The sequence below is a fragment of the Binatus soli (SeqCode) genome (genome assembly GCF_050015535.1).
GTDB lineage: Bacteria > Desulfobacterota > Binatia > Binatales > Binataceae > Binatus > Binatus soli.
Genome location: NZ_JBEKBF010000014.1, coordinates 1 through 113,551, shown reverse-complemented (window position 1 = coordinate 113,551; position 113,551 = coordinate 1). Strand labels below are relative to the sequence as shown.

Below are 113,551 nucleotides of genomic sequence, written 5' to 3'. Positions count from 1 at the left end.
CCCATCCGGTGGTGATATCCTCGACCAGCGCGTTGTAACGCTGATCGGCGGGACCGGCGACGAAAATGCGCAGGTCCGGAGACGCCGGCGATGCGATCGAGTTGAGGGTACCCCCGACCTGCACCGACACGGTGCCAAAAGATGCGCTGGTGGACTGAAGATCGGCCACTCTGGTGCCGATGATTGCTTCGAGACTCAGCAGGTTGCTGTTGCTGGTGGTTTTAGTTGCGATGATTCGAGCCGGCAGGACGTTGTTGCAGATTACGATGCTAAGCGGGACGTTGCCCTGAAGCGTCCATGACGATCGCGCGTCCGATACGGTCGCGGTAAATGGCGTCCCGACCGTGCCGAGAATTTCATACGATGCCAACGCCGGGCCGTTGGGTGTATTACCGACGCTCCCGGAAAATCCAGTCTGGTTGTTGCAGGCCGCGACTGAAAACGCGAGCGCTGCGCCGAGCGCGCTCATCGACAAAATTCGCACGAGACACCGCATCGCCCGGCTTGCCATCACTCTGGTATCGGCTTGATTACGTCGTTGCAGATGCCGGGGCATGTGCCGTCGGGATACTCGCAGGTGGTCGGGCACTTGATCCCCGGCGTCGGAGCCGAGCTCGGGCCACCGGCTGGCGGAGGCGGTGGAATCGTGACGGTCACCGTATTGGTGTCAAGCACAGGTGTAGGCGCCGAACTCGGCACCACCGAAAAAGTGGGTACCGGCAGTTGGAGCCTTTGTAGATTATAAGTGTCGGCAGGAGCGCAGAAGGCGTAACTGTTGTTCGGGTTCTCAGTCGTCACATTCTGCACGGGAGCATTTGTTATCAGCACGTTATCTTTCGACAGGACGACCGAGGTGCCGAGGTTCGCGTTGGCGACGCCACTTGGACCGCCCGTCACGCTGCCGTGACCGACGCAGTCGATCGTTTGGTCGATGGGGAAAGTCGCCGTCGTCGGAGGACTGCACACTCCCGGAGCGGAGGGCTTCGCCGACGCCGGAACGTCTGCCAGCACCGCGATGGTGTGGCCCTGAAACGGATCGGTGACGCCCTGATAGAGATCGATCGTCGTAGCGAACAGATCAAAGCCTGAGGGAACGACATCCGAGGTCGGAACATTCAGCGTAAAAGAAACGCAGCTATGCGGTGGAGGTCCTGGGCAGGAGCCGACGTGCGAGTTCGTGACGGCAAGCGGCATCGGGAGCGCGCTTTCAATATTGTTGGTTCCATGGTCCTCGGCGAATACCTGGACCAGAGTAGTCTGCCCCGGATTTGGCGGTGTTATCGGGATAGTGCCGCTGATGTATCCCGTGTTCAGCGCGAGGTCGCACGCGTCGAAAGTGGCGCCGGTGGCGCTAGTGGTGCAAGTGCCGCCGGTTTTGCCCGAGCTCGGAATTGCCTGGACGAATAAAGGATCGTAACCCGGCGCGGTGATCTCCATCGCATAGGCCGCTTTTTTCGGTAGCACCGGAACGTTGTCGAACGCAGCGGGGATCGCGAGCGTACCCGGCAGCGGAAAGTTGCCTGCATCATCGGTATTCGCCGTCGCGACAGCGATGCATTGCTCGGGGGAGTCAATACAGAAGGTTGCCGGTGTTGCCGGTGGCGTGGGAGTGATGTCATCGGGTGGAATCAGCAACTGCAGGGTCGCACCGACAACCGGTTTTGTGGCGACGCAATTATCGCTGATCGTACCCGTGATATAGCCAAGTGTCTGGCCCACTTTGGGGGTGAAGTTTTGTGAGAGCGATTGCCCAGGGTATAGCGGCGGCAACCGCGCTGCCTGGTAGGTATCTGCTCCGCCCACCAGCGCGAGGTCATAGAGTGTTCCAAATCCATATGCCCCCGTGGGGCCGCCGGCCGCCGGAAGCGCCAGATTAAACTTCCCGTTTTGGACCGGAGCGGTGGCGATAGGGGTATTGGTTCCGATCGCTTCGGCTGTCACCGTCAACGGTTGGACCCTTGTCGTCGGCGCAGTCGGCGAGCCCGACACGGATCCTGTCACCGTACCCAGCTGGACCGGATTCGTGGGCGGCGACGCCAACTTGATCGTTACGGTGTACGCACCGCCGGCTGTCGTAGGCGCCTTATTGATCATCATCGACACTTGAAGGAACAACTCCACCAGTTTCCCCTTTTCCGGCGCGATCAGCCCGCCGGGACCGGTGTTCGACACGCTGATGACGTTGGTGCCGGCAGCCAACTGGATCGGGTAATTGATGCATCCGTCGGCGGTGGCGCTAAGCGGCGGCGCCAGCGGACAGTCGGGGATCAATGTGCCGGGATTGTTCGGATCGAGCTGGACCTCGGCAATTTCGTAGGTGTCGGGCCGCACATCGGCGGTGTTGAAGAGCTGGGGTAGGTTCTGCGAAGTATTGAGATCGATCTGCAAGTCCGCGTTCTGTGGAGAGTTTCCGATCCCCGGAGGCACCGGAATGGTTTCCCATCCGCCATTGGCGGGGCCCACGGCCGCATTGCGATTGATGCGAACCGACTGAACATTGAGAAGAACGTTCTGAAAGTTCGTCGGCGGAACGCCCACAAATCCCACCTCGACCTGCGCTGTGTTGGCGGCCCGGGCCGACCCGACACCGGCCAGCAGCACGCAAATCAGAGTGACGAAAGGTGCTATCAGGCTGCCAGCAGTGCGATGCACAAAAAAATCTTTCACACGGAATCCATCGAAGAAGATTTGGGTCAGCATTTGGGATAACCTAACCAGTGTGCGAACGCAAGAATACAATCGCTTGCGTGAACGTCAAATGGATCAGGGGAGCTTGACTGATCGCCTTCCCGATCCGGAGAATCACAGCCAGCGATGAACTCGTCGAATCGAAACGCCCGCTGCTGTCTGTTCGCGCTTTTCTTTCTGCTCTGCTTCGGGGTTCGAGTGACCGCGGCGGATGCGAGCTTGAAAATCACGACCGGAAATCCGGGCCTCGAGCACTTCGACACCGACGGCGGCGTACAGCTCGACTTCGGTCTGACCGATCAGAACGGCAATCCGGTCGGCAACCTTCGTCCCGACAACGTGAAAGTATTTGAAGACGGCAAGGAAGCCAAGATCCTCGACTTTCGCGGAGTCGGTCAGGGCCGTCCCGTCGATATCGTGTTCGTGATGGACGTGACGGAATCGATGCAGCCGTATATCGACGCGGTCAAGCAGAACGTGATCGCGTTTGCGCAGGACCTGCAGGCCAACAGCCGCGACTACCGGCTCGGGCTGGTGACGTTCGAGGATTACGTGGTCTCGGCGTACCCGGACTGCAACTGCGCCTATCGCAACTCGTTTACTTCGGACGTCAAGCAGTTCACCGAGTGGGTGGGCAGCCTGCACGCCGGCGGCGGCGGCGACATCCCCGAGGATCAGCTCGACGCGCTTGCCTATGCGGCGAAGTTTCCGTTCCGCCCCGAGGCCGAAGGCATCATCATTATCATCACCGACGCGCCGGCCCATCATGACGGCGACGGCTCGGCCGACACGGCGCACGATCAGGCCTTCTGGGACCATCATACTCGCGGCGTGCAGGTGACGGATTTGACCGGGACCAAAGTCGCCGACATGCTCAAGAAGAACGGGCTCACTCTGTATGCGGTGGTCCCGCCGCCGTTCATCGAGCCCGCGTACCAGGAAATCATCGATGCGACGCACGGCCGTTCGTACAATATCATCACGGAAGAAGGCCGCTTCCCGTCGCTGGTGCGCGAAATCGGCCATTCGATCGCGACGGAGTATTCGCTGACCTATCGAACGCCGCGGCCGATTGAAGACGGCACCAATCGCAGTGTCGAACTGAAGATCGATTACAACGGCGAAGCGGGCGACGTTGAGACCGCGTACCAGGTGCGTGGGCTCGGCGGCGCCGCGATTAACGTGCCGGAGGACGCGGGCACGGCCGCTGGAAACTCGACCGGCACCGGGCTTCGGCAATTCTCGTTCAGCTGGTGGAACGGAGCAGTACCGTTGATCGCAATCATCGGGCTGTTCGGGCTGTCGCGAATGAGGTTCGGGGTCTCGGCCGACGAACTCAAGGCCATTGTCGAGGCGCAGGGCGCGCCATCACTTCGGATGCCGTCCGCCCCGCCGCCAGCGGCGCGCGCGGTCCAGCGCGCGCCCGCCAGACCGTCGCAATCACCGATGACCGCGCCCCGCGGGGCGGGAAATACGCAGGGCGCGCGGCTGGTGGCGGTCGATCGCGTCGATCCGGTGCCGGCGGAATACTCGCTGATGAAAGACGAGATATCGATCGGCCGCGGCGAGGACAACGACGTCGTCATTCCGCACGCAAGCGTGTCGCGCCAGCACGCGCGCCTGATGCGCCGCGAGGGTGGATTCGAACTGATGGATCTGAATTCGACTAACGGCAGCTATGTGGACGATCGCCAGATACATGGCTCGGCGTTCGTGAGCGCCGGCAGCCAGCTGCGCCTGGGCGACATCCGGTTCGTGTTGCAGCTGTAACTCGTTTTTTCCTTATCAGTGGCCGGCTCGCTCCAGCGCCTGCGGCTCCAGAAAAGCGTTGTCCACGGTTCCCATATCGATATACCAGCATTCGCGATCGGGCGCGGTCGCTCCGGGCATATAGACGACCGAGCTGTAGCCGGTATCGAGATCCTCGTCGACCAGACCGAGCTGGAACATCCGCTTGTACGGATAGATGGCGACTCTCGCGTCCGGCACCGGCCGGTCGCGATAGGTATTGAAGGTCGCGATAGTCTTCCACAGCTTGCCGTTGCGATCGTACTGATCCGACGCCGTGATGAACCATCCTTCTGAATCAATGTAGAAGATTCGCTTCGGGATCGTCAGATCGCGGCCCGGCTTCGAGTCCGCTTCGATCACGTACAGATGGCGCATCTCCCAGTCTTCCGGGCAAATGGTTTTGCCGCCGTCGAAGGGGCATTGCGGCTCGGGCGAATGCACGGCGTGCACCGACGCGAGCATCTGCTTCTCACCCAGGAACCGGTAGTTGAAATCTTCGATTTTCGCCGAGAAGCCGAAGTATGAGTCCGGATCGAGCGTGTTCGCGTAAGCGCTGCCTCCGCTGGCTCCTCCCATGCCGCCGCCATAGCCGCTGCCTCCGCCGCCGCTGAATCCCGGCAAAGCGCCTATAGCGTCTGAGAGCACCGCCGCAGATTCACGGCGCAGCTTGCGCGTCGTGGGACTGAACACCCATACGTTGTCCTCGATCGTGGGATCGATATGCCGCTGCCGCACCATCCCGTAGCCGCGCAATGACGACGGCTCCATGAACGGATAGAAGCCGAAGCGGTAACGAATGCCGCTGGCCACGCCGTCGGGATCGACCGGTATCGGAGGCACCTCGATGCGGCCGACATTGTTGTAGAACGCGAAATGCCCCACCGTGTAGTAGCTCAGCGGTGAGCCGGCGGCGTTCTTGTCGAAGCTGGCAACCTCTGGATAGCGCATATCGATGTCGTCGCTGTAGAGCGGCCGGTAGCTGAAATTCCACATCACCTTGGTCGCCACTTGCGGATCGTTCGGATCGACCAGCGGAAACGGCTGGCCGGAGACGTAACCCTTGAGGGTGCCGTCGGCCCCGAGCTGGACCTGGGGCGAGTACTTCTCGGTCGCAGTTTTGAACGGCGGCGGCCAATCGAGCTTGTCGGTCGGCACGATCCTGAGCTGCATGCCCTCGCGGACCAGCACGTAGTTGCCGGGGCTGAGCAGGTCGGCGACCTTGTATGCATTGTCCTTGGTGATTACATCGCCGGGTTTGACGTCGGCTTGCGCGCGCGGCAACGAGCAGAGCATCGCCGCCAGCAAGGTTCCGACCACGATTCGCAACGGTGACTGTAGCATGAGTACCTCCATCAGCGGCGGCGGGTGAGCCCGTTTTTCTGCATGCGCCATCGCAGCAGATCGAAGCGGTCCTGCCCGAAAAACGGTTCGTCGTTGAAGACCATCAGCGGGACGCCCCAATGCCCGGCGCGTTTCTGCGCGGACTCATTTTCGGCGATCATAGCTTCATAACGATCCGGATCCCGCTCGATTTCCGAATCGAGTCTCGTGAGGTCCAGCCCTGCGCGCTGCGCCGCCCCGGCGAGATGGCCGCCGAGATGCCAGTTTCTGACGCCGCCGAAAATGACTGCGCTGACTGCTGCGAGGAACGGCAGTCCCTTGCCGAGAGCGGCGGCGGCGCCCAACCTTGTCAACCTGTGGATGTACGGTTGCTCGTTGGCCACCTCGCCGGTGCTGATGTTCATGACGATCGGATCGGGGCTGGGCCAGGCGAACGGCATGCCCAGCATCTCCGCGATACGCGAGCAATCGCGAAGCAAATAGGGCGGCCACATCGGGTTCACCTGTTTGAAAAAGCCGGGAATCCGGACCGCGATCGGATAAACCGGCCGGACGTTGGCCTTCACGTCGTACTCGCGTTCGAATTCAATCAGGCGCGGCGTAACGAGGTAGGAATACGGCGAGCGAAAGGACCAGAACAGATCATATTGGAGTGTCATCCAGGTTCTCCGGTGATGGGAAGTCCGCGATTTGAGCCGCGGCTACCTCGTGCGCCAATTGTAACATTGCTCATCGCCGAAGTTCAGCGCGCCATTGCAAGGTTTCAAGGTCTCGATCGAAAGTGTCTTGCTTGATCGTTCATCGACGCGCTCTCTATGATTGAGCAAAGAGCGACTGAGGTCACTCCCATGAAAAAGGCTATTTCCAGAATCGGTCTGTTCGCGATCGCGATTTCGGCGCTCGTATTTAATCCCGCCCGAGCCGATGCGCAGTTGCGCCCGATGATGATTCCGCTTACCACCACGCTGGTCATCAGCAAGCCCGCGCCGGGGCAGATCTACGGTGACAAGCAGACGGTCACGATGGGCGTAGCCGGAAAAACATACAAGTTCGTGCTGAAAGACGCCTACGTTGACGATCCCACGGGCAAAGTCCATTGGCCCGACGTCTGGCAGTTGGTCCGCCAGTACAAGCCCAACTTCAACGTGACCGGTCTCGGAGAGGACACGTTCGAGAACATGCAGCCGGGCCAGACCCTGACGGTGCGCGGCATGTTCACCGGGAACAATCAGACATTGGAAGTGATGAGTGCCGAACCGGGCGAGGGCCGCTTCGGTCCCACACAGCATTACTAGAGCGGCGAATCGCCGCGAGCATTCCCGTTTTTCGGGCACAAGTTGTGCCGACATCCGCGCGTAGTGTACCTTTGAAGGCTCAAATCACGGGGAAAGCGGCCAAAAATCGGTAAATGAAAAAACTTACGGGAGCACAAATCGTTATCGAGAGCCTGATTGCCGAGGGCGTCGATGTCATCTTCGGCTATCCGGGCGGCGCGATCCTGCCGACTTACGACGCGCTACTCGACTCAAAGATCAAGCACATTCTCGTCCGCCATGAGCAGGGCGCGACCCACATGGCGGAGGGCTATGCGCGCGTCAGCGGACGCCCCGGCGTCGTCATCGTCACTTCGGGGCCCGGTGCGACCAACACCGTCACCGGGATCGCCGACGCGTACATGGATTCCACCCCGATGGTGGTTTTGTCGGGCCAGGTTCCGACCACGATGATCGGCAACGATGCTTTCCAGGAGGCGGACTTCGTCGGTATCACCCGCCCGTGCACCAAGCACAATTTCCTGGTCAAGAACGTCAAGGATATCGCGCGCATCATCAAGGAAGCGTTTTATATCGCCGGCAGCGGGCGTCCCGGTCCGGTGGTGGTCGATTTGCCCAAGGACGTGCAACAGGCCGAGCATGTTCTTCACCTGCCCGAGAAAATTGAACTGCGCGGCTACAAGCCCACAATTCGCGGCAATCCCCGGCAGATCGAGCGCGCGATCGAGGCGATCGAGAAAAGTTCGAAGCCGCTGTTCTACGTCGGCGGCGGCGTGCAATGGTCCGGTGCGGCCCCCGAGCTGCGCGAACTGGTTAAGGGACTTGGTATTCCAATTACCGAGACGTTGATGGGATTGGGATCGTACCCGGCCTCCGATTCGCTCCGGCTCGGGATGCTCGGGATGCACGGTTCGTACGGCACCAACACGGCGGTATGCAACACCGATTGCCTAATCGCAGTCGGAGCGCGCTTCGACGATCGCGTCACCGGCAAGATTTCTGAATTCGCGGCGAAGGCCGAGACGATTATTCACATCGATATCGACCCGTCGTCTATTTCGAAGAACGTCAAGGTCGATATTCCGATCGTCGGCGATATCAAGTCGGTACTGACCGACATGCTGACCACGATTAAGGGCCGCGAGAGTATCGCGAAGCGCCACGCCGATTGGACCAAATGGCATCAGCAGATCCTCAAGTGGCAGAAGGAGAAGCCGCTCTACGAGAACATTCATCGTGGCGAGAGCGTCTCCCCGCACGACGTTATCGCCGAGCTGTACAAGCTCACCAAGGCCGATTGCATACTGGTTACTGATGTCGGGCAGCATCAGATGTGGGTGGCTCAGATGTTCCCGTTTGAGCATCCCCGCTCATGGCTGACCTCGGGTGGACTGGGCACCATGGGCTACGGACTGCCGGCCGGGATCGGTGCGACGTTCGCCGCGCCTGACAAGAAGGTTGTAGTGGTATCCGGCGACGGCTCGATACAGATGAACATCCAGGAACTGGGTACCGCGGTCCAATACAAAGTCGATATCAAGGTAATCATACTCAATAACTACTTCCTCGGAATGGTTCGCCAATGGCAGGAGAAGTTTTACGCCGAACGGTATTCTTACACCGCGATGTCGGTGCCGAACTTCGTCAAGCTCGCCGATGCCTACGGTGCGCGCGGCTTCCGAATTGAAAAATCGAAAGACCTTGTTGCGACGATGAAGGAAGCATTCGCGACCCCCGGCCCGGTACTCATCGACGTCGTGATCCCCAAGGAAGAGGCGGTGATGCCCATGATTCCGCCCGGCGGCGCGATGTCCGAGATGCTGTTCGCCTGAACGGGGGCCGCGCGGTCAACGTCGGGAACATCCTTTTCCGCAGGAGGCGCACTCATGGCCGCGCGCGTACCGTACCTGAATCGCGAAGACCTTCCCGAAGCCGACCGCGTGATCTTCGACAACCTGGCCGCGGAGGGCGGCGGGACCGTCGGCAATATCTTCCGCGTACTTGCGCATACGCCAAAATTTTTGCGCCGGTTCTGCTCGATGGGTAACAACCTCCGCAACAAGACTGCGCTCGACCCAAAACTCCGCGAACTCGCGATCCTCACGGTCGGACGGCTGACCGATGCGCAATACGAGTTCGTCCATCATTGCGCCATCGCGCGGCGCGTCGGCATCTCGCGCGAGCAGCTCGAAGCGCTCGCCGATTGGGAGAAATCCTCGAAGTTCAGCGACAATGAGCGCGCCGTGATTCGTTACGCCGTCGAGGCCACCGGCAACGTGCGCGTGACCGACGCGACCTGGAACGCCCTGAAGACCTTTCTCGACACGGGCCGCATGATGGAACTGGTGCAGAACGTCGCCTTCTACAATATGGTCGTGCGTATGCTTGTGCCGTTAGGCGTCGAACTCGAACCCGGCTCGACGATGGATTAGCGCCGCGCCGGCAACACCGCAACACCGAAACACCGATTCGCCGCCGCCACGCGCATCGCCGCAGCGACGCGCTATGATTGATCGATGACGCGCCGTCCGCACCCCGACGTTTACCAACAGGGAATCGACCTCTTCAACGAAGGGCGCTTCTTCGAGTGTCACGAAGCATGGGAGGAAATCTGGAAGCGCTCCGACGGCGAGGTGAAGCTCTTCTACCAGGGGCTGATCCAGGCCGCAGTCGCGATTCTGCACGCGCAGCGCGGAAACCTCGAGGGCGCACGGTTGGTGTATGAGAAAGCGTCGGCCAGGCTTGATTCAATTCCGCACGAGCACATGGGTCTCGCAGTCGGCGAGTTGCGCGTCGAGTTGAGCCGATTTATCGAAATTGCAAGCCGCGCGGACGGCGGCCCGCTTCCCGCCCCGCCGCGACTGCGGCGAATCCCAACGTCACGCGCTTAAATTTAAAATGCTCTTCAAGCGCTCGCCTTTATTTTTTCGAGCTCCTCGCGGAGAACCGAACGGACTTCTGCGCCTAATTGCTTCGCAAGACCCGGACGCTGGATGTGCTCCCGAAGCGCGTCGTTGATCAAGGTCTGATAATTTCCGCCGTGGGCCTTCCGAACCTTCTCGCGGAAGTGATCCACGATATCGCGATCCAAGCGGATGGTGATGCGAACCTTTTCCGGCGGCAACGGAATGACCGGTCCGCGCTTGCCCTTTCTAAGATCGTACTCCCGTTTCATATCCGCTTATCCTCGTATTGAGCGCGCTCGCGCGAGGTTGCTTTCCGCGCGGAGATTATGCGAATGGCGCTCCCGCGTATCGAGTAGGAAACCGCCAATACTTGTCCCTGAGCGTCCATCCCGAAGGTCAGGTACCGCTCTTCTCCAAAGTGTTCGTCCACCAGCGTAATGGCCCGGTCGTCATCGAGCACGATCACTGCGTCAACGAATTCCACTCCGTGCTTGCGGAGATTCTGCTCGGCCTTCTTCGGGTCCCACTCGGACTCCAACTCCCACCCCTCGGTGGTGTACACTGTACACTCGCGTATCGATCCAATACAAACGCGGACGCGGGTCACGCGCCCAGTCGGGTCGGCACTTTCATCCGTATAAGACGCGGCGCTGAAGGCAGCGGGTGCATCTTGTGACCAGACGGCGATGCAATATCGGACGCTTGGCCGCAATTGCGGCGAATCCGGAAATCAGGTGCTTAGAACTGCACTTCTGCTTAGAACGGCACTTCTGCTTAGAACGGGATGTCTTCGTCGTCCATCGGCGCTACGTCGTCGCCCGCGCCTGCGCCGCCCGCGGGTGCGCGACCACGAGCTTCTCCGGCCTCATCGCCCATCGGAGCGCCGCCGCGCGAGCTCAGGAACTGCACGCGCGTCGCGACAATTTCCGTGACCTTGCGCTTGCCGCTGCCATCCTTCGCTTCATACTCGCGGTAGGAAATTCTGCCCTCGATGTAAACCGGGCTTCCCTTCTTCAGATACTGCGCGCAGGCCTCGCCCTGTTTGCCCCACACGATGATGTTGTGCCAGTCGGTGCGGTCCTGCCGCGTCCCGCTCTTGTCGGCGAACGACTCCTTGGTCGCAATCGAAAAGTTCGTGACTGACGTGCCCGAGTTGGTGAAGCGAGTTTCGGGATCGCGTCCCAGATTGCCGATCAGAATTACTTTGTTTACCGACGCCGCCATCTTCGCCACCTCATGATCATGATCCGAAAACTAGCCCCGCCCCGTTCTCAAGGCAAGGCAGGGGCTGGCCCCCGCCTTTCGCCTCCGTTTTCTGACCGATATAATCGCCTCGGTGCGGGAGGCAGGATAGGGCGATGGCGGCAAGCACTTCCACGACCGCTCCGGTCCGAATCGTGGCGCTCGGCGGGTTGGGCGAGATTGGCCTCAACCTGATGGCGATCGAATGCGCCGGGCGCGCGATCGTGATCGATTGCGGTGTGATGTTTCCAGACGAGCCCGCGCTCGGATTGGGTACCTATATACCCGAGATGGCGTGGCTCGAGCGCAGCCACGTCGCGGTTGAGGCGGTCGTGCTCACCCACGCCCACGAGGATCACATCGGCGCGATCCCGCACCTGCTGCGCCGCTTCAACGTTCCCGTTTATGGAACCGATATAACGCTCGCTTTCACCCGGCGGCGGCTCGCTGATGCGGAGTTCGACGGTCCGGTCGATCTGCGGACGATTGCGCCGCGGGCTGCATTCGAGGCTGGGCCGTTCACCGTCGAGCCGATTCGTGTTACGCATTCGACCCCGAACTCGATTGCTCTCGCGATTCGAACGCCCGCGGGGGTCGTGGTTCATAGCGGCGACTTCAAGATCGACGACGCTCCCGTGGACGGCGCGACGTTCGATCGCGAACGCTTCGCCGAACTTGGCGCGCAAGGCGTTGCCGTCCTGCTCTCGGATTCGACCAACGTCGAGCGCCCCGGCCGCTCGGGCTCGGAAAGTTCGCTCAAGCCCGTCCTGCGCGAGCTCGCATCACGCACGCGCGGCAGGTTTTTCCTGTCAGCCTTTTCGTCGCATCTGCATCGGATTCGCCAGGTAGTCGAGGTCTCGCGCGAGTTCGGCCGCCGGGTCGTTCCGTTGGGACGCGCGATGGCGGAGAGCGTGCGGCTGGGTCTCGAGACCGGCCAGCTTCCATTTGCGCAAGCGATGTTTGTCGAGCCGGGCGAGGCCGAGTTCATCGACGTAAACCGGCTGAGCTATCTTGCCAGCGGAAGCCAGGGCGAACCGCTCTCGGCGCTGGCGAAAATCGCCGCCGACGCGCACCCGCGCGTGCGTATCGAGCATGGCGACGTGGTCGTGCTGTCATCGCGCTTCATTCCCGGCAACGAACGCACCATCAACAACCTGGTGAATCGTCTCTACCGGCAGGGCGCCGACGTCGTTTACGACGCGGTCGCTCCGGTTCACGTTTCGGGGCACGCCAGTCAGGACGAGTTGGCGGAGATAATCGCGCTCACGCGGCCGCGGCATTTCATCCCGATTCATGGCGAATATCGTCATCTGAGCCGTCACGTCGCGCTCGCAATCGGCGCGGGAATACCCGAGCGCAACTGCTTCCTGCTCGAAGACGGCGATTCGCTGATTCTCAGCAGCGGTGGCGAGGCGCGCCGCGGACCCACCGTCGAGGCGGGCCGCGTGATGCTCGAAGGCGCGGACGGCGGCGATCCCGCCGTGGTCGGCGAGCGCCGGGTGCTCGCGCGAGACGGCACGGTAACGGCGGTGGTGGTCCTCTCGTCAAAAACCGGGCGCATCGTTGCGGGCCCCGATCTCCTCTCGCGGGGGCTGGTGAGCGGCGATGGCACTTCTGCGCACATGCGCCGCGCGAAGGAGGAATTAACCCGGCGCCTGAGCGCGCTCGGTTGCCCCCTGCACGCCAATGAGCCCCGCGTAAAGGAAGAAATCGTACGCGCGATTCGGCGCTACTTCAGCGATGAGCTGGGCAAGCGGCCGCTGGTCATTCCATACGTGACGGAGGTGTGACCCCTATCGCGCGCAAGGAGAAAACGCCCTTCGAGCTGCCTTCTTCACCGACTCGCGAGCCGCGGGCTGCGGTCGAGGAGGTTTTCGTTTTCGTTGCCGCACATCCCGGCAGCCGTATCGCTCGCGAGCTATCCGCACTCGCGCTGCTCGCGTTCGCCGCCTTCGGCACGGTGAGCCTCGTAAGCGTCGATATCGGACAGAGTCCCAACCTCGGCGGTCCGGTCGGCGCGGCCATCGCGGCGACTCTCGGCGGCCTGGTGGGATACCAGTCGTACACCGTGATGATATTGGTCGCGTGGCTGGCGCAGCGCGTATGGACGGGGGTGGGAATCGTCACGATCGCGCGCGAGATTGGCGGCGGCATCATTTTGATTCTTGCGCTCGCGGCGGCCGGCGCGCTGTGGAATCTGCACGACGCAAAGATGGGCGGTGAAATTGGCGCGGATATCGCCACGCTGCTCAGTGATTCGCTCAACCTGGCCGGGGGCTTGATCGCGGTCGCGCTCGGATTCATCTGCGGGCTTGCCCTGATGCTCAAGCGGGCGCCGACCGAGCTGCTGGCCGGACTCGCCAACAAAATTCGCCCGCGCCGCGAGGAGTTTGAACTTGCCGGCGGCGACAACGACACGCGCATCCCGTTCTCACTGGGCGCGGGCGACGAGCTCGAGCCGGACGGCGTGGGCGGCAGGCCGGCGCCGCTGAAGGTCAGGCTGCTGGAGATTCGCGGTGCGACGGCGCGCGAGAAGCGCGACAGGGCCGCGGCTTCCAAGCCGCGCCAGAAGGGTGCTTTCAAACTCCCTCCGCAGTCGCTGCTGGATTTGCCGCCCGCCGAGCATGCGCAGGTGGACGAGAGCCAGCTCGAGCGCAGCGCGCGCGTGCTCGAGCAGAAACTCGCGGACTTCGGCGTCGCGGGGCGGGTGGTCGAAGTACAGCCGGGCCCGGTCGTCACGATGTACAAATTCGAGCCGGGCTCCGGAATCAAGGTAAGCCAGGTTGTCAATCTCGCCGACGATCTCTCGATGGCTCTTAGAGCCGCCGCGGTGCGAATCCAGGCGCCGGTGCCCGGGGAGGCCGTGGTTGGCATCGAAGTGCCCAACCGCAAGCGCGAACGCATTTTTCTGCGCGAGATTCTCGAGGCCGAGGAATTCCTGGCCGCGCAGAGCCAGCTGACCATCGCGCTCGGCAAGGACATCGCCGGGCGTCCGGTCGCTGCCGATCTCGCCCGGATGCCTCATCTGCTGATCGCCGGAGCGACCGGAACCGGCAAGTCGGTTTCGCTCCACACGATGATCGCGTCGATTCTGTTCAACGCGACCGCGGACGATGTGCGTCTGATTCTCGTCGACCCCAAGATGCTGGAATTGTCGGTGTACGAAAATATCCCGCATCTGCTGGTTCCGGTCGTCGTCGATCCGCAGAAGGCCGCGTCCGCGTTGCTGTGGGCGACGCAGGAGATGGAGAGCAGGTACCTGCGGATGCGCGAGTTGGGCGTGCGCAATATCGACGGCTACAACCACGCGCTGGCCTCGGGCGTGTCGATCGCGCAGCTCAAGATGGCGGGGCAGAGCGTACCGGCGTCGGACGATCCCAATCAGCCGGCGGTCGGCGAGATCGAGCATCGCAAGCTGCCGAAGATCGTGATCGTCATCGACGAGCTCGCCGATCTGCTGCTCGGCGAGGGCAAGACTGTCGAGCGCGACATCACGCGGCTGGCGCAAAAAGCGCGCGCCGCCGGAATTCATCTCATCCTGGCCACCCAGCGTCCCTCGGTGGATGTGATCACCGGGCTTATCAAGGCGAACCTGCCGGCACGAATCTCGCTCCAAGTCGCGTCGCGGGTCGATTCGCGCACGATTCTCGATTCTATCGGCGCCGAACGCCTGCTCGGCGCCGGTGATATGCTCTTCATGCCGCCCGGCAGTGTGAGGCTTCGCCGCCTGCACGGGCCGTTCGTCGGCGAGCATGAGATTCGCAGGCTCGCTGATTTCCTGCGCGCGCAGGGCGCGCCCGAATACCGCATGGAAATCCTCGACACCAAGGCTCCGGGCGTGGAAGAGGGGGCCGGATTCGGCGCGGACGCGCAGGACGAAATGTATGATGAGGCGGTGCGGATCGTGATGGAGACCAACCAGGCGTCGATCTCGATGATCCAACGACGGCTTCGAATCGGCTACAATCGCGCGGCCCGGATGGTCGAGCAGATGGAACGCGAAGGAATCGTGATGCCCGCCGACGGCGCCAAACCACGCGAAGTCCGCTTGCGCAGCGTGCGATGAGCGAGCGGCGACTTTCCTGAAAACAATGTGGAAAGCGATCTTTGCGGCAATCGTGATGTTCCTCGCCATTGGGGCACCCGTTCAATCCGAGACTATCGCACTGTCCAGCGCCCCCGTCAGCAAAGATTTGAAGCATGTGCTGGATCGCCTGCAGCGTCATTACCGCGACACCAAGTCATTCTCGGCGAAATTCAGCGAGGAGATCGCGACCGTCGGCGCGCCGAAACGCAAACGTCAGGGCACGGTTTCATTTCGCAAGCCCGGACGCATGCGCTGGGAGTTCGAGGCGCCGGAAGTGCAAACAATCGTCAGCGACGGCGAGACGCTCTACAGCTACGATCCGGACCTCAACCAGGTCGTCGAAACTCCGCTCAAGCAGGCGCTCAAATCGAGCAGCGCGACCTCGTTCCTGCTCGGAATCGGCAATATCAACCGCGACTTCAAGGCCGCATTCGCAAGTCCCGCAAGGCCCACCGGTCTCGTCGATTTGATCCTCGACGCGAAGGCCGGCGGCTACAAAATTGAAGTTGGACTCGATCCGAAAACTTACAATCTGATCACGCTGACGCTTACCGACCAGCTTGGCGACACGACCAGGATCGATTTCAGCGACGTTCATGATAATGTGGAACTGCCCGATTCGATTTTCGCATTCAAGGCGCCGGCGGGCGTGGATGTCGTGACGGCGCCGGCCTCGCCGTGACGCTCGAGAAAACCCGAAAACCACAATCGCCGCGATGACGCTTTCAACCGCGATTGCCTCGCGTGTATGCGACAGGTATTTTTAAAAGCCCCGTAAGTTTTTCCGATTCTGCCATGGAAAAAGTTCACCTGCTCACGCTTGGATGCCCCAAGAACCTCGCCGACAGCGAGCTGATGCTTGGCGCGCTGACTTCGGCGGGATTCGAGATCACACTCGATCCCGAAGAGGCGCAAGTGCTGTTGGTGAATACCTGCGCGTTTATCGAAGCCGCCAAGAAGGAATCAATCGACGCGATCCTCGAAGCGGCCGAGGTCAAGAAGCGCGGCTTTGGCAAGCGGCTGGTGGTCGCGGGATGTTTGTCGCAGCGCTACGCCGCCGAACTCGCGGCCATGATGCCCGAAGTGGACGTGTTCGTCGGCACCGGCAACTTCCTCGATTTGCCCGAGCTGCTGCGGCGCACCGAAGCACCCGAAATGCGGCCGATTCCGTATGCCGGCGCGGCGCATCTGCTGCCGACGTCGGCAATCCCGCGAATCAAGACCGGCGATTTCTTCACGTCTTACTTGAAGATTTCCGAGGGCTGCAATCATAAGTGCGCCTTCTGCATTATCCCCAAGATTCGCGGCCTGCATGAGAGCCGCCCGCTGGCTGACCTCGTCGCCGAGGCGCGCAACCTGGCCGCCGCCGGCGTTCGCGAGATCAATTTGATCGCCCAGGACTTGACCGCCTACGGCCGCGACCTCGATGAGCCGTCTTCCCTCGCGGCGTTGATCCGGGAACTCTCGACAATAGACGAGCTCCGCTGGATACGGCTGCTCTACTGCTATCCGAATTTCGTGAGCGCCGAGCTGCTCGACGCAATCGCGGAGCTGCCCAAGGTCGTCAAGTATATCGACATGCCGTTGCAGCACGCCGACGACGCGATGCTGCGCGCGATGCGCCGCGAGCGCTCGGGCGCGGCATTGGTCAAGCTGCTCGACCGCGTGCGCAAACGCATCCCGGGCGTCGTGCTGCGAACGTCGTTTATCGTCGGCTTCCCCGGCGAGACTGATGCCGCGTTCGAGCGTCTGGTGAATTTTGTCCGCGATGAGCAGTTCGATCGCGTGGGAGTGTTTACCTACTCGCATGAAGAGAATACCGCCGCCTACAACCTGCCGGACCAGGTGCCCGAGCGCGTCAAGCGCGCGCGGCGGGCGAGCTTGATGGCGACGCAGTCGGAAATTTCCCTGGCCAGGAATCGCGGCCTGGTCGGACGCGAAATGGAGGTGCTGGTCGAGGGTCCGATGCCCGGACGCGCCACGCGACTACGCGGGCGAACGTCCGGTCAAGCGCCGGAAATCGATGGCTCCGTATTCCTTGCGGGCGACGCGGAGGCGGGCGAGTTCGTCCGCGCACGAATCGACAAGGCGCTCAGCTACGACCTGCACGCAACCGTCGCCGGCGCGGCCGCTTAATATACCGGGAGTCGCAAATTCGATGGCGAAGAAACCAGTTGCACCGAACCGAAAGAAGTTCCTTGCCAAAACCCGCGAGCAACTGCTGGAAACGAAAACCAAACTGCTCGGCGAGATCGATTCCGAATTGCGGGCCGAACGCGAAAGCAACAAGGACGAGGGCATGGACACTTACGACCTCGCGTCCGAAGAGCGCGATCGCGAGATCAACTTCATCCTGTCGGACCGCGAACGGGTCAAGCTCAAGCAGATCGACGACGCGCTCGAGCGTCTCGACGAAGGCGCCTATGGCGTCTGCGAGTCCTGCGGACTGGAGATCGCCGAGGAACGGCTCGAGGCGATGCCATTTTCGCGCCTGTGCCGGGATTGTCAGCAGGACCAGGAGCGCGAGGCGAAATCGCAGCGCCGATTCGACGACGAGCGCAATACCTATCGCAAAATAGGTTCCACCGACGCCGACGACGAGAGCGCCTAGCCGTGGCGACGGCAGCGCAGTATTAAGCCGTTGGCAGGGGACGCGCGCGACAACGGAGCGCGGCCTTACTACTGCGCTGCCGTCGCCACGGCCAGGGGTCACCCCTGCCATCGCGTCTTCTCACTGCGGGTGCAGGGGCCGCAGCCCCTGCCGCCCACCGCGCAGGTGATTCTTCCTTCATGCCGCCGCCAACGGAGCGCGGCCTTAATACTGGGTGCAGGGGTCACCCCTGCCGGGCGTTGTTTACCGTGCTGCCCAAACCAGTCATCCTAGACAGAACAGCTTGCGCGGGAGCCGCAGTTGTCAACGATCGCTACGATCGCTGCATCAGGATTTCAGCAACCGGCCAATGAGGATATTTTCCGATATTGAAAGCGATGGATCCGTTGGACCATCCGTCGATTTAGCCGCCGCTCGCGAGCGGATCCGCACCAATCTTTCCGGCGTCGGCGCGAAGATCGCCCTTGCAAGCGCGCGGGGCGGGGTCGGCAAGAGCATGCTGGCCGTGAATATCGCGGCGGCGTTGGCGATGAAAGGCCGCAAGGTCGCGATTGTTGACGCGGACCTGAATTCACCCAGTGTCGCGGCGATGCTCGGGATGGACCCGCAGCGGCCCTACCCGATGATCGAAGCAATCGAGCCGGCTGCGGGGCCGTATGGCCTGCGCCTGGTTTCGAGCGATCAGCTTCCCGGCGGCGAAGCGCCACCGATCAGCTTTGTGGATGATTACGATCAAATCAACGGCAACAACAACGGCGAGCCGGTTGCGCCTGCCCCGACGCGGCCCGTGGAACTGAGCTATCGCGAAGGGCTGAGGCGAATTTTAGCGCAAACGCAGTTCGGGAGCGTCGATTTTTTGATCATCGATCTGGCGACCGGCCTCGATCGATTGTGCTCGGTAGCTGCCATGGTAGCGCTCGACGGCGTCCTGCTGCTCAGTCTTCCGTCCGCACAGGACACCAATGCCGCGCGTCAGGCGATAAAAATTGGCCGCGCGATCGGCGCGCCAATCGTCGGCATCGTGGAGAATATGGTCGGCTTCAACTGCGACGGATGCCGCGCAGTTCGGCCTCTGTGGCCGGAGGGCGATCTCCATAGAGTCGCACGCGAGGCTGCGGTACCGATCCTGGCGCGGCTCGCGTTTGAACCGCGCCTTGCGGACAGCAGCGATCGCGGCGTGCTGTTCGTTCGCGAGTACGCGTCCACGCCTACCGGCAAAGTGCTCGCCGATATTGCCAACCAGGTTGAAGCGATGGTCGCCGCGCGCACTCGGGCAGCGGCTACGCCCGCTTAGCGCCGCGCCTCAATCAGTATCGAAATCGCATTCAGCCCAGTCGCCCCGCTTTCCCGCCACGCAGAGGATTATTAACGGGAAAATTCCTCGCCGCGCCCCGACGCAGCCGCGGGAATAGCATCCCCGTTTTTCGGCAGTAGCTCGTATATTCCGCACCGTACGAAGCGGCCATCATCTGTTCCTCGGAACGCATATAGAGAATGTAGGCCGGAAACACGTACAACGCGGCAAGCAGAAATGTGAAGACGCTGCCGAAAGCCAACGCGAGAGCGAGCCAGATCAGAAATACGCCCAGGTATATCGGATGGCGGACCCATCGATAGGGTCCCTTTTGTACCACCGGCTGCGCGTTGAGCACGTAGTGACCGGTGCTGACGGTCGGCAGAGAAACAAAGGCCCAGGCCGACACGACCACGGCGACAAGAGCCAGCGCCACACCAACGAGGGCGGCGAGCAAAGTGAGGCCGGCGACATTAGAGGGGGTCGTGCGGTTGACAAACAGGTAAAGCGTGACGCCCATCAGCACAAACATCTCGGGCCAGGTCATTAACTCCACCAGTCCCCAGTGTGTGGCCGAGGCGCGTCTGTAGTTGCGGAAGGCGCGCAGGATTCCAACGATGATCGCGCCGAAACGGGCGAACGAGACGCTGGCGACGATCAGAATAGCGAGCTTGTAGATCTCAACTGCCATGGCGCTTTCCTCCTCTGCGTACGCGCGCTCTCAGGTTTTGCGCCGCCGGCCTGCCCGGCGACGGGAAGCCTGATGCGGCCGGCGCGGTGGTTCCGGGATTAGACTGCGCGCGCCACTGCCAGCCAGAAAAACATCGAGCGCCCGGAGCAGGCGCTGCTCGAGCATTTCGCTTGAGCCGTTCCACCAGCCAATCAGCCAGTTGTTGCCGGTCAAGGTATAAATCCCGGTCAGAATCTCAGCCAATTGCATCGGCTCGACGTCGTCGCGAATCTCGCCGCGCGCCTGTCCCTCGGCAAACAGCTCGGCGAGCAGCTCGTACATCTTGAACTCCCTGTTCCGGATCTCTCCGGTGGCGCTGAAGAGATTGGAACGCGTGGTCACCACCGCCATGAACTTGCGATCCTGGGACCCGACCTGCGCAATCACGCGCATCAGCTCGCGCAGGCGGTCGGGTACGCTTCGGCCGCGCACGCCCATCTCGTGCTTGAGCAATGCGATGAATTGCTCGACCTGGTCCAGCGCGAACTCCTGCAGGATCGCGTCCTTGGTGGGAAAGTAGTTGAAGAACGTGGCCTCGCTGATGCGAAGCCGCGCGATGATGTCCTGTACGCGCGTCTGATCGTAGCCGCGCTTGCGGAACAGCGCGACCGCCTGGTCCATAATCTCGCGCCGCTGGCGCGCCTTCTTTTCTTCCCTCAGGCCCATCTCAAGTAACAATATAATTAGTGATACCCTAATTGTCAAGTAACCCTAACTCAGTGGGGACATAAGAGAATGGGGCGACCGGCGCCGCTCGCCGGTCCTCGACGCTTCGCGGCGTTACGATGCGGCGATGGGGCTCAACCTGCGGCTGAAACTAGGCTTTGAAGGGGCGTGCGATGACTTGTAAAGCCAGCCTTATCCCCGCCACGAATTGCCCCATCGATCAGCGTACGCGACCTCGCTCACGGGGCGGCGGCTCACCGGTCCGAACTTGTTGTGCGGATACCCGATGGGCATGAGCGTGTAGGTCTCAACATCAGTCGGCAGGCCTAAGACCTCTTTTACTTCGTGCTCATAGAGAATGTGATTGGTCGTCATGACGGTGCCCAGCCCGAGCGCGCGACACGCGAGGATTATGTTCTGCACGGCCGGATAAATGCTTGCGCCGCTGATCCGCGCAAGATGCGGCATCGCAGCATAGAATGCAGTGACCGCTGCGGCCGGCAGGGCATCAGGAGGCGGCAGCGGCTCCTGCTTCAGGCAAGCCACCAGCAGCACGGGGGCTTCGCCTATATGATCCCAGAGATACATTCCGGACGATACGAATCGACGAAACTGCTCGTCGGTCATATGGGCGGGACGGCCGCGCGCGGCGTAGAAGGAGCCGACCGCGTCAGATGCTTTTCTGTAGATTTCGGCCAACTTTCCGCGCTGTTCCTGATCGCGCACGACGAGAAACGCCCAGTTTTGCGAATTGCCTGCCGACGGCGCACGAATCGCCGCGTCGAGAACTTTTGTGATTACTTCTTCGGGAACGGGGTCGGGCTTGAAGCGTCGAATCGCCCGCGCCGAGTACATCGCCTCGAACAGTCCGATTTCGTGCATTCTCCTTTCCTCCTTCTAAGCCGACCTCAATCAGTATCGGAATCGTATTCGTTGCTCTCGTCGTCGTCGGTCAGCACCGAGCCGGCGACGCGCGAATATTCAAACATCCCGGCCCCGCGATGGGCGCCGCTGCGAAACCTCGCGAACCCGAGCGATGTGTAGATGCGCGAATTCCCGGGCCCGGGGCGCGACAGCGGAATAAAGCATTCGACGCTGCCCTCGACTTCGCATGACGACCCATCCGGGCGCGTTAACGATGCGAAAATACGATGCGGCGGTTGCTCGACCGACGGCGTCTCTATCGTGAGATCGCGTAGCTCGCACGGCGACCATCCGCCCGCGCCGAGAATCCTGGCGCTGCGGCCTGGCGGCCCGTCGCCTGCCGCGATCGAGCGGGCTTCGAGCGCACGCGGCGCCTCCTTATCTTCGAAACACGCCCAAATCATCCGGCGCGCGGTGAATTTATCCGGCCCCAGTCCGGTGAACGACATTCCTGCGCGCGCAAACCCGTTCACGGTCCGTGCGGCGCCGTCGATGCAAACCTGTCCCGCAATTCGCCCGAATGAGGCGCTCGACGACGCGCGGTCCTGCGCGGCGCCGGGCGCGGACAGAATCCGATCGAAGTCGAACTCACCGCCGGCATGATCGATTTCGAAACGCGCGTTAACTTCGGTGTCGCCGTCCAGCCGCCCCGAGGCCAGCGCGCGTTCGATGCTCAGATACGCGGTAGCGTCGGGCACGATCACGGCGGGTCCGCGGAACGCGAGCACGATCGATTCGCCCTCGCGCCCGAGCGAGAGCGGACCGTGAGTGACGGCGCTGCTGGAACGTGTCGGCCGGCCTTCGGCGGTAAATAATGCCGCGCGATGGCGATCGAACAGCATCATGATTCGCGCGCCCACGGCGGCGCCGCCGACGTCGAAGCTCGCCATCGCGCCGATACGCGCCGCCGGGTCGTAGAATTCGATCCCGACGCGTCCGGACGCCGCAACCGTGGCGGCCGCGCCGATTTCGGATCTGGCGACCGGGGGGCGCGGCGCGCGATTTACAACGAGAGGTGCGCGCGGGGCGTGCCAATCAGCGCCGTTTGCCGAGAAGACTTGGGCGATGGCGTCTTCGCATCGGGCGCGCAACTCGCCGGGCATCCTGATCGAGACAGACAGTTCGAGTTGGGCCGCATCGACGACACCGTTCATGGCAGTTTCGGAAATCGATCTGAGCGGCGCGTTCGAACTTTGGCGATGACGCGCGGTGAATGCCTGCAACAGGTTCTGGAGGCCGCCGCCCGGGTAACGCATGCCATAGGTCGGCTTGATTCCATGATGATGCAGGCGGTCGGCGAGTCCGGCGAGAGGGCCGTTGATGAAATCGTCGCTGGCCGAGACGCAAGCGGAACCGGGCGGCCGCAGTTCGCCGCCTGAATTCCGCAGTCCGAGTCCGAAATCGAGGCGCGGCTCGATAATGTTCCATCCGTGGATGAGCAGCACCGTGACGCGGCCATGACGCGCGACGATTGCGCCGACCCGATCCGCGATCATTTCGAGCAGCCACGGCGCGCGTTCGATTATTTGCGAGAGACGGTTGCAGTCGAGCCGGTTGCGATCCATCGCGACGTTGATCAGCGCCGACGCGCCAAGTCGCGCCGCAAGTCCGCGCGTGATGTCGGCGGTATGAAGGTCGTTGACCTTGGGATTGGACAGCGAGCGCGTGCGTGGCTCGGCGCGGCCGCCGTGCGGCGTAATCAGGAGCACGGGAGAATCGGAATCGATCACCTCGAGCCATGACTCGGAGGCGGCGGTTGCGCTATGAAGCCCGGATTCAGCCATTCAGATCGACGCGGCTGCGATTGGACTTGAGCGCGGCGCGCGCCTGAAGCGCGAACGACGCAATGAGGTAGTAAGCGATGAAACTCAGCCCGGCCCACAACATAATGGGATTCACAGCCGGCAACATCAGAACCGCCGCGACCGTCACAAACGCCCAGATTATTCCAAGCGTGAGCGTGACCGGGCGGAGCGGAACGGTTCGATTTGGATAAATGAACTTGAGCGGCATGAACACCATCACGGCGAGGAGCAGCAGTACGGCAACGTTGAAGGCGGTGCCGGCGCCGAGACAGAAAAGATAAAACGCGACCAGGTTCCAATAGTTCGGGAAGCCGAGGAAGTAATTGTCTTCCGTTTTGGCTTGCGTCCGGCAGAATCCGTAAACGCTTGCGAGCATGACGAGACACGCCAGCCCCAAACCCCATCGCGAACCCGGTATGATCCCGGCCTCCAGCATCAGAAACACCGGCGCTACGGTGTAGGTGAGGTAGTCCACGATGTTGTCGAGCAGCGCGCCGTCGAAAGTCGGCACGCGAGTCTTGACCATCAGCCAGCGGGCGAGGGGACCGTCGCTGGAATCGATAATCGTCGCCGCGCCCATTGCGAGGAACGACGCGCGGAAGTCGCGTTGCGAGGCGAAGTAGATCGCGAGCAGGCCGAGCGCCGCGCCCAAAGCGGTGTATAAATGCACGCCCCACGCGCAGGCCGTGAGAAATTTCTGCCTCGGGATCGGCCGCGGCAAACTTCCGGCTGCGCCTGATGAGCTCAAGTCATTTTTCCGGCTTGTAATCGCGCGGCCCGAAGTACTCTTCGAGGACCGTCATGAACGGTCCGCATGCGCGCTGTTTTTTGACGAGCATCATCGCCTCTTCGAGTGACATTTGCCGATAAGCACGCAGGAACGCAATCGCAAGGGTGGGTGCGCGGTTCATCCCGGCGTTGCAATGGAGATAGACGCGGGAACCAGAACCGACCAGATCGCGAAGATCGTGGAGCGCAGCTTCGAGCCGCTCGGCCATCGCGTCTGCGCTGCCATCCTGGATGGGCGTGCGCACATAGTCGATCCCATGCGCTGTGTACTCCGCGCTCAGTCGTCCGTCGTCCAAGCCATTTAGGCGCAGATCGTCGTCGTCCTGGAGATTGTGAACCGCGGTAATCCCGTAGGTATCCTTCAACCAGCCGATATCAGCCTGACTGGGATATTCGCCGACCAACAATTCATCCGAGATTACGCTGACCGACGGCCGGCGGTCGCCGCGAGTTGGCCGCGGGCTACGGTCGTGGCGAATGCTGAACAAGTCAACCATCATTCAAATGTAACCATCCGGCGGGTAAGTATTCCAGCGTCACCTTAACGCGGGCGGCACAAAACCGGGCTCGAACTTCGCGTTTGCAAGCCGCCTGGCGTTGGTGCTAGTCCGAATCAGGATTCAAAATGGAAATTCCGGATTAGGAGAGTTATAGGGATTCCCAAGCGCCTGCAAGTTGCCCGCAATTTTCCGATGACGCGAGGTGGCGTATGCGGCACACGAAATCGACATCAACGGTAATTTTCCGCCAACTGCTCTTTGCCGCCGTGCTCTCACTTGGAGCGAGCATCGCCGCCGCCACGACGGCTCAGGCGCAGTCGGTGTACTATGGGTGCGAAAACAAGAAGACCGGAACCATCCGGCTCATCCCGACGGACGGCCCGTGCAGGGCGAACGAGACCCTGATTAGTTGGAACAGCGCGGACCCGGCGGGTTCGTCTGACTCGGTACAAACGCAGATCGTGTCTCAAACGCAAGAGGTCTGCGCATGCGGATGCGACGTGGCCCTGACAACTCCATGTCCGCTTGCCGCCGGATCAGTCCAGGCCGGATCGGTCCAGGTGGAAGCGCAATGTCCAACCGGCGACGTTGTCCTTGGCGGTGGATTCAATCTGGCTCCGCTACCGGTGCCGTCGCCGACGCCAGTGCCACCATCGCCAGTGCCGCCCGTTCCATCATCGACGGCGGGGCCGCTGCTTCCTGTACAGCCGGTTCTTGCCCAACCATTGCAAGTTATTCAGTCCGCTCCAAGCGAAACGGGGAATGCGTGGGACGTAAGCGTGGCAGTGCCTGAAGTGACCGCTGCGGTGTGTTTTGTTGGAAACTGCACCAACGTAACGGCCTGGGCCGTCTGCGCCCCGGGGAGCGCGACCGGGCCGTAAGTGCGCGGCGATCGCTTGGGCGACCGGGGCGGGTCAGGGCGCAGCTCACTCGCGCTCGCGAAGGATGCGTTCGAATTCTTCCGGCGCAAGATCAAAAAAGAGCTTTCGCGGTCACCTCGCGCTCGCACGAACTTCAAATAACTCGGGACGCGCGACTCCCCTCAGGCCGAAGCCGAGTATTTCCTCGACCAGCGCGGCGATGTCGGGCTCGTCGCTGCGCGAGAGCATCCCAACCACTTCCTTGATTCCGCCCAGGATTGCGTACGAGACCGCGCGCGTGTCCGAGTTGCGCACCAGGTTCATCTCGATTCCGAGATCGAGCGACCGCTTGATCAGCGCCGCGATCCGGTCATAGAAATCCCGGATCTTGTCGTCGATCTCGCGGTCGAAGCCGCTCGAATGGTTGAGCAGGATGTCGGTGAGTTCGCGCTCGGCCAGCACGTAGCGCAATACCCGCGTCAGGTTCGCGCGCAATTGATCGACGGGGTCCGCCTCTCCCGGTCCCGGCCGGATACGCTGAATCCTATCCGTCAGCTCGCCCAGGACCTGCTCGAGCAATTCCTCGAAGAGGTCCTTCTTGCTCTCGAAATAGAGGTAGAACGTGCCGCGTGCGATGCGGGCGCGGGCAATGATGTCCGCGACATTGGTCCTGTGATATCCCTTGCGGGCAAAGATGCGCTTGGCGTGGCGCAGCACCTGCGCGCGTCGGGCGTGGCGTTCCATTGCGCTGCTCCGTGCGCAACTTTCAAACTAATTGGGGATGTTCACGGTGTCAAACCCGTGCCGGGCCGTGTTAGGAAAAGATTGCGGAGGTATTTTTTTGGATGAGCGATTCAACATTTTGGGACAAGGCCCACGCAGCCGCCGCCAAGGCGACCTGGGCGTATCTCGCGACCGCCGACGGAAACCAGCCCAAGGTCCGCGTCGTGCATCCCGCCTTCGAGGGCAATCGTGTGTGGATCGCAACGGGGCGCACGTCGGCGAAAGCCCGCCATATCGCCAGGAACCCCCGGGTTGAACTCTTCTACCAGATCGGCGCCGAGATGGTTCATCTGACGGTCACAGGCAAAGCTAAGTTCGTTGAGGATTTGGCTGAAAAAAAGCGAATCTGGAATGGCAAGATATTCGATTACGATCTCGCGCAGTTCTGGCCCGGTGGTCCCGAGTCGAAGGACTTCGGCCTGATGCTGATAACGCCCGATCGCGTCGAGTTGACCTCGCTGCCCGAGATGACGACCGGCCAGAAGCCCGAAGTCTGGCGCGCCCCGCGCAAGTAGGTCGCCGCGTTCACATTCTTTAAGGGCTACAATTAAGTGGTCGCTCAGCCGCGGACGCGCTCGCGCGCGAAAATCGCGCGCTCCTCGGCGTTCATCTTCTCGCGGATGCGCGATCCTTTCCCGAGATGCCGATGCTGTCCGCCTTCTGAAAAATATTCCTCGTAAGGCTGCGCGGGAATCGGCTCTGGCGCAGGCGTGTCCGTGATCTTAACGCCCAACATTTCCTCGACCAGGTTGGTGTCGTACATCCTGACCGCGTCGTAGTCCGTGAGCAGCGCACATACTTCGACGCAGATGTAGCATCCGATGCATTCCTGAAAGCGGTTCTGCACCGGCTGCACGCCGCGGCCCGGAACCGAGCCGGGCGCCAGGTGCTCGATGCATTGCACCGGGCAGAACTCGGGGCATTTGCCGCACGGGAAGCACAGGTTCACGTCCATGAACGCCACTTCGCGCGGGCGCTTTTTCTTTTGTCCGACCTCTTCGGGAGTCTCGGGGATACGGTGTTCCTTGAGGCGGCGCTTGATGATGTCGATGGCGCTCATACTTACAGTCACGCTTTTTCAGCGCGCCCGGTCAAGCGGCCCGGGAAAAGAGAAGTACGCTGAAAAAGTACGGGCCAGCGCGATAGCACGCCAGCCCGATGCCGACTGGAAAAGGGGGGGCAAACCCAGCCGGCGCTCCCTTGTACCAAATCGCCGCGCGAGTGTCTATTTCCGCCGAAATTAAGCCACTGTTTTCAAACTCAGACACTCGGCCCCGAGTTAAGACAGCGCCGGGGAACAACGAAAAACAAAGAGGGAAAGAGTGAAAAAATGAAAAAATTTTATCTGACGGCGAAGATGCGCCCGCTCGAGGTTCCGACGTACAGCATCCCCGACGCCGACGATGCGGCCGTCGCGATCTTGCCGAAGCTTCGCGACGTCCAGACGTAGCTGCCGTCGCCGGTGAGCACCGCGCCCACGTCGCCCGTCGCCGCGTCGAACACGCTGTCGTAGCCAAGCGCGAACAGTCCCGCCGCGCCCGGTTTCAGGGTCGGATCTTTCCATCGTAGCTGCCCGTCGGCGGAGACACCGTAGATCGTATCGGAGCCGACGAAGATTGTTCCCGACGGAGCGACCGCCGGTCCCGTGGTTACCGCATGCGCGGAGTTGACGTGCCAGATCGGATTGCCGGTCCGCAAATCGATCGCATACACGCCGCCGCCGCCCGAGCCCGCATAGACGACATCGTCGGCATACGCGACCGATCCCGAAAATCCGCCATCAGGCTCAAATGTCCAGACCACGGCGCCGTCTGACGCAAGCGCAATGACCGTGCCGCGCGAGGTTCCCACCACGACTCCGTCCGGAGTCGTCGCGGCGGTAGTCACTGGTCCGACGCTCACGCGCCAATTGAGAGAGCCGGAGGTGCTGACAGACACGAGGTCGGCGCCCGCGGATGCGTAAATCGCGCGGTCCGTCGCGGCCAGCGGTCCCGCGCTCTCGCCGATTTCGAGACGCCAGAGCGTGGCGCCGTCGGGACCGATTGCCGCAAGCTCCGACCTGGACGACATCGCGACCACGGTCCCGTCGGGCAACACTGCCGGCGACAGACCGTCGGCATCGCGACGCATGACTTCCTTGCCGGCGGAATTCAGCCCGTGCATCACGCCGTCACGGGTGATGAAATATATCGAGCCGTCGGCGCCGGCCGCGATTCGCCCGCGCAACTCCGCGCCCGGATCGAAAGTCCACATCAGAACGCCCGCACTGCGCGCCGATCGCGCAGGCGTACCCGAAGCCGCCGGCTCTAAGCCGCCTTTCGGCGTCGCCGTCGCGGTCGGGAGAGGAGGCGGGCACAAAAACATGGTCCCGCCGCCCGCCGGGCACGCGCAAGACGGGGGGGCCGGGGGGCCGCAGGCGTTGACGTCCTGGTAAACGCCGATGCCAACCTGCTGACTGGACACTCCAGAATTGCTCGCGAGGATGCAGGCGCATCCCGCAAGTCCCGTCGTGTAGATGCCGCCCAAAGCCCCGGGTGATGAGGGCCCTTGGAAGGAATTGGGGTTGTTGGAGGTCCACAATGTGGTCGGTCCCGCCGTGATGTCCTCGTACTGGACTTTCGATCCCTTGATGTATGTACCGATTACGTTGAATGCGACCGTCCCGCCGGTCGGTACGGCATTCGGGCCGGTGCTCGACACGTTGGTGCTGGTTGCTGCGGGACGCGGCGTCAACGTGGGGGTCGGTCGACTCGGTGTGTGTGTGGGCGACCCTACCGGCGCGGGGGTGAACGTGGGCGAGACCGGGGGACCATTTGCGATCGTCATGGAATCGAGGGCAAAGCCAGGACCGGGGGTTGGCGAAGGCCCTCCTCCGCCGCCGCCGCAACTGAGCATAATTGCTCCGAAGACGAACAATACAGCCGGCGCGACCACCAGCCATCTGAGCCACCGCGAGAACATCAAGCTATGAGCTATGACGACGCAATCGCGCGCTGTCAAGGTTAAAGCGCTATTTGCGAACGAAATTTACGAGTTGATCTCAGCTCGCCCGAGTGCAATGCCCGATGCTGGCGACGATGGAGATTGGTGAAATAAAAAAATGGCGGGCATGTGAAGAGGGGGGGGACTCTCCAATGCCCGCCTGTTCGTAGCGACCCGTCCGCTTACACTGCGGACGGAATCCGGTTGTTTGGGAGGAACATTCAACCGGATGGGTGCGAGAGCCGTATGCACCCATTTATTGAGACGATTCATTTCAGCGATTATTCAAAGTCGAAACGCTTTGATTTGCACGCGTCAATGGTCGGACTAGACTCGGTTGCGGAGGATTCGAAAAAGCCATGGAATATCGGCGATTGGGTGGTACCGGACTCAAAGTTTCGGAACTTTGCCTTGGCGGCATGACGTTTGGACGCGAAACAGATGAAGCTACGGCGGGAAAAATTCTCGACCGGTTCATCGAGGCTGGCGGTAATTTCGTCGACACCGCGAACGTCTATGCGGCGGGCGCGTCGGAGGAGATTCTCGGGCGAATTATCGGCGAGCGCCGAAAAGATTTGATTGTCGCGACAAAAGTTCGCTTCAACGCGAATGTTTTCATGGGCAAGACGGTGGCGCCGAATCAAATTGGACTCTCGCGCGGGCATATCATGTCGGAGGTCGAAGCCAGTCTGCGCCGGCTGAAGATGGATTACATCGATCTTTACCAGGTGCATTCGTGGGACTTCGAAACGCCGATAGAAGAGACGATGCGCGCACTCGACGACCTCGTGCGTCAAGGCAAAGCCAGATATATCGGAGCATCGAATTTTACGGCGTGGCAACTGATGAAGAGTCTGTGGGTCAGCGATAAACACGATTTCGCGCGGTTTGACTGCCTGCAGCCCCAATACAGCCTCATTTCGCGCGAGATCGAGCGTGAACTCCTGCCGTTGTGCCGCTATGAGAGCGTCGGCGTGATTCCGTGGAGTCCGCTCGGCGGTGGATTTCTGACCGGCAAGTATCGTTCTGGACAGCGCCCGCCCGAGGACAGCCGCCTGGCCAGGATGGATCTCTGGAATCGGCTCGCCGACAAGCGAAACTACTCGACCCTTGAAGCAGTCGAGCACATCGCGAAGGAACGAGGCCGTGCCATCTCGCAGGTCGCTCTGGCGTGGGTGAATCAGCAGCCCGGTGTCAGCTCGGTGATTTACGGCGCGCGAACCGAAGAGCAGAACGAACAGAACCTGGGCGCGATCGGATTTCGGCTCGAGGCCGCAGAACTCGCGGCGCTCAACAAGGCGAGCGCGTTGCCGCTCGAGTATCCCAATGCGATGCAGGCGCGATTACCCGGCTACCCGCGCATCTGAACAAAAGCAAAAGCCGTAACCTTCGCCGGCTCAACAGACAACGAGGCGCATCCACTCGGACGCGCCTCGTTTTTCCGTGTGACAGGCGCAGCACCGGGGCAGACCTGTCAACCCTGGAACGATGGGCCCATGAAGCCGGCCGGCGGGATCGCCGACGGCATGCCGGCTCCCCCCGCGTCGACGAACTGGCTGCCGACCGTCAGTCCGCCGTCCACGATCATCGCCTGCCCGGTGACGAATTCTGAATCGTCGCTGGCGAGGTAGAGCGCCATCCCGGCGATGTCCTCCGGCTGGCCCGCGCGCGGAATCGGCTGACCCTTCGCCATCCATTGTTCCATCGCCTCTTTCATACCGGGCAGATTGCGATGCAGGATCGGCGTATTGATTATGCCGGGGCAGATGCAATTGACCCGGATTTTATCCTTGGCGAATTCCAACGCTGCCGAGCGCGTCAGGTTCACCACGGCGGCCTTCGCCGCGCAGTAGGCGTGTAGTCCGGCGACGCCGCGGATGCCCGCGATCGACGCGGTCGAGATTATCGAACCACCGCCTGCTTTTCGCAGCTCGGGCGCCGCATGCTTCATTCCCAGGAACACGCCGCGCAACAGCACCGCCTGACTCTTGTCCCAGTCCTCGACGGAAATTTGTTCGAGCGATCCGACCGCGCCGCCGATCCCGGCGTTGTTGTACATGATATCGAGCCGGCCGAATTCCTTGATGGCGCGCGCGATGAGCGCCTTGATTTCCGCTTCGGCACAGACGTCGGTCTTCTGGAAGACCGCGCGCCCGGCGTTCTCCTTGCAATCGCGGACCGCGGCTTCGCCGCCTTCGTCGTTGAGGTCCGCGATCACAACCGCCGCGCCTTCGCCCGCGAACTTGATTGCCGTGGCGCGCCCGATTCCGCTCGCCGCGCCCGTGATAACCGCCACTTTGCCGTCAAGCCTGCCCATTTCAGATTTCCTCTGCTTAAAAGATTACGATGGCACGCAACGCGCGTGACACGCATCGAGCTAAGTAGCAGACCCCGACTTGAAGCGGGTAACGGTTGCCAGGCCGCCGGTGAGAGACACTCGAAGCGGGGGACCGCAACTTTTCGGAAGACAGCGGATACTTGGCGCCCCCATTGATATAATAGCCGCGACGATGAGCCCGGAAGATCGAAACGAAAAGCGCGGTGCAAACGAAACTCCGCCTGAACCCGCTGGCGGCGAGCCGACCGGCCCGGATTACGGCTCGCTGATCGATTATCCCAAGGACGCGCCCGCGCAGACCGGGCAGGCCGCGGCCTCCGATTCGCGCGCAGTCCGGGACGAATCGGTCTCTATCGACCAAAAGCTGGAGGCTGCCTCGACCGAGCCGGGCGTCTATCTGCTTCGCGATCGCGCCGGCAAGGTACTTTACGTCGGCAAGGCCAAGTCGCTGCGCTCCCGCGTGCGCGCATATTTCCGCGAGGGTGGCGACGGACGCTTCCAGGTTCGGTTCCTGATGCGGCGGGTGCGCGACTTCGACACGATAGTCACGGCGAGCGAGAAGGAGGCGCTGATCCTCGAAAACAATCTGATCAAACAGTACCGGCCCAGGTACAATATCCGCCTCAAGGACGACAAATCGTACCTGAGCGCGAAGATCACCAATCACGCATGGCCGCGAATCACGGTCACGCGCAAGATCGTCAAGGACGGCGGCCGCTACTTCGGGCCGTTCGGTTCGGCCGACGGACTGCGCGAGACGATCGACGTCATCCGCAAAGTCTTTCCGCTGCGCACCTGCACCGACGCGGTGTTCCGCAACCGCTCGCGGCCGTGCCTCGAATATCAGATCAAGCGGTGCCTCGGGCCGTGCTGTTTGCCGGTCGATCGCGAAGAGTATGGCCGCCATTTGCACGCGGCGCAGATGCTGCTCGAAGGAAAAAATCTCGAGCTGCTCCGCGAGATGCGCGACCTGATGAAGGATCACGCGTCGCGCCTCGAGTTCGAGCAGGCTGCGCGGGTCCGCGATCGCGTGCGCGCGATCGAAAAAACCGTCGAGCGGCAAACCGTCCTGCATCACTGGGGAATCGACGAGGACGTGTTCGGAATCTACCGCGAGGGCGGCTTCATCGAGGCGATCGTCCTGATCGTCCGCGGCGGAAAGCTGACCAGCACCCAGGGATGGAGCTTTCAGGACCTGGAATTTCCGGTTCACGAAATTCTTTCCGATCTGCTGACTCAGTATTACTCGGGCGCGCGCAATATCCCCGACGAAGTGATCGTGCCGGTCGAGTTGGAGGATGCCGCCGTGCGCGCAGAGCTGCTCTCAGAGCGGCGCGGCAAGAAATGCGAAGTGTTTCAGCCGCAGCGTGGCGAGAAGCTCCGTCTGCTGGAAATGGCGATGGACAACGCGCGCCAAAGCTTTGCCTCGCGGCGCGACAACGAAAAAACCCGCGAGCGGATGCTCGAGGACCTGCGCGCCAAGCTGGGTCTGCGCAACACGCCCAAGCGGATGGAATGCTACGACATCTCGAATCTGCAGGGCTCGATGGTGGTCGGGTCGCAGGTGACTTTCGACGAAGGCGAGCCGCAAAAGAATCTCTACCGCCGGTACCGGATTCGCAGTTTCGAAGGCCAGGATGACTTCGCCGGCATGTACGAAGTCTTGAAGCGCCGGCTCGAACGCGCGGTGCGCGAAAACGAATACCCGGACTTGTGGGTCATCGACGGCGGCAAGGGACAACTGAACGTCGCGCTCGAAGTGATCCGCGAGTTCAAGCTTGCCGATCACATCGATTGCGTGTCGCTGGCCAAGCAGCATGTTCTGAACGACCGGCGCGAAAAAGAAGTGACGAAATCCGAGGAGCGCGTCTTCGTTCCCAGGCGCAAGGATCCGATCGTCCTGCCGAAAAATTCGACCGCGCTGTTCCTGCTCGTGAGGATTCGCGACGAGGCGCATCGATTCGCGATCGCCTACAACCGCGAACTAAGGCGCCGCGCACGGCTGCGCTCGGTCCTCGACGATATCGACGGCGTCGGCCCGGTCCGGCGGCGCGCGATGCTCCGTCATTTCGGGAGTCTCAAACGGATTCGCGAGGCGACCACCGACGAGATTGCGGCGGTGAAGGGACTCAATCGCGAACTTGCCGCCGAGATTCGCCGGCATCTCGACGAAATGACTGCGCTGCTCGACGTCGAAGAATCCGCCGACCAACCGCCTCTTCCACTCGCTTCATCCGCCATTCCCGCCAATAACGCCGGCGCGCGAGCCAATCACGCACCCGCCCGCGATTGACGCGAAAGTTCCCCAGAGCACACATCGTCGGTCGCGCTACTTGCTTGTGTCGGCGCATAATCTTCAAGTCAACATCGACCTCACGCCGCCGCTGATGCGCAAAGGAGTGCCTAGCTATCGCTGCGGGAGCACTTTCCGCAAAACGCGCCGCATTGCGGCCTGTCGGACTGCACTCGATCAGGCCCAGCGAGATTTTACCTCCGATCCCGGCATTCAGCCTGCTTGAACGGATTGCGCCGATCTACGCGGTCGCAATCTCCGTAGCCGCGGGAGATGCGCTTGGCAATCTTCACATCGCGATTCCACTATGGCTTGCGCTGGCGCTCGGCGTATTCGCGCTCGGCGCGTTTCTCGCTGCCCGACCCACGCTCGGCCTTGCGGCGGCGTACGTTGCTCTTGCACTGGCCGCGACAGTGGCCGTTGCGAACGTGCTCGATCCGCCGCGCGAGTCACATGGCATCGCCACGATGGCGGACGGTTCGCGCGTTACGATCGAAGGACGCCTGTATCGCGAGATCGAGCGCGAAGCTTATGGCGATCGGCTGTACATCACGGTCGAGCGAGCCGCCGAGCATGGCGGCGCTATGCTGCCGTCCGGCGGCAATGTCCGAATCGCGGTGCTCGGTGGCGGGGGTTTCAAGCTGGGCGACGAAATCAGGCTGAGCGCGCGAATTCATTTTCCCCGCAACTACGGGAATCCCGGCGAATTCGACTACGCGGGACAGATGGCGCGCGACGGCATTGACGCGACGATGACCGCGCCGAAGGGATCGCTCGGTTCGGTGGGATTTCAAATCATCGGGCATCGTTCGAGCTTTCCGTCGAGCCGGATTGAAGCGATAAGAACTCAGATCGGCGAGTTCTTCGATCGGAACCTTGCTTATCCTGAAAACGCCGAGATGCGCGCGCTCGTGATCGGCGATCGCGGCGAAATCGGCGAGCCGCTTCGCAATACATTCGCGCGCACCGGGATGGCCCATTTGCTGGTTATCTCAGGACTGCACTTGAGCATCATGGCGGCCGCGATCTTCGCCGTGGTGCGGCTTGCGATGATGCTGTTCCCGGGGCTGGCAAACCGCGGTTACGCGAACAAGGTGGCCGCGATCGCCGCTATGCTGGCGGTATGCGGGTACGCGTCGATCGCGGGGCATCACGTGTCCACGATGCGGGCGCTGGTGATGGTGCTCGCGTATATGCTGGCCGTGGCGATCGACCGTTCTCGCGAAGCGATCGCGTCGTTGGCCCTTGCTGCGATCGTGATTTGCGTCGCGCTTCCCGGTTCGACCGCGGACATCGGGTTTCAGCTCTCGTTTGCGTCGGTGATTGTGATCCTGCTCGGGATGCGCCGGTCTGCCGCCTGGTTCGCGCGCCGCAAACGCATCGGGATGCTTCCCGGCGAACCCTCGTCGCCACGATGGCGATTTCTGGAAGCCCTTGCCGGCTATCTCGCGGTGTCCTTCTGGGCGATGGTCGGGACGGCTCCTCTCACCGCGTACCACTTCAACCAGTTTGCGGTTGTCGGCCTGGTCGCAAACGCCGTGGTGGTGCCGATCATGGCATTCGGCGCCACGATCAGCGGTCTGGTTGCCGCCGCATTGAGTTTCTTTTCGGAGCCGGCCGCGCGCCCGATCCTGCTATTCGGCGCGCACGCGCTTGCGGCCGGCAACTGGCTGGCAGCCTGGTTCGTCGATTGGCCGTTGGCATGGTTCCGTATCTTCACGCCGACGATTCTCGAACTCGCAATCGCCTATGGGCTGCTGATGATTTGGTTGCTCGCTCCGCTTGCCGCGGCGATAACCGGAAAGCGATCGCTCGACGAGGGGACTCGCGAGGACGTTCTGAACGACCCTGCGGCCAAGCCCGGATTCGGATGGCATGCGCGATGCGCCATTGCGCTGGCGCTCGTGCTGATAGTTGACGCGGGATGCTGGACCTACGACCGCTTCTTCAATCCCGATCTGCGCGTGACGTTCCTGTCGGTGGGCGAGGGCGACGGCGCGGTGGTGCGATTTCCCGGCTCGCGCGTGATGGTGATCGATGGCGGCAGCTCCTACGGCGGCTACGACACGGGTGAGCGGATTGTCGCGGCATATTTATGGTCGCAAAAAATCATGCGCGTCGATTACCTTGCGCTGAGCCATCCCGACCTCGACCATTTCGGCGGTCTGGATTTTATCGCCATGAACTTCGCGCCACGGGCGTTCTGGACCACGGGAGTTGCGAGCCGCGACGTGAGCTACGCACGCCTGATGGACGACCTCGCGCGCGCCGGAATTCCGATGGTGCAGGTGGGCGATACGGCGCCGGTCGCGGCGATCGGCGGCGTTGCGATTTCGTCGCTCAACGGGAGCACCGGCGCCGCGAGGACGCATAACAACAGCTCGATGGTGTTGCGATTCAGTTTCGGAAGCTCGTCATTGCTGTTCACCGGCGACCTCGAATCGGCCGGCGAGCACGCGATGGTCGAGAACCGCGGCGATCTTCACGCGACGATGCTCAAGGTGCCGCATCATGGCAGCGCTAGTTCCTCAACGCCGGCCTTCATCGCCGCCGTGCATCCGGAGGCTGTGGTCATCTCGGACGGATATTTGAATCATTTTCATTTTCCGTCGGCCGTGGTTGTCGAACGCTACGTGGAAGCGGGCGCCGTCCTGATGCGCACCGACCTCGACGGCGCCGTGATGGTTGATGCGACACGGGATCGGATGACGGTGCGAACTTTCCGCGCCCCCGGCGCCGCTCCAATCCACCTCGTCCCGTAGTCGCCCACCGCCGATTCAGGCCCATGAAGCATAGTAGGCTTTAGCAGTTCAGGGTTATGGCTCGACTAAAGAAAAAGCCCCAGGAACCAAGAGGAATCTAACAAACTAAGCCTTGCAAGTTGTCGGGTTTTTGCATATGATGAGTGTCGGGTTTTTGTAGGGGCACGTCATGGCACAGCGCAAGACACTGCTCGAAAGAGTGAAGACACGGATCGCTCGAAAACGCGACGATGTGTTCCTCCCTCGTGAGTTCACCGACCTCGGTGGTGAAGACCAGGTTCTACGCGCCCTGCGCAGTCTCGTGCGCGACGATCGTCTCGTCCGCCTCGGCTACGGCGTTTATGGCCGCGCGACGATCTCTCGGCTCTCCGGTAAGCCGATTCTGTACAGTCAAACCGGGTTCATCGGCGCAGCACGCCAAGCACTCACCAAGCTTGGCGTCGCGTGGGAGCCGACCGAAGCCGAGCGCGCTTATAACGAAGGCCGGTCAACCCAGGTGCCGGTCAACCCTGTTGTCCGCGTGAAAGGGCGTTTTTCGCGCCAGCTCCGAGACGGGAACACGGAACTCATCCTTGAGCGATGAAATCACGCTGCAGGATCTGCTGGAAGTCCAGGCGCACTTCGGATTGCCAAGCGCGGCGCTCGTGGAAAAAGACTTCCGCGTCGTACGGGCGCTCGCTGCGGTAAACGCGACCGACACAGCACCGTGCCGTTTGGTTTTCGGCGGCGGTACATCATTAAGCCGGGCTCATCGCATAATTCGCCGGATGTCAGAAGACATCGATTTGAGAATTGTCTCCGACCCTGAACCGACACGCCCCGCATTGCGCCGATTGCGGGAAACAATCACCGAAGCGCTTCTGGCAGCGGGGTTCCGCTTCGATCCTGACAACCCGGCGTACAGGGAATCCCGGAACGAAAGCCGCTACACGATTTACCGCTTGCCCTACGATCCGCTTTTGCGTGGAGAGGGAGCTCTGCGGCCAGAAATCCAGATCGAGATATCGGTTTGGCCGCTTAGAATCCAGGCGATTGATCTGCCAGTCAGTTCATTCGTGGCAGAGGCTTTCCAGCGTCCTCCCGAGATCGCCAATATCGCATGCGTCTCAATCGTCGAGACAGCAGCGGATAAATTCGTCGCCTTGACCCGGCGTGTGGGCGCCGAGCTTGCCAATGCCGACCGTGCACGCGACGATACGCTCGTGCGCCACATTTACGATCTGCATGTCGCCCGCGACCGCTATGATCCGGTTGAGGTCGCCTCCTTGCTGAACGCAATCATGCTGGCCGACGCCGAGGCTTACGGGAATCAATTCCCGGCATATCGTGAGAACCCCGCAGGCGAGACCTTACGGGCCATAGACAGCCTCGCGAGCGATCCCACCTACCGCCAGCGATACGATGAATTTCAGCGGAACATGGTCTATGGCGACCTCGCGGACTACGCAGCGTGCCTCGAAACTCTCAGAGACCTTGCGGGGAAGTCGAAGCGTTAATTGGAACGCATGGACCAGCAGCGGCCAACAAGAAGCTCCAACCGGGCGCGTGGTAGAATCCGCGCCAGCGGAGGTTGTTCGTGGGCAGAAAACATTCACCGAAAGGCCAAATCGTACTGAAAAAGGCGGAGAAGCTGGAAGCAGTCAATGCAGCCTTGCCTACGGGGTCTTGACCTGAAAACTTCGTAGCAAAGTTCCAAGAAATGTATCACGAAGATTGGAACAAGATCACTCGCAGATATAAGGCGCACGAGCGCCAAACGCCGCGAGGCAAGAGCCATCCAATGCCTGAGCCAACGCAGTATCTGTTGAACATGGTGAAGAACTTCATCAAGACGAAACACGCAGGCTGATGGCAGCGGCAGGGCGGGCGTAGTGTCCCGTCTTAAGAGTTACTGTTGGCCATCAGATCGAGGAATCTTTGACGGATCGACGATGTTAGGCGACGGAATAGCCGTGGGCCGTCAACTCCGGCTGGAACTTGTGTAAAGGAGCGCCCTCCTGATGCGCACCGACCTCGACGGCGCCGTGATGGTTGATGCCACACCGGATCGGATGACGGTGCGAACTTTCCGCGCCCGCCCCGCCAGTCCAATCCACCTCGTCCCGTCCGCTCCCTCCGCCGCCCGACATTAGTCACCGCCGCTGGAACGCAGCCACAGTGTCCGCGTCGCACGGTCAGAGCAATCGTCCGGTGCTTGTCACAAATGTAGCCGGCGCGGCTTTCCTCGGCCTTCAGAAAAACCAGTTGACAAGCGACAATTATCACTTTACAACTATCGCAGATGCTCATACGTTTTCGACACCGGGGCCTGAAACGCCTTTACGCAGATGACGACCGCCGCGGCTTGAATGCCGAGCATATCGATAAAATCGCCCGCGTGCTGGCACTTTTGAACCGTGCGGCACGGCCCGAGGATATGAACCTGCCTGGCTTCAGGTTGCACCCGCTTAAGGGCGACCTCGCCGGCTACTGGAGCGTCACAATCCGCGCCAACTGGCGCATTATTTTTCGCTTTGAGGACGGCGACGTCACCGATGTTGATTTGATCGATTACCACTGAAAAGGAGATGGAGACATGGCAATGAAGAACCCACCGCATCCCGGCCTGACCGTCCGGCACGATTGCCTTGAGCCGCTTGGCTTGACCGTGACCGAGGGCGCCAAGGTGCTCGGAGTCACGCGGCAGGCCCTTAACAACCTGCTCAACGGCAAGAGCGGTATTTCACCAGAGATGGCGGTGCGGCTTGCCAAAGCGTTTGGCAGCAGCGCTGAAACCTGGGCTGGCATACAATTGGACTATGACCTCGCCCAGGTGGGCCGCCGCCGGATTGAAATCAGCGTCAGGCGAGTCAAAAGACCCGTTCGCCATCGCGCCTAATCAGACGGAGACACCATGCCGCTCACTCGCGATTTCAAAGAAACCATTCGCGCTCGTGTCGAGCGCGATCCCAAGTTCCGAAAAGAGCTTCTTCGCGAAGGAGTCGAAGCGATGCTGGCCGGCGATGTAGCCACGGCGAAGACCATCCTGCGCGATTACATCAACGCGACCGTGGGCTTTACCGATCTCGCCGCCGCCACACGCATCCCTTCCAAAAGCCTCATGCGAATGCTGGGACCAGCAGGCAACCCGCGCGCCGACAATCTCTTCGAGATCGTCAGCTTCCTCCAGCGCCGCGAAGGACTACGCTTCGAGGTCAAAGCCTCGCGTGCGTAAAGATGAGCGGCAGGTTCTTGTCGTCATTCAACGATGAAATCGCATCTATTATTGAACAACAGCAATCGGAAGAAGCATGACTGACCTCGAACGGAAAAAACTGTTTCTATACGAGGGCTCGGTTCTCTACAACACCATGATCCACTTGGCTCCCGATGATGCCGTTCGGCGTTACTTGGCGTTTCGGATCATCGTCAACGCAATGGCCTTCGAAGACCTGGTTGGCAACCGGGCCCATGCGCGTCAGCGCCAGATCAGAAACGTTCTGTTAGCTCACAAGCAGGAGTCAGACTTCTTTCAAGGCTACACTGCCACCGAAGAGATACGCGATGCCGCCATCGAACCGCTGATTCGATTCATTGCGGAGCACCCCGCGACTTGGCCCCCTAATCTGAATATGCCCGAACTTTCCAATCCCACTATATCGCCGAGATTCAACGCTCTCGCGACGCTGATTCTTCAGAAATTCTATGATGAAGAAATATCCGGATTCCGCGTCACCAATAATTTTTTGTGCTTCACAGGTGCGCAAGTGCACGAAATCTCGTCGGACGACTTGGCAGGGTGCTTCTACCGCTACAACAGCTCAAAATCTCTGATGACCTTGGCCATGTATTTGTTCAAAGACCTACACCCGGATGCGGACCTAAAGGCATCCACCCGGCACGCCAAGCTCGATCTCGTTTTGCATGCAGCCAACATGGCCGACTGCATCATCAAGGACACCGTCAACCCGTATTCGATCGACGGCCTACGTGAAGTCATGATACGCGAAGGGATCGGCGACCCGGCGCCCCTCAACCTTCTCGCCGCAGATGTTGCTTACAAAAGTGCGTACACTTCTCTTCGGAAGGTGCGGAACAAGCTCATCGGGCACATGGACCCCGGGGTGCCCCTGGACGTTCTTCTGACTACGTTGGATGAGCTACCAACAGCCAATGTTTACGCCTTCATCAACAAGATCGATTTCGCGATGTATACTGCGGCGAGATCGCATATGGCAATATGGGCGCGGTACGCGACCTCGAACGCTCGAATGTCGCCCGATGTCGTCGGCGTGGCGGCGCCAAAACCTACTCCCTATTTCTAGCATTGGCGCGGATTAAACAACGCTTCCGCCAAGCCGACTTTATCAGACCAGGACGGCTATCAGACACCCGTCCTTTGGAAACTTGACGCTCTGCAAATGCCCCGCTTCAAATCGAACGGCAGTCCGGCCGCCGCTCCCGCATCCGCACGAGCGCAATCCAGGGCGACCAATCCTCGCTCAAAAGTCGGAAACCGCGCCGGGTCGTCGGAGCGGCCAGTCTGAACAGTCGTTCAGTGCGCCCTGTTTTCCTTTCCTAATACTGGCCTCCCGTGCCAACGGGCGCCCAACGGGCTCGTGCCAACGGGCGAGCGTTTCTATCGACCCGGCCCATCGCTCTAAGCTACATATGGAGCGGGATGGATCTCGAACTCACTGAAGCGCAACGCGGCGCCCGCGACGTTGCCCGCCGCTTCGCACGCGAGAAGCTTGGACCGATCGGCGTCGAGGCTGACCGCTCGCATCGATATCCTGCCGAAGCGATCGACGAACTCGCCCGGCTCGGGATGCTCGGCATATTCCTTCCCGAACAATATGGCGGCGCGGGCCTCGACCACGTTGCCTATTCGCTCGTGCTCGAGGAACTCGCGGTCGAATGCGCTTCGACGGCGGTTATAATGTCGGCGCACTGCTCGCTCGCGTCGTGGCCGATTCTGGGGCTGGGCACCGCCAGGCAAAAAAATCATTTTCTGCCGAAGATGGCGACCGGCAAGTGGCTGGGATGCTTCGCCCTGACCGAACCGCAAGCCGGCTCCGACGCGGCGGGTCAGAAGACGCGCGCGGTGCTCGACGGCGACTCGTACGTGATCAACGGGACCAAGAATTTTATTACCAATGCGCCGCAATCGAAGGTGGCGATCGTGTTTGCGATGACGCAGCCCGACAAGGGGCATCGCGGGATCAGCGCGTTTGCCGTCGAGACCGATACCCCCGGATGGGCGGTCACGCGGGTCGAAGACAAAATGGGAATTCACGGCGCGCATACCGCGCAGTTGAGCTTTTCGGATATGCGCGTGCCGCGCGAGAATCTGCTGCTCGAGGAAGGGCAGGGGTTCAAGGTCGCCATGAAAACGCTCGACGGCGGCCGGATCGGTATCGCGTCTCAAGCGCTCGGAATCGCGCGCGCGTCACTCGAGGCGTCGTTGAAATACGCGAATGAACGCCTGACCTTCGGCAAGCCGATTGCACAGTACCAGGCGATTCAGTGGAAGCTCGCCGACATGGCGGTCGAGATCGACGCGGCCCGTCTGCTGACGCATCGCGCCGCCACGCTGAAAGATCGCGGCGAGTCATGCACCAAAGAATCCGCGATGGCAAAGCTGTTCGCCGCTGAAACCGCGATGAAATCCGCGACCGAGGCGGTCCAGATTCATGGCGGCTACGGCTACACCAAGGAGTTCAAAGTCGAGCGCTTTTTCCGCGACGCCAAGATTACCGAGATTTACGAAGGAACGTCGGAGATTCAGCGCCTGGTAATCGCGGGCAGCGTGCTCGAAAACCGGTGAGGGTCGCGCACTGTGGGCAACAAAAAGAAATGGCTCGAGACGACCTACCAGCAGGCCAGAGAGCGCCCGGTCCGTTTCTCGACCGTGTCCGACATGGAACTCGACCCGCTCTACACGCCCGACGACGTAACCGGCTCGTACGACGACGCGCTGGGCAACCCCGGCGAGTTTCCGTACACACGCGGTGTGTACGGCTCGATGTATCGCGGACGGTTTTGGACAATGCGCCAGTTCGCCGGCTTCGGCCTTGCCGAGGACACCAACGCGCGCTTCCACTTCCTGCTCGGCCAGGGCCAGGACGGGCTTTCCACCGCGTTCGACATGCCGACGCTGATGGGCTACGACGCCGACCACGAACGGGCGCTCGGTGAAGTGGGACGCGAGGGTGTGGCGGTCTCGACGGTTTGCGACATGGCGACATTGTTCGATCGAATTCCGCTCGACAGAGTCACCACCTCGATGACGGTGAATTGTTCGGCGTCGATTTTGCTCGCGATGTACCTGGTGGTGGCTGAGCGCAACGGAATTCCGTGGGAGCGCGTCGGCGGAACCATTCAGAACGACATGCTCAAAGAGTACATCGCGCAGAAGGAATGGATTTGCCCGCCGCGCCCGGCGCTGCGAATCGTCACCGACATGATTGAGTTCTGCGCCCGCAAAGTTCCACGCTGGCATCCCGTGTCGATCTCCGGCTACCACATCCGCGAGGCAGGCTCGACCGCCGTACAAGAACTCGCATTCACGATTGCCGACGGCATCTGCTACGTCGATGAGGCAATCAAGCGGGGGCTCGGCATCGATGAGTTCGCGCAGCGGCTGTCGTTCTTCTGGAATCTGCACAACGACTTTCTCGAAGAGATCGCCAAGCTCCGCGCCGCGCGCCGGATGTGGGCGCGAATCATGAAGGACCGTTTCGGCGCGATGAATCCGAAATCGATGATGCTGCGCACGCATGCGCAAACCGCGGGCGCGTCGCTGACCGCGCAGCAGCCGACCAATAACGTGGTTCGCGTGGCAATTCAGGCGCTGGCAGGAGTGCTCGGCGGAGTCCAGTCGCTGCACACCAATTCGATGGACGAGACGCTCGCGCTGCCCACCGAACAGGCCGTGATGGTCGCGCTGCGCACGCAACAAGTCATCGCCGAAGAGACTGGCGTGACCAATACGATCGATCCATTCGGCGGCAGCTACGCGGTCGAGGCGCTGACGGACAGGATGGAACGCGAGGCGAACGATTATATCCGGCGCATCGACGAGATGGGCGGGATGGTCAAGGCAATCGAGACGGGCTATCCCCAGCGCGAGATCGCGGAGGCCGCGTTTCACTTTCAGCGCCAGCTGGAGCAGGGAATCAAGACGGTGGTCGGGGTGAACAAGTATTCAATTCCCGAGGAAATTCCGATCGCGACGCTGAAGATCGACGCCGGGATCGAAGAGCGGCAGATTCAGCGCGTGCGCAAGGTCAAGCGCGAGCGAAACTCGGCCGCCGTCAGGGAAGCGCTGGCCCGCGTCGCCGAGGCGTGCCGCTCCGGCGAGAACCTGATGGAACCGATTTGCGAGGCGGTGCGCCGCGACGCGACCGTCGGCGAGGTCTCCGATATCTTTCGCGCCGAGTTCGGCGTGTACAAAGACCCAGGCTGGATTTAGGCGATGGCGGACAAGAGACTCAGAATTCTGGTCGCAAAGCCGGGACTCGACGGTCACGATCGAGGCGCGAAGATTATCGCGCGCGCGCTGCGCGACGGCGGCTTCGAGGTCATCTATACGGGGCTTCATCAGACGCCCGAAATGATCGCGGAGGCCGCCGTGCAGGAAGACGCCGACGCGGTCGGGCTGAGCGTACTTTCGGGCGCGCATATGACGCTGTTCCCCGAAGTGATGCGCCTGCTGAAGGAGCGCGGCGCCGGCGAGATCGCGGTTTTCGGTGGCGGGATTATTCCTGACGACGACGCCGTCAAGCTCAGGCAGATGGGCGTCCGCCAAATCTTCACCCCCGGCGCGTCAACTGAAGACATCGTCAAGTGGGTGCGCGAGAATGTCACCCCTCGCAGTTGAGTTGCCATGAACTTCGATCTTACCGAAGAGCAGCGGCGCATCCGCGAAACGTTGACCGACTTCGCCGAGCGCGAAATCAAGCCGCATTCGACCAAGTGGGACAAGGAGGAGACCTTCCCACGGCACATCGTCGAGCAGCTCGGCCGGCTCGGCTTTCTCGGCGTCGCATTCCCGGAAAAATTCGGCGGCGGCGGCGCGGACACCCTCTCTCAGGTACTCGTTGTCGAAGGGCTCTCGCGTTACGACGCGTCGATCGGCCTGACGTGCGCCGCGCATATGTCGCTCGCGACAGGGCACATCGCCGGTTTCGCATCCGACCAGCAGCGCGAGCATTACGTACCCGCGATGCTCCAGGCCAGGAAGATCGGCGCGTGGTGCCTGACCGAGCCGAGCTCCGGTTCGGACGCGGCCGCGATGCGCACGAAGGCCACGCGGGCCGGCGACAACTATTCGATCACCGGCTCCAAGATGTTTATAACCAACGGCACGGTTGCCGACGTATATGTCGTGATGGCGATTACCGACAATTCGCGGGGACGCGACGGCGTGTCGGCATTCATCGTCGATCGCGGCACGGCGGGCCTCTCGAACGGAAAGAAAATCGAAAAGCTGGGATTGCGCGCCTCCGATACCGCCGAAGTTATCTTCGACAACGTCACCGTGCCGGCGCGCAACCTCGTCGGCGAACTCGGCGCCGGGTACAGACAGACGCTCAAGGTGCTCGAAGCCGGGCGAATCGGAATCGCCGGATTCGCGGCGGGAATCGCGCGCGGCGGATTCGAGGAAGCCCGCGCATACGCGCTCGAACGCGGCCAGTTCGGCAAGAAAATTGCCGAGTTCCAGGCGATCCAGTGGATGTTCGCCGACATGGCGACCAGAATCGACGCCTCGTGGGTGCTCATCTGCCGCGCCGCCGCACTCAAGGATGCGGGCAGGCCGTTCGCGCGCGAGGCCGCGATGGCAAAGCTGTTTGCGTCGGAAACCGCGATGTGGTCAACGATCAAAGCCGTGCAGATCCACGGCGGCTACGGCTACGTCACCGATTTCCCGGTCGAGCGCTACATGCGCGACGCCAAGCTCTCGGAAATCGGCGAGGGCACCAGCGAAGTGCAGCGGATGATCATCGCCAAGTCGCTGCTGCGCGAAGGCTACCTGCCCGCTTGACCGCTCGCTTGGACTGCTTGCCGGAAGCGGCGCAGTCAATCTTCCAGCAGATCTTCCTGAATGATGGCGAGTTCGCCGGGCGCGAGGCCGATTACCTCGCGCATGAAACCTTCGATACCGCCGTTCTCGTCGATGAGTTCGAAGACCGGATCGAGTTGCTCGGCTGTGAGCGGAAGCTTGGGATAGACCAGGTTGCTTTCGAGAAAGTCGGCGACGATTCGATTGCGATCGACCCCGAGCATCGACAGCAGCATCGCGGCGCCGACCCCGGTGCGGTCGCGGCCGGCGGAGCAATGGAAGAGCAGGGGGTAAACGTCGCGCTCGGCGAGCAGTTTGAAGAAGCGGCGCCAGTCGCGCCGAAAGTGCATCACGAGCGCCAGATGATCGCGGCCGGATTGCGCGGCAATTTCCGTGTAGCCCTCGTCGTTGAACCATTCGTCGCCCATCGGGATGTGCTCCCATCGCACGCCGCGGCGCGAGGCGGGCTCGGGCGCGCCCATATGTTTCACTTCGGCGCGGCTCTGGAGAGTGACGAGGGTGCGGAGCTTGAGCCGGCTGATGGGGCTTTCAGGTGGAACTTCGGCGAGATGGGATGAGCGGAATATGCGGCTGGCGCGGACGCGACGGCTATTGGCGGCGGGATGGCCACCGAGGTCGCGGAAATTTTGCGCGGCGTAGGTGCGCAGCAGGTCGAAGTCGATGACGACGCGCGGCTCTTCGGCCACGCCTTCGGTCTTGTTCTTGTTTTTCGGCAAGGGATTAGCCGTGCGCGTCTCTCTCCGGCAAGTTTAACAGGGCGAGCGGGGCCGACAAAATGCGAACCCGCCGACGGAATCAGGCGGGGATTTCGGCGGCGGTTTGCGACAGATAGGCCCCGTACTCCGGGTTGGTCGCGAGCAGGTGTGCATGCGTCCCGGAGGCGGCGATCGTTCCGCCGTGAATGAAGAAGACGCGGTCGCAGGCGACGAGGATGTCGGGGCGATGGGCGACGATGATGACGATTCGATCGCGAGCGAGGTGAGCCAGCGTTCTTATGAGATCGGATTCCGAGCCGGGATCGAGTGGCGCGGCCGGTTCGTCGAGGACGATTATTTCCGGCCGTCGAAGCAGGGCGCGCGCGATGGCGATTCGCTGTTTCTGTCCGACCGAGAGGCGCGCGCCACGCCGCCCGAGCATCGTCGAGTATCCGTCGGGGAGCCGATCGATAAATTCCGCCGCCCCCGCCATCGCGGCCGCTTCGCGAACGTCGGCCTTTGACGCGCCGGCGTTTCCGTAGCGGATGTTGTCCTCGATCGAAAGCGAGAACAGCGATTCATTCTGAAATACGAATCCGACGCGCGCGCGAATCGAGTCGGGCGCGACGGCGCGCGAATCGACGCCGTCGAAGGCGATCGTTCCCGCCGACGGTTCGAGAAAACGCGGGATCGAGCAGATGAGCGTAGTCTTGCCGCATCCGCTCGGTCCCGCCAGCGCAACCATCTGGCCGGCGCGCATCGACATCGTGACTCCGCTGAGCACGGTGGCAGCGCCGTAGCCCAAAGCGACGCCGCTGAATTCCAAGTTGCCGACGCGTCCGCCGAGTCCGTCGTGGCGTGCGTCGCCGACCGGCTCAGCGAGGTTATCGAGTACGCTATGCACGCGCCGGAGTCCCGCGACCGACGCCTGCACCGAGGCCCACGTGTTGCCGATGATGGCCATCGGATTCGCCAGCATCGTTCCGTAGCTCGCGAGCAGGACGATATCGCCGAGCGTCATCCGGCCCGCAATCACCTGCATCATGAGATAGTAGAGGCAGTATCCGATCAGCACGCTACAGAAGGGAGCGAGCACGATCGCGAGCGCGAACACGATCGCGAGCATTCGGAGAGTCGCGCGATAGGACTCCCAGCTGGCGGCGTTGACGGCGGCAGTCTCGCGGCTTTCCTGTCCGAATGCCTTGATGAGCAAGACCTGCGCGACGCGCTCCTCGAACGCCGCCATCACGTTGCTGCCGCTTTCGCGCATCGACTGGCTCCGGGTGCGCAGCGCGCGTCCAAAGAGGCTGCTGCCGATGGCGACCACGGGCAGAAAGAGAATCGCGGCGACAACGATCACGGGCTGGTTGCTGAAATGTACGGAGAGCACGACCAGCGCCATCGCGAACATCACCAGCGACATGATCGGCGCCAGCACGCCGCTATAAAATACCGGGCCGATCGACGCGCTGTCGTACATCACGCGGAAAACGGCGTCGCCAATTTTCTGATCGGCGTAAAGCGCCAGCGGCGAGCGCAAAAATCGCTCATAGACCGCGATGCGCACGGACTGGTTCATCCGCTGCGTGAGATCGATCGTGACGCGCGCCTCCAGGTAGCCGAACAAACCGTTCCACAGGCTGCCGCCGTCGTTGGCGTCGTTGGCGGTGAGGCCGGCCTGGTCGAGTCCGCCGCTCGCCACGTTGGTGCCGAGCGACTGCGCGTTCCCGGCGGCCATCCCGATCAGGATCACGGCCAGCGCCAGAAACATCGTGACGGCGACCAGCAGGGAGGTCCGGCCGGCGCCGGCGATCGGAGTCAGAATGGCGGCTGGAATGCCGGTCAGCGGGTGGCCGTCGATCACGTTGTCGATGACGATTTTCAGCGGCCACGGCGTCATCAGAAAGAAGGTCAGCGAGATGAAAACCAGCGCGCACTTGATCGCGAGAAGCCGGCGATGGCGGCTGATAAACGGCCAGCTCTTGACGAGCAAGCGCCAGGCCTCGCGCCAGGTGAGCGGAGCCTGTTCGCCGGCGTAGAGAAGATTCGCGCGCGGGTCGCGCTGCGAAACGGCGTCAGGCATTGCTCACCTCGCGGACTGGGCCGTCGTCGAGGGCGGATCCGTCGGCGGCAACGAGCCGACCGGCGGCAAGCCTAAAAATTCGGTCGGCGCGAGACGCGGTGGTCCGGCGATGCGTTGCGATAATCGCCATGCGCCGTTTGGGAGCCTCGTTCACCCAATCGCGCACGCCGCGCATCACGGCGTCTTCGGTCGCAACATCCAGGGCCGAGGTCGGTTCGTCGAGCAACAGAATCGGCGCGTCGCGTAAAATCGCGCGTGCAAGGCCGAGCCGCTGCGCCTGCCCGGCCGAAAGCTTCGAGCCCTTCTCGCCGAGCATGGTGTCGAGGCCGGCCGGCAGAGAACGAACGAAGTCACCGAGGCTTGCGCGGTGAATCGCTTCGGCAACTTCGGCGGTCGATGCGTTCGGGCGCCCGTAGGCGACGTTGTCGCGAAGGGTCGCCGTGAAGAGCGGATTTTCCTGCAGCGCAACGGAAAGCATGCCGCGCCACGCCGGAAGATCGAAGTCGCGAATCGGTTCGGCGTCGAGCCGGACGTTGCCCGCCGTCGGATCGAAAAATCTCACGATGAGCGAGATGATCGTGCTCTTGCCGGAGCCGCTGGGGCCGGCGATCGCGGTGATTTGCCCGACGCGAGCCTCGAGATTCACGCCGGTGAGGACGGGGGTGCGCGGGTCGTAGCCGAACGTCACGTGGTCGAAGGCCAGAACCGCCGCGGTTTTTGGCGGGATTCCACGGCCGCTGCTGACGCCTTGCTCCGTCGTTTGGCGCAGCATCTCGAGCACGCGCGATATTGCGACGACCACGTCCTGCATGCTGCCCCACAAGTTGGTGAGATTTCGCGCGCGGGCACTGACGCTGCCAAACAGCGCGAGCGAACCCTGGAACAGTCCAAGCGAGACGGCCGCGCGTGCGAAGCCGGCGGTTCCACCCGCCATCACTTCCGTGGCGCCGACGTACAGCGCCGCAACGTAAGCGAGACCGCGAACGGTGTTGGTCATGACACGGTAGCGCGCGAGCATCAGGCGCGCGCGGCGGGCGGCAATGAATGCGTCCCAATTGTCGCGCGCGTAGATTTGCGCCTCGCGAGCCTCGGCGCCGAAGGCTTTGACAGTTTTGATCGACGCGAGGGTTTCTTCGATCCGCGTTGTCGCGCGCGCCATCGTCTCGCGCTCACGAATGAAAGCGCTGCGCATCGAATCGCCGAACATCCACGCCAGTATGAGGTTCGCGGGCATCAGCAGAGCGGCGATCAGCGCCATCCGGTAGTCGTACCAGACCAGGTAGAGGATCGAGGCCGCGGCGACGGGAATGAAAATCAGCGGCTGAACGATCAAGCCGTTGATGACATTCGGAATCGCGGCGGAGTCCTGGAACATCCGGAAAATCGCGTCGCCGATCTTCTCCTCGGAATGAAAGCGCACGCTCAGTTCCTGCATGCGGGTGTAGAGATTGACGCGGAAGAGATTGCTGATGCGCTGTAAAATCCACACCCCGTAACCGAGAATGAATGCGCCTGCGATCAGGATGACAATCGACGCAATCCCGCCGACGACGCACGCATGAATCAGGACGATCCGCCGGTCTGAATGCAACGGCACGTGGAGCATCCACGCCTGCGCGGGCGTCAAGGCGCCGCCATGACCGACTACGTCGAAGAAAACGCGCGTGAGGTTGAGCGCAAGGAGTCCGCCGAGCAGCAGCGGCAGCGTCGCCAGGAATAGATACAGGAGATGGCGGCGATAGGGCCGGATAAACGGCCACGCACGCGCGACCAAGCGGAACACGTCGCGGGAACGCAGCCGGCGAGCGTCGGGGAACTCGCTTGCAGCCGGAGGCGCAGCGATGGTCGATTCAGCGTTCAAACAGATCGTAGTCTTATGACTCCTCTGTGTGCGGAAGGTTGGGAGTTTCGCAGGATCATAACGGCCCGCGAAGCGGCGGGTAAAGGTGCGGGCGTGGCCGGCGAAGACTGTTTGATGGTAACTTCGCGGGGCCGGTGCGCGATTGCTTGAATTCGTCACAGCGCACGGAAAAGGAGCGCATCATGCCCGCGTTAATCTTCGAAAAACGAAATCACGTCGCCTATCTCACCCTCAACCGGCCCGAGGTCCACAATTCGCTGAATCCCGAAATGCTCGTGAGCCTTGCTGCTGCGTGGAAGGAGATCGACAGCGACGACGCAATCCGGGCGACGATCGTGACCGGCGCAGGCAAGGTCGCGTTCTCGGCCGGCGCCGATCTGGGGCGCTTGATTCCGCTGCTCACCGGCGCGCGAAAGCCGGAGGACGAGTGGGACAGCAAGCTGCTCGCGGATCGCAAGCTCGGCGACATCGCGTTGCTGCGCGGCTACGACATGGACAAGCCGGTAATTTCCGCGGTCAACGGGTTTTGCATCGCGGGCGGAATGGAATTGATCCAGGCAACCGACCTTCGAGTCGCGTCGGAGAACGCGAGCTTCGGGCTGCAGGAAGTGAAATGGGCGATCATCCCGGCCGCCGGCTCGCTGGCGCGGCTGCAACGCCAGATTCCGTACTGCAAGGCGATGGAGATTCTGCTGACCGGCAACCGGATCGATGCGCAGGAGGCGTGGCGCCTGGGCCTGGTCAACTACGTCGTGCCGCAGGAAAAACTGATCGCGAAGGCCGACGAACTCGCGGCGACAATCGCGCAGAACGGGCCGCTGGCGGTGCGGAAGATCAAAGAGGCGGTGCGGCGATGCTCGGGCCGTCCCTACGAGGAGGCCTTCAAAATCGAGAACGAAATTGCACGCGAAGTGATGAGGTCCGAGGACGCGAAGGAAGGTCCGCGCTCGTTCATGGAGAAGCGAAAGCCAAACTACAAGGGAAAGTAGATGGCGTCAGGCGCTTAAGCTCCCGCCAGCGCGCGCATCGTGTTGGGATAATCGCGCGACGCGGTGGCGGCCGGTCCGATCGGAAACACCACGGGATGCGTCACGCCGGCGGCGCGGAATCGCGCGACGAAATCGCGGCCGGCTTCGGCGTTGCCAAACACCGCGATCTTGCGGCACGACTCCTCCGTAATGGCTCTGGGAGCCTCCTCGCGCTTGCCTTCCCGCCAAAGCCGGCGCACCTCGTCGAACTGCGCCGCGAGTCCGTAGCGCGCGAACATCTTGTTGTAGCTGTCCACGAATGCGTAACCGGCCAGCTCGCGCCGGAACGAATCGACGGCTCTATCCTCTTCCTCCGTGATGCACATGCGGACATAGATGCCTACGTCAACGGCGGACGGCTCGCGCCCCGCGGCCCGGGCGCCCTCATGGATATGATTCACCATCGGCGCGATTGCCTCGGGCGGCGAGTAGTTCATCAAGACACCGTCGGCAACTTCGCCGGCGAGCCGAAGCATCGGGGCATTGAGGGCCGCCAGATAGATCTTCGGCGGATGCGGCGCGGTGATACGCATACTGAGGCGGAAATCAGACTTGTACACTTCGCCCTGGAACTTCGAGCGGCCCTCGGTGAACAACTGGCGCATGATCGAGACGCATTCGCGCATCGCGGTGACCGGCTTGCGATACGACGCGCCGTGCCATCGTTCGACTATTACCGGGCTCGACACGCCCAGACCCGCGATGACGCGGCCGCCGGATAGCTCGTTGATCGTCAGGAATCCCATCGCCATCGCGCCCGGCGTGCGAATCTGAATAGGTACGACGCCGGTGGCCAGTTCAGCTTTGCGCGTGTTGGCCGCAAGCGCGGCGAGACTGACGAACGCGTCGGGTCCGCTGACCTCCGCAATCCACAGGGAAGTGTAGCCGAGGTCCTCGGCCTCGCGGATGAGTGCGAGGCGGTCGGCGAACGCGCCGGCGTCGATCGAGGTTTGAAGTCCAAGTTTTTGGTTTGATGCCATTTGAAATTCCGTGCGAGTTTGATTTGCGCAGATTGTGCGGCTATTCGATTATTGCTGCAAGGCAAGATTTCGGGATTTTTCCTTCGGTCAGAAGGCATAGTCCAACGAGGAGTGTTGAACGATGGCTTACTTCGATTCCAAAGGCGTGCAGATTTATTTCGAGGAACACGGTATCGGCGAGCCGGTTGTGCTGGTGCACGGCTTCGCGTCGCGCGCGGAGCATAACTGGGGCGCGACGAATTGGTTCACTACGCTTGCACCGCATTACCGTGTCGTCGCGCTGGATTGCCGCGGCCACGGCAAAAGCGGCAAACCGCACGATTCGGCGGCGTACGGCGGCGAGATTATGGGCGAGGATGTGATCGGGCTGATGGACCATCTGGGAATCAAGCGCACTCTCATTATGGGCTATTCGATGGGCGGGCGAATCGTGACGGGCCTGCTGATGTCGCATCCGGAGCGTTTGCGCGCGGCCGTGCTCGGCGGAATCGGTGTGGTGTCGGCGACGTCCGCATCTTTCAGCCGCAAACCGATCGTCGATGCGCTGCTAGCCGAAAATATTTCAGGAGTTACGGATCAGCGGGCAAAGGAGTTTCGCCAATTCGCGGAGAGCACCGGCAACGACTTGAAGGCATTGGCTGTGTGCATGGGTGCCGCTCGCGACGATTTTACGGCTGAGCATATAGCGGCGAAACAAATTCGCGTGCCGGTCATGATCGTGATCGGGACCAAGGACCTGCTGGTCGGTAATCCCACACTGCTGCGCGATTCAATTGCGGGCAGCAAACTTGTGATGCTCGAAGGACGCGATCATTTGAGCGCTCCCGGCGATCAACATTACAAGGAGGCGGTGCTGGAATTTTTCCAGTCCGCGCCGGCGTGAGCGGCTATGTCAATCCGTCAGCTGATTCGCGGGGCGTCGAGCGTGCCGGTCAATCGATAGGGCTGCGGGCCGGGGGGATGCGGCAATAGCGCGAGCAGGAGCGCCAACTGCGAGGCGGCGGCGGGAGCCGGGGAGAGAGTGAATTCGATCGCGAGTTCGCTTTGGCCCGGGTCGGGCGCGAGCTGGATGGTTCCCGCGGCGGTCAGCGTCAAGTCGCCGCCGCCGGTCCTGAATTCCTCTATCGTTAAGGTGCCTTGATCCAATTTGAACTTTGAATGCCCGTCGCCAAGACGAATCGGCGACCTCGCGAACGGCGCCGTGAGCGTCAGTCCCGCGGCGCTCAACTCGCCGTCGCCGGTCTCCGCGATATCACCGGAAGACAGCCACAGATTGCCGCTTCCAGAAATCGTACCCGCAGCCGCCGCGCCGGGAATCGCGACCAGGCGCTGACGGGCTATATCCACGGAGTCGAGGTCGTAGCTGATAGCGGTGCCGCCGCCGCTGGGGCGTAGCGTGACGTTCACGACGCCATCGTAGAGCGCGGCTTTTACTCGAACGCCGGGATGCAACGTCAGCATCGAGAGAAACGCGGGCGCGATCGTGACGGCCGGGCTCTCGATGAGCGGACCGGCAGACGCGGGCCTGGTCGAGCTCAGGCGGACGCCGGCCAGTCGGGCGCCGAAGGGAAAGCTGGCGCTCTGACTCGCGCTGGAAACCTCGAGGCCCATCGGCGCGAGGACCTTCGAGAGAGTTGCGGAGTATGGAAAGGTGGAAATCAGGTAAGCAGCGAAAAGCGTCAGTCCGACGGCTGCGTAACCGACTCGAACGAGACGGGTTCGCCGGTATTGCGCGGACGAATTCCCGGGCGCATCAGGTATTCTTGGCGAGCGCAACACAGGTGAGGTCAACGTCGTAAGAATGAGGGTCCTGGGTGCGGCGCTGGATGCGGATGTCCGAGATGCCAATCGGCATCGACAGCGAATTGATGCCGTAGAGCGCGTCGACCAACTGCGCGAGATTCACGTTGTCGAGCTTCAACTGTACGCTGTACTCGGTGAACCCGTCGGTAAGCTTGCGATCGGAGCCGGGCGCGATCGATCCGATCTTCTGGCGTCCGACACTTTTGGTCATCGACGCTTCGATCACGGAAAACAGCGAGAAATCCTTGCCCGGCGGAACCGTGTGCCGCTCGGCGGAGGCGAGCTCCGCCTTGAGCTGCGCATAAGTGGCGGCGAGCCGGCGAACTTCGGCGAGATCCTGTTGTCGCTGGACAATCTTGTCCTGCAGCCCCAGGCTCAGATCCACGATCGGCATGTAGATCAGCTTGTAGATGAGAAAAGCTCCGACCAGGCCGCCGGCGATTTGCACCAGGATGCGTTCGCGCGGTTCGAGCTTCTGGTAGCGGCCGCGCGCCTGCGCGATCAGCGGATCGACGCGGGTGGCGGCTTGCTTGAGATAGGGGCGGAGCAAATCCATTGCTCGCGCGCGCAAATTGTCAATCCATTCTCTAAGCATTGCAGCTACTCGGCGCGCTCATTCGCCGGCGTTACGCCCTTGAAGTTTGCGTCCATCCGAAAATCCACCTTGCTCGGATCCGATCCGGCCTTGGCATGGGCGACTTCGATCGAGCCGAAGTAGCCACTTTTGTCGAGCGCTTCTTTGGCCTGATCGACGGTTGTGAACGAATCGGCCTGGCCGGTCACGCGCAAGCCGTTGGAATCGATCTGAACGTCGGCCATCTCGACCGGAAATCGGGGCGGCAGCGCTCGCGACACCGCCACCAGCGTGTCGAGCGGCGAATGAGTCAGGTTGCCGCCTATTAGGGTCAGCCGATGATTCATCTTCGCGATTCCGGTCTTCAACTGCGCCTTGGCGTTGGCGGGATCGGTTTCGCTAAGGACCCGCCCGGCGACGGCGGCGATTTCTGCATTGACCTGGCTGAGCCGATGAAGATTGGCGTACACGCCCAGGCCGAAATGAAAAATGATCACGGCCAACAGCGCGGCGGCGAGGATTCCCGAGGTATAGAAGGGGCTGAGATCGCCGCGGATGCGGCCACGAAAAAGGAATTCGCCCTGGCGGAAATTGATCAAATCGAGCGGCTTGCTGGGCAACTCGCCGAGCAGCATCGCGATGCACGATGAATACTTGCCGGTATTCGGCACCGAGCCTTCGAAAATCCCGGTGTAATCGAACGCGCCGCCGTCACGGACCGGCATGGCCAGCGAATCGGAGAGCAGTCCACGCACTTCCGGATACGCCGCCGCCGCACCCGCGACGATTACCTCGGTCTGATCCATTTCCCCGCCATGCGCGAGCAAGGTCTGACGCACCGAGTCGAGAATCGGCGCGGCTGCGTCCTGCGAGACCACCGATCCGTCGGACATCATCAGACCGCCGGGCATCGAACGCAGCGCGCGCGGCGTTCCCCCCAGATCGACCAGCACGACCGAGGTGGATGACTCATCACCTTCGACGACCAGGTGCGCCATTGGCTTGGCGCCGTTTTGCGCGCGCGTGAACATCGCCGCCAGTGCGAGCGGCGCCAGCGTGACGGTCTTGGGATCGAGTCCCGCCTTCTGCAGCAAATCGAGATGATGCTGCAGGTCGGTCTTGCGCACCATCGCGGCCATGACGAGCGTATGGTTACCCTCGCGCCCGACGCGGGTAAATGCGACCGTGCCATTGTCGACCGGGAAGGGCAGGTGCTCTTCCAGCGCGAAGGAAACCACCTGATGCAGCCGGCGCGCATCCTTGAACGGCAGTTCGAGCAGACGTTTGGCGATACGATCGGCAGGCAGGGCGGATATCACGATGTCAGGCTGGCCGGTCTCGGCGATCAAACGCGACAGCGCGCCACTGAGATCGGCCTCGTCATCGGCGCGAACCTTATCGTACATGCCGGCGAGATTGAACGAATTCCACGAGCGCTCCGCGACCGCCGCGCGCACCCGGTCGCCCACGAACTCCAGCGCAAGTATTCGTTGAGCCATTAAGCGCCCTGGACCCTAGTCTTCATGCCACGCAGCGAGATCGCCGATGCCGTTGTTTTCGCGATGGAAGGTTGCGGTAATGATTTTGCGGGCGCCCGCATAAGTTCCCGTCCCGGTAATCGTAAAAAATTGGCTGCGCATGACTACGTCGCGCGAAAGGCGCTGTCCTATCGGGCCGACATCCGGAAGGTTCATGATGTCGGTGGGTTGGGTAAACGGCTTAATGGCGCGGGCCTCGACAATCTCCTGCACGATTTTCTGATCCTCCATCAACTCCGGCTCCAGCGAGGCCAGCACTTGCGCCGGCGCGGTGTTGGCGTTCACTTGCGCAAACGCGGCCTTGGCGTTCGCCACAGGCGGCACCCCGGTGTTGACGTTCCCTTGTGTTGACGCGGTGTAGGCGATCGCCCCCGTCAGGGGCATCGCGGTCAGAAACGGGCTCACCCGATTGAAGATTGCCTCGTTGAATCCCTTGACCATCTGCAAGTCGCCAATCGTCGGCATCGGGCCATAGCGCGGCTGATACGGCGGTACCAGCCCCATGTAGAAGTCTCCGCCACCGCCGGTCGAGTTGGCGGAAAGCGGCGTAATCCAGTCGATGATACCTTGAATCAGGTCAGTGTCCACGTCGAGGACCGTGAACAGCCGTTGTACTTTCGCAGCCGCAGTCGGGTTGAGAGTGCCGCTTGGATTGATCATAGCATTGATTGGGAGCTTGCGGGCTTCGTCCACGATCGACAACGAGACCATGCCGCCCTCGAGCGGCATCGGCGGAAATGGCACCGCCCATACGTCGTTCAAGGTCTCGGTCGGAGTTTTCACCTGCAATTTAGCACGCGCGTCCTGCGCCAGCAGCGCGAGACCGATATTGATTGCTGACCGCGCCAGGTAACCGGCGCGCAGCTCATTGGCCTGATTCGCCGCCGACACGAATCCGAGTCCCGACGTCATCGCGAAATCCACGACGATCAGCGTCATCAGGGCGATCCCCAGCAGCACCGCCAGGATCGCCACGCCGCGCTCGTTCTTTTGCGACCTTGTTACCATTGGGCTATTCCCATCGGCACGGTGACTTGCGTCGCGAAGTCCATCACGCGGCCGCCCGGCGCGGCCATCTGAATCTGGATCGCCACCGCGATCGGCAACTGCTGTCCCTGCGGCAGACTCGACGAATCCCAGCTCTCGCCCCAGCGCTGGCCGTCGAAATAACGGATATGAAGCGAGAGCACATTGTCCGCGAGCACCATAGATTGCAGCGCGGGCGTGGAAGTCAGCAATCCACTCTGCTGCGAACGTTGCAGTAGGTAACAGCCCGGCCGGTCGCGATTCGGAGTCAGATTGTAGGTGACGATATTCTCGGGCGTCATCCCGGTAATCGCGCGGCGATGCCCTGCGCTGAACGTGGACATCGTGATGGTATCGATCGGCAGGCCATTTCCCATGTGTCCGTTGCCGAGCAGCGCAACGTTGCTGAGCGCGTACGGAGTCTGCACGGCATTGCTCACTTCCGTGCCCAGTTGCCACAGCAGGGCGCGGCCTTCGCGATCGACCATGAGCCGCCCTTCAGCGTGCACTTTGCTATGCGCGATGGTGCTGAACGAGCTGGCCAGCATCGCGAGGATGAGCGCCAGCACGCCAATCGCGAGCATCATCTCGATGAGGGTGAAGCCGCGCGGCGCCGGATGCCTCCCGATACGCCGCCTGATCATGGCGTCACCGCCTGTCCCTGAGTTGTATCGGGCGGAATCGGCGAATGCAGGAACTCGACGAGCGAGAAGGTTTGCGAAAGCCCGGGGCCGTAATGGATCGCAACCATGACTTTGCGAACATCGGGAAACATTCCCGAGGCCTCGACCGTCCGTTCCCATCGGAAGTCGGGGAACTCGCCGCGGAACGACGCTTCGAAATCGCCTCTGGTGGAGCCGAGATCCGGAAATCGCTCGAGCTCCGCCTCCGTCATCACGGCCTGCGCAAGCATCGAGGCTCGCGTCGTCTGCTGAGCGCGAATGACGGATTGGATGCTCTGATGATGCAGCCCCAGCAGGCCCATCAGCGCGATGCCGAGGATCGCTATCGCGACCATCACCTCGATCAGAGTAAACGCGCGCGCGCGCCGGCGAAGAAGATTCACCGCGACATCCCGGACGGCATCACGTCGCCGCTGATGATCGTGACCTGGCCCGTCAGTGGAGAAAATTCCAGCGTCATCACATCGCCCGATGCGTCATCGAGATGCACCACGGTCGCATCGACGTAGCCCTCGGGATAGAAAGTGGTCGCGACCGTGCCGCGATTGACGGTGCCGATTCCTTCGATGGTTACGTCGCGAATCCGAATCGCCGCCGGCATCATTATCGGGCGTCCCGAAACGCTGCTGTCGGGCGCGAACACCGGCTGCACCGCATACGGATCGAGCTGCGCAGCCGCGTAGCCATTGTTGTCCAAGTCGAAGATGAGCCGCAGGACGAGCTTGTGGCCGGTGGCCTCATCGAACATGTAAGTCGCGCGGCCCGCCAGCCGGCGCGCCTGGCTGCGCAGCGCGGCCTGGCGAAATCCGCCGAGATACGGCATCGCCACCGTCAGCATCAGGCCCATGATGAAGATTACGACCGCGAGTTCGATCAGCGTGAAGCCCGGCGATGCGGACGACAACGAAACGCCCGGCCGCGCGCGCGCGATCGCTCTGGCGCGGCGGGGAGATGGACCGGGCCTCGATTTCATGGCGCCATCACGACGCCGACGATTGGCTGGCGTCTATATCGTCCGCGCTTTCGACGCCGTCCGGGCCGAACGACTTCAAAACGTACGTGCTCCCGTCGCTCTGGTAGAAGTAGGCCGTCCCCCATGGATCTTGCGGCAGGCGCTCGATATAGCCGCCACTTTCGTAGTTGGCGGGCACGCGGCCGTTGGTCGGCGCCGAGACCAGCGCGGTCAAACCCTGATCGCTGGTCGGGTAGTAGCCGTTGTCGAGGTAGTAGCGATCGAGCGCGGTCTTGATCTCGGCGAGATCGGCCTGCGCCTTGGTCCGTTTGGCCTTGTCGGCGGCGCCGCGCAGACTCTGGACCACGATTGTCGCGAGCAGGCCGAGGATAAGAATAACCACCATGATTTCGATCAGGGTGAATCCATCCTGGCTATATCGGCGTGACTTCATCGCGGTTACCTCCGGGGCGCTTGTCATTGCATCAGCTGGTTGAGCTGGAAGATTGGCATCAGCACCGCCAGCATCATGAATACAATAACAGCCGCCATCGCCAGCGTCATCACCGGTTCGAGCACGGTGGTCATCTGGCTCAGCGAGTGGGCGACCTCACGCTCGTAGTTGTCGGCGACCCGCTCGAGCATCCGCTCCAGTTCCCCGGAACGTTCGCCGACGCGGATCATTTCGATCAGCAGCGGAGGAAAAAGCCCGCTCTGCGCCAGCGTCTGTCCCATCCCGTGGCCTTCGCGGATGCTTTCACGGCTCTGCTCGACGGCGTCCTTGAGCAGACCGTTGGTCACGACGCCTTTGACCGCGTCGAGCGCCGGGAGCAACTGGACGCCGCTGGCAAGCAGGGTGGCCAGCGTCCGCGCAAAGCGCGCGCAGATGACTCGAATCATCGTCGGCCCGATGTACCACATCTTCAGGATCACAGTGTCATACACGCGCCGGCCGCGCGGCGTCGCCATCGCGGCGCTGATTCCCGCCACCGTCCCGACCAGCAACAGCAGCAGCGGGATCCAGTAGCCGGTGACCATCGCCGAAAATCCAATCAGGATCTTTGTCGCCAGCGGAAGCGCCGCATGCTGTTCCGCGAAAACCGTTGCGACCTGCGGCACCACGTACGCGACCAGGAACGCCATGATCGCCGTGCCGACGCACATCATGATGATCGGATAAGTCATCGCGCCGCGCACTTTGTTGACGAATTCATTTTGGCGTTCGCTGTACTCGGCCAGCCGGTCCAGCACCGCCTCGAGCGCCGCCGCCTGCTCACCGGCGCGCACCATCCCGATGTAGAGGTCGGAGAATGTGTCGCGATGAGCAGCCAGCGCGTCGGCCAGCGACGTTCCCTCGCGCACCCGCTCGCGCACCTGCGAGAGCATCCGCTTGGTCGCCGCGCGCGTCGATTGATCGCTGAGCGCGCTGAGCGCATCGACCAGCTGCACGCCCGCGCCGAGCAACGCGCTCAACTGGCGCGTCAGCAGCGCCAGGTCCGCAGCCGGCATCTTGCGCCGCCACAGCGAGGGCAGCCACTCGCGGGCCGCGGCCTGGCGCTCGGCGGCGGTGGATTCCTCGTTGAGATCGGTGGGGAAAATCCCCGACGCGCGCAGTTTGCCGCGCGCGGTCCGCGCGCTGTCGGCGTCAACCACGCCGTTGACCGAGCGGCCGTCGGCGCCAAGTCCTCGATAAGCAAATACTGGCATCGGTGAAAAAAGACTAAAGCGGGCGCGCTAGTCGATGTCTTCCTGCGTGACCCGCAGCAGTTCCTCGATCGAGGTCTCGCCCTGCAGCACGCGCGACGCGCCGTCCTGGCGCAGCAGCCTCATCCCGTGGCCGATGCACTGGCGGCGCAGCATCGCGGCGTCGGCATTCTGCATGACGAGCGACCGGATTTCGTCGTCCATGATCATCAGTTCCTGTATCGCGATTCGGCCGCGATAGCCGGTGTTGCGGCAATTGCGGCATCCCTTGGGACGGCAGATCTTGGCCGTCATGTCCCCGCCCTTGAGTCCGATCCGCGCAAGTTCGGATTCGCCGGGGAGGTACGGCTCGCGGCAATCGGGGCACAGCTTGCGGATAAGGCGTTGCGCGAGCACGGCGAGAATCGACGACGAGACCAGGAACGGCTCGATCCCCATGTCCACCAGCCGCGTCACCGCGCCAAACGAATCGTTGGTGTGCAGCGTCGAGAACACCAGATGGCCGGTCAAGGCGGCCTGAATGGCGATCTCGGCGGTTTCGCTGTCGCGGATTTCGCCGACCATGATCACGTCGGGATCCTGGCGCAGAATCGAGCGCAGGCCGCTGGCGAACGTCAGCTCGATCTTCGGGTTCACCTGCATCTGGCCGACGCCGCGCAACTGGTACTCGATCGGATCCTCGATCGTAATGATGTTCTTTTCGGGCGAGTTGATTCGGCTCAGACAAGCGTACAGCGTCGTCGATTTGCCCGAGCCCGTCGGCCCGGTCGCCAGGATGATCCCGTGGCTCTGCCGAATCAGCCGGTCAAGGCGCTGCAGGTTATCGCCGGAAAAACCAAGATGGTCGAGGTTTATGACCTCGAGCGCCTGCGCTCTGTCCAGCAGGCGCAGCACGATCCGTTCGCCGAACGCGGTCGGTATCGACGAGACGCGCAGATCGATATCGCGGCCCGCGATGCGCAGCCGGATTCGGCCGTCCTGCGGCAGGCGCTTCTCCGCGATATTGAGGCCCGCCATGACCTTGACGCGCGACGTGATCGCCGGCTGAAAGCGCTTGGGCGGCGACAACACGTCGTACATCATCCCGTCCACGCGAAAGCGCACCACCATTTCCTTTTCGAAGACTTCAATATGAATGTCGCTCGCGCGGTCCTTGACCGCCTGCGACAGGATGCCGTTGACGAGCTTGATGATCGGCGCCGAATCGTCGGACTCGAGCAAGTCCAGCGGCTCCGACGCGAGTTCACTGGCAACCACGTCGAGCCGCTCTTCCTCGAGGTCGATCATCAGGTCCTCGGCCGAGGTGGCCGAAGCCTGGTCGTACGCGCGGTTGATTGCTTCTGCGATTACTTCGGCTGGCGCGACCAGCGGATGTATCTGCGCGCCATACAGGATTCGCAAGTCATCGAGCGGCTCGTAGTTGGCCGGGTCGGCGATCGCCACGGTTACCGTGCCGTCGACGCTCGACAGCGGCAGCAGGCGGTTTTTCTTCGCGTAGTTGATGGGAACCTTCGAGACCAGGCCGGGGTCGAGCGAATGCTCGTCGATATGGGCCTGGAACGGCAGCCGGTACTCCTGCGCGAGAGCGCGCGCCAGGCGCTGCGGCTCCAGCGCGCCCATCTCGACCAGCACGTCGGCCAGCTCCTGGCCGGGCTTCTTGCGTTGGCGCGCCTTGTCGAGGTCCTGCGCCGAGACCCACGAGCGGTCCAGCAGGATTGCCTCGAAGCTTTTTCGTGCGGTCGCCATTAGGCAATTCCCCAGGAAAGTTCGGAAACCGCCGGCGCCAGGCCGCAAGGATTCAAGTCATATGGGGTCATCTTCAACGACAATTCCACCACACCGAAATGCCACCACACCGAACTTTCCACCATTTTCCCCCGTTCCCGCTCAATTAGACACGATGGTTCCTGCTACTTGCAAGTATCCTTCCCCATGGCACTGACCGGTCGCGCAGCCATTGGCTACGACTAGTAATGCACCGCTCCCGGCTGCGTCTGGGTCCCGTTTCCGATCGGTCCTCCGCCGATTCCCATGCTGATGCCCGTATGTCCCTTGGCCGGCAGCGTATGCTCGGCCTCTTGCCATGAGACGAGCTTGCCCCCAACAAACTTCAAATCGAGGAAGGTCCCCTTGTCGCCGTCCTTGGACGAGGTGTACAGGAGCGCCGCCGTGATGTCGTTGCTGTTGGGCTTATAGGGGTAGCTCCAGACCTCGGTATCGCCCGGCAGATAGGTTCGCAGGTCGGGCTCGCCCCACGCGTGATGCACCTGTGGCGACGTCTGGCCGACCTGCAGCGAATCCGACATCCGCGTCGCCTTGATTCGAGTGCCGGCCTGGTAGGCGAGACCGCATCCAGCGAAAGCGGTGATGAACGCCGCCGACATGACCGCTAGCGGGGCGAATCGGAAGAATCGGCTTTTTTTTCTCAGTCGGACTTTAGTTGATAATCGATCCATCGGCGCAATTCTGTGGGCACCATCCTTGATTGTCAACGTTATGCTATAGAGCAACCGATATGAACGAGGTAGACCCCGATGGCGCGTAAGCTGACTTTGGTGAAAGGGGCGTCGCAGCGCGGATCGCTGGTTTATGGGATGCGAATTTTCGACCAAGCCAGCGTAGCGGGCGTCGAGGATGCGCGGGTCAGCCTGGCCGACGGCACCAGCGGGCGAGTCACGATGCATCTGATCGAAGGCAGCCGCGCACAGATCAGGCGGCAACTGATGCAAAGCATCGACGCGTTTTTCGAACTGCTCGACGAGCAGTAGAATACGCATGGAAAAATCAGCGAGGGAGTGAAAAAGCGAAATGGATTTGAAATTCATCAAGTACGAGAAGCGCAACCATATCGCCTACATCACGTTCAACCGGCCCGAGCGGATGAACGCGTTGCATCCGCCGTGTCACGCCGAGATGGACAGCGTGTGGGACAACTTCGTCGCGGACAAGTCGGCGTGGGTCGCGATCGTGACGGGGGCCGGCGACAAGGGGTTTTCAGCCGGCAACGATTTGCGCTGGACCGCGGAGAATAGCGGGCAACTGGCCGGGACCATTGGCCTCAAGGGCGGCTTCGCCGGGATTACCGCGCGCTACGACATTTACAAGCCGATCATCGCGGCGGTTAACGGATTCGCACTCGGCGGTGGATTCGAGATCGCGCTCGCTTGCGATATTATCATTGCGGCCGAACACGCGCGCTTCGGATTGCCGGAACCGCGCGTGGGCCTGATGGCGGCGGCGGGGGGAGTGCATCGCCTGCCGCGCCAGATTCCGCTCAAGATCGCGATGGGCATGATGCTTACGGGCAAGCACATCACGGCCGCCGACGCGCTTCGCTACGGAATCGTCAACGAGGTGGTGCCGCTCAAGGATCTCATGGCCACGGCTGAGAAGTGGGCGGCGGAGATCATGGAATGCTCGCCGTTGTCGGTGCAGGCCACGAAGGAAGCGGCGATGAGCGGACTTGGGACGCCGGTCGAAGCGGCGCTCGCGAAGCATTACGATTTGCAGTCGAAGCTGTTTCGATCGAAGGACGCGGTTGAAGGTCCGCTGGCGTTTTCGCAGAAACGAAAGCCCAACTGGACCGGAGAATAGGGCGCCGGGCGCCGGCGGGACGGCGCTCAAAGGCCGGGAGTCGCGACAAAGATGCAGGAGCTCTGGTTGTTGCGCGACGCAATCGCGACGCTGGTCGTTGGAGCGATGACGGCGGCGTTTCCGCCGGTCGGGACCGGCGCGTTCTGGATGATCGTCGCATTTTACGGCGTGGTGTCGGTGCTATTCGACGACGAAACGCCGCGCGGTGTGCCGGGAATCGATTTCTTTTACGCTACGCGCCCCCATCTGAAGGACCCGCAGAGTTAGCTCTCGTCTTCCGAAAAAAATCCTGCACGGGGAACAAAAAATTTGACGAATTGTGGATGCTTTCGCTTGACTTAAGGCATGCAAGACAATTGCCCCGGTTGTGTTACAATAAGGACAAGATTAGCACACAGGTGAAGGCATGCCGATTAATTCTGTGATCCCCTCCCCGATCTTCGAGACGCTCAGGGACTCCGAGGATACGTTGCGGACCACGCTCACCGAGCTGGCCGAAGACAAACGAAAGCAGAAGCCGAATATCTCGGAGCGCAAGCTGGCCGAATATCTGGCCGATCAGATGGGCTACCGCGGCGCAAAGAACGTGGAAGCGCTGGTGGCCTCGCGCGAGCGAATCGCGAAATCCCGCCAAGCCGTTGGTTTGAGCAAGTAGCGCGTTACTTCTTATTCTCGCCAGTTGGCCGGGATACGGTCAGGGTGAGGGACATCTACGCATACGCAGCGCGGTTGTGCGATGCGCCGCACATAGATTCCTCACCGGTCCCGCTCACCCGAGGCTCACAAACTGACGTCGAAGCTGCCTGTGCCACCGCGTTCTTTCGAACTGCATCCGCTCGACAGCTTGAAGCTACCGGTGATTTCCGTCACCGCATCATCCACGTGTCCGACCATGTCTGTCGTGCAGTCCGTGCCATTGTCGGCAGTTATCTTGACGACTCCCTTTCGTGTCACGCTGCCGGTCAGGTCACCGGTGCCACCACTGCAAGTGGCGCTCGGACGCAGGATATAGCTCCCGGTGAACGTGGATTTGCCAACTGCCTGGTCGAACGTCATCGAAAGGTCCGCGGTTCCGCAGACCTTGGGGTGACGGGTCTTGCCCGTAAGAGTGCCCGTCCAGGTTCCGTTCAGATCGGGGATCGATGCCTTTTCTGGCTCTTGGCATTGCCCCACGCTCAGCCATCCCACCATGAACAGCGAAGCGATCAAAACTGGCAGCACCCTTGAACGCATGATTGCGAACGATCGGTTATGCATGAAAGTGTTTTCCCTCCTAATTACAAAGGCGTACACGCGAGCTTGCGAGCCTATGCGAAGGTACAGCCCGCTACTAGTGGCCGAGGTGGCGGCCGAAGAATGCTTCGATCCGCTTCCAACTGTCTTCGGCGGCCTGGGGATTGTAAGCCACCTTCATCGGGCCGATTTTTCCTATCGACGCGAGGAATCCACTGTTGCGGCTCATGAAGCTGTGGCCCGCATCTTCGTAAATCTTCACGTCGTGATCGACGCCCATCTCGGTGAGCAGCTTTTCGAGCCTGCGGCCATGCGCCGCGAACATCCTGTCCTGACCGCCGTAGCCGCCGAGCACCGGGCATACGCCGCGCAACTGCTCGGTGGTCTTGGGCACGTCGCCGTAGAACGTCGCGGCGACGCCTATCGGAGCGCGCGCCGCGAACATCAGGGCGAATCCGCCGCCCATGCAAAAGCCGATGACTCCGATGCGCGCGGCGTCAACGCCGGGCTGCTGCTGCAGAAATTTGCGTGCCGCGTCGAGGTCGTTGAACGCGTCACCCTCGCCGCGATTGAGCGTCATCATCGTGCGCGCGATACATAGGATGCGCATCCCGTCGCGATCGTAGAGGTCGGGCGCGAGCGCGGCGTAACCGAGGTCGGCGACCATCCCGGTGATTCGCCGGATGTCGTCGTTGAGCCCGAAGATTTCGTGGATGACGATTACGCCGGGATGTTTTTGCGCATCGGAAGGCGCGGCGTACGCAGCGCGCATCGGACGGCCGCCGTCGGCGGGGAAGGTAATGTCACTGGTGGTCATCGTTTCACTTAAATTAAGATTTTCGTTTGCCGTTTTTTGTGCTTTCGCTTTTGCCAGCGCGCGGTTTCGCCCGGGTTTTCGAACGCGGCCCGGAACCATAGTCGCCGAATGGATCGTCACGCTCGCGGACCGCTTGCCGGAAGCCCGCCGCATTCGCGCGCGCCACGAAATCGAGGCCTTCCTGAGTATGCCGCGCGATTCCGTCGAATAGCGAGCCGACCAGCCGCGAAGTCGCAAGCCCCATGTTCTCCGCGGTGTGATTGCATAGCAGCTTGAGCATCTGAAGTTGATTGCTCGGCACCTGCGCCATCCGCTCGGCCAGCGAGGTCGCGCGCGCGTCGAGTTCGCCGTCGGGCACGGCTTCGAGGATGAGTCCGATGCGCGCGGCCTCCGGCGCGGGGATTTCATCGCCGGTCAGCAGGTAGCGCTTGGCGCGCTCGAGGCCCATCCGATACACCCACATCGCGGTGGTCGGCGTGCCCCACACGCGCGACGGCGGATAACCGAACGAGGCGGACTCGGCGGCGATTATCAGGTCGGCGCATAGCACCATGTCGGTGCCGCCGCCGATGCACCATCCCTGGACCGCGGCGATGGTTGGTTTTCGCGCGTACCAGAGCTTCATGTACACGTTGACGAATTGCGAGATCATGCCGTAGTCGGCGACCGAGTCCCACACGTGCCGGCGCGAGGGCTCGCCGGTTTGCGCGCGCGTGGACCAATCGAGTCCGTAGCCGGCGCAAAACGCGGGGCCGTCGGCGCGCAGCAGGATCACGTGGACGTCGTGGTCGGCGTCGGCGCGATCGATGGCGGCGGCAAGCTCGTCGCGCAGTTCGGGCGTGATGGTGTTGTACTCGGCGGCGCGGGTGAGAATTATCGAGCCGACGCCGTTGCGGGTCTCGGTGCGGAGCGTCTTCATGGGCAGGCACCTAGCCGATGATTTTGTTCAGCGGGAACTCGACGATGCCGACGGCGCCCGCTTCGAGCAGCTTGGGGAACAGCTCGCGCACCGTGTGCTCGGCGATGACCGTCTCAACCGCCAGCCATTCCACGCCCTTGAGTGCCGCAGATGGGTAGAGGTGCGAGATGGTGGGCGCGGTGATCGACGGCAGCAGCGCGACCACTTTTTCGAGGTTGTCTTTGGCGACGTTCATCTTGATGCCGACGCGACTGTCGGCGTCGAGCGCGCCGCGAATCAGTATCCCGAGCTGGCGAATCTTGGCCTGCTTCCAGGGGTCGGTCCATGCGGCCGGATTGGCGACCAGCACGGGATTCGAGACGAGCAATTCCTCGACGATGCGAAGTCCGTTGGCGCGCAAAGAGGAGCCGGTCTCGGTGACGTCGATGGCGGCGTCGATGATTCCTTCGGCGACCTTGGCCTCGGTGGCGCCCCATGAAAATTCAACTTCTGCTTTAACTTTGCGTTCGGCGAGGATTCGCGTGACGAACTGCACGAGCTCGGTCGCGATTCGCTTGCCCTCGAGGTCCTCGAGCCGCTTGACCGGCGAATCATCGCGCACGCATAGCACCCATCGCGAAGGCGTCAACGTGGCCTTGGCGTAAATGAAGCTCTCGACCTGATGGAGCGTCACGTTGTTCTCGACGATCCAGTCGCTGCCGGTGATTCCCGCGTCGAGCGAGCCGTCGGCGATATAGCGGGGCATCTCCTGCGGGCGCAGGATGCGGCAACTGAGCGTGGAATCGTCGGTGGTCGGGATGTAGGAGCGCGAGCCGACCGTGATGCGCCATCCGGACTTGCGCATCAGCTCGAGCGTCTGTTGCTCCAGGCTGCCCTTGGGGATGCCGAATTTCAGAACTTGATCAGGCATGTGGTTTCCCGATTGCGATCAACCCGCCGGCTTCTTGGGCTGATGGCCGTAGCCGGGGCCGTATTTGGCGGGATCGACTTTGCGTTGCTCGACGATTTTCCATGCGCCCGCGTCGAGCTTGCGGAAAAAGCACGACTCGTAGCCCAGGTGGCATGCGGCGCCGTCGCCGAGCTGCTCGACGGCGACTACGAGCGCGTCGGCGTCGCAGTCGATTCGAATCTCGCGGACGACTTGAAAATTTCCCGACTCTTCGCCCTTGCGCCAAAGCTTGTTGCGCGAGCGCGAGAAGTAACAGGCGCGGCCGGTGGCCACCGTCTCATCGAACGCTTCGCGGTTCATGTAGGCGACGGTCAGGATGCGGTGGCTCAGGTGATCGACGGCGATTGCGGCGACGACGCCGCCGTTTTTGTCGAAATCAATTGCCGCCGATGCGGGAACTGCCTTTTCTGCCTGCGTTGCCATTGCTGCCACCGAATGAAATAGCGCCGTAGATCGAAAATTACGCTTGCGAATCGACAAGTATCGGTCAAACCTCGGCGCGATTCAATCGCAATGTTGCGGGCAGGTCATCAACAACCCGTTTTCAATTAGTGACAACGCGAGTACATTACGGGACGATGTCCGACGACTTGCCCTTGCCCAGCCGAACCCTTGGCTTATTTTCAGAGATGCACCCGGTCCCGACAAGAAGATTGGCCAGACTTTGGATCGTGGCGATTGCACTCGCTACGTCGATGCTCGCGTGCCGGATTCCCGGCAAATCGATCGAGTCAAAGTACAAGAACGTCGATCAATTCAACTTCGACGTGGCGATGGGTCCCAAGAATTACCATATCGAGGGCTACCTGACGCGCAGCGCGGAGCAGGGCCGGCGGCCCGGGCTGCTGGTGCTGAACGGAGGCGAGGGCAGCGTCGATCGATGCGTGCAGATGAGCCAGAGTATCGCGGCTATGGGTATCCAGGTCGCGTGCGTGAATATCCCGGGCTACGGCAAATCGTCGGGGCCGAGCCGATTCGTGGGGCAGCCGTCGGTGCTGGCGTCGCGACGGGCGCTGGACATGCTGGCGGGGCGCTCCGACGTCGACTCGACGCGGCTGGCGGTGTGGGGACTCGGGCATGGCGCGGTCGCGGCGGGTCTGTTGATGGACTACGACTCGCGCCCGCGCGCGCTGATCCTGCAATCGGGATGTTACGACCCGATCACGCTATGGCCGCAGGCGCCGCTGCGCACCAAGCTGTCGATCCTGCGCGAAGTATGGCCGAGCAAGCGGATCCTGAAGGAGCGCAGCGTGATCGCGAATTTGCCGCCGAAGCTCGAGTGCAGCGTGCTGATCATGCACGGCGAGCGGGATAATCGGGTGCCGGTGGGGCAGGCGGTGAAGCTCGCCGACGCGTTGCGCATGCGCGGCGCCAAGGTATCGACCCGCTATTTCCCGCAGGCGTCGCACGACCTCGGCAAGCGCGTCGAGCCCGAACTGCGCGCATTTCTGCGCGACAATCTGCTCGATACGAATCGGGCGGCAGCTTCGTGAGCAGTGTCCGCTAGCCGATCTCTTTGAGCGCGGCGATCACTTCGTCGGTGTGCCCGTTGACCTTGACCTTGGGGAACACGCGGCGCACGACGCCCGATTTGTCGATCACGAACGTGGTGCGCTCGATGCCCATGAACTCGCGCCCGTAAAGCGACTTCTTCTTGTACACGCCGTAGAGCCGGCAGACCTTGTTGCCGGGATCGGCGAGCAACGGGAAGTTGAGGCCGTGCTTGGCGACGAACCTGGCGTGCGAGTCGCTCGAGTCGGCGCTGATGCCGACGACTTTTGCGCCCAGCGCTTTGATCGGCGCAATGTTGTCGCGAAAGCTGCACGCCTCGGCGGTGCATCCGGGGGTCATGTCCCTGGGATAGAAGTACAGCACGAGGTTGTTCGAGCCGATCAGATCTTTCAGCGCGACGGTTTTTCCGTCGGCGTCGGACAGCGCGAAGGCCGGCGCCTTTTTTCCTTGAAGGGCGGCGCTGGCGCTCTTCGATGCGACAGAACCCCCGGCCTTGGCCGAAGCGGTTGCGGGCTTCTTCGGAGTTTTCGCGGTGGTTTTTCTGGATGTAGGCATGAGATTGATTTAGCCGCGCTCGACGCTTGTGGCAAGTCGGACATTATCGCGGCTGGCCCGAAACCATTTTCTGAATTCACGAACCCCCCTGTTTAGCAGGGTTTTCTGACCCCTAGTTGACGAGGCGCCGGTCACATCCTAGACTTGGCGCGCTGAGAGTCCCTCGATCGATTACACCTCCTCATGGCCGTTTACACCGAGTTAAGCAAACCGTTTCTCAAGGAGCTCGCGGACGATTACGGTCTCGGCCGTGTCACCAGCGCGAGCGGTATCCCGGAAGGATCGGTCAACACCAACTACCTGCTCGAAGCCGCCAAGGGCAAGTTTCTGCTGCGGTTGGACGAGGTCAAGCGCGAAAACGAACTGAAGCGCGAAATCGATTTGCTTTCGTTTCTGCGCAAGCATTCGTTTCCGTGCCCGCATCCGATGCAGGATCGGATGGGGCGCTTTTACCGCAATTTCAACAACCGCTGCGTGTCGCTGTTCAAGTACCAGGAGGGCAAGGTGCTGGCGCCCGCCCGGCTCAAGCCGAGCCAGCTCGAAACGATCGGTCACACCCTTGGCGATCTGCATGTAATCGGCAAAGCGTACAAGAAGGGAATCGACAACCGCTTCAGTTTCGAGCGAATCGCCGACCTGTACCTGACGGTGCGCAGCCGGCTGCCGAACTACTTCCGCAAGATTTGCCGCACGCTGGACGACGAGGTCGAGTATCTGACGCGCTATCTCGAGAGCAAGCTGCCCAAGGGCGTCATCCACGGCGACATCTTCGCCGACAACCTGCTGTTTCGCGGCGAGCGGCTGACCGCGATGCTCGATTTCGACGCCGCATGCCGCGGCAAGTTCATTTTCGACATCGCGACCGCGGTCAATGCGCTGTGCTTTGTCGATGGCGCCTACTCGCTCGACCGGTTCCGCTATCTGCTGTCGGGTTACGAGTCGGTGCGCACGCTGTCGTTGGCGGAATGGGACGCGTTTCCCAACGAGTTGCGGTTTTCCTCGCTGCGCTTCACCGTGACGCGCCTGCACGATTTCTTTCTGCAGCCGGTGGACGGCAAGAATCGCGTGGACAAGGACTTCCGCGAGTTCTTCGATCGCCTGCGGGTGCTGCGCCGCGAGCGCCAGGGCGGGATGGAGCCGCTGCTGATGGCGATGGCGACCGGATACGACTACCGCAAGTATCAGAAGGTCAAAGCAACCGAGCGCCGCCAGGCGTGAAGCGCGCGGCCTGATTCACAAATCCGCGGAGAAATCCGTTGCCTTCAATTCTTGACAGCCTGAACGCCGCCGCGCCTGCGCTATGGCTCGAGGTTTCTCCCCCGCGCGGAATCAATCCGGCGCCGCTCATCCGCCGCCTCGCCGCTCTGGTGGGGCACGTCGATGCGATCAATCTGACCGACAACGCGCTGGGCAAGGTGAAGATGTCGGGGCTGGTGTTCGCCGCCGGGATCAAGGTGCGCCTGCAAATCCCGGTCGTGCTGAACGTCTCGTGCCGCGACCGCAACCGCTTCGCGCTGAAATCCGATCTGCTCGGCGCGGCGGCTATCGGGATCGACGCGGTGGTCGCGCTCAACGGCGACAAAATTCCGCCCGGCGACGACGGCGTCGCAATCGCTTCGCATGACATCGACGCATCCGGATTGCTCGCGATGATCGCCGACTTGAATCGCGGCGACACCGGAGAGGGCAAGCCGCTCCTCAAGACGATCCCGTCGATTGTTGCCGGTGCGGTCGCCAATCCAAATCGAAAGAACATCGAGCGCGAGTTCGACCTCCTCGCGCGCAAGGCCGACGCGGGTGCCCGCTTCGTGATCACGCAGCCGGTGTTCGACGCCGAGACCGGGCGGCGCTTTATCGCGAAAGCCAACAGCTTCGGAATCAGGACGATGCTCGGAATCCTCCCCGTCAAGCGGGAGGCAATGGCAACCTACCTGATCGACCGCGTCAAAGACTTAAGCGGTGCGCGGATCCATCTGGACAGATTCGGCGGGATGAGCGAAGAAGAGGTGCGCGCGATTTCGCTTCGCGAGAACATGGCGCTGATGAAGTCGTTGGCTGGCGAAGGCGCCGGGTTCAACATCATGAGCGGTGGTGGCCCGTCACTCGCCATCGAGCTGGCCCTTCAGTTCAGCCGCTGGCGCAACGGAGATCGGTAAATGAACCGTATTCGCGCAGACAAGAATCGCGCCGGCCGGGAATTGAAAGTGGGAAAAGCGAGCGCCGAAACGATCGCCCGGAGCCATATAAATGACCGCGCCAAGGTCGAAGATGCGGTCCGCGTCATCCTGCGTCATATCGGCGAGGATCCGGATCGCGAGGGACTCAAACGCACGCCCGCGCGCGTCGCCGGCGCTTATGAGTTTCTAACCAGCGGCTACGCCAAGGATCCCAAGGAGGCGATCAACGACGCGCTGTTTGCCGAACAAGACTACCAGGAAATGATCCTGTGCAAGGATTTGGACTTCTACTCCCTGTGCGAGCATCACCTGCTGCCGTTCATGGGCAAGGCGCACGTCGCCTACCTGCCCAATCGCAAGATCGTCGGAATCTCGAAGCTGGCGCGGTTGGTCGAAATCTACGCGCGGCGGCTCCAGGTGCAGGAGCGCTTGACGACCCAGATCGCGCACACGTTGATGTCGGAGGTCGATCCGCTCGGCGTCGCCGTGGTGATCGAGGCCGAGCATCTGTGCATGCGGATGCGCGGTGTCGAGAAGCAGAATTGCTACGTCACGACGTCGGCGATGCTTGGCGCGTTCCGCACCCACACCGAGACGCGCCAGGAGTTCATGCAACTGCTGCGCAACGGCAGGCCGTGACGCGTGATGGCTGCTGACGACGATGCACTCGACGCGCTCGCTCAATATGCACTCCGCTACGTCAAGCCCGGGCATACCATTGGGCTTGGGACGGGCCGGGCGGCCAGCGCGTTCATTCTAGCTCTGGGAGCCAGCCGGATTGAAGTTCGCGGCGTGCCGACTTCCAGCGCGAGCGAGGAACTGGGCCGCTCGGTGGGAATCCCGATCGTCACGCTGGCCGATGCGGGAAAAATCGACACTGACTTCGACGGCGCCGACGAGGTCGATCCGCGTCTCAATCTGATCAAGGGCTACGGCGGCGCGCTGGTCCGCGAAAAAATCGTGGCCGCGTCGTCGCGCCGGTTCGTCGTGCTGGTCGGCGAGGAAAAGCTGGTGCCGAAACTCGGCCATCGCGGCAGCCTCCCGGTCGAAGTCATCCCGTTCGGAGCGCCGCTCGCGATGGCACAGATCAAAGCACTCGGAATGAAGCCGCGAATCCGCGAAATCGACGGCAAGGAATTCGTTACCGACAACGGCAACTGGATTCTCGACTGCGCGGTGAAGAAGATCGCCAATCCGGCCCGGCTGGATCGAGACCTGCTGGCGATTCCGGGCGTGGTCGGCACGGGGTTGTTCATCGCGATGGCGGATGTAGTCCTGGTGGCGGAGTCATCGGGAAAAATCCGCGCGCTGCGACGGTAGCGCGGTGCGCGCTGTTAATACTGAAAAAGCCTTAATACGGAAATACTGAAAAAGCCATAATACTGAAAAAACTGGCTACAGATTCCGATTTCGACAGGGCGGCGCGGGCGGACCTGGAAACGATCTATCGCGCTGCGGTCGCGGCTGTCGATCCTGCCCGACTCGTCGGGCGCGCGATGGACGGCGGTTGCCCAGGCGCAGAACAGGTTCCCGATTTGATCGCGGGCGCGTCGCGAGTCTTCATGCTGGCCGTGGGCAAGGCGGCGGCCGGGATGGCGCACGAGATCGAACGCCGAATCGGCGACAAGCTCGCCGATGCGATCGCCGTAATCCCAAGAGGCGCGACATCGGAGCGCGCTCTTGATGCTGAAAAAGCCTTAATACTGAAAAAACTGAAAAAGAAGGTGCGAGTCCTCGCGTCGGGCCATCCTGTGCCCGACGAGTCCTCCGAGGCTGCCGCGCATGCGGCGTGCGAAATGTTGCATGGGGCGGCGGCGGACGACCTGGTGATTGTCGCGCTGAGCGGAGGCGCGTCGGCGATGTTCACGCGGCCGGCCGAGGGGATAGCGTTGGCGGACAAGATCGCGGTAAATCAAGCGCTGCTCAAAGCCGGCGCGTCGATTCGCGAGCTCAACGTCGTGCGCAAGCATCTTTCGGCCGTAAAGGGCGGACGCCTGATCCGCCATTGCGGCGGCGCGCGCGTGCTCGGGCTGATTATTTCCGACGTGCCGGGCAACGACCTGGCGACCATTGGCTCGGGCCTGACCGCGGGCGACTGGAGCAGCGTCGGCGACGCGGTCGCGGTGATGAAGCGGCGCAACGTCTGGGGGCGTGCTCCCGAGTCGATCCGCGGGTACCTGGAACGGGCGCTGGCGCGCGAAACCGACGCGACGGTAAAGAGCAGCGATCCGATCCTCGAACGGGTGACCAACGTGATCATTGGCGACGGCGATGTTGCGCTGGAGGGCGCCGAGCGGGCGGCGGCTGCCCTCGGGTATCATCCGGACCGATGGAAGGAGCTGCGCGGCGAGGCCAACGACGTCGGCCGCGCGATTGCGAAGCACCTGTGCGAGGTCACGCACGAGCGGGCGTGCGTCGTTGCAGGCGGCGAGCCTGTGGTGACGGTGCGCGCAGCCGGACGGGGCGGACGCGCCCAGCAATGCGCGCTGGCGGCGGCAATCGAACTGTCGGAGATAGGACCCGGGCGTCGAATCACGGCGTTGTTCGCGGGCACGGACGGAATCGACGGGCCGACCGACGCGGCGGGAGCATTCGCGTCGCCGGGCACGGTCGCCAATGGCGATCGCGCCGGAGTCAGCGCCGGGACGGCATTGATCCGCAACGACTCGTACAACTTCTTTAAAGCGGCGGGCGGGCTGTTCGTCACGGGGCCGACGGGGACCAACGTCAGCGACATTTTTGTCGCTCTGGTGAATTACTGAGGCAGGCGCCGGCCCACGCACCCATGCTGAACCGTCAAAAAAGTCTGGCGAGATTTCGTGACGAGGAATTTGATCTCGCGGTAATCGGCGCGGGCATCAATGGTGCGGCGGTCGCGCGCGACGCCGCGATGCGGGGACTGCGCGTTGCGCTGATTGACCGCGGCGATTTCGCGGGCGCCACCTCGTCGCGATCGTCGAAGCTGATTCACGGCGGCTTTCGCTATCTCCCGCAGGGGCAGTTCAAACTGGTGTACGCGGCGCTGCGCGAACGCGAGCGCCTGCGCCATCTCACGGCGCCGCACCTGGTGCATCCGATTCAGTTTCTGTTTCCGGTGTATCGGGGGCGCGGCTTCAATCGTTTCACGATGGCGATGGGACTGACGCTGTACGACCTGTTCGCGCAGATGCCGTTCAAAGAGTGGCACTCGACCCTCAATGCTGCCGAGGTGCGCGAGACCGAGCCCGCGCTCAGCCGGGACGGGTTGACCGGCGGCGCGATGTATTTCGACGCGTGGGCCGATGACGCGCGCGTCACGTTCGAGAACGTGCTCGACGCGGATTTGCACGGCGCGGCGGTCGCCAATTACACGGCGGTCGAAAACTTCAGCATGACCGACGGGAAGATCGCGTCGGCCGGCCTGCGCGATCTGCTCGGCGGCGTCAGCCTTGAGCTTTGCGCCCGGAAATTCCTGAACGCGGCCGGCCCGTGGGTGGACGAGATTCGGCGGATGGACGATCCGTTGTCGAAACCGTGCGTGCGATTGACCAAGGGCGTGCATCTGGTGTTTGCGCGAACGGTTCTGCCGGTGCGCGAATCGATCGTGCTCGGCGACGAGCGCGGGCGAATCGTGTTCGTGATGCCGCATGAGCGTTACGTGCTGGTGGGCACGACCGACACTGATTATCCGGGCGATCCCGCAAGCGTCAGGACGCAGCCGGACGACATCGAATATCTGCTCGCGGTGCTGGCCGAGAGCCTGCCGGGGATCAAGCTTAAGAATGCCGATGTGGCGGCCAGCTTCGCCGGACTGCGCGCGCTCGTCAGGGGGGAGAAGGAGGCGGCGGCGCCGTCGGCGGTGCCGCGCGAGGAAGTGATACTCGAGGGTCCGTCGGGGTTGATCACGGTGGCGGGAGGGAAGTTTACCACGCATCGCGAGATTGCGCAGAAGCTCGTCGATCTCGTGATGAAGAGGCTCGGACGTCCGCAGCAAATTTGCCCAACGCTCGCGACACCGTTTCCCGGCGCGCGGCCGCTGGGCGCGGACGACGAGCCGGGCGGCGGCGCGGCGATGCGAAGCATCCCGGCCGAATCGGCTGAAATCCTCAAAGCGCGTTACGGGACGCGCGCGCCGATTGTCGCGCGAATTGCCGCCCGGCGGCCCGAACTGGCCGAGCCGCTGTCGCCCGGCTGTCCCGCTTTGGGAGCCGAGGTGGTCCACGCCGTTGGCAGCGAGATGGCGCATTCGATCGGCGACTTTTTAATTCGGCGCACGTCGTTGTCGTGGCGTTCTCCGGTCGAGGCGGAAGCGGCGGCGCCGGCCGTCGCGCGAATCATGGCGGCTGAGCTCGGATGGGATCGCGCGCGCGAGGACGCCGAAGTCGCCGGCTTCACGCATGAGCAGCGCAGCCGGCGCGCCATCGGCTGAGCAATCGTGGCGGCACGCGAATCAATCGCGGATTTGAAGAAACGCGCGGGGATAGTCTCGCGCGCGCTTGCGAAGCTGTATCCCGAGGCGCGCATCACCCTCGACTTCAAAACGCCGTGGCAATGCCTGGCGGCGACGATTCTTTCGGCGCAATCCACGGACGTGGGCGTCAATCGCGTAACGCCCGGACTTTTCCGCGAATATCCCGACGCGCGCGCGATGGCGGCGGCGGACCGCCGGCACGTCGAAGAGTTAATCGTCAAGACGGGATTCTTTCGCCAGAAAACGAAATCGCTGATCGGAGCCGCCCAGAAGATCGTCAAGGACTACGGCGGCGAGGTCCCGGACAAAATGGAAGAATTGGTGAAAATCCCGGGAGTCGGGCGCAAGACCGCGAACGTGATTCTCGGGCATATCTACGGCAAGCCGGCTTTCGCCGTGGATACGCACGTGCGGCGGCTGACGTATCGGCTGGGATTCACCAGGCAGACGGATCCCGCAAAGATTGAAATCGACATGCAGAAGATCCTGCCGGCCGATGATTGGACGCCGTTTTCGATGCGGCTGATTCTGCACGGGCGCCGGGTATGTATCGCGCGCAAGCCGGATTGCGAGGTCTGCGCGCTGGCCGGGACTTGCCCGAAGATCGGAGTGCGGACCGCTCCGCGCGGCTAGTCCAGTTCCGCGTCGATCGCGCCCGCGCGGGCGATATCGCCGAGCCATTGCGCACTCGGCTTGAACGAGCGCACCTGGGTCTCACGATCGACCGCGACGAGGCCGAAAGTCGGCCGATAACCCAGGTTCCACTCGAAATTGTCGAGCAGCGACCAGTAGCAGTAGCCGCGAACGTCGATTCCGTCGCGGACGCATCGCGCCACACCGTTCAGTGCGCGCCGGACATACTCGATGCGGCGATCGTCCTTGTCGGTGCCGATGCCATTCTCGGTGACGATCACGGGAACTTTGGCGATTGCGCTCGCCTGGCGGATGTTGGCTTCGAGCGCTTCGGGCCAGAACTCGTAGCCCATCAACGTGGTCTCGACACCGGCCTCCGGGCGCAGGGCGCCGTTGGCGCCGATGCGATCGCGAGTGTAGGTCTGAACGCCGACGAAATCGTCGCCGCGCGCCGCCTCGAAGAAAATGTCCTGGCATTCGGCCTTGATGTGATCGCGCCGCTGTTCGCCACCGGGCACGGCCTGGAGGTCGCCAAGCGCGAGGCAAATTCCCACCGGAAATTTGCCGCGCGACGATTTGAGCGCGGCGGCGGCCAGCCGATGCGCCTCGAGCATCGTGTCGCGCGCCTTCATCTGATCGCACATCAGGTACGGCGCGAAGCGATTGGGATCGGCGCCGATGCGCCGCGCCGCCTCCGCGAACCATTTCGCCTCTGCCGGGTCGAGTTTCAGCGGCAGCGCGCCGAGCAGATACTGGTAAGCGCTGAGGTTGGCCTCGTTGATCGTGCACGCAACGCCAATCAGGTCGCCGAGATGCGCGGCCGCGCGCTCGCAATATCGGGCGAATCGCTCGGCGGTTTTTTTCTCTTGCCATCCGCCGTCGCCGGTAACCCATCGCGGCGAAGTAAAATGATGAAAGGTTACGACCGGCGTGACCTTGTGCTCGTGGCAGCAGGCGAGCACGCGGCGGTAATGGTCGAGTGCGGCGCGCGAGAACTCGCCCGGCTCGGGCTCGATGCGGGCCCATTCAATCGAAAAGCGGTAGGCGTTGAAGCCGAGCCGCGCCAGCATCGCAATGTCGTCGGCGTAGCGATGGTATTGGTCGCAAGCGTCGCCGGAGGGCTCGACGAATGGAGAGCCGGGGGTATGCTCGAGCAGCCAGAAATCGCTGTTGACGTTGCCGCCCTCGACCTGATGGGCGGCGGTGGCAGTTCCCCACAGGAAATTGGCGGGAAAAGTGAAGCGCTCGGTTGTCATCGCTAATCTACCTTCAAGGATGAAATATTGCGGACGCTACAGCGAAAGCCGCGGCGGCGACAACCCACTATTTGAACATCACGCTCGAAATGCAATAATTCCCCTTCTACTATCCCGTCCAAGGCGTCACGTGAGCGGTGAAAATCCGAATCGAGGACATAACGGCGAATGCCAAAGAGATGGCCTTTGCCGAGCCGGAGCAGGAAATCAACCGTATCCTGGGGCAGGGACCGATCCGCGAATATCACCTGGAAGGACCGGTCGAAGTGTCGGTGTCGTTCTATCGCGCGGGGACGGAACTGTTCTTCGCGGGCATGCTGAAGACCCGGACCAGGGCCGTGTGCGCGCGATGCCTCGAGGATTTCGACGCGGCGGGCGATCGCCCGTTTCGCTTTGTGCTGTCACCCAAGGCGATCGGATACGACGACGACAATCTTCGCGCCGAGGACCTGGAATTCTCGCTCTATGAGGGCGACGAGGTGGACTTGAGCCCGCTGATTCGCGAGCAAGTGCTGCTCGCGTTGCCGACGCGCCCGCTTTGCCGGGAGGATTGCCGCGGTCTGTGTCCGCATTGCGGCGTAAATCTGAATCGCACCACGTGCGGATGCCGCGGCGAAAGCTTCGAACCGCGCCTGGACGCCCTAAGGTCGCTTAAACTGCCGCGCACCTGATAAGCTCAACCTCAAAATTAGGAAGTAATTCGTCATGCAAGCACCCAAACGCCGTACTTCGCACTCGAAGAAGAACATGCGCCGCGCCCATGATGCGCTGCGGGCCGTCAACCCCGGCTCCTGCGCGTCGTGCGGCGAGCCCGTCATGCCGCATCGCATCTGCCGCCATTGCGGCTCCTACCGCGGTCGCCAGCTCGCCGAGATAAAGGAATAGCCGCGGGGCGGGGCACGACCGTGAAAATCGCGCTCGACGCGATGGGGGGCGATCTGGCGCCCAAGGCGACTGTTGAGGGCGCCGTCCTGGCAGCCCGCGACTTCGGCATCGAGGTCGTGATGGTGGGCGACGGCGAGATACTTGCCCGCGAGCTCGCCGATCACGAAGCTGCCAACCTGCCAATCCGAATCGAACACGCGCCCGAAGTCGTCCTGATGGCCGACTCGCCGCTGGAATCGGTGCTGTCCAAACCGCGGTCGTCGATTCACGTCGGACTCGACTTGGTCAAGCGCGGCGACGCGAGCGCGTTTGTCAGCGCCGGGAATTCGGGCGCCGTGATGACGGCGTCGATGATGATCCTGGGCAATCTCACCTACGTCGATCGGCCCGCGATCGCGTCACTTGTGCCGACCAGCGAAGGATTCGGCTTGCTGATCGACGCGGGCGCAAATACCGAGGTGAAGCCGGTTAACCTTGTTCAATTCGCCGTGATGGGAAGCGTGTACTGGCGGCACGTGCGCAACGTCTCGCGTCCGCGCGTCGGGATTCTCTCCAACGGCGAGGAGAGTTCGAAGGGTACCGATATCACGCGCGCCGCGGCCGCGATGCTCGCGCAGATGTCGACCTACGTGCACTACGTCGGGTACGTCGAGGGGCGCGACATCAACCGGGCGAAGGTTGACATCGTCGTCACCGACGGATTCACGGGCAACGTCGCGCTCAAGACGATGGAGGGATTCTCGTCGTTCCTGCTCGACAGCCTGCGCGGAGTGTTCGGTGGAAGCTGGCGCGCGCGGCTGGCGTATCTGCTGGTGAGGAAGAATCTCAACGCGATGCGCGAGCGGCTCGATCCGTCGGAATACGGCGGCGCACCGCTGCTGGGCGTCAGCGGCGTGTCGATCATCGCGCACGGTTCGTCGAACCCCAGGGCAATTCGCAATGCAATTCGAGCTGCGGCGAACGAGCCGCTGGTGCATCGCGTGAACGCCGAAATTCTGGAAATTCTTGCCAAGATTCAGCCCGTTGGGCCGGTCAAGCCGGTAGCCGGCAAGGGAATTAGGGCGTTGTTAGGCAAAATGCGCGAGCGGTTGCATCGCCGCGACAAGGAAGCCGAGACGGTCAAGCGCGACGACGCGCATCCTGCGCCGGATCGCGATGCGGGCGGGGTGCCCGAGCAATCCTCGGAGCACGGCGCGGACCATCATGCCGACGCGGCCAAAATTGAACGCGCCGACTACGAATCTACGCACTCCCGATCGCTCGACAGCGACTCCAATAAGAATGAAGCTCGCGTCCAATCCGCCGACGGTGACGCGGCATCAACGCCGTGGAACGGCGCGGCGCCCGGTCCCGCCAAGGCGCACAAATCAGGCGAGTTGCACACGCAGGACAAATCGGATGCCGGCGCGCATTCAAAAGATCGTCCGAAGAGCGATTCGTGAGGCGCCGCGATTAGATGAAGTTGGCGTTTCTTTTTCCTGGCCAGGGATCGCAGCGGGTCGGGATGGGCAAGGAACTCGCGGATAGCTTCCCGGTCGCGCGCGAGACGTTCAAGGAAGCCGACGACGCGCTTGGGATTGCGCTTTCCAAGCTCTGCTTCGAAGGCCCGGAGGATGAGTTGCGGCTGACCGCCAACACTCAACCTGCCATCGTGACGGCCTCGATCGCGGCGCTGCGCGTCTATCGCCAGGAAATCGGCGGCGAACCGGAAATCGCGGCGGGCCACAGTCTTGGCGAATACAGCGCGCTGGTCGCGGCCGGAGCGATTGGCTTTGCCGATGCGGTGCACGCAGTGCGCGAGCGTGGCCGCTTGATGCAGGAAGCGGTGGCGCCGGGACAGGGCGCGATGGCGGCGCTCATAGGCCTCGAGGCGCGACAGGTGCGGGAAATCTGCGCGGAAGTCACCGGCGACGGCAAGTTCGCCGTCCCCGCCAACTTCAACGCGCCCGGCCAGGTCGTTATCGCCGGACATGCGGCGCCGGTCCGCCGCGCGCTGGAGATTGCCAAGGAGCGGGGCGCCTCGATGTCGGTGGAATTGAAGGTCAGCGCGCCCTTTCATTGTGCGCTGATGCAACCGGCGCGTGACGGTATGGAGCCGGTGTTGCGCGCAATCCGGGTGGGGAAATTGAAGTTCGGCGTGGTCGCGAATGTCACTGCTGAAGTGAATTCCGATCCCGCCCGCGTCGTGCCGCTGCTGCTCGAACAGATTACCGCGCCGGTAAGATGGGAAGAATCGATGGGCGTCGTCGCCCGCTGCGGCGTCACCGATGCGATCGAATTCGGCTGCGGCCGCGTGCTGATGGGCATGATGCGCCGGATGTATCGGTCGATTCGCGTGCGCCCGCTCGAGGATCTCGCATCGTTGAAAGCGGTGTCGCAACCGGCTACTGTCGCCAAAGCCTGAGCGCGGCCTTGCGTGCGCTCCTTTCAGTCCTTATGCTGCCTTGATAATTTAATCGCGATCCCCTAGCCGCTGCCTGTGGTCTTCGCGGGACGGGAATAACGTTGGAATGTTGATTGGCGGCCCAAGCACGGCTCGCTGCCAGGAGGAACGAGAGCACGATGGCTCAAGACATCGAAACCAAGGTTCGCGAGAAGATAAGCGAGCAACTGGGTGTCGCCGCCGACGAAGTAACTCCGGAGGCCTCGTTCATCGAGGATCTCGGCGCGGATTCGCTCGATATCGTCGAGCTGGTAATGGCGCTCGAAGAGGAGTTTAACATCGAAATCTCCGACGAGGACGCCGAAAAGATCCGTACTGTCAAGGACGTCGTCACCTATATCGAGGCTCACAAGAGCTGAAGCCGCGCGACTCAAAACCCGCTCGTGACAAATCGTCAGGCCCGCGGCGCCTCGCCGAGCGGACCCGGAGCTAGACCATGCGGTGTCCGTTCTGCCGCCATCGTGGAAACCGCGTCGTCGATTCCAGGCTCGCCAGTGACGGCCTGATGATTCGGCGCCGTCGCATGTGCTCGGCATGCAAGCGGCGTTTCACCACCTACGAGCGGGTCGAAGAAGCGGCCCCGATGGTCGTGAAAAAGGACGGCCGCCGCGAGCCGTTCGACCGCGCCAAGATAATCGCAGGCATCAAGCGCGCCTGCGAAAAGCGGCCGGTCTCGATGGAAACGATCGAGCAGATTGCCAACAGCATCGAGGCCACGATGGCCGAGCAAGGCGACCGCGAGGTCGCCAGCAGTGCGATCGGCTCGGCGGTGATGAACGAGCTGCACAAGATCGACCAGGTCGCGTACGTCCGCTTCGCGTCGGTATATCGATCGTTCAAAGACATCGACGAGTTCATGCATGAGCTCGAAGACCTGATCAATCAACGCAAGCAAGCGTCCGCACCGCGCGCCGCCGGTGACAAGAAAGGCGACGCTGCCTCCTGATTCACCCATGCGGGCATCTGTCCGGCGGCGGGTTCTCGATAAGGCCGCAATTCGCGACCAACGCTTCATGCGCCAGGCGCTGGCGATGGCGCGGGATCGACTGGGCCTGACCACTCCAAATCCTACCGTAGGATGCGTAATCGTGCGCGGCGACAAAGTCGTCGGGCGCGGCGTCACGGGCCGCGGAGGGCGTCCGCACGGCGAAACGCAGGCGCTTGCGGATGCGGGCGCGCTCGCTCGCGGCGCGACTGCATACGTATCGCTCGAGCCGTGCGCCCATTTCGGAAAGACTCCCCCATGCGCGAACGCGCTGGCCGCGGCGGGCGTCAAGCGCGTCGTAATCGGGTGCGTGGATCCCGATCCGCGTGTCAGAGGGCGCGGAATCGCAATCCTCAAGCGCGCGAAGATCGACGTCGCGGCCCAGGTGCTCGAAGCCGAAGCGCAGGGTTTGAACGAAGGGTTCATCACGCGGCTGACCCACGGGCGGCCGATGGGAATACTCAAGCTCGCGATGTCAATGGACGGCCGGATTGCGGCTGCCGGCGGCGATTCGCGATGGATCAGCTCGCCGGCGTCGCGTGAAATGGTGCATCGATGGCGCCGCGAATGCGACGCCGTGATAGTCGGCGCGGGGACCGTGATAGCGGATAACCCACGCCTGACGTGCAGAATCGCGGGCGGCCGCGATCCGGTTCGCGTCGTTATCGATGCGCGCCTTCGCACGGCGCCGGCGGCGCGGGTATATCGGGAGCGATCGAGCGCGTCCGCTATCCTGGTCACCACGCCCAAGAATCTCGCCCGCGCCCGCCGAAGATATGAGCGGCCCGGCGTCGAAGTGATTGCCGGCGCGGCGCGTGACGGCAGGATCGAGCTGGGTCGCTTGATGCGCGAGTTTGGGCGGCGCGGATGGTGCCGCGTGTTGATCGAAGGCGGCGCAAATCTGGCCGGCTCGGCGTTAAGCGCGGGTATCGTGGATCGAGTGGCATTCTTCGTCGCGCCGAAAATCTTAGGCGAGGGTCTTCCCGCGATTGACGGGATGAAGTCGCGCCGCGTGCGCGACGCGCTCCAGCTTGCCGATCTTTCGGCGCGCCCGGTCGGCGGCGACTGGTTGCTGGAGGGCCGCGTGAGCGCGGGAAATGCGCGCCGTCGCGTTGGCCCGGCAGGGCGCACTGGTTAGGCCGTCGAGCCGGTGATAACATCGCCATCGTTGAGTTGAATCAGATGGCCTCGGCTCCCTTGGAAGAAATTTTCTCCGCGTTGCGCGACGGAAAGATGGTCGTGATGATTGCGGAGGAGCGCGAGGACGCGGAAGGCGACCTCGTGATGGCGGCTGAGAAAATCACGCCCGACGACATCAATTTCATGGCGCGCGAGGCCCGCGGCGTCATCTCCGTCGCGATTCCCGACAAGCGCTTCCGCGAGCTTGGAATTCCGCTGCAGCCTTCGACCGACAACGGCGATTCGAACGAGCAGGCCGGCGTGCTGATCGACGCGCGACAAGGCGCCACGACCGGCATTTCGGCCAGCGACCGCGCGCGGGTGATTTCGGTGGTCGCGTTCGACGAATCCCGCCGTGACGATATAGTCATGCCCGGCCACATTTTACCGCTGATGGCGCTGAGCGGGGGAGTGATGGTGCGGAGTGGGCGCGCCGAAGGCGCGGTGGATCTGATGCGATCGGCGGGGATAAGTCCGGCCGCGGCGCTATGCACGATACTGCGCGAGGACGGCGAGGCCGCGCGGCTCAAGGAACTGCGCGAGTTCGCGGCGCGCCATTCTGTCCCGATCTGTTACGTCAAGGAACTCGTTTCGTATCGCCTGACGAATGAAGTCCTGGTGCGGCGCGTTTCCGAGCAGCCGTTTCCCGTCGACGGCGGCGTGCTGCAGGCCGTCATCTTCCGCAACGTCGTCGATGGCCGCGAGCATCTGGCGCTGATCAAGGGCCAGGTCGGCGGCGGACGCCCTGCGCTGGTGCGGCTCCATTCAGAGTGTCTCACGGGCGACGTGTTTGCGTCGGAGCGATGCGACTGCGGTGAGCAGCTGCAGGAGGCGCTCGAGCGAATCATGGCGGCGGACTGCGGTGTGGTGATTTATCTCCATCAGGAGGGCCGTGGCATCGGGCTCGGCAACAAGATTCGCGCCTACGCGCTGCAAGACAAGGGGATGGACACCGTAGAAGCGAACTTGCATCTCGGCTTCGACGAGGACTTGCGCGACTACGGAATCGGCGCGCAAATTCTGCGCGATCTCGGCGTCGGCGAGGTCCAGTTGCTGACCAACAATCCGCACAAGATAGAAAGCCTGCGCCGTTACGGGGTAAACGTTTCGCGCGTGCCGATCGAGGTCACGCCTCATGCGGGAAACATCGGATACCTGAAAACCAAAAAAGAAAAACTCGGCCATCTGTTCTCGGAGCTGAAGCTGATCACGTGAGAGAGTAGGCCGCGGCAGCGGCTGTTGAATTGCAATGGGACTAAGACATCAGGGGCGCGAGCTCGCGCTCAAGGCGCTCTACCGGATTGATATCTGCGGCGGCGCCAGCAGCGACGATCTGACCGCGCTGTTCGAAACTTTCCCGGCCGAGGAAAGCGCGCGCAAGTTTGCCGTCCAGTTGATGGAGGGAGTGCGCCGCGAGCAGCCGGCGCTCGACAAGCATCTGGCGGACGCGCTGGAACATTGGTCGGTCAAACGCTTGTCGCGCGTCGATCACAACGTCATGCGAATCGCGCTCTACGAATTGCTCAGGATGGAGGACATTCCGGCGCGCGTTACGATCGACGAAGCGATCGAACTGGCGAAATGCTACGGCGACATTGAATCGGGGCACTTCGTCAACGGTGTACTGGACGAAATCGCCGGACGGTTGGGGCTCAAGCAGAAGGGTGAGGAAATCACGCTATCCAAGGCCGAGTAGGCTGCTCGGCTTCGTGATCGTCGCAGCCCTCTGTATTTCGGGATGCGGCTATCACTTCGCGGCTTCCGGCGATGTGCTGCCGGCGGGCGCCCGGACGATTTATGTCAAGCGCTTCGGCAATGCCACGCGCATAACCGGAATCAACGACGAGTTGATGCGTTACATTAAAGATGAAATCGCGTTGCATCACAGGCTCAAGGTCGTGGATAGCCCGGACCTTGCTGACCTCCAATTGTCGGGCGACGTCAGGGTCTTTATTAGTGCGCCCGTAAACTTCAACGCGGCCTACGAGCCGACCACCTACCGCAATAGTGTGCAAGTCTCGGCGGTGCTCAGAGACCTGCACACGAACAGAACGATCTGGAGCACGGCCCTCATCGGCGGCGGGCAACATTCTCCGGTCGTGGCGACCAGCATCGTGCCCACCACGCCGAGTTTTTTGCAGCAGAACCTGAACGGCGGCGATATCTTGCAGATGACCGATCTCCAGACTGCGCAATCGCAAACGGCGGCGGCGCGCGACCTGATGATGCAGAAACTCGCGACCAACCTGTACGTCGAGATGGCCGAAGGCTTCTAGCCGGGCGCCGCTCGCAGGGGACGCTGCCGCATGCCGCTTGAAACCGCGCTGGCATACCTTCGGGGAGCAACCGCGCAACCCCGAATCCCGCCGGTGGTGGTGATCTTCGGCCCGCACGCATTCCTGCGCGAATACGTTCTCGATTCAATCGTTCGCAAGCTGGTGGGCGAGGGATGCCGGCATCGCAGCTTTCAGATCGGCGCGGGCGACGATTACGCCGCCGTGCTGAACGAGCTTCGCGCGCCCGATTTGTTCGCACCCAGGCGGGCGATCGCATGCCGAATCCTGCGCTCGCGCCGGGACCGGGCGGATACAGGCGGCGCCGACGCTGAAGCCGGCGACGCGCGCGGCTCTGGGAGCGGCGGCTCGGAGGCGGCGATGGTGGCGGCAATCGAGACCGCGCGCGGCCCGGGCAACCTGGTTCTGCTCTACGAAAAAGACAACGCGCCCGCCAAGATCCGCCGCGCCGCGGAAAAGTCGGCGTTGCTCGTAAATTGCATGCGTCCGTTCGACAATCAGATCGAGCAGTACGTGAACGCATTCGCGCAGGCGCTTGGATTAAAACTGTCGGCTGCCGCAATCGACATGATTGTTTCACGTCACGGCGGAGATTTGGCCTCCGTCGCCGGCGCGCTTGACAAGGCCGCCATCTTCATCGAGCCGGGCGCGGCGGTGCAGCCGGGCGATTTGGACGAGGGCGCAAGGCGGATGCCGGAAGCATTCGAACTCGCCGACAGTCTCGCCCGTGGCCGCGGCGCGGCGGCGCTGGCGCAGTTGGCCCGCGCCACCGCGCTCGGGCGCGACGTTTTCGAAATCCTCGCGGTGGAGATCATACCGATGATGCGCCGGATGATGATCGCGGCCTCGATGATCGCGGCGCGAAGGAGCCCCGGCGATGTCGCCGCGGCGCTGGGGCTGCCGCCGCAAAGCGGCCTTGCGACCCGCGCAATCGAAGGGGCGCGGCGCTTCGGCTTGCAGCGCCTCGAACGCGCTTACTGGCGCGCGTGCGCGATGGATGCGGGATTCAAGAACGGTACGATCAAGGAACGCGAAGAAGCGCTCGCCGGATTGCTGCTCGATCTGATGAGCACGCCCGACTAGAAACCGTTGCCCGAAGCGCGCGGCTTACGCTTTCTTGCCGAACTTGCGATGCAGGCTCGCGGACAGCCGTGCAACCTTGCGGCGGACCGTGTTGTGATGCATCGTGCCGCTGCTGATCGCCCTGTACAGAACCCTGGTGGCCTGCTTGAGCGCTTCGCGCGCCTTGGCTTCGTCGCTGCCGGAGGCGATAGTTTCCGCCGCCGTCTTGGCCAGCGTGCGGGCACGTGTCCTGACGACGCGGTTGCGCTCGGCGCGCTTGACACTTTGGCGATGGCGCTTCTCGGCCGATGGATGAACTGGAATATGAGGCATAACTACTCTTATTTAACAGTGCGCGACCGCCGGAGCAACATCCCGCTCCGGCGGCTCGGGGGCTGGCCCCTGCTTAGGCGCGGCGGCGGGAGGTGCGCGTCTCGGCTAGACGGCGGGCGGCTTCGCCGATTGTGCCCGCGCGATGCCATCGGCTGTACTCCTCGACGGTCAGGCCGTGGGCGAGTTCCAGCGCGACTGACAATCCCGCCAGCACGAAGACTTCGCCGAGCACGCTGATGCGGGGCACGAGTCCGAGTCCGCCCCCTTCGTTGGGGACGGGGACGTGAATGACGAGGTCGGCGAGTTGGGCCAGCGCGGAATCCTTGTTGCCGGTGATCGCGATCAACTGCGCGCCCTGTTCGCGAATGGCGCTCGCGGTGGAGAGCAATTCGTCGGTGCTGCCGCTGTTTGAAATCGCGATGACGATGTCGCGCGGATTCACCTGTCCGAGACTCCCGTGCAGGGTTTCGGTCGCGTGCAGGAACGTGGCGGGCGTGCCGACCGAGCAGAACAGGCTGGCCGCGTAGCGTGCGACGTGCTCGGGCTTGCCGACTCCGGTCACGTGGACGCGGCCGCCGCGGCCAAGCGCGGTGCGGATAATCTCGACGGTGCGCGAGATGGCGGCGATGTTCAATCCGCCGCGCAGCGCGGCGAGTTCGGCCAGAGCGAGGTCGAAAAATTTTTCGACCTCTCCGGTCGAGTCGCCGATAGCCGCTTCGCGCGGCTCGCTGTCGAGGCGCGGCGTGGGCAGCGCGATCGCCTCGCCATACAAGTCGAGAATCTCCTCGCGCACTTCGAATCCCGACGGAAACGCGCCAAGCCGCGTGACCGCGACCGCGCCGGCGGCATTGGCGAGCCGCCCGGTTTTGTCCCACGGCATCCCGAGGCGAAGGCCGGCGAAGATGCCGGCCAGGAACGCGTCGCCGGCGCCGGTCGAATCGATCTGCTTGATCTTGAAGGCGGGCACGCGAACGGAAGTGTCGCGCGCTGCTATCGAGCACCCTTTGTCGCCCTCGGTGATGATGACCGCGCGATTTCCGTAGCGGGCCCGAATCGCTTCGGCCATCTTGAGCGTGTCGCGGCCGTTGCCCGTGACGATTTCGCGCGCGGCGGCTTTGGACGGTTTTAGCCAAACCGCAAGTTTCAACGCCCGCTCGAGTTCGGCGCGCGTGCCGAGCGATCCGATGGCGTCGGAGGGCGGCACGTCAACGTCGAGAACGGTGGGAATGGAATGGGTTCGCGCGAAGAGCAGAATTGCGAGCACGGTGCGGATCGGGAGCTGCGAAATCTCGGTCGAAACGAGATTGGCGCGGCGGATGAACGCGCCGTGGCGGCTGCGGACCTCGGCGGGAGTGAGTTCGCCGGTCGCGCCGCGCGCCATGTAGATAGCGCGATCGCCGTTTGCGTCCACGAAGATGTTCGCGAAGGCGCTGGCGGTCCCGTCGAAGGTCAGGTGATGGCGAATGCCGAGGCGATCCATCCCGTCGCGGAGAAACTCGCCGTTGCGGTCGTCGCCCATCTTGCCGAAGATGCCGGTTTTCAGGCCGAGGATTCGGCCCCATCCGAGATGGTTCAGGACGAGGCCGCCGACCTGCGTGCGTTCGATGGCGGCGCTGGCGGTATGCGCGCGGAGCAGAATTTTTTCGTCTGCGCGGATTATGCGCGGGGTGCGATAGAACAGGTCAACGACCATGCTCCCGCATCCGACGACGTCGAGTTTTTCTTCAGCCATTGCTCTCAACCGATTTTTTTCGCGCCGGCGCGATTCCCCGGATCGTATTCGCTGACCCATCCACGCTCCAGCATCTCGGCGGCCCGCTCGCGCAGCGTTGAGAATCGTGCGGAGAATTCGCGGCGCTCGGCGCCGCTGAGCGGCGGCGTTCCCGCGCCGACTGCGTCGCTGTCGATGACGCCGAGTTCCTTGAGCGAGGCTTTGAGCGATGCGATCGTCGGGCGCCAGGCCCTGGCGCCGCGCTTGAAAGTGCATGCAATTCGAAATTCCTCGATTGCATCAGAATACAACCGCATCAGTTCGACATCGCCCGAGCGGCAGACCTGCCATGCGCGCTGCCATTCGCGCGGCATCGCATTGGCCGGGCCGGCGACGACGCCGTAGGGACGCGCGCGCTGGGTCAGGTAGCGGTTCCAGTAGTGGCGCATGCGATCGCCGACGCCTTCGGGCGGGGCGAACAAATCGAAGATGAGGTAAGGGTTGCCGGCGTAGATCGCGAATTCGTGACCCGCCTTGAAGTGCGATGCGGCGCGAGTGTAGTTGCCGATGACGGTTTTGCTGGCGGTAACTTTTATTCCGCGCACGTAAGGCAGCCGGCTCATCGCCTTGACGTCTCGGGTGTGCAGGTGGGGCGATTTGCCGGGCGCGGCGATGCCGGCGTTGTCGTAGAGGAACAGCGGAAGCATCCGGCCCGCGCGGTCGAACAGCGCGCCGATGTCGCGCTCGACGAATTCGGCGGGATGCTCGACGTCCTTGATCGAGAGCGGCGCGACCACGACCGCGTCGGCGCCGGCGTGGAGCGCGTGGGTGAGATTGTCGAGCGTGTCGCTTCGCGTATGCGCGGTGATACCGGCCCATGCTTCGATTTTCTTGGCGGCAGATGCGCGCGCACGGCGGCATTCCTCGATCGCGATTCGTGCGACCGCCTGGCGGCGCGGGTTGTCGATGCGATCCCACTCGCCGGTGGTGCCTGCGGCAAAGATTATGTCGGCGCCGGCGCCGTCCTGGAGCGCATAGCGAACGACAGCGCGCTGCTGGTCTTCGAGGATGCGGCCGCGGGCGTCTAGAATCGTGACGATGGGGACGGAGAGGCCCGGCCGCGGGATATAGTCGTCGAGCGAATTCACGGCGGCGATTCTAGCAGAAGCGGGGGATGGCTGCTGCCCGGACGGCATCGGGGGCGCGGCTAGCTGATGCCGAGTCCGAGGTCGGTGATGAAGCTCCAATGACGCTCGTCGAGGGATGCGAAGTTCTCGAGCTTCATGCGGAAAGTCAGCTTGTAGTTGCCGTCGCCGGAAAGCGCGGCGGCGGGAGGATTTTCGTACCAGACGCCCTTCTTGCAGACGTCGAGCATCATCTGATCGATTTTCGCCTTGCCGGAGTGTTGCTCGAGGATGAGTTCGGTGAGCTTGCCGCCTTTGTCAAGGATCGCGGTGACGACGACGGCTTTGAGTTCGGTGGGCAGGTTGATTCGCGAAATATCCTCGCTTTTCTCGGCGATACTGAGTTGGGCATACACGCGCTCGAGTATCGCTGCGGAAAAATTCCCGAACTTGGCGGCCTTGTCGTTCAGCAGGCGCACCGTGCCGGGATTTCTTTCGGTACCGACCTGGCGCGAGATGCCGGGCTCGGTCTCAAAGGCGCGGGGTCCGGCCGAGACAGCGGCTTCGTCGTGCAACAGTCCTTCACCGGGGGCCGGAACCGCGTTGGCGCCAAGCGGATTGATGGGAGCGTCGGAGACGGCCGACAAATCGCTCAACAACTTCGGTTGCGGGCCGGCGTCAGGGATGGCGGGCGGGGGCTTGTCATCGGCGGCGCATCCCGCGGCGAGGATTGCGGCGGCAAAGAGCGCGGCTGTGAAAAACCGTTTCCGTTGTGCACGGCTCATTTGGATTTTTCCTGTTGTTTATCTTTATCCAAATCCAAAGCGATGATCGCCGGACGCGCATCATTGTAGTCGGCGACGAAAGCGTCGAACAGTTCCTCGCCGAATGCGCGTTCCTCGGCGCGAACCCGGTCGTTGTGTTTTGTCGCGATCGCATCGCCGATTCGCGCGAGCAGCTCGAGCGTTGGCGAGTAATTCAACTGCGCCGTGACGCCGCCTGAGAAATCGTAAATCCCGTTGGGAAGCCGGCGCGAGGTGAGGTTTGAGTTCATGCCGCCATTTCCGGTAGCCAGCGCGCGCAGAAAGTCGCCCGCGATCAAGTCCATCACCTGATGTACTCCGGGCGGTGCGATCAGTTGCGGGACCGCGTCCATCCGGTTGACGAACGTCACGGAGCCCAAGTCGCGGCGGTAGTCAGTTGCAAATTCAACGTTGGCCAGACCGAAATTCATCGCAAGACTGGTCACCTGCGCCGACGCGAGCGTGCGGTAACTGCCGCGGGCGATTTCATTGAGCGCGATACTGCCGCCGGCGGGTTGCATCGCGGCGTTGAAGGGCGTGAGCAGACCGCCCCGAATCATCACGGTGACGCGGATGTGGCCGTGGTCGAAGGCCTCGCGCATCCAGAAATTTCCGTGCGAATCGAGAATCACGGACGTGGCCGTCACCGCGGGCACGACCTTGCGATAGAAATCATATAGCAGCGGATATTTCCTGAGCGCGTCCTGGCGAACTTCGGCATCGACGTTCAAGAGCACGATGGGACCGGCGGGCGAATTGAACTCGTCGAGCAGGTTGTTGAATTTGAAATAGTGGTCGAACTTCGCCGCAAGATGCGGCATCTGGCGGTGGAATTTGTCGAGCGCGGCCCGGTCATGGTGGTTGAAGGCGCCGGGCGAGGAATCCCACGGCGGTCTCAGATCGCCGTGAACCTCCCGGAGCGCATCGGCGCAGGCGTCGACGAGCGCGCCGATGCCGTAGGTATCGATCATCAACTCGCCGGCGAGCGTGCCGGTGACGCTCGAAATGTTGGCGGGAGTGGAATCGGCGGAAGGCTTGAGGCCGAACACGCCCGAAAATCGCGCCGGCTCCTCGGGGCTGCGCCAGTCGGGGGACAGCGTGTACAAATAGTCGTCATCGCTGGGCCGTCCGGTGACGCAAATCTGATGTGTGCCGTCGGGCTCGTCGCGCCACGGGATTGCCGGTTTCGAGTAGAGGGCGGCGGCGCGGATCATTGTCGATTGGCGCGGCGGAAGCAGATCGACGACCTCCTGGAGGGCGGGGGCGAGCTTGGGATGGAACGAGATTTTGCGCTGGAAATCGAGCTGCCGGTTCAGGATTGCGATCGCACGCGACGCGCGAGCGGGGCCGGGCGGTGCGAGATAGACGATCGGCGCGAAAAGGGTTTGACCGTCGGGCGCGAAGCCGGAAGTCGGCGCTCGCGGGAATTTCGCAGGCGTAGAAATTCGAGGCGGCGCAGCCGTGGCGCCCGACGCGGCGAAGGTGGCAATCGGACAGATTGTGATTAAAATTACTGCGATCGAGGCAGCGACAGCGATTGCGGGCCGAAAAGCCCGAAGAGGCGGTCGCGGCGGCCGAATTGTGTGCGATACCTTCCGATGGTATCCTCTGACACAACAGGGAAAAGAGTTCGAGACGTAAAAATGAAAGCTGGAATCCATCCTGAATACCGTCGCTGCACAGTAGCTTGTGCGTGCGGCAATACCTTCGAAACGCGCTCGACGCTCAAGGAGCTGCACGTCGAGGTCTGCTCGAAGTGTCATCCTTTTTACACTGGCACGCAGCGCCTGGTCGATACCGCGGGGCGCGTCGAGCGGTTTAATCGCAAGTACGGCATCAAGAAGCCGGCCGAAAAGACGGCAGGAACAGCCGCCGAGAAGTAGCATAGCAACTCCCGCCGCCTGCGGTGCGCTACGCACCCGGGTGTGCGGGGGAGAATCCATCGGCACGGCCGCATCGGCCGCGCCGTTTTTGTTTCAAGGCAATTTTAGGTTTTTGTTTTTTCGGTTCGGGGCGTGAACGGCGATGCTGGATAAGGCAAGCGCAATAGAAGAGCGGGTGGCGGAACTCGAGCGCAAGCTCAGCGATCCGGCCACGCTCGGCAATCAGCGCGAATACGCCAGAATCGCCAAAGAGCGCGCGCAGCTTTCCGAGGCGGCGCATTGCGCCCGCGAATATATCCGGATTGCGGACGAGATCGCGGGCCACAAATCGATTCTCGATGGCGACGACGCCGACTTGCGCGAGCTTGCCAAGGCCGAGCTGCCGACACTGCAGAAAAATCTTGGCGCCGTCGAGGAAAAGCTCAAAGAGCTGCTCACGCCGCGCGATCCCAACGACGAAAAGAACGTGATTCTCGAAATCCGCGCCGGGACCGGCGGCGAAGAGGCGTCATTGTTTGCCGGGGACCTGTATCGAATGTACACGCGCTACGCCGAGCGCCACGGATTCAAGATCGAGCCGCTGAGCATGAGCGACACCGGGCTTGGCGGAATCAAGGAAGTGATCGCGTTGGTGAGCGGACGCGGCGCATACTCGCGCCTCAAGTACGAAGGCGGGGTGCATCGCGTGCAGCGCGTACCTGAAACCGAAGGGTCGGGGCGCATCCACACCTCCGCGGTTACGGTGGCAGTGATGCCCGAAGCGGACGAGGTCGAGGTCAATATCAACGAAGCGAAGGACCTGCGAATCGACGTGATGCGCGCGTCGGGACCGGGCGGCCAGAGCGTCAATACGACAGACTCGGCGGTGCGCATCACGCATATCCCGAGCGGCATGGTGATAATCTGCCGCGATGAAAAATCGCAGCACAAGAACAAGGCGCGCGCGCTGAAGATCCTGCGTGCGCGGCTGCTTGAGGCGGCGCAGGCCGAGCAACAGGCGAAGATTGCGCAGACGCGGCGTTCGATGGTGGGGACGGGCGACCGTTCCGAGCGCATCCGCACGTACAATTTTCCGCAATCGCGCGTGACCGACCATCGCGTCAACGTGACGATTCATCAGCTCGACAATTTTCTCGACGGCGCAATCGATCCGATTATCGACGCGCTGGCGGCCTACGATCAGGAGCAAGCGCTCAGCGCGTAGCATGGTCATGAGCGAGGTGCCCGCGCGGCGCGCGTTGGAGGAGATAGACAAGGCCGCGCGCCGGCTCGCGGCCGCGGGCATCGAATCGGCGCGGCTCGACGCGGAACTTCTGATGGCCGCGGCGGCAGGGGTCACGCGCGCCGCGGTTATCACCGGCTGGATCGATCTATCACCCGCGACGCTGAACAACTTCGAGACGATGATCGCGCGCCGCGAAAAGCGCGAGCCGATCGCGTACCTCCTGGGGCGCAAGGAATTCTACTCGCTCGATTTCGAGGTCAGCCCGGCGGTACTGATTCCGCGGCCGGAGAGCGAGATCGTCGTTGCGGCGGCGCTTGAGTTTATCGCCGCGGCGCCGGACGCGCGCGTACTCGACATCGGCACGGGGTCCGGCGCGATTGCGATCGCAATTGCCGTTAACGCTGCGCGCGCGCACTTCACTGGCGTGGACATTTCCGCCGACGCGATTGCGGTGGCGTCGCGCAACGCTGAGCATCATCGGGTCGAGGATCGGGTGACGCTCCGCCGCGGTGACTGCTTCGATATCCTGGACGGAGGACCGGCGCTCGGGTCTTTCGAGGTGATAGTCTCCAATCCGCCTTACCTGGATGACGCGGAGATCGCCGCTCTGGAGCCCGAGGTGCGCACCTTCGAGCCGCGCGTTGCGATTAGCGCGGGAGCGGGAGGGCTCGATATCCTGCGCAGGATTGCAGCGGGCGCGCCACGCCATCTTGCCGGCGATGGCGAGCTGATCGTGGAAGTGGCGGCGGGGCAGGCAACGAAAGCGGCGGTGGCGAAGCTTGTCGAGGAAGCGGGCTTGCGGGTCGTCTCTGTGATAAACGATTTCGCGGGGCATCCGCGCGTCGTGCGCGCGCGGAGAGGAAGAGCCGGGGCGTAGTTCGCAATGGAAAAAATGATAATTCGTGGCGGCGCTCCGCTGCGCGGCACCGTGACACTCAGCGGCAGCAAGAACGCCGCGCTGCCGATCATGATGGCGTCGATCCTGACGCCGGAGCCGCTTCATCTCACCAACGTTCCGCGGCTGCGCGATGTGGAAACTGCGATGGCGCTGCTCTTCCAACTCGGCGTCCAAGTGCGCTGGACCGATGAGCATAGCGTCGAGCTTTGCGCCGCAAAAGTCACCTCGCACGAGGCGTCGTACGAACTGGTCAAGACGATGCGCGCGTCGTTCGTCGTACTCGGGCCGCTGCTGGCGCGTACCGGACGCGCGCGCGTATCGACTCCGGGTGGATGCGCGATAGGCGCGCGGCCGGTGAATTTGCACATCGCGGGGATTCGCGCACTCGGAAGCAAGATCCAGTTTCGTCACGGTTACGTCGAGGCGCACGCCGAGAAACTGTCCGGCGGGCGGATCTGGCTTGATTTTCCCTCGGTCGGCGCAACCGAAAACATTCTAATGGCGGCGGTCACGGCCCGTGGCCGCACGGTGATCGAAAACGCCGCGCGCGAACCCGAAGTTCAGGATCTCGCGCGAGTGCTGGTCAAGATGGGCGCGAAAATCAGCGGCGCCGGCACGCACGTGTTGGAAATCGAGGGCGTCGAGCGGCTCCATGGCGCCGAGCACGAAATAATAGCCGACCGAATCGAGGCGGGCTCGATGATGGCAGCGGCGGCGATCACCGGCGGCGACGTTACGATTGCAAATGCCCCGATCGAGGATCTGGATGCGGTCGCGACCAAGCTGCGCGAGGCGGGCGTGCTGGTGCAAGCGAACGGCAAGGGCATCCGCGTCACGCGCGGCGATAAACTCAAGTCGGTCGAGCTGCGCACGCTGCCATATCCGGGGTTTCCGACCGATCTTCAGGCTCAGATGATGGCGATGCTGACGCAGGCCGACGGCACCTCCGTCATCACGGAGACGATTTTCGAAAACCGATTCATGCACGCCCAGGAACTGGCGCGCATGGGCGCCGACATAGTGATGAAAGGTCCCACCGCCGTAGTCCGGGGGCCTTCAAAGCTGAGCGGCGCTCAGGTGATGGCGACCGACCTGCGCGCCAGCATGGGGTTGATAATCGCGGGCCTTGCCGCGGAAAACACGACCGAGCTCAGCCGCATCTATCATCTGGACCGCGGCTACGAGGCGCTCGACGCCAAGCTCGCGCATCTCGGCGCGCGAATCGAGCGCGCTCAAGAATAATTCGACGGGTCAGTTCAGAGGGTTGAATCCGCATGAGGCCACGGGTTCTTAAGTCTCAGACGCCAGAGTTCAGAAAATTTCTGGCCGCGATACTCGCGCGCCGAGGCGCCGACAGCGCCGGTATCGACCGTGCCGTGTCGAAGATTATTGCCGACGTGCGAAAGCGCGGCGATCGTGCGCTTATCGATCTGACGGCCAAATTTGACGGCGTGAAGCTTACCACGGCCACGATCCGCGTGACACCCGCGCAACGCCATCGGGCGATCGATCGAATCGGGGCTGAAGATCGCCGTGCGCTGGAGCTGGCGGCGCGGCGAATCGCAGATTTTCATCGCCGCACGATGGAGAAATCGTTCGTCTATCGCGACAAGTCCGGGATGCGGCTGGGCCTGATGGTTCAACCGATGCGCCGGGTGGGGATTTACGTGCCCGGAGGGCTCGGCGCGTATCCGTCGTCGGTGCTCATGAACGCGATTCCCGCCAAGGTCGCCGGCGTCGCCGAAATCGTGATGGTGTCGCCGCCGTCGGCCGAGGGCGAGCGGCTTGCGGTGCTTGCGGCCGCGGAAATTGCCGGCGTGGACGAATTCTACCGCGTGGGAGGAGCGCAGGCAGTCGCGGCGCTCGCATACGGGACCGAAACCATCAAGCCGGTGGACAAGATCGTTGGTCCCGGCAACGCATTCGTGCAGGCCGCCAAGCGGATGGTCTATGGGGTTGCCGATATCGACAAGATGGCGGGACCGAGCGAGGTGCTGGTGATCGCCGACGAGCGCGCGCATCCCGAATGGATCGCCGCCGACCTGATCGCGCAGGCAGAGCATGGTTCCGGCGACGAGACGGCGATGCTGCTGACGACCTCGCCGAGCATCGCGGATCGCGTCGCCGAGGCGGTGGAACTCGCGCTGAAAAGCCTGCCGCGCGCCCGTCAGGTCGAGACTGCACTGGTCAAACGCGGCGCCGTGGTGATCGTTCGCGATCTGAACGAGGCCTTCGACCTCGCCAATGAGATAGGGCCGGAGCATCTCGAGCTCGACGTGCGCAATCCGGCGCGATGGGTCCCGAGGGTCAAGGCGGCGGGCGCGGTTCTTCTCGGCCCGCTTACGCCAGCGCCGCTCGGCGACTACCTTGCGGGCCCCAATCACGTTCTGCCGACCGGGGGCGCGGCGCGTTTTGCGTCGCCTTTGGGTGCATACGATTTCCTGAAACGAACCAGTATAATCGAGGCGTCGCGGGGCGCGATTGCGGCGCTCGGTCCGGTAGTCGCGCATTTGGCGCGGATGGAAGGTTTCGAGGGGCATGCGCGCGCGATGGAACTGCGAGCAAGGGTGACCCTTGCACCCAGTACTAAGAAAAAGATGCGGGCTTCGCCCGTTAGAACTTGAGCGAGAAAGGCGAAACGGGTAAGCGGGAATCGAAATGCAGAGAAAACGGGAAAGCAGCTTGCGAAATCAAGATAAGTCCGGCGCGCGGCCAGTCGTGCAACCGGCGCCGGCCGAGGCGAAGCGCAGCGCGGAAGTCGAGCGCAAGACGCGCGAGACTTCGGTCACGGTCGCGCTCAAGCTCGACGGGACAGGGCGCGGCGAGGCAAGGACGGGGGTTCCGTTTCTCGATCACATGCTGGAAACTTTCGCGCGTCATGGATTCTTCGACTTGAAGGTCGAGGCCAAGGGCGATTTGCATGTAGATGATCATCACACAGTCGAAGATGTCGGAATGGTGCTGGGCAGGGCGTTTCGAGAGGCACTGGGCGATCGCGCGGGAATCAAGCGCTTTGGCGAGGCGACGGTGCCGCTCGACGAGGCGGTCTGCACGGCGATTGTCGATCTCAGCGGGCGCGCGTACCTGGGCTACAACGTCCCGATCAGCCAGGAGCGGGTCGGTAACTTTCAGACAGCGCTGGTCCATGATTTTATGAAAGGGCTTACGGACGAAGTTGGGATGAACCTGCACCTCAACCTGGTCAGCGGCCGCAACCCGCATCACATCATCGAGGCAACGTTCAAGGCGTTGGCGCGCGCGATGGACCATGCAACGGGGCGCGAGCCGCGGCTTTCAGGCGTGCTTTCGACCAAAGGCACGCTCAGCTAGACCGCTTGTTCGAAAACTTCACCGTTATTCCCTCGATTGACCTGAAGGGCGGCCAAGTCGTGCGCCTGCTCCGCGGCGACATGAACCGGGCGACCGTCTATGAAGCAGATCCCGGCCAGACCGCGCGTCGTTTCGAGCAGGCGGGGGCAGCGCTAATCCATATCGTCGATCTTGATGGTGCGGTTGCCGGCGCACCGCGAAACGTCGAGGCGATCGCCAAAATTCGCGCGACCGTGAAATGCGCTATCGACGTAAGCGGCGGCCTGCGCACAATCGAGGCGGTTCGCGCGGCAATCGCGGGTGGGGCCGACCGCGTCTCGATTGGCTCCGCCGCAATCCTCGATCCCGAGTTGGTCCGTCGCGCCTGTGCCGAGTTCCCGGGCAGGGTCTTCGGGTCAATCGACATTCGCGAGGGCCGGCTGGCCGTCAAAGGATGGGTCGAGACAAGCCAGCTCACGCTAGCCGAGGCGGCGGATCGGTTTCGCGCGGCGGGGGTCGCGGCCGCGATAGTGACGGACGTCTCGCGCGATGGCGCGCAGGCGGGCGTCGATGCGGCCCGAACGGAAGAAATCGCCAGGGCGGTTCGCATCCCAGTTATCGCGTCGGGCGGCGTCGCGAGTCTCGACGACATTCGCGCTCTTCGGATCCGATTCGACGCGGGGGTTGTGGGCGTGGTCGTGGGACGGGCGTTGTACGAAGGAAATTTCAGCCTGAGCGACGCGTTGGCTGTAGCTATCTGCTAACAATTCCGGATGCCGCTTCGGCCGCGGAGGAGTGTTAAGATTTTTTGTCCAAGTAACTGTCGCTATGGCTGCGTTACGCTTCTTTAAGCGTGCTTATCGTTCCTTTTGATTTCTTTGTCACTACAAGCACTGCCGAACATTTTGGTAGTTAGAATAGAGCTAAGAGGATAAGGCTCTTGACATTTGCATGACGCAGATACAGAATCTAGAAATTGGGTATAGACGTGAATTCAGGGTCTCAACCAAACGTAGCCAATTAAAAGCGAACAGTGATAAAGGCTGATTGTCCATTCGGCTCCCTGGACGCTTGCAACATAATGTGTAGTTTTGCTACAACCAGTAAAATTTCACAGAGCGTGGGCGTATATAGATTCCGGCAGTTTAGTTGTTCCAGCAAAATAAACGAGCGGCGGGGACACCGAATGGATCTGATCATTAAACTGTATGTGAAGGCTGATGAGTTGGCGCGGGGCCAGACGATGACTGAATATGCGCTGATCCTCGCGGCGGTCGCGGCCATCGTCGTTGGCGGATACAAAACGATGGGTACGACGATCAAGAGCGTGCTGAGCAGTGTGAACAACGAACTCTAGTCCGGCGCGCGACGCTGCTGGACGCGGCTACAGGTATTTGCGGCATAGGTGGTTTTTCTAGAATCGCGGTTAGTTGGTTTAACGAAATAAACGGAGAGAGGGTACATCAAATGGATCTGATCAGAAAACTGTATGTAAAGGCGTATGTGAAGGCTGATGAGTTGGCGCGGGGCCAGACGATGACTGAATATGCGCTGATTCTCGCGGCGGTCGCGGTTGTGGTGTTCGCCGGATACCAGACGATGGGTACGACCATCAAAAGCGTACTGACGAGCGTGGACAACCAACTCTAGTCGGCGCCGAACCGGCTTGAGGACTGACCAGACAGAGTGGCGCCTCGGGTCGATGGACCCAATGCGCGACTCTGCCGGACGGGGCTACCATTTCGCCCGCCGGGGATGTATAGAGCAGGGGGTAGGACACATGATGGCCCTTAATCCCGCCGCCATGGCTCGCCGGAATGTCGCGGCGTTGCCACCGTTCGATGTAGCAACCGAGCCAACTTGGGATAATTCTCAGCAAAAAGAGCATAGCATCGTACACATTTTGGCTGGCATAGCCGATGCGTGCCGATCCTGATACTGGGGGAACCCATGGGAAAGTTTAACCGTCGCAGATTAGAGCGAGGCCAGGCGCTGGTTGAGTTCGCCTACGTGTTGCCGTTGGTGCTGCTCGTCCTTGTAGGCACGGTGACGTTCGGGCTTGCTTTCAATAACTATATAGCGTTGACGTATGCTACAACCGCCGGTGCGCAGCAGCTTTCGATTAGCCGAGGGCAAACCTCAGACCCGTGCAACACGACCGTCACGGCGGTCGAACAAGCAGCGCCGTACCTCACGCCGTCGAATTTCACGTTCAAGGTTGCGCTGGGGAGCGGAAATCCGTTTACGGCGACGTCGACGTATACGGGGACGTCGTGCACTAGCGCGACACTAGTGCAAGCCCAAACCGCCCAAGTAACGGTTACTTATCCGTGCAACCTTAAAATTCTGGTATTCAACCCTGCGCCCAGCTGCACCCTAACGGCGCAAACGGCGGTGGCCATCCAATGAAGCTTAACGATGAATCTATTTTCCGCCGGTTGCGCGACGGCCAGCGTGGGCAGTCGATGATGATGATGATGGTGGCCTTAGTCGGCATTCTCGGAATGGCCGGGTTCGTGATCGACGCCGGCCGTCTCTATTATGGCTATCAACAGCTCCGGGCTCAAACCCGAGCGGCGGCGTTAGCGGCAGGCGCGGCCCTGACCGCGGCTCCGTCTGGTGACACACAAGGCGAAGCAGCAAGCTATGTAGAAGGAACCGCGACGACCTTCAGCGGTGTAACTGGGAATTTAAACGCCATCAATTCCACTTCCAGTCTGCTGACCAACGTTACGGTTTCGGCTGTGCCGAAGTGCCTTAACACTCTGACGACCGAAGGAATCCTCTGTAGCGCCTCTCTGGCGAACTATAACGCCGTCTCCGTGACGGAGACAGCAACAGTGCTGACGACATTCGCCAGGGTGATTGGCTTCGATTCATGGAGTATCTCGGCAACCGCGACGGCGAGCGGAAGGGGCGGAAATAATGGCCCGTACAACGTGGCAATCATCCTCGACACAACAAATTCGATGACTAATACCGACTCCGACAGCCAATGTCATAGTTCAAGAATCTCCTGCGCGTTGAGCGGCATCCGGGTTCTGCTGAACACGCTCTCGCCCTGCCCCGGGGGGCTGGCAAGCTGCGGCACGGCCAGCCCGGCAGAAACGGCCACAGTCGGCACCAACGTCGCGCACCCGGTCGATGAAGTCGCCCTGTTTGTGTTCCCAGGGCTGTCATCGACCACGTATGTCCCAGACGAATGGGCTTGCCCTACCGTAAACCCTCTAATTGACAAGTACAACCAGGGGCCCGTGTACGAGGTCATTCCGTTATCGAGCAACTACCGCACTTCCGACACGGCGACTGCGCTGAACACCAGCTCCGACACGGTGATCGCGGTTGGTGGAGGTTGCAGCAATGGTGTGGGCGCACCGGGCGGCTCGGGAACCTTCTATGCGGGCGTAATTTATTCGGCACAAGCGTATCTCGTCGCCAATGCAAGGCCGAATACGAAGAACGTGATAATCATCCTCAGCGATGGCGATGCGACTGCCAATGGAAGCGACTTTAACGGAACGGTGACGAGTTACACATCCGCGCAGGAGTGCCACCAGGCAATCACGGCGGCCCAAGCCGCCGCGACTGCGGGAACCATCGTCTACTCAGTCGCCTACGGCGCGGAGGCATCGGGATGCACTTATGACACCAGCCCTACTATCACCCCATGCGAAACGATGCAGCAAATCGCCTCCAATCCGCTGAACTTCTTCTCCGACTACACAGCGACGGGAGGCACCAGTTCCTGCATTTCAGCCGCTCGACCGACCAGTAACCTCAACGAGATCTTCACGGAAATTGCGCAGGATCTCACGGTCTCCCGGTTGATCCCCAACAACACGCTGTAGACGCCTGAAGGAGGTCGCAGCGCCGACACCGGCGGCGGCATCTCGTCGCGCCAAGGCCGTAATCGCGGCGGCGGCGCGGATGCGCTCGAGCGCGGCGCGATTGGTCGCGCGCGGGTCACGAAGACTTTCCTGTGTGGGCGGGCCTGAGTCGGCATGCGGAGAAGCTGCGCGGCGGTTCAAATAGTTCTTCGGCTCTGCTATACGCGACAAGCGTGACTGACTCCATCGTTTCGTCGGTAATATCGTCGGCTCGTTCCAGCGGACGAACCGTTCTTACAGAGATCGAGAGCAAGCGAATCCTGCATTCGCTCGGCCTGCCGGTGGTAGTGCCGGAGGCCGCTTTAACGGCTGACGACGCGGTGCGAGCAGCGTCGCGGTTCGGATTCCCGGTGGCGCTGAAAGTGCTGTCGCCGGATGTGAGTCACAAGAGCGACGTGGGCGGCGTCGAGCTGAATCTCGACAATGAGGGCGCGGTGCGCGATGCGTTCGAGCGAATTCGCCGCAATCTCGCCGCACGCGCCGGCGACGCGCGCTTCGCAGGCGTTGCCGTGCAGCCGATGGCGAAGGCGGGCGTCGAGCTGCTGGCAGGGACGTACCGCGACGATCGATTCGGCGCGATGGTGATGGTGGGACTGGGCGGAGTGTTCGTCGAAGTGATGAAGGATACGGCGCTGGCGCTGGCGCCGATTGGCGGGCGTGAGGCGGCATCGATGCTCGCGCGGTTGCGCGGCGCTCGGATTATGCGCGGCGTGCGCGGTCAGCCGGGCGTCGATATCGACGCGATCGTCTCGATTCTCGAGACCGTCTCGGGAATCGCCGCGACTCATCCGGAAATCGCCGAGATGGATCTCAATCCTGTAGTCGCGTATGAGGACGGTCTGGCAATCCTGGACGCGCGAATCGTGCTGGCCGCCCCCGCGAGCGAGACGCCGGCGCCGGACCCGCATCGTGCAGCGCGGCTCAAAAATCTCGAGCGCGGGTTCAACCCGCGCGTGGTTGCCGTCATCGGCGACAAGCGGATGAGCGGGTACCTGTGGATCCGCGCGATGGCGCATCTCAAGGGCAAGCTCTACTCGGTGCAAATCGATCCCAACGAGATACCGGGAATCGAAGCGATGGGCGTGGAGAACCGCCAGAGCCTGGCCGAAATCACGGAGCCGGTCGATTACGCGGTAAGTGCGGTCCCGCGGCAGATCGCGCCGCGAATTTTGAAGGATTGCATCGCCAACCACGTGGCTGCGGTGGGATTTTTTACGTCGGGATTTTCGGAAACGTCGGAGGAGCTGGGAATCCGTCTGGAAGCTGAGCTTCGCGACATCGCGATCAACTCGGAGATCGCGCTGGTCGGCCCCAATTGCATGGGGCTGTACAGCCCGGCGGCGGGACTGGGCAATTTTCCTGAAGAAAAAGCCGCCGAGCCGGGCGACGTCTGCTTCATCTCGCAAAGCGGCACGCACACGATCAATTTTTGCCTCCAGGCGCCAACCCACGGGATCAAAGTCAACAAGGCGGCGTCGATCGGCAACGTGCTGGTGCTCGAAGCCGCCGACTATATCGACTTGATGGCGGCCGACCCGGCGACCCGCGTGATCGGGATGTATATCGAAGGCGTGCGCGACGGCCGGCGCTTCTTCGACAGCCTCCGGCACGCGGCCGAGCGTCATCCGGTGGTCATCTGGAAGGGCGGGGTGACCGAGGCGGGTGCCCGCGCGACGTTTTCGCACACCGGATCGCTCGCGACTCCCGAGGCGACCTGGCGCACCGTCGTGCGGCAAAGCGGCGCGGTCGAAGTGGCGAGCCTCGATGCGATGCTGGACGCGGTCGAGCTGTTCGCGCGCGCCAAGCGCATCGGCGGCAGGAGGATGGGGCTGGTCGCGATGACCGGCGGCCAATCCGTAGTAATCACCGACACGTTTGCGACCGCGGGGCTCGATATTCCCGCGCTATCGGAGCCGTCGTACGACGAGCTGAAGACGTTCTTCAACATAATCGGCGGCAGCTACCGCAATCCGCTCGACGCGGGCGGCACGATCGGCGCGGGGCATGATCAGGGCAATCTCGATCGCATCCTCGAGATTCTCGAGCGCGATCCGGTCATCGACGCAATCGTGCTGGAGCTTGGCACGGGGCTGCGTGCGGCGCGCTGGGCCACCCACGAGGCTGAAATCACGGGCCTGCTCGACAAGCTGGCGGATTTTGCGGGACGCTCGACAAAGCCATTTGCCGTCGTGATGCATCCTGCGCACGTCGAGGCGATCGTGGCGCGGGGCAAGCAGCTTGCGCGCGCGCGTGGCCTGGTCGTGTTCGAGAGTTTCGAGCGCGCCGCGGCGGCATTCCGGACCGCGGCGGACTACTGGGAGAATCGCGCGCAGTTGGGCAGCTAGAAAAGCTACCGGGGCGGAACCAGCACAGTCATCACCGTGCCCGCCGTCGCGTCGCCGTCCAAAAACGCCAGCCATCGACCCTTGAGCGACCAACTCATCGTGACGGCGCCGCGCGCCGGACCCTCGGCCAGTAGAAACGCACTATCGTATTTCAGCGAATAGGTGACGATTTTTCGCCACGCCACCGGCAGACTCGGCGCATAGACTTGCATCGCGGCTTCATCAGCAGCCCGCGAATACTCCATCGTGCTCTGCGCGAGCATTTCCGGCATAGTGTCGAAGCCCAGCGATCTCATATCGAGCTCGCTTTGTTCGGGTCGTGATATTGCGACCTGCGCAAGCAGCATAGCCTCGGGACGCTCGATCGCCATCTTGAATGTGAGCTTCTGATTGCCCAGCGTGATCGTGTTGCTGCTGCCTGTGAACGCGGCCGCGCCCGTCGATACGCCCGTCAAATTTTCTGCGCCGGTCGCTATGTTGTACTTGAACACGCCAATCGTACGGCGCGACGCGTCGGGCCCGACATACAGGAATGACCCTTCGTCGTCCTGGTCCCAATCGAGCACGTGGATCGGCGTGGGTACGTGAAATTTGATGCAGGTGGAGTTGCGCCGATCGAGGATGACCGGCTGAGCGCCCGTATCGCCCTGGCCGACCGCATAAACACCATGCGTGCTCCAACTCAGCGCCGACATCGGGCATGAAAACTTCAGCGGTGCGACGGAACCGGCGCCGGTGACGACGATCAACTGCAACCCATCCGCCCGATTCGGCGGCGCTTCGACGTCAGGTTGATCCGGATCGGACTTCGGCGCTTCGTCGTTGAGGCCGGACTCGAGCGGTTCGGGATGCCGTCGTAGCGCAAGCGCGATCGTCGCGTTGTTCAGCCAGTTCATCGAGATGGAATCGTACCGGCCATTGAAGCTCGCGATCACGCTGCCCGCGCCAGTGGCGATTAGGTCGCGAATAATCACATCGACTCGATTGCCGTCCGGCGCGACCATTGCGGTCGCGAGCGTCAGGCCGTTGGGGCTCGCGGCGAGGTCCGCGATAGTTCCCTCCTCGGCCGCGGCCGGCCCCGTCTCCGCGGCCAGAATACGGCCGCTTCGCCACGCGGCGCCTCCCAGGCCATACATAATTGTGTGCCCGGCCTGGGTCCCGACGACGCCAATCTCTTCGCCTTCCTCGAGCCAGATGGGAGGACGCGTGGGAATCGGCGCGAATCCATTCGGCATCCCGACGTTGGTCAGCACCTTGATGCCGTGTGTGACCTCCAGGGTGGTCGCACGGCCGACAAATGGGGGGGGCGCGGGCTTGTGGACGTTCGCAGTCGAGCACGACGCAACGCTCACGGCAGCCAACCCAAGAATCACGATGAGGACAGACCTGAGCATCCGAAAACGCTAGTGTATTTGCAGCGATCAAAAAAGGCGACCGATGAAGAATCCGTTTATCGAACGATTGTGGATAAGCCGCGAGGTTCGACTCGCAATTATTGTCACGATTTTGAGTGCCGTCGGCACGGTTGCGTGCGCGGCCGGAGACTGGAAGGCGGGAATCGCCATCCTTGGAGTAGCGGGGGCCATGATCGCGGCGTTCTGGTTTGCCGTCGTCAGGCCCGCGCAAATCCCGCGTGACGCCGTCGTGGTAGTTCGCCTGGCGGGTCCGATCGAAGAGGACGTGACTCGCTCGCCACTCGATCAGCTCATGCGCCGCGGCGCGCAGAGCCTGGACCATCTACGCTACGTGTTCGAGTCGGCGGCCATCGATGACGACGTTCGTGCGATCGTGGTCGAGATCGCGGAATTCGGCGCCGGTCTGGCCACCGCACACGAAATCCACCGCTTGCTGCGCGCCGCGCAGGCGGGCGGCAAGCGGGTGATCGCGCTGTTGCGAGGCGATAGCGCGGGGCTGCGCGAATACCTGGTCGCCGCAGGAGCGGGAGAAATCGTCGCCAATCCGGACACGATGCTCACGATGCTCGGCGTGGCGACCGGCGGCGTTTTTCTAAAAAACGCGCTCGACAAGCTGAAGATCCAGGCGCAAACGCTGCAATGGAAAGAGTACAAGGGCGCTGCCGATACTCTCGGGCGCGACACGATGTCGCCGGCGGTGCGCGAGAGCATGGAGGCGATCGTCGCGGACTGGGAAAAAATCCTGACCGAGACGATCGCATCGGCCCGGAAACTGACCACGGAACGCGCCCGCGAGCTGATCGCAGCGGGATTCGTCAGCGCAAAGTTCGCCGTCGAAAATCATCTGATCGACCGCGAAGGCTACATCGAAGACATCCGCGCCGAATTCGATCCCGAGGCAAAGCGCAAAGTGTTCGCCAGCATGGCGCGATACCGGCGCCACGCTGTCTTTACCCGTGAGCGCGGGCGGCGCGCGAGAATCGCACTCGTCCACGCCAGCGGTCCGGTAATTTCGGGCGACGCGCCTGCGACCGGCGAATTTATCAGCGGCGTCGCGACGGCCGCGCAAATCGATCGCGCGTCGCGCGACGAACGAGTAAGCGCAATAGTGTTTCGCGTAAATTCACCCGGCGGCTCCGCGGTTGGCGCCGACCTGGTGTGGCGGGCCGTGCGCGAGGCACAGGGGCGCGGCAAGCCTGTCGTAGTCTCGATGGGCGATGTGGCGGGCTCGGGCGGCTATTACGTGGCGGCGGGCGCCGACGCGATTGTAGCGGAACCCGCGACGATCACCGGTTCCATCGGGGTCGTGTACGCGAAGTTCAACTTGGGCAATCTGCTCAGCGAACTCGGCGTCCATTTCGATTTCGTGAAAAGCGCGCCCAACAGCGATGCGATGTCGATTGCGCGCGCGATGACCGACGGCGAGCTCGCACAGCTCAATGAAACCATCGGTCATCTGTACTCGGCGTTCATCGCGAAGGTCGCGCAAGGCCGGCGGCTCAGCCTCGAGCAGACTGAAGCCGTTGCCAAGGGGCGCATCTGGAGCGGTCTTGCGGCGAAGGAGTGCGGACTCATCGACGAAGTCGGCGGGCTGTCAGCCGCGGTGGCGATCGCGCGCGATCGTGCGCATATCGCCGAGCATCAGCGCCACCAACTGGTGACCTATCGTGCCGAGCGCAGGTGGTTGGATCTTCGGCCCGGCAGCGCGGAGGCCTCGACGCCGTGGGCGATTCGCGCAGCCGCAGGCGCGCTTGGCATCCCAAACCGGTGGGCGCCTGCGATGATCGAAATACTCGTGCGCGGCGGCGTGATGCTGCTCTGTCCGTTCATCGAGCTGTAGCGCATCCGCTAGAGCGGGGAGCGTTCCAGTTCTTCGCGTATCGAGTACATCTTCTGGCGCGCCTCGGTGATGTAGCCGTCGAGGTTGCGGCGATGATTCGCGAACAGTCCATCGGGCGCGCCGTTCATGACAATCAATGGCTTCAAGACGGCGGCCTTGCCCAGCGCGTCGATCGAATCGTCGAACAGTGTCTTCAGGACCGGGTCGTCCTTAAGCTGCCCCGCGTATTCGCGCTCGAGCGCTTGCATCATGTGATACATCACGTGCGCGTAACCTTGCGAGTGATAGAAATAATGGTCGCAGTCCCAGCTATGGACCGGGCTGCCGTCGTCCTTTGTGGACCGGTACAGGTTCGCGTGCGCGTCGCCAAGCAGATCGGTCCACGTCTGGACCAATCGGACTAACTCGACGGCCCGGGTGTTGAGCTCGCGCGACGACGGCGGCGTGGTGTGCAACCCGGCGACGTACATCCGCAGATGCTTGATGCCGTCGTCGTACTTGCTTTCGGCCGACGGCAGTATCCACTTCTCGGCGTCGTTTCGAAAGTCAGTGTCGGCGATCACAAGATTAGGATCGTACTGATTCGAGGAAACCTTGGTCAGGTGATCCTTGAAGATGCGAGTGGTTTCGCGCACCGCCTGGATGATTCCGAGTTGGCGATCGGAATTGTTGTCGGCGGCGACTTTCGGGCCCCACAGGAAGAAATCGTTGGGACGCCACCCGAAGCCCGTGTGCAGCTCATGGTCCATGATCGCGGCCAGCGTCGAGGCATAGATCTCGCCGGGCGGCGGCGGTTTGTCCAGTGGGAAAAGCTGGTCGATATTGTAGTCGAGACGATTGTGGCGCTTCTGGCCGAAATGAAGCGCAAGGTTGCCGCCAACCCAAATGAGAAGGATGGCCGCGGCGCCAATCAGGAGTCGGTTCCGGTTCATCGCAATCGAGTTCGCATCAAGCGGCGATTCAGCCGGATGAGATTATATCGCGTTGGATCGCGCCTGCTAAAGCGCAACCCGCAGTGGAAGCGCTGCAGCGCTGGCGCTCTTGAGTTCGTCGCGGTTGGTGCCCAACTGCTTGAGCAATGGAAGCACTGCCCGCGTGAAGAAAAGGCGTGGACTGATCCCACCGCCGCCGATTCTGAGGTTTTCGTGATAATTCGGAATCAGACCGTCACCCGGCATCTTGAAATTCGCGATCACGTGCGCGAGATCCGCCAGCGTGCCGATACGGTCTTCGGCCATCTCGATCGCGATCATCTCGCGGTAGAAGCCGGCGTGAGCGGCCTCGTCGCGGCTGAGCAGAAAGAAAATTGCCTCGAGCGTCCGGTCTTTCTCCAGTTCCGCGCGATCCTTTTGCGCGCGATAGGCGAGATAGGTCGCCGCTTCCTGCAGCGCTCCGTAGCAACTCATCCGGCGCTGCGTCGCGAACGGAAGTTTCCACGAGCGCGAGAATACATCGGTCTCCAACTTGTCGAATTGCTCCTGCGTGCGCAGCCCGGAGCGAAGCAGGTACTCGCGGAACACGAGTCCATGGCGCGATTCCTCGTAGCTCCATGCGGTCTGAAACCATGAGAGCCCAAACACGCCGCGCAGCATCTTGATACCGGCCGCGTTGTAGTCCGGCAAGTACATCTCCTCGGCGCAATACGTCTCGATGCGAATCGCGCGTTCCTCGGTGTTGGCGCGGGGAGAAAGCTTGTCCCACGGGACATCGTCGAAGAGATTCCAGCGGCGCTTGCGCTCCGCAGTCTCGAAGAAATCCATATAGGCGCGGTAGAATTTTTCTTTTGGAGTCATCAGGCAGAGCGACGGAACCGAGTTTAACATGCATGAGGTTCATAACCTAACCGAACGGGTTGCTTATGGACCAAATCTCAATAACTTGAACTCAGAAAATACTTAATAGACGTTTAGTCAGCGAAGCTTTCCTGGCGACATCGGAAGGTGCGAGCAGCGCGATCGTGGCCACCGATTTGCCGCCAGCGGTCACATTAGCCGTGCCAATCTGCTGGCCGGCCTTGACGGGAGCCTCGATCGAAGGCGGCAGATTGTAATCGACCTTGATCGCGTTGTTCGCGTCGCCACGCTTGACGAAGACGCCTGCGTCGCCGGCCCAAACCGGCTTGATGCTGGCAGTTTCGGCGTCGGTCACCGCAACGGATTGCGCGACCGGCGTGCCCTTCTTTGCGACCGAATGCATCTCGTAGTTGAGAAATCCCTGCGAAAGCATCTCGGCCGCCTCCTTGAAATTCGTCAACTTGTGCTGGCTGCCGAGCACAACCGCGACTAGCCTCAGGTCGCCGCGTTTTGCGGTTGCAACCACGTTGAATCCCGCCTTGTCATAGAATCCGGTCTTGAGGCCGTCGCATCCCGGATACGTCCGCACCAGGTGATTGGTGTTGCGCAGCTCGAACTTTCCGGCGCGAAACGGCGCGGTGTCGATCGACGACCATCGGATCACGTCGGGATATTTGAGCAGCTCGCGCGCGAGAATTGCCTGGTCGTAGGCGCTGGCGACGTCGGCCGATTGTCCCCGCGCGGGTGGCAGACCGTGCACCGAGTAGTAGTGCGAGTCCTTCATCCCGAGCGCGGCGGCCTTCTGGTTCATCATCACCACAAATGCGTCAGTCGAGCCCGCGATATATTCGGCGACCGCCACCGCCGCGTCGTTGGCCGAGTGCACGACAACAGCTTTCATCATGTCGTCGAGGGAAAACGTCTCGCCCTCCTTGAGATAGACTTGCGAACCGCCCATCGCGGCCGCTTTGCGCGAGCTGGTTACATTGTCGGTTAGCTTGAGCGAACCGTCGTGGATTTTATCGGCGACGATCAGCATCAGCATCATCTTGGCCAGCGACGCAGTCGGCCACGGTGTGTGATCGTTAGCCTCGAAGATGACTGTGCCGGTGACGGGTTCGAGCACGCACGCCTCGGTGTAAGGACCTTGCAGGCCGGTGTTCGACGCGCTGGCGCTCTCATCTTCGGCGGGCGCGGCGCCGGCATGATGACGGCGCGCAGCAAAAGCAGCGTGCGAGGACGTCAACGCGGCGAGCGCGGCGGCCACGGCGATAAATACAAATGTCCAAAACCGTCCGCGAAATTTTCGGCCGGCGGAAATTCCGGCGACGGATTCGCCGGACGGCGAGAGAGCTTTCATCACACACCACCTCCCCAACACATCGACCCGACAAATCAATACTAGCCAACAACCCGCGCGGCAACGAGCGCCGATGAGCCGCGGGATGTGAGGCAGGCACTCAATACGTCGGTAACGACGCCTGCGGCCGGAAGTGCTTGCGGGGCAACATAAAACATAATAGTACGGTTATCCGTTTTATTTGCATGCGGGCTGTGGAGTATCCGTCCAAATGACCTTACGCGGCCGTGTGCGCCCCGAAGATGGCGGTTTGAGCCGGACGGCCGGAAACATGGCGGCCATCCGCGCGCTCGAAACTGTAAAGCCACAGCGCGAGCGTCTCTTCAGCGATCCGTTCGCAAAGCGATTTCTTCCGGGATGGCAGCCAGTTCTTGTCTCGCTGGCACGCATTCCCGCGGTCCGGCGCCTGCTGGAGCATTATTTCGATCGCCAGGCGCCGGGCGCCCGCACATCTGGAGCGGCGCGGACGCGGTTGATCGACGATTGGATTCGCCAGGCACTCGCAGGCGGCATCGGACAAGTCGTGATTCTCGGTGCGGGGTTCGACTGCCGGGCGCTTCGGATGAAGGAATTGGCGAGTGTTCCGACCTTCGAAGTCGATCGCGCTCGGATGATCGCCTTCAAGGGAGGTGTGCTGAGGAACGACGGGCGGCCGGGAAATCTAAAGCGAGTTCCGATCGATTTTCTGAAAGATCGTCTTGAGAACCGTCTCGTAAGCGCGGGTTTTTCTACCAACGCCAAGACGCTCTTCGTGTGGGAAGGCGTCACGAACTATCTGGATGCGGCGTCCGTAAGCGCGATGTTCGATTTTTTCGCCGGCAGCACGCCGCCAGGATCGAAGGTGATTTTCACCTATGTTCATTCCGATGCCATAAACGGTTCGTTCCATTCGGCAGGGCTTGAGCGACTAATGAAGCGGCTGCGGGATTACGGCGAGCCGTGGACCTTCGGCTTTCATCCCAAGGAGGTTGCGGGATACCTCACGAATAAGGGCATTGGGCTGATTGCCGATGTCAGCGCAGCCGAGTACCGGCGCATGTACATGCCGAACGCCGAGATGCTTATCGGCTACGAGTTCTACAGGGCGGTTCTAGCGGAAGTCATGACAACGGAGGCAAATAGCAGTGCCGCGCGTTAAGTAAGAACGCAAAGCCGCCCGCCGCGCGCAGATTCTCGCCGCCGCAAGAGCCTGTTTTGCCCGGAGGGGATTTGACAAGACGACATTGCAGGATGTTTTCGCGCAAGCGGGCCTAAGCGCAGGCTGCATCTACAGCTATTTCAACAGCAAAGACCAACTGATGCTCGCCGTTGCACAAGAGCGCCATGAGGACGAGCTGCGCATGATGGGCGAGGGACCCGAGACGAAAGACCCGATTAATGATCTGCGGCAGATAGCAAAGAAATTCACCGACGGATACCTGACGCTTGAGAGCGCCGATAAGCGGCGTATCGCTCTGCAAACGTGGTCCGAGGCGCTTGTCAATCCAACCATTCTAGCTTCGGTGCAGGAGGGGCTGGAGCAACCGCGCGCGCATCTGGCTCAGCTTATCAGACGCGCGCAAGAGGCGAAGCGGATAACATCAAAGCTCGATGCCGACGCGATTGCGCTGACGCTGATCGCGTTGCTCCATGGTTCGATGCTGCACAAGCTCTGGAAGCCCGAGACAGATAGCGGCGCGCAATTTGCGGTGCTCGAGCATTTTCTCCGGGCGCTTGAGTCAAAGTGAGTCGAATCTCGCCGCAGGGGTGAGTATCCCCTTGACGGAAGGCGATTTTGTTTCAATTGACACTCGCCTTCAGGAAGGGGAAACAATGTACCTAGAAAATGAAGAAAGTGACGCATCAATTCAATCGTTGCTGGGTTATTGGTCTGCTTGCAGCCAATGGCGCTCAATTGAATTGTACGTCGTCAGAACCTTTTGGACAAGTCAGCAATCGATTTAAGAGAGGATCTGGCCCATCTGGGTTGAGGTTGAGGCTGCAGTTGAGTAGTGCAGCCGGCGACGTTGGTCGAGGGTCTGCTGC

The 113,551-nt window shown here is 62.2% G+C and carries 113 protein-coding genes and 1 pseudogene (1 of these 114 cut by a window edge); 66 read left to right on the top strand and 48 right to left on the bottom strand.

Annotated features, from left to right (window positions below; all coding sequences use genetic code 11):
- Nucleotides 1-469: the 5' portion of a hypothetical protein gene (locus ABR989_RS12340; RefSeq protein WP_428128942.1), read on the bottom strand. Its footprint begins 173 nt before the window's first position; the window shows 469 of its 642 coding nt (coding positions 1-469); its start codon is at nt 467-469; its stop codon lies beyond the left edge, outside the window.
- A gap of 41 nt (nt 470-510) precedes the next feature.
- Complete coding sequence (locus ABR989_RS12335) at nt 511-2,700, bottom strand: hypothetical protein (RefSeq protein WP_428128941.1); 2,190 nt, start codon at nt 2,698-2,700, stop codon at nt 511-513.
- Between the two features lie 207 nt (nt 2,701-2,907).
- Between ABR989_RS12335 and ABR989_RS12330 the strand changes: the two genes are divergently transcribed.
- Nucleotides 2,908-4,458, top strand: a complete 1,551-nt coding sequence (locus ABR989_RS12330; protein WP_428128940.1) for an FHA domain-containing protein — start codon at nt 2,908-2,910, stop codon at nt 4,456-4,458.
- Nucleotides 4,459-4,473: 15 nt separating this feature from the next.
- On the opposite strand, the gene ABR989_RS12325 is transcribed toward ABR989_RS12330, so the two are convergent.
- Complete coding sequence (locus tag ABR989_RS12325; RefSeq protein WP_428128937.1) at nt 4,474-5,820, bottom strand: DUF1329 domain-containing protein; 1,347 nt, start codon at nt 5,818-5,820, stop codon at nt 4,474-4,476.
- 11 nt (nt 5,821-5,831) lie between these two features.
- Nucleotides 5,832-6,479 (bottom strand): 2-hydroxychromene-2-carboxylate isomerase, encoded by a 648-nt coding sequence (locus ABR989_RS12320; RefSeq protein WP_428128935.1) that lies wholly within the window; start codon nt 6,477-6,479, stop codon nt 5,832-5,834.
- Between the two features lie 189 nt (nt 6,480-6,668).
- Between ABR989_RS12320 and ABR989_RS12315 the strand changes: the two genes are divergently transcribed.
- The 4 genes from ABR989_RS12315 (at nt 6,669) to ABR989_RS12300 (ending at nt 9,985) form a co-directional block, all read left to right on the top strand.
- Nucleotides 6,669-7,115 (top strand): hypothetical protein, encoded by a 447-nt coding sequence (locus ABR989_RS12315; protein WP_428128933.1) that lies wholly within the window; start codon nt 6,669-6,671, stop codon nt 7,113-7,115.
- A 113-nt stretch (nt 7,116-7,228) separates the two neighbouring features.
- Nucleotides 7,229-8,926 carry a biosynthetic-type acetolactate synthase large subunit gene (gene ilvB, locus ABR989_RS12310; RefSeq protein WP_428128930.1) on the top strand — a complete coding sequence of 566 codons (1,698 nt, stop codon included), beginning with the start codon at nt 7,229-7,231 and terminating at the stop codon, nt 8,924-8,926.
- A 54-nt stretch (nt 8,927-8,980) separates the two neighbouring features.
- Nucleotides 8,981-9,526 (top strand): carboxymuconolactone decarboxylase family protein, encoded by a 546-nt coding sequence (locus ABR989_RS12305; RefSeq protein WP_428128927.1) that lies wholly within the window; start codon nt 8,981-8,983, stop codon nt 9,524-9,526.
- Between the two features lie 84 nt (nt 9,527-9,610).
- On the top strand, nt 9,611-9,985 hold the full coding sequence (locus ABR989_RS12300; protein WP_428128926.1) for a DUF309 domain-containing protein: 375 nt from the start codon (nt 9,611-9,613) through the stop codon (nt 9,983-9,985).
- A gap of 14 nt (nt 9,986-9,999) precedes the next feature.
- Here ABR989_RS12300 and ABR989_RS12295 read toward each other — a convergent pair whose 3' ends face one another.
- The 3 genes from ABR989_RS12295 to ABR989_RS12285 all read right to left on the bottom strand — a co-directional run bounded on the left by ABR989_RS12295 (nt 10,000) and on the right by ABR989_RS12285 (nt 11,224).
- Complete coding sequence (locus ABR989_RS12295) at nt 10,000-10,269, bottom strand: BrnA antitoxin family protein (RefSeq protein WP_428128923.1); 270 nt, start codon at nt 10,267-10,269, stop codon at nt 10,000-10,002.
- A complete protein-coding gene (locus ABR989_RS12290; protein WP_428128920.1) occupies nt 10,266-10,562 on the bottom strand; it encodes a BrnT family toxin in 297 nt (98 codons plus the stop codon). Before ABR989_RS12290 ends, ABR989_RS12295 begins: the two co-directional genes overlap by 4 nt.
- Before the next feature lie 212 nt (nt 10,563-10,774).
- Entirely contained in the window at nt 10,775-11,224 is a 450-nt protein-coding gene (locus ABR989_RS12285) for a single-stranded DNA-binding protein (protein WP_428128991.1), read from the bottom strand.
- 134 nt (nt 11,225-11,358) lie between these two features.
- Between ABR989_RS12285 and ABR989_RS12280 the strand changes: the two genes are divergently transcribed.
- The 6 genes from ABR989_RS12280 to ABR989_RS12255 all read left to right on the top strand — a co-directional run bounded on the left by ABR989_RS12280 (nt 11,359) and on the right by ABR989_RS12255 (nt 19,234).
- Complete coding sequence (locus ABR989_RS12280) at nt 11,359-13,032, top strand: ribonuclease J (protein ID WP_428128917.1); 1,674 nt, start codon at nt 11,359-11,361, stop codon at nt 13,030-13,032.
- Nucleotides 13,029-15,308: a DNA translocase FtsK gene (locus ABR989_RS12275; protein WP_428128914.1), complete on the top strand. Its 2,280-nt coding sequence runs from the start codon at nt 13,029-13,031 to the stop codon at nt 15,306-15,308. The genes ABR989_RS12280 and ABR989_RS12275 overlap by 4 nt, the downstream gene beginning before the upstream one ends.
- A gap of 25 nt (nt 15,309-15,333) precedes the next feature.
- Entirely contained in the window at nt 15,334-16,011 is a 678-nt protein-coding gene (gene lolA, locus ABR989_RS12270) for an outer membrane lipoprotein periplasmic chaperone LolA (protein ID WP_428128912.1), read from the top strand.
- Between the two features lie 113 nt (nt 16,012-16,124).
- The gene (gene rimO / locus ABR989_RS12265; protein WP_428128911.1) at nt 16,125-17,465 is read left to right on the top strand and encodes a 30S ribosomal protein S12 methylthiotransferase RimO; all 1,341 of its coding nucleotides are present in this window, start codon (nt 16,125-16,127) and stop codon (nt 17,463-17,465) included.
- Between the two features lie 22 nt (nt 17,466-17,487).
- Entirely contained in the window at nt 17,488-17,940 is a 453-nt protein-coding gene (locus ABR989_RS12260) for a TraR/DksA family transcriptional regulator (RefSeq protein ID WP_428128908.1), read from the top strand.
- Between the two features lie 349 nt (nt 17,941-18,289).
- A complete protein-coding gene (locus ABR989_RS12255) occupies nt 18,290-19,234 on the top strand; it encodes a P-loop NTPase (protein WP_428128905.1) in 945 nt (314 codons plus the stop codon).
- A gap of 31 nt (nt 19,235-19,265) precedes the next feature.
- Here the strand turns inward: ABR989_RS12255 and ABR989_RS12250 are convergent, their stop codons facing one another.
- From ABR989_RS12250 to ABR989_RS12220, 7 genes are all read right to left on the bottom strand, one after another.
- Nucleotides 19,266-19,925, bottom strand: a complete 660-nt coding sequence (locus ABR989_RS12250; RefSeq protein ID WP_428128902.1) for a methyltransferase family protein — start codon at nt 19,923-19,925, stop codon at nt 19,266-19,268.
- A gap of 30 nt (nt 19,926-19,955) precedes the next feature.
- Complete coding sequence (locus ABR989_RS12245; RefSeq protein WP_428128900.1) at nt 19,956-20,630, bottom strand: TetR/AcrR family transcriptional regulator; 675 nt, start codon at nt 20,628-20,630, stop codon at nt 19,956-19,958.
- Nucleotides 20,631-20,822: 192 nt separating this feature from the next.
- Nucleotides 20,823-21,512: a nitroreductase family protein gene (locus tag ABR989_RS12240; RefSeq protein WP_428128897.1), complete on the bottom strand. Its 690-nt coding sequence runs from the start codon at nt 21,510-21,512 to the stop codon at nt 20,823-20,825.
- Nucleotides 21,513-21,538: 26 nt separating this feature from the next.
- Nucleotides 21,539-23,338, bottom strand: a complete 1,800-nt coding sequence (locus ABR989_RS12235) for a hypothetical protein (protein ID WP_428128895.1) — start codon at nt 23,336-23,338, stop codon at nt 21,539-21,541.
- Entirely contained in the window at nt 23,331-24,107 is a 777-nt protein-coding gene (locus ABR989_RS12230) for a CDP-alcohol phosphatidyltransferase family protein (protein WP_428128893.1), read from the bottom strand. The genes ABR989_RS12235 and ABR989_RS12230 overlap by 8 nt, the downstream gene beginning before the upstream one ends.
- Before the next feature lies 1 nt (nt 24,108).
- Nucleotides 24,109-24,648 (bottom strand): dual specificity protein phosphatase family protein, encoded by a 540-nt coding sequence (locus ABR989_RS12225; protein WP_428128891.1) that lies wholly within the window; start codon nt 24,646-24,648, stop codon nt 24,109-24,111.
- Between the two features lie 992 nt (nt 24,649-25,640).
- The gene (locus ABR989_RS12220; RefSeq protein ID WP_428128889.1) at nt 25,641-26,252 is read right to left on the bottom strand and encodes a TetR/AcrR family transcriptional regulator; all 612 of its coding nucleotides are present in this window, start codon (nt 26,250-26,252) and stop codon (nt 25,641-25,643) included.
- Between the two features lie 101 nt (nt 26,253-26,353).
- Between ABR989_RS12220 and ABR989_RS12215 the strand changes: the two genes are divergently transcribed.
- Nucleotides 26,354-26,806 (top strand): pyridoxamine 5'-phosphate oxidase family protein, encoded by a 453-nt coding sequence (locus ABR989_RS12215; RefSeq protein ID WP_428128887.1) that lies wholly within the window; start codon nt 26,354-26,356, stop codon nt 26,804-26,806.
- Nucleotides 26,807-26,850: 44 nt separating this feature from the next.
- Here the strand turns inward: ABR989_RS12215 and ABR989_RS12210 are convergent, their stop codons facing one another.
- Together ABR989_RS12210 and ABR989_RS12205 are read right to left on the bottom strand one after the other, a co-directional pair.
- On the bottom strand, nt 26,851-27,351 hold the full coding sequence (locus ABR989_RS12210; RefSeq protein ID WP_428128886.1) for a 4Fe-4S dicluster domain-containing protein: 501 nt from the start codon (nt 27,349-27,351) through the stop codon (nt 26,851-26,853).
- 281 nt (nt 27,352-27,632) lie between these two features.
- Entirely contained in the window at nt 27,633-28,544 is a 912-nt protein-coding gene (locus ABR989_RS12205; protein WP_428128884.1) for an outer membrane protein assembly factor BamB family protein, read from the bottom strand.
- 262 nt (nt 28,545-28,806) lie between these two features.
- Here ABR989_RS12205 and ABR989_RS12200 point away from each other — a divergent pair, with 262 nt between their 5' ends.
- Nucleotides 28,807-29,262, top strand: coding sequence for a hypothetical protein (locus ABR989_RS12200; RefSeq protein ID WP_428128881.1), 456 nt, complete (start codon nt 28,807-28,809; stop codon nt 29,260-29,262).
- 370 nt (nt 29,263-29,632) lie between these two features.
- On the top strand, nt 29,633-30,640 hold the full coding sequence (locus ABR989_RS12195) for an aldo/keto reductase (protein ID WP_428128879.1): 1,008 nt from the start codon (nt 29,633-29,635) through the stop codon (nt 30,638-30,640).
- A gap of 107 nt (nt 30,641-30,747) precedes the next feature.
- On the opposite strand, the gene ABR989_RS12190 is transcribed toward ABR989_RS12195, so the two are convergent.
- Nucleotides 30,748-31,590: an SDR family NAD(P)-dependent oxidoreductase gene (locus ABR989_RS12190; RefSeq protein WP_428128876.1), complete on the bottom strand. Its 843-nt coding sequence runs from the start codon at nt 31,588-31,590 to the stop codon at nt 30,748-30,750.
- 193 nt (nt 31,591-31,783) lie between these two features.
- On the opposite strand from ABR989_RS12190, the gene uvrC reads away from it, so the two are divergent.
- The 12 genes from uvrC (at nt 31,784) to ABR989_RS12130 (ending at nt 45,691) form a co-directional block, all read left to right on the top strand.
- The gene (gene uvrC / locus ABR989_RS12185; protein ID WP_428128873.1) at nt 31,784-33,904 is read left to right on the top strand and encodes an excinuclease ABC subunit UvrC; all 2,121 of its coding nucleotides are present in this window, start codon (nt 31,784-31,786) and stop codon (nt 33,902-33,904) included.
- A 152-nt stretch (nt 33,905-34,056) separates the two neighbouring features.
- Nucleotides 34,057-36,666: a DNA internalization-related competence protein ComEC/Rec2 gene (locus ABR989_RS12180; protein WP_428128871.1), complete on the top strand. Its 2,610-nt coding sequence runs from the start codon at nt 34,057-34,059 to the stop codon at nt 36,664-36,666.
- 169 nt (nt 36,667-36,835) lie between these two features.
- The gene (locus ABR989_RS12175) at nt 36,836-37,249 is read left to right on the top strand and encodes a DUF6088 family protein (RefSeq protein WP_428128869.1); all 414 of its coding nucleotides are present in this window, start codon (nt 36,836-36,838) and stop codon (nt 37,247-37,249) included.
- Entirely contained in the window at nt 37,239-38,162 is a 924-nt protein-coding gene (locus ABR989_RS12170; RefSeq protein ID WP_428128867.1) for a nucleotidyl transferase AbiEii/AbiGii toxin family protein, read from the top strand. The genes ABR989_RS12175 and ABR989_RS12170 overlap by 11 nt, the downstream gene beginning before the upstream one ends.
- Nucleotides 38,163-38,947: 785 nt before the next feature.
- On the top strand, nt 38,948-39,226 hold the full coding sequence (locus ABR989_RS12165; protein ID WP_428128865.1) for a type II toxin-antitoxin system RelE/ParE family toxin: 279 nt from the start codon (nt 38,948-38,950) through the stop codon (nt 39,224-39,226).
- A 15-nt stretch (nt 39,227-39,241) separates the two neighbouring features.
- Nucleotides 39,242-39,544 (top strand): HigA family addiction module antitoxin, encoded by a 303-nt coding sequence (locus tag ABR989_RS12160; RefSeq protein ID WP_428128862.1) that lies wholly within the window; start codon nt 39,242-39,244, stop codon nt 39,542-39,544.
- Nucleotides 39,545-39,559: 15 nt separating this feature from the next.
- Nucleotides 39,560-39,880, top strand: coding sequence for a helix-turn-helix domain-containing transcriptional regulator (locus ABR989_RS12155; protein ID WP_428128860.1), 321 nt, complete (start codon nt 39,560-39,562; stop codon nt 39,878-39,880).
- Nucleotides 39,881-39,956: 76 nt separating this feature from the next.
- On the top strand, nt 39,957-40,970 hold the full coding sequence (locus ABR989_RS12150) for a hypothetical protein (RefSeq protein WP_428128857.1): 1,014 nt from the start codon (nt 39,957-39,959) through the stop codon (nt 40,968-40,970).
- Between the two features lie 356 nt (nt 40,971-41,326).
- Nucleotides 41,327-42,472, top strand: coding sequence for an acyl-CoA dehydrogenase (locus ABR989_RS12145; protein ID WP_428128855.1), 1,146 nt, complete (start codon nt 41,327-41,329; stop codon nt 42,470-42,472).
- 12 nt (nt 42,473-42,484) lie between these two features.
- A complete protein-coding gene (locus tag ABR989_RS12140) occupies nt 42,485-44,119 on the top strand; it encodes an acyl-CoA mutase large subunit family protein (RefSeq protein WP_428128852.1) in 1,635 nt (544 codons plus the stop codon).
- A 3-nt stretch (nt 44,120-44,122) separates the two neighbouring features.
- Nucleotides 44,123-44,527 (top strand): cobalamin B12-binding domain-containing protein, encoded by a 405-nt coding sequence (locus ABR989_RS12135; RefSeq protein WP_428128851.1) that lies wholly within the window; start codon nt 44,123-44,125, stop codon nt 44,525-44,527.
- A gap of 6 nt (nt 44,528-44,533) precedes the next feature.
- Complete coding sequence (locus ABR989_RS12130; protein WP_428128848.1) at nt 44,534-45,691, top strand: acyl-CoA dehydrogenase family protein; 1,158 nt, start codon at nt 44,534-44,536, stop codon at nt 45,689-45,691.
- Between the two features lie 35 nt (nt 45,692-45,726).
- On the opposite strand, the gene ABR989_RS12125 is transcribed toward ABR989_RS12130, so the two are convergent.
- From ABR989_RS12125 to ABR989_RS12115, 3 genes are all read right to left on the bottom strand, one after another.
- Nucleotides 45,727-46,446 carry a tyrosine-protein phosphatase gene (locus tag ABR989_RS12125; RefSeq protein WP_428128846.1) on the bottom strand — a complete coding sequence of 240 codons (720 nt, stop codon included), beginning with the start codon at nt 46,444-46,446 and terminating at the stop codon, nt 45,727-45,729.
- A 79-nt stretch (nt 46,447-46,525) separates the two neighbouring features.
- A complete protein-coding gene (locus ABR989_RS12120; RefSeq protein ID WP_428128844.1) occupies nt 46,526-48,508 on the bottom strand; it encodes an ABC transporter ATP-binding protein in 1,983 nt (660 codons plus the stop codon).
- Nucleotides 48,501-50,369 (bottom strand): ABC transporter ATP-binding protein, encoded by a 1,869-nt coding sequence (locus ABR989_RS12115; protein ID WP_428128842.1) that lies wholly within the window; start codon nt 50,367-50,369, stop codon nt 48,501-48,503. The genes ABR989_RS12120 and ABR989_RS12115 overlap by 8 nt, the downstream gene beginning before the upstream one ends.
- Nucleotides 50,370-50,551: 182 nt before the next feature.
- Here ABR989_RS12115 and ABR989_RS12110 point away from each other — a divergent pair, with 182 nt between their 5' ends.
- The gene (locus ABR989_RS12110) at nt 50,552-51,358 is read left to right on the top strand and encodes an enoyl-CoA hydratase-related protein (protein WP_428128841.1); all 807 of its coding nucleotides are present in this window, start codon (nt 50,552-50,554) and stop codon (nt 51,356-51,358) included.
- Between the two features lie 14 nt (nt 51,359-51,372).
- Here the strand turns inward: ABR989_RS12110 and ABR989_RS12105 are convergent, their stop codons facing one another.
- The gene (locus ABR989_RS12105) at nt 51,373-52,377 is read right to left on the bottom strand and encodes an LLM class flavin-dependent oxidoreductase (RefSeq protein WP_428128838.1); all 1,005 of its coding nucleotides are present in this window, start codon (nt 52,375-52,377) and stop codon (nt 51,373-51,375) included.
- 121 nt (nt 52,378-52,498) lie between these two features.
- Between ABR989_RS12105 and ABR989_RS12100 the strand changes: the two genes are divergently transcribed.
- A complete protein-coding gene (locus tag ABR989_RS12100) occupies nt 52,499-53,260 on the top strand; it encodes an alpha/beta fold hydrolase (protein ID WP_428128836.1) in 762 nt (253 codons plus the stop codon).
- Between the two features lie 17 nt (nt 53,261-53,277).
- Here the strand turns inward: ABR989_RS12100 and gspN are convergent, their stop codons facing one another.
- The 11 genes from gspN to ABR989_RS12045 all read right to left on the bottom strand — a co-directional run bounded on the left by gspN (nt 53,278) and on the right by ABR989_RS12045 (nt 63,041).
- Nucleotides 53,278-54,156 carry a type II secretion system protein GspN gene (gene gspN / locus ABR989_RS12095; RefSeq protein ID WP_428128988.1) on the bottom strand — a complete coding sequence of 293 codons (879 nt, stop codon included), beginning with the start codon at nt 54,154-54,156 and terminating at the stop codon, nt 53,278-53,280.
- Nucleotides 54,131-54,736 carry a type II secretion system protein M gene (locus ABR989_RS12090; RefSeq protein ID WP_428128833.1) on the bottom strand — a complete coding sequence of 202 codons (606 nt, stop codon included), beginning with the start codon at nt 54,734-54,736 and terminating at the stop codon, nt 54,131-54,133. The genes gspN and ABR989_RS12090 overlap by 26 nt, the downstream gene beginning before the upstream one ends.
- A gap of 44 nt (nt 54,737-54,780) precedes the next feature.
- Nucleotides 54,781-56,253: a type II secretion system protein GspL gene (gene gspL / locus ABR989_RS12085; protein WP_428128831.1), complete on the bottom strand. Its 1,473-nt coding sequence runs from the start codon at nt 56,251-56,253 to the stop codon at nt 54,781-54,783.
- A gap of 15 nt (nt 56,254-56,268) precedes the next feature.
- Nucleotides 56,269-57,300 carry a type II secretion system minor pseudopilin gene (locus ABR989_RS12080; RefSeq protein WP_428128829.1) on the bottom strand — a complete coding sequence of 344 codons (1,032 nt, stop codon included), beginning with the start codon at nt 57,298-57,300 and terminating at the stop codon, nt 56,269-56,271.
- Nucleotides 57,294-57,962 (bottom strand): PulJ/GspJ family protein, encoded by a 669-nt coding sequence (locus ABR989_RS12075; protein ID WP_428128826.1) that lies wholly within the window; start codon nt 57,960-57,962, stop codon nt 57,294-57,296. The genes ABR989_RS12080 and ABR989_RS12075 overlap by 7 nt, the downstream gene beginning before the upstream one ends.
- The gene (locus ABR989_RS12070) at nt 57,959-58,384 is read right to left on the bottom strand and encodes a prepilin-type N-terminal cleavage/methylation domain-containing protein (RefSeq protein ID WP_428128825.1); all 426 of its coding nucleotides are present in this window, start codon (nt 58,382-58,384) and stop codon (nt 57,959-57,961) included. The genes ABR989_RS12075 and ABR989_RS12070 overlap by 4 nt, the downstream gene beginning before the upstream one ends.
- Entirely contained in the window at nt 58,381-58,974 is a 594-nt protein-coding gene (locus ABR989_RS12065) for a prepilin-type N-terminal cleavage/methylation domain-containing protein (protein ID WP_428128822.1), read from the bottom strand. Before ABR989_RS12065 ends, ABR989_RS12070 begins: the two co-directional genes overlap by 4 nt.
- 7 nt (nt 58,975-58,981) lie before the next feature.
- Nucleotides 58,982-59,407 (bottom strand): type II secretion system major pseudopilin GspG, encoded by a 426-nt coding sequence (gene gspG, locus ABR989_RS12060; protein ID WP_428128819.1) that lies wholly within the window; start codon nt 59,405-59,407, stop codon nt 58,982-58,984.
- A gap of 23 nt (nt 59,408-59,430) precedes the next feature.
- Nucleotides 59,431-60,660: a type II secretion system inner membrane protein GspF gene (gspF, locus tag ABR989_RS12055; RefSeq protein WP_428128817.1), complete on the bottom strand. Its 1,230-nt coding sequence runs from the start codon at nt 60,658-60,660 to the stop codon at nt 59,431-59,433.
- 27 nt (nt 60,661-60,687) lie between these two features.
- Nucleotides 60,688-62,403, bottom strand: coding sequence for a type II secretion system ATPase GspE (gene gspE, locus ABR989_RS12050; RefSeq protein ID WP_428128815.1), 1,716 nt, complete (start codon nt 62,401-62,403; stop codon nt 60,688-60,690).
- 221 nt (nt 62,404-62,624) lie between these two features.
- Entirely contained in the window at nt 62,625-63,041 is a 417-nt protein-coding gene (locus ABR989_RS12045) for a hypothetical protein (RefSeq protein WP_428128812.1), read from the bottom strand.
- Nucleotides 63,042-63,191: 150 nt separating this feature from the next.
- Between ABR989_RS12045 and ABR989_RS12040 the strand changes: the two genes are divergently transcribed.
- From ABR989_RS12040 to ABR989_RS12025, 4 genes are all read left to right on the top strand, one after another.
- A complete protein-coding gene (locus ABR989_RS12040; RefSeq protein WP_428128810.1) occupies nt 63,192-63,425 on the top strand; it encodes an allantoinase in 234 nt (77 codons plus the stop codon).
- 40 nt (nt 63,426-63,465) lie between these two features.
- Nucleotides 63,466-64,251, top strand: coding sequence for an enoyl-CoA hydratase-related protein (locus ABR989_RS12035; RefSeq protein ID WP_428128808.1), 786 nt, complete (start codon nt 63,466-63,468; stop codon nt 64,249-64,251).
- Nucleotides 64,252-64,302: 51 nt separating this feature from the next.
- Nucleotides 64,303-64,518 carry a hypothetical protein gene (locus ABR989_RS12030; RefSeq protein ID WP_428128806.1) on the top strand — a complete coding sequence of 72 codons (216 nt, stop codon included), beginning with the start codon at nt 64,303-64,305 and terminating at the stop codon, nt 64,516-64,518.
- Nucleotides 64,519-64,657: 139 nt separating this feature from the next.
- Nucleotides 64,658-64,906: a hypothetical protein gene (locus tag ABR989_RS12025; RefSeq protein ID WP_428128803.1), complete on the top strand. Its 249-nt coding sequence runs from the start codon at nt 64,658-64,660 to the stop codon at nt 64,904-64,906.
- Nucleotides 64,907-65,031: 125 nt separating this feature from the next.
- Here the strand turns inward: ABR989_RS12025 and ABR989_RS12020 are convergent, their stop codons facing one another.
- From ABR989_RS12020 to hisI, 5 genes are all read right to left on the bottom strand, one after another.
- Nucleotides 65,032-65,508: a hypothetical protein gene (locus ABR989_RS12020; RefSeq protein WP_428128800.1), complete on the bottom strand. Its 477-nt coding sequence runs from the start codon at nt 65,506-65,508 to the stop codon at nt 65,032-65,034.
- 73 nt (nt 65,509-65,581) lie between these two features.
- Nucleotides 65,582-66,301: a dienelactone hydrolase family protein gene (locus ABR989_RS12015; protein ID WP_428128797.1), complete on the bottom strand. Its 720-nt coding sequence runs from the start codon at nt 66,299-66,301 to the stop codon at nt 65,582-65,584.
- 13 nt (nt 66,302-66,314) lie between these two features.
- Nucleotides 66,315-67,220: a crotonase/enoyl-CoA hydratase family protein gene (locus tag ABR989_RS12010; RefSeq protein WP_428128795.1), complete on the bottom strand. Its 906-nt coding sequence runs from the start codon at nt 67,218-67,220 to the stop codon at nt 66,315-66,317.
- Nucleotides 67,221-67,230: 10 nt separating this feature from the next.
- Nucleotides 67,231-68,130: an ATP phosphoribosyltransferase gene (hisG, locus tag ABR989_RS12005; protein WP_428128792.1), complete on the bottom strand. Its 900-nt coding sequence runs from the start codon at nt 68,128-68,130 to the stop codon at nt 67,231-67,233.
- An 18-nt stretch (nt 68,131-68,148) separates the two neighbouring features.
- Nucleotides 68,149-68,592, bottom strand: a complete 444-nt coding sequence (gene hisI / locus ABR989_RS12000; RefSeq protein ID WP_428128789.1) for a phosphoribosyl-AMP cyclohydrolase — start codon at nt 68,590-68,592, stop codon at nt 68,149-68,151.
- 248 nt (nt 68,593-68,840) lie between these two features.
- On the opposite strand from hisI, the gene ABR989_RS11995 reads away from it, so the two are divergent.
- Complete coding sequence (locus ABR989_RS11995) at nt 68,841-69,662, top strand: alpha/beta hydrolase family protein (RefSeq protein ID WP_428128786.1); 822 nt, start codon at nt 68,841-68,843, stop codon at nt 69,660-69,662.
- 10 nt (nt 69,663-69,672) lie between these two features.
- Here ABR989_RS11995 and bcp read toward each other — a convergent pair whose 3' ends face one another.
- The gene (gene bcp / locus ABR989_RS11990; protein ID WP_428128783.1) at nt 69,673-70,236 is read right to left on the bottom strand and encodes a thioredoxin-dependent thiol peroxidase; all 564 of its coding nucleotides are present in this window, start codon (nt 70,234-70,236) and stop codon (nt 69,673-69,675) included.
- A 183-nt stretch (nt 70,237-70,419) separates the two neighbouring features.
- On the opposite strand from bcp, the gene ABR989_RS11985 reads away from it, so the two are divergent.
- Genes ABR989_RS11985 through nth form a run of 7 tightly spaced genes read left to right on the top strand, consistent with a single transcriptional unit; the run spans nt 70,420 to nt 77,496 of the window.
- Complete coding sequence (locus ABR989_RS11985; protein WP_428128781.1) at nt 70,420-71,454, top strand: homoserine kinase; 1,035 nt, start codon at nt 70,420-70,422, stop codon at nt 71,452-71,454.
- 38 nt (nt 71,455-71,492) lie between these two features.
- Nucleotides 71,493-72,392, top strand: coding sequence for a methylenetetrahydrofolate reductase (locus ABR989_RS11980; RefSeq protein WP_428128779.1), 900 nt, complete (start codon nt 71,493-71,495; stop codon nt 72,390-72,392).
- Entirely contained in the window at nt 72,393-73,052 is a 660-nt protein-coding gene (folE, locus tag ABR989_RS11975; RefSeq protein WP_428128777.1) for a GTP cyclohydrolase I FolE, read from the top strand.
- A gap of 6 nt (nt 73,053-73,058) precedes the next feature.
- Nucleotides 73,059-73,733 (top strand): ribose-5-phosphate isomerase RpiA, encoded by a 675-nt coding sequence (rpiA, locus tag ABR989_RS11970; protein WP_428128775.1) that lies wholly within the window; start codon nt 73,059-73,061, stop codon nt 73,731-73,733.
- 56 nt (nt 73,734-73,789) lie between these two features.
- Complete coding sequence (locus ABR989_RS11965; RefSeq protein ID WP_428128986.1) at nt 73,790-75,175, top strand: glycerate kinase type-2 family protein; 1,386 nt, start codon at nt 73,790-73,792, stop codon at nt 75,173-75,175.
- A 23-nt stretch (nt 75,176-75,198) separates the two neighbouring features.
- Nucleotides 75,199-76,821, top strand: coding sequence for a glycerol-3-phosphate dehydrogenase/oxidase (locus ABR989_RS11960; RefSeq protein ID WP_428128773.1), 1,623 nt, complete (start codon nt 75,199-75,201; stop codon nt 76,819-76,821).
- A 6-nt stretch (nt 76,822-76,827) separates the two neighbouring features.
- Nucleotides 76,828-77,496 (top strand): endonuclease III, encoded by a 669-nt coding sequence (gene nth, locus ABR989_RS11955; RefSeq protein WP_428128770.1) that lies wholly within the window; start codon nt 76,828-76,830, stop codon nt 77,494-77,496.
- Here nth and ABR989_RS11950 read toward each other — a convergent pair.
- Nucleotides 77,493-78,752: a glycoside hydrolase family 1 protein gene (locus ABR989_RS11950; RefSeq protein ID WP_428128769.1), complete on the bottom strand. Its 1,260-nt coding sequence runs from the start codon at nt 78,750-78,752 to the stop codon at nt 77,493-77,495. The genes nth and ABR989_RS11950 overlap by 4 nt on opposite strands.
- Before the next feature lie 137 nt (nt 78,753-78,889).
- Here ABR989_RS11950 and ABR989_RS11945 point away from each other — a divergent pair, with 137 nt between their 5' ends.
- From ABR989_RS11945 to holA, 11 genes and pseudogenes are all read left to right on the top strand, one after another.
- Entirely contained in the window at nt 78,890-79,423 is a 534-nt protein-coding gene (locus ABR989_RS11945) for a YceD family protein (RefSeq protein WP_428128767.1), read from the top strand.
- A 34-nt stretch (nt 79,424-79,457) separates the two neighbouring features.
- Nucleotides 79,458-79,637 (top strand): 50S ribosomal protein L32, encoded by a 180-nt coding sequence (gene rpmF, locus ABR989_RS11940; RefSeq protein ID WP_331962532.1) that lies wholly within the window; start codon nt 79,458-79,460, stop codon nt 79,635-79,637.
- Between the two features lie 20 nt (nt 79,638-79,657).
- Nucleotides 79,658-80,662: pseudogene (plsX, locus tag ABR989_RS11935) on the top strand (phosphate acyltransferase PlsX); the annotation flags it as partial.
- A gap of 431 nt (nt 80,663-81,093) precedes the next feature.
- On the top strand, nt 81,094-82,041 hold the full coding sequence (gene fabD / locus ABR989_RS11930; protein WP_428128765.1) for an ACP S-malonyltransferase: 948 nt from the start codon (nt 81,094-81,096) through the stop codon (nt 82,039-82,041).
- Between the two features lie 158 nt (nt 82,042-82,199).
- Nucleotides 82,200-82,439, top strand: coding sequence for an acyl carrier protein (acpP, locus tag ABR989_RS11925; protein WP_324094984.1), 240 nt, complete (start codon nt 82,200-82,202; stop codon nt 82,437-82,439).
- 77 nt (nt 82,440-82,516) lie between these two features.
- Nucleotides 82,517-83,026 (top strand): transcriptional regulator NrdR, encoded by a 510-nt coding sequence (gene nrdR / locus ABR989_RS11920; RefSeq protein ID WP_428128764.1) that lies wholly within the window; start codon nt 82,517-82,519, stop codon nt 83,024-83,026.
- A gap of 7 nt (nt 83,027-83,033) precedes the next feature.
- Nucleotides 83,034-84,203, top strand: coding sequence for a bifunctional diaminohydroxyphosphoribosylaminopyrimidine deaminase/5-amino-6-(5-phosphoribosylamino)uracil reductase RibD (gene ribD, locus ABR989_RS11915; RefSeq protein WP_428128762.1), 1,170 nt, complete (start codon nt 83,034-83,036; stop codon nt 84,201-84,203).
- 44 nt (nt 84,204-84,247) lie between these two features.
- The gene (ribA, locus tag ABR989_RS11910) at nt 84,248-85,459 is read left to right on the top strand and encodes a GTP cyclohydrolase II (RefSeq protein WP_428128760.1); all 1,212 of its coding nucleotides are present in this window, start codon (nt 84,248-84,250) and stop codon (nt 85,457-85,459) included.
- Nucleotides 85,460-85,493: 34 nt separating this feature from the next.
- Nucleotides 85,494-85,940, top strand: a complete 447-nt coding sequence (gene nusB / locus ABR989_RS11905; RefSeq protein ID WP_428128758.1) for a transcription antitermination factor NusB — start codon at nt 85,494-85,496, stop codon at nt 85,938-85,940.
- Nucleotides 85,941-85,953: 13 nt separating this feature from the next.
- Nucleotides 85,954-86,520, top strand: a complete 567-nt coding sequence (gene lptE / locus ABR989_RS11900; RefSeq protein WP_428128755.1) for an LPS assembly lipoprotein LptE — start codon at nt 85,954-85,956, stop codon at nt 86,518-86,520.
- A gap of 30 nt (nt 86,521-86,550) precedes the next feature.
- Entirely contained in the window at nt 86,551-87,621 is a 1,071-nt protein-coding gene (gene holA / locus ABR989_RS11895; protein ID WP_428128752.1) for a DNA polymerase III subunit delta, read from the top strand.
- A gap of 24 nt (nt 87,622-87,645) precedes the next feature.
- On the opposite strand, the gene rpsT is transcribed toward holA, so the two are convergent.
- The 5 genes from rpsT to ABR989_RS11870 all read right to left on the bottom strand — a co-directional run bounded on the left by rpsT (nt 87,646) and on the right by ABR989_RS11870 (nt 93,232).
- The gene (rpsT, locus tag ABR989_RS11890) at nt 87,646-87,933 is read right to left on the bottom strand and encodes a 30S ribosomal protein S20 (RefSeq protein ID WP_428128750.1); all 288 of its coding nucleotides are present in this window, start codon (nt 87,931-87,933) and stop codon (nt 87,646-87,648) included.
- Between the two features lie 73 nt (nt 87,934-88,006).
- On the bottom strand, nt 88,007-89,665 hold the full coding sequence (locus tag ABR989_RS11885; RefSeq protein WP_428128748.1) for a PfkB family carbohydrate kinase: 1,659 nt from the start codon (nt 89,663-89,665) through the stop codon (nt 88,007-88,009).
- Between the two features lie 5 nt (nt 89,666-89,670).
- On the bottom strand, nt 89,671-90,792 hold the full coding sequence (locus ABR989_RS11880) for a dihydrodipicolinate synthase family protein (protein ID WP_428128747.1): 1,122 nt from the start codon (nt 90,790-90,792) through the stop codon (nt 89,671-89,673).
- A 59-nt stretch (nt 90,793-90,851) separates the two neighbouring features.
- A complete protein-coding gene (locus ABR989_RS11875) occupies nt 90,852-91,553 on the bottom strand; it encodes a hypothetical protein (RefSeq protein ID WP_428128746.1) in 702 nt (233 codons plus the stop codon).
- The gene (locus ABR989_RS11870) at nt 91,550-93,232 is read right to left on the bottom strand and encodes a hypothetical protein (RefSeq protein WP_428128745.1); all 1,683 of its coding nucleotides are present in this window, start codon (nt 93,230-93,232) and stop codon (nt 91,550-91,552) included. The genes ABR989_RS11875 and ABR989_RS11870 overlap by 4 nt, the downstream gene beginning before the upstream one ends.
- Here ABR989_RS11870 and rpmE point away from each other — a divergent pair.
- The 12 genes from rpmE to ABR989_RS11810 all read left to right on the top strand — a co-directional run bounded on the left by rpmE (nt 93,215) and on the right by ABR989_RS11810 (nt 105,118).
- On the top strand, nt 93,215-93,454 hold the full coding sequence (rpmE, locus tag ABR989_RS11865; RefSeq protein ID WP_428128743.1) for a 50S ribosomal protein L31: 240 nt from the start codon (nt 93,215-93,217) through the stop codon (nt 93,452-93,454). The genes ABR989_RS11870 and rpmE overlap by 18 nt on opposite strands.
- Nucleotides 93,455-93,596: 142 nt before the next feature.
- Nucleotides 93,597-94,658 carry a peptide chain release factor 1 gene (prfA, locus tag ABR989_RS11860; RefSeq protein ID WP_428128741.1) on the top strand — a complete coding sequence of 354 codons (1,062 nt, stop codon included), beginning with the start codon at nt 93,597-93,599 and terminating at the stop codon, nt 94,656-94,658.
- Between the two features lie 7 nt (nt 94,659-94,665).
- Nucleotides 94,666-95,556: a peptide chain release factor N(5)-glutamine methyltransferase gene (gene prmC / locus ABR989_RS11855; protein WP_428128740.1), complete on the top strand. Its 891-nt coding sequence runs from the start codon at nt 94,666-94,668 to the stop codon at nt 95,554-95,556.
- Between the two features lie 6 nt (nt 95,557-95,562).
- Complete coding sequence (gene murA, locus ABR989_RS11850; protein WP_428128737.1) at nt 95,563-96,819, top strand: UDP-N-acetylglucosamine 1-carboxyvinyltransferase; 1,257 nt, start codon at nt 95,563-95,565, stop codon at nt 96,817-96,819.
- A gap of 32 nt (nt 96,820-96,851) precedes the next feature.
- On the top strand, nt 96,852-98,201 hold the full coding sequence (gene hisD / locus ABR989_RS11845) for a histidinol dehydrogenase (protein ID WP_428128734.1): 1,350 nt from the start codon (nt 96,852-96,854) through the stop codon (nt 98,199-98,201).
- Between the two features lie 94 nt (nt 98,202-98,295).
- Nucleotides 98,296-98,907, top strand: a complete 612-nt coding sequence (gene hisB / locus ABR989_RS11840; RefSeq protein ID WP_428128984.1) for an imidazoleglycerol-phosphate dehydratase HisB — start codon at nt 98,296-98,298, stop codon at nt 98,905-98,907.
- Nucleotides 98,908-98,912: 5 nt separating this feature from the next.
- Entirely contained in the window at nt 98,913-99,650 is a 738-nt protein-coding gene (hisA, locus tag ABR989_RS11835) for a 1-(5-phosphoribosyl)-5-[(5-phosphoribosylamino)methylideneamino]imidazole-4-carboxamide isomerase (protein WP_428128732.1), read from the top strand.
- Between the two features lie 422 nt (nt 99,651-100,072).
- Nucleotides 100,073-100,243, top strand: a complete 171-nt coding sequence (locus ABR989_RS11830) for a Flp family type IVb pilin (protein WP_428128730.1) — start codon at nt 100,073-100,075, stop codon at nt 100,241-100,243.
- A gap of 110 nt (nt 100,244-100,353) precedes the next feature.
- Nucleotides 100,354-100,536: a Flp family type IVb pilin gene (locus ABR989_RS11825; protein ID WP_428128727.1), complete on the top strand. Its 183-nt coding sequence runs from the start codon at nt 100,354-100,356 to the stop codon at nt 100,534-100,536.
- Between the two features lie 300 nt (nt 100,537-100,836).
- The gene (locus ABR989_RS11820) at nt 100,837-101,295 is read left to right on the top strand and encodes a TadE/TadG family type IV pilus assembly protein (protein ID WP_428128725.1); all 459 of its coding nucleotides are present in this window, start codon (nt 100,837-100,839) and stop codon (nt 101,293-101,295) included.
- Complete coding sequence (locus ABR989_RS11815) at nt 101,292-102,734, top strand: hypothetical protein (protein WP_428128722.1); 1,443 nt, start codon at nt 101,292-101,294, stop codon at nt 102,732-102,734. Before ABR989_RS11820 ends, ABR989_RS11815 begins: the two co-directional genes overlap by 4 nt.
- A 212-nt stretch (nt 102,735-102,946) precedes the next feature.
- Entirely contained in the window at nt 102,947-105,118 is a 2,172-nt protein-coding gene (locus tag ABR989_RS11810; protein WP_428128721.1) for an acetate--CoA ligase family protein, read from the top strand.
- A 5-nt stretch (nt 105,119-105,123) separates the two neighbouring features.
- Here the strand turns inward: ABR989_RS11810 and ABR989_RS11805 are convergent, their stop codons facing one another.
- The gene (locus ABR989_RS11805) at nt 105,124-106,512 is read right to left on the bottom strand and encodes a hypothetical protein (protein ID WP_428128718.1); all 1,389 of its coding nucleotides are present in this window, start codon (nt 106,510-106,512) and stop codon (nt 105,124-105,126) included.
- Between the two features lie 43 nt (nt 106,513-106,555).
- On the opposite strand from ABR989_RS11805, the gene sppA reads away from it, so the two are divergent.
- Complete coding sequence (gene sppA, locus ABR989_RS11800; RefSeq protein WP_428128715.1) at nt 106,556-108,373, top strand: signal peptide peptidase SppA; 1,818 nt, start codon at nt 106,556-106,558, stop codon at nt 108,371-108,373.
- A gap of 8 nt (nt 108,374-108,381) precedes the next feature.
- On the opposite strand, the gene ABR989_RS11795 is transcribed toward sppA, so the two are convergent.
- The 3 genes from ABR989_RS11795 to ABR989_RS11785 form a co-directional block, all read right to left on the bottom strand.
- Nucleotides 108,382-109,305 carry a DUF2333 family protein gene (locus tag ABR989_RS11795; RefSeq protein ID WP_428128712.1) on the bottom strand — a complete coding sequence of 308 codons (924 nt, stop codon included), beginning with the start codon at nt 109,303-109,305 and terminating at the stop codon, nt 108,382-108,384.
- A gap of 66 nt (nt 109,306-109,371) precedes the next feature.
- A complete protein-coding gene (locus ABR989_RS11790; protein ID WP_428128710.1) occupies nt 109,372-110,166 on the bottom strand; it encodes an acyl-ACP desaturase in 795 nt (264 codons plus the stop codon).
- A gap of 91 nt (nt 110,167-110,257) precedes the next feature.
- Nucleotides 110,258-111,526, bottom strand: coding sequence for a D-alanyl-D-alanine carboxypeptidase family protein (locus ABR989_RS11785; protein WP_428128708.1), 1,269 nt, complete (start codon nt 111,524-111,526; stop codon nt 110,258-110,260).
- Nucleotides 111,527-111,737: 211 nt separating this feature from the next.
- Between ABR989_RS11785 and ABR989_RS11780 the strand changes: the two genes are divergently transcribed.
- Both ABR989_RS11780 and ABR989_RS11775 read left to right on the top strand, forming a co-directional pair.
- A complete protein-coding gene (locus ABR989_RS11780; RefSeq protein WP_428128706.1) occupies nt 111,738-112,664 on the top strand; it encodes a class I SAM-dependent methyltransferase in 927 nt (308 codons plus the stop codon).
- Nucleotides 112,665-112,695: 31 nt separating this feature from the next.
- Nucleotides 112,696-113,253 (top strand): TetR/AcrR family transcriptional regulator, encoded by a 558-nt coding sequence (locus tag ABR989_RS11775; RefSeq protein WP_428128983.1) that lies wholly within the window; start codon nt 112,696-112,698, stop codon nt 113,251-113,253.
- Nucleotides 113,254-113,551 lie beyond the last annotated feature (298 nt).

Bases quoted from the DNA above. Each gene is read 5' to 3' on its own strand.
- ABR989_RS12015 (WP_428128797.1), bottom strand. From the start codon at position 66,301: ATGACCACCAGTGACATTACCTTCCCCGCCGACGGCGGCCGTCCGATG.
- ABR989_RS12150 (WP_428128857.1), top strand. From the start codon at position 39,957: ATGACTGACCTCGAACGGAAAAAACTGTTTCTATACGAGGGCTCGGTT.
- ABR989_RS12045 (WP_428128812.1), bottom strand. From the start codon at position 63,041: ATGTCGGCGGCGTTCATCACCGCTTTCGCTGGATGCGGTCTCGCCTAC.
- ABR989_RS12090 (WP_428128833.1), bottom strand. From the start codon at position 54,736: ATGGATTTGCTCCGCCCCTATCTCAAGCAAGCCGCCACCCGCGTCGAT.
- sppA (WP_428128715.1), top strand. From the start codon at position 106,556: ATGAAGAATCCGTTTATCGAACGATTGTGGATAAGCCGCGAGGTTCGA.
- ABR989_RS12155 (WP_428128860.1), top strand. From the start codon at position 39,560: ATGCCGCTCACTCGCGATTTCAAAGAAACCATTCGCGCTCGTGTCGAG.
- ABR989_RS12215 (WP_428128887.1), top strand. From the start codon at position 26,354: ATGAGCGATTCAACATTTTGGGACAAGGCCCACGCAGCCGCCGCCAAG.
- gspL (WP_428128831.1), bottom strand. From the start codon at position 56,253: ATGGCTCAACGAATACTTGCGCTGGAGTTCGTGGGCGACCGGGTGCGC.
- ABR989_RS12280 (WP_428128917.1), top strand. From the start codon at position 11,359: ATGGCGGCAAGCACTTCCACGACCGCTCCGGTCCGAATCGTGGCGCTC.
- ABR989_RS12080 (WP_428128829.1), bottom strand. From the start codon at position 57,300: ATGGTAACAAGGTCGCAAAAGAACGAGCGCGGCGTGGCGATCCTGGCG.
- ABR989_RS11950 (WP_428128769.1), bottom strand. From the start codon at position 78,752: ATGACAACCGAGCGCTTCACTTTTCCCGCCAATTTCCTGTGGGGAACT.
- prmC (WP_428128740.1), top strand. From the start codon at position 94,666: ATGAGCGAGGTGCCCGCGCGGCGCGCGTTGGAGGAGATAGACAAGGCC.
- ABR989_RS12240 (WP_428128897.1), bottom strand. From the start codon at position 21,512: ATGCACGAAATCGGACTGTTCGAGGCGATGTACTCGGCGCGGGCGATT.
- ABR989_RS11780 (WP_428128706.1), top strand. From the start codon at position 111,738: ATGACCTTACGCGGCCGTGTGCGCCCCGAAGATGGCGGTTTGAGCCGG.
- hisD (WP_428128734.1), top strand. From the start codon at position 96,852: ATGAGGCCACGGGTTCTTAAGTCTCAGACGCCAGAGTTCAGAAAATTT.
- ABR989_RS11830 (WP_428128730.1), top strand. From the start codon at position 100,073: ATGGATCTGATCATTAAACTGTATGTGAAGGCTGATGAGTTGGCGCGG.
- ABR989_RS11790 (WP_428128710.1), bottom strand. From the start codon at position 110,166: ATGACTCCAAAAGAAAAATTCTACCGCGCCTATATGGATTTCTTCGAG.
- ABR989_RS12145 (WP_428128855.1), top strand. From the start codon at position 41,327: ATGGATCTCGAACTCACTGAAGCGCAACGCGGCGCCCGCGACGTTGCC.
- ABR989_RS12025 (WP_428128803.1), top strand. From the start codon at position 64,658: ATGCCGATTAATTCTGTGATCCCCTCCCCGATCTTCGAGACGCTCAGG.
- ribD (WP_428128762.1), top strand. From the start codon at position 83,034: ATGCGGGCATCTGTCCGGCGGCGGGTTCTCGATAAGGCCGCAATTCGC.
- ABR989_RS12320 (WP_428128935.1), bottom strand. From the start codon at position 6,479: ATGACACTCCAATATGATCTGTTCTGGTCCTTTCGCTCGCCGTATTCC.
- ABR989_RS12305 (WP_428128927.1), top strand. From the start codon at position 8,981: ATGGCCGCGCGCGTACCGTACCTGAATCGCGAAGACCTTCCCGAAGCC.
- ABR989_RS12105 (WP_428128838.1), bottom strand. From the start codon at position 52,377: ATGGCATCAAACCAAAAACTTGGACTTCAAACCTCGATCGACGCCGGC.
- ilvB (WP_428128930.1), top strand. From the start codon at position 7,229: ATGAAAAAACTTACGGGAGCACAAATCGTTATCGAGAGCCTGATTGCC.
- ABR989_RS12120 (WP_428128844.1), bottom strand. From the start codon at position 48,508: ATGCCTGACGCCGTTTCGCAGCGCGACCCGCGCGCGAATCTTCTCTAC.
- ABR989_RS12100 (WP_428128836.1), top strand. From the start codon at position 52,499: ATGGCTTACTTCGATTCCAAAGGCGTGCAGATTTATTTCGAGGAACAC.
- ABR989_RS12250 (WP_428128902.1), bottom strand. From the start codon at position 19,925: ATGGCAGTTGAGATCTACAAGCTCGCTATTCTGATCGTCGCCAGCGTC.
- ABR989_RS11985 (WP_428128781.1), top strand. From the start codon at position 70,420: ATGGCCGTTTACACCGAGTTAAGCAAACCGTTTCTCAAGGAGCTCGCG.
- ABR989_RS12210 (WP_428128886.1), bottom strand. From the start codon at position 27,351: ATGAGCGCCATCGACATCATCAAGCGCCGCCTCAAGGAACACCGTATC.
- ABR989_RS12260 (WP_428128908.1), top strand. From the start codon at position 17,488: ATGGCGAAGAAACCAGTTGCACCGAACCGAAAGAAGTTCCTTGCCAAA.
- lolA (WP_428128912.1), top strand. From the start codon at position 15,334: ATGTGGAAAGCGATCTTTGCGGCAATCGTGATGTTCCTCGCCATTGGG.
- ABR989_RS12285 (WP_428128991.1), bottom strand. From the start codon at position 11,224: ATGGCGGCGTCGGTAAACAAAGTAATTCTGATCGGCAATCTGGGACGC.
- fabD (WP_428128765.1), top strand. From the start codon at position 81,094: ATGAAGTTGGCGTTTCTTTTTCCTGGCCAGGGATCGCAGCGGGTCGGG.
- nrdR (WP_428128764.1), top strand. From the start codon at position 82,517: ATGCGGTGTCCGTTCTGCCGCCATCGTGGAAACCGCGTCGTCGATTCC.
- rpsT (WP_428128750.1), bottom strand. From the start codon at position 87,933: ATGCCTCATATTCCAGTTCATCCATCGGCCGAGAAGCGCCATCGCCAA.
- gspF (WP_428128817.1), bottom strand. From the start codon at position 60,660: ATGCCAGTATTTGCTTATCGAGGACTTGGCGCCGACGGCCGCTCGGTC.
- ABR989_RS11795 (WP_428128712.1), bottom strand. From the start codon at position 109,305: ATGAACCGGAACCGACTCCTGATTGGCGCCGCGGCCATCCTTCTCATT.
- folE (WP_428128777.1), top strand. From the start codon at position 72,393: ATGAACCGTATTCGCGCAGACAAGAATCGCGCCGGCCGGGAATTGAAA.
- gspE (WP_428128815.1), bottom strand. From the start codon at position 62,403: ATGGCGACCGCACGAAAAAGCTTCGAGGCAATCCTGCTGGACCGCTCG.
- ABR989_RS12200 (WP_428128881.1), top strand. From the start codon at position 28,807: ATGCCGCCCAAAGCCCCGGGTGATGAGGGCCCTTGGAAGGAATTGGGG.
- murA (WP_428128737.1), top strand. From the start codon at position 95,563: ATGGAAAAAATGATAATTCGTGGCGGCGCTCCGCTGCGCGGCACCGTG.
- acpP (WP_324094984.1), top strand. From the start codon at position 82,200: ATGGCTCAAGACATCGAAACCAAGGTTCGCGAGAAGATAAGCGAGCAA.
- ABR989_RS12205 (WP_428128884.1), bottom strand. From the start codon at position 28,544: ATGTGGACTTTCGATCCGGGCGCGGAGTTGCGCGGGCGAATCGCGGCC.
- ABR989_RS12075 (WP_428128826.1), bottom strand. From the start codon at position 57,962: ATGATCAGGCGGCGTATCGGGAGGCATCCGGCGCCGCGCGGCTTCACC.
- ABR989_RS12175 (WP_428128869.1), top strand. From the start codon at position 36,836: ATGGCACAGCGCAAGACACTGCTCGAAAGAGTGAAGACACGGATCGCT.
- ABR989_RS12010 (WP_428128795.1), bottom strand. From the start codon at position 67,220: ATGAAGACGCTCCGCACCGAGACCCGCAACGGCGTCGGCTCGATAATT.
- ABR989_RS12235 (WP_428128895.1), bottom strand. From the start codon at position 23,338: ATGGCTGAATCCGGGCTTCATAGCGCAACCGCCGCCTCCGAGTCATGG.
- nusB (WP_428128758.1), top strand. From the start codon at position 85,494: ATGGGACTAAGACATCAGGGGCGCGAGCTCGCGCTCAAGGCGCTCTAC.
- rimO (WP_428128911.1), top strand. From the start codon at position 16,125: ATGGAAAAAGTTCACCTGCTCACGCTTGGATGCCCCAAGAACCTCGCC.
- bcp (WP_428128783.1), bottom strand. From the start codon at position 70,236: ATGCCTACATCCAGAAAAACCACCGCGAAAACTCCGAAGAAGCCCGCA.
- ABR989_RS11815 (WP_428128722.1), top strand. From the start codon at position 101,292: ATGAAGCTTAACGATGAATCTATTTTCCGCCGGTTGCGCGACGGCCAG.
- ABR989_RS11875 (WP_428128746.1), bottom strand. From the start codon at position 91,553: ATGAGCCGTGCACAACGGAAACGGTTTTTCACAGCCGCGCTCTTTGCC.
- ABR989_RS11805 (WP_428128718.1), bottom strand. From the start codon at position 106,512: ATGCTCAGGTCTGTCCTCATCGTGATTCTTGGGTTGGCTGCCGTGAGC.
- ABR989_RS11825 (WP_428128727.1), top strand. From the start codon at position 100,354: ATGGATCTGATCAGAAAACTGTATGTAAAGGCGTATGTGAAGGCTGAT.
- ABR989_RS12195 (WP_428128879.1), top strand. From the start codon at position 29,633: ATGGAATATCGGCGATTGGGTGGTACCGGACTCAAAGTTTCGGAACTT.
- ABR989_RS12035 (WP_428128808.1), top strand. From the start codon at position 63,466: ATGGATTTGAAATTCATCAAGTACGAGAAGCGCAACCATATCGCCTAC.
- ABR989_RS12300 (WP_428128926.1), top strand. From the start codon at position 9,611: ATGACGCGCCGTCCGCACCCCGACGTTTACCAACAGGGAATCGACCTC.
- ABR989_RS11885 (WP_428128748.1), bottom strand. From the start codon at position 89,665: ATGGCTGAAGAAAAACTCGACGTCGTCGGATGCGGGAGCATGGTCGTT.
- ABR989_RS12325 (WP_428128937.1), bottom strand. From the start codon at position 5,820: ATGCTACAGTCACCGTTGCGAATCGTGGTCGGAACCTTGCTGGCGGCG.
- rpmE (WP_428128743.1), top strand. From the start codon at position 93,215: ATGAAAGCTGGAATCCATCCTGAATACCGTCGCTGCACAGTAGCTTGT.
- uvrC (WP_428128873.1), top strand. From the start codon at position 31,784: ATGAGCCCGGAAGATCGAAACGAAAAGCGCGGTGCAAACGAAACTCCG.
- ABR989_RS12220 (WP_428128889.1), bottom strand. From the start codon at position 26,252: ATGGAACGCCACGCCCGACGCGCGCAGGTGCTGCGCCACGCCAAGCGC.
- ABR989_RS12335 (WP_428128941.1), bottom strand. From the start codon at position 2,700: ATGCTGACCCAAATCTTCTTCGATGGATTCCGTGTGAAAGATTTTTTT.
- rpmF (WP_331962532.1), top strand. From the start codon at position 79,458: ATGCAAGCACCCAAACGCCGTACTTCGCACTCGAAGAAGAACATGCGC.
- ABR989_RS12190 (WP_428128876.1), bottom strand. From the start codon at position 31,590: ATGGGCAGGCTTGACGGCAAAGTGGCGGTTATCACGGGCGCGGCGAGC.
- ABR989_RS12030 (WP_428128806.1), top strand. From the start codon at position 64,303: ATGCAGGAGCTCTGGTTGTTGCGCGACGCAATCGCGACGCTGGTCGTT.
- ABR989_RS12135 (WP_428128851.1), top strand. From the start codon at position 44,123: ATGGCGGACAAGAGACTCAGAATTCTGGTCGCAAAGCCGGGACTCGAC.
- ABR989_RS12295 (WP_428128923.1), bottom strand. From the start codon at position 10,269: ATGAAACGGGAGTACGATCTTAGAAAGGGCAAGCGCGGACCGGTCATT.
- ABR989_RS12110 (WP_428128841.1), top strand. From the start codon at position 50,552: ATGCCCGCGTTAATCTTCGAAAAACGAAATCACGTCGCCTATCTCACC.
- ABR989_RS12040 (WP_428128810.1), top strand. From the start codon at position 63,192: ATGGCGCGTAAGCTGACTTTGGTGAAAGGGGCGTCGCAGCGCGGATCG.
- ABR989_RS11870 (WP_428128745.1), bottom strand. From the start codon at position 93,232: ATGGATTCCAGCTTTCATTTTTACGTCTCGAACTCTTTTCCCTGTTGT.
- ABR989_RS12065 (WP_428128822.1), bottom strand. From the start codon at position 58,974: ATGAAATCGAGGCCCGGTCCATCTCCCCGCCGCGCCAGAGCGATCGCG.
- ABR989_RS11820 (WP_428128725.1), top strand. From the start codon at position 100,837: ATGGGAAAGTTTAACCGTCGCAGATTAGAGCGAGGCCAGGCGCTGGTT.
- ABR989_RS12255 (WP_428128905.1), top strand. From the start codon at position 18,290: ATGAGGATATTTTCCGATATTGAAAGCGATGGATCCGTTGGACCATCC.
- ABR989_RS12160 (WP_428128862.1), top strand. From the start codon at position 39,242: ATGGCAATGAAGAACCCACCGCATCCCGGCCTGACCGTCCGGCACGAT.
- ribA (WP_428128760.1), top strand. From the start codon at position 84,248: ATGGCCTCGGCTCCCTTGGAAGAAATTTTCTCCGCGTTGCGCGACGGA.
- ABR989_RS11960 (WP_428128773.1), top strand. From the start codon at position 75,199: ATGCTGAACCGTCAAAAAAGTCTGGCGAGATTTCGTGACGAGGAATTT.
- ABR989_RS11785 (WP_428128708.1), bottom strand. From the start codon at position 111,526: ATGAAAGCTCTCTCGCCGTCCGGCGAATCCGTCGCCGGAATTTCCGCC.
- ABR989_RS12020 (WP_428128800.1), bottom strand. From the start codon at position 65,508: ATGCATAACCGATCGTTCGCAATCATGCGTTCAAGGGTGCTGCCAGTT.
- hisI (WP_428128789.1), bottom strand. From the start codon at position 68,592: ATGGCAACGCAGGCAGAAAAGGCAGTTCCCGCATCGGCGGCAATTGAT.
- hisG (WP_428128792.1), bottom strand. From the start codon at position 68,130: ATGCCTGATCAAGTTCTGAAATTCGGCATCCCCAAGGGCAGCCTGGAG.
- ABR989_RS12130 (WP_428128848.1), top strand. From the start codon at position 44,534: ATGAACTTCGATCTTACCGAAGAGCAGCGGCGCATCCGCGAAACGTTG.
- ABR989_RS12225 (WP_428128891.1), bottom strand. From the start codon at position 24,648: ATGATGGTTGACTTGTTCAGCATTCGCCACGACCGTAGCCCGCGGCCA.
- ABR989_RS12245 (WP_428128900.1), bottom strand. From the start codon at position 20,630: ATGGGCCTGAGGGAAGAAAAGAAGGCGCGCCAGCGGCGCGAGATTATG.
- holA (WP_428128752.1), top strand. From the start codon at position 86,551: ATGCCGCTTGAAACCGCGCTGGCATACCTTCGGGGAGCAACCGCGCAA.
- ABR989_RS12165 (WP_428128865.1), top strand. From the start codon at position 38,948: ATGCTCATACGTTTTCGACACCGGGGCCTGAAACGCCTTTACGCAGAT.
- ABR989_RS12315 (WP_428128933.1), top strand. From the start codon at position 6,669: ATGAAAAAGGCTATTTCCAGAATCGGTCTGTTCGCGATCGCGATTTCG.
- gspG (WP_428128819.1), bottom strand. From the start codon at position 59,407: ATGAAGTCACGCCGATATAGCCAGGATGGATTCACCCTGATCGAAATC.
- prfA (WP_428128741.1), top strand. From the start codon at position 93,597: ATGCTGGATAAGGCAAGCGCAATAGAAGAGCGGGTGGCGGAACTCGAG.
- rpiA (WP_428128775.1), top strand. From the start codon at position 73,059: ATGGCTGCTGACGACGATGCACTCGACGCGCTCGCTCAATATGCACTC.